The sequence below is a fragment of the Paracoccus sp. KR1-242 genome, assembly GCF_049446195.1.
GTDB classification, from domain to species: domain Bacteria; phylum Pseudomonadota; class Alphaproteobacteria; order Rhodobacterales; family Rhodobacteraceae; genus Paracoccus; species Paracoccus broussonetiae.
Map to the genome: position 1 here is coordinate 1 of NZ_JBMSED010000011.1, position 109931 is coordinate 109931.

At 64.0% G+C, this 109931-nt stretch carries 109 protein-coding genes, 2 tRNA genes and 1 riboswitch (1 of these 112 running past the window's edge); of the genes, 52 read left to right on the forward strand and 59 right to left on the reverse strand.

Features of this window, described 5'->3' with window-relative positions; genetic code table 11:
• Positions 1-311 precede the first annotated feature (311 nt).
• From ACO2Q4_RS16320 to clpB, 4 genes are all read right to left on the reverse strand, one after another.
• Positions 312-938: a sulfite oxidase heme-binding subunit YedZ gene (locus tag ACO2Q4_RS16320; RefSeq protein WP_423320624.1), complete on the reverse strand. Its 627-nt coding sequence runs from the start codon at positions 936-938 to the stop codon at positions 312-314.
• Entirely contained in the window at positions 938-1840 is a 903-nt protein-coding gene (gene msrP, locus ACO2Q4_RS16325; RefSeq protein ID WP_423320626.1) for a protein-methionine-sulfoxide reductase catalytic subunit MsrP, read from the reverse strand. The genes ACO2Q4_RS16320 and msrP overlap by 1 nt, the downstream gene beginning before the upstream one ends.
• A 90-nt stretch (positions 1841-1930) precedes the next feature.
• Complete coding sequence (locus ACO2Q4_RS16330) at positions 1931-3565, reverse strand: alpha-D-glucose phosphate-specific phosphoglucomutase (protein ID WP_423320628.1); 1635 nt, start codon at positions 3563-3565, stop codon at positions 1931-1933.
• A gap of 144 nt (positions 3566-3709) precedes the next feature.
• On the reverse strand, positions 3710-6337 hold the full coding sequence (clpB, locus tag ACO2Q4_RS16335; RefSeq protein WP_423320630.1) for an ATP-dependent chaperone ClpB: 2628 nt from the start codon (positions 6335-6337) through the stop codon (positions 3710-3712).
• Positions 6338-6490: 153 nt separating this feature from the next.
• Here clpB and pyrF point away from each other — a divergent pair, with 153 nt between their 5' ends.
• A complete protein-coding gene (gene pyrF / locus ACO2Q4_RS16340; RefSeq protein WP_311759764.1) occupies positions 6491-7183 on the forward strand; it encodes an orotidine-5'-phosphate decarboxylase in 693 nt (230 codons plus the stop codon).
• On the opposite strand, the gene ACO2Q4_RS16345 is transcribed toward pyrF, so the two are convergent.
• The 4 genes from ACO2Q4_RS16345 to ACO2Q4_RS16360 are packed head-to-tail and all read right to left on the reverse strand — an operon-like array spanning position 7180 to position 9615.
• A complete protein-coding gene (locus tag ACO2Q4_RS16345) occupies positions 7180-7584 on the reverse strand; it encodes an NUDIX hydrolase (RefSeq protein ID WP_395134433.1) in 405 nt (134 codons plus the stop codon). The two genes, pyrF and ACO2Q4_RS16345, sit on opposite strands and share 4 nt — an antisense overlap.
• Complete coding sequence (locus tag ACO2Q4_RS16350) at positions 7581-7847, reverse strand: NfeD family protein (RefSeq protein ID WP_311759766.1); 267 nt, start codon at positions 7845-7847, stop codon at positions 7581-7583. Before ACO2Q4_RS16350 ends, ACO2Q4_RS16345 begins: the two co-directional genes overlap by 4 nt.
• Positions 7847-8737 carry an SPFH domain-containing protein gene (locus ACO2Q4_RS16355; protein WP_311759767.1) on the reverse strand — a complete coding sequence of 297 codons (891 nt, stop codon included), beginning with the start codon at positions 8735-8737 and terminating at the stop codon, positions 7847-7849. Before ACO2Q4_RS16355 ends, ACO2Q4_RS16350 begins: the two co-directional genes overlap by 1 nt.
• A 14-nt stretch (positions 8738-8751) precedes the next feature.
• Entirely contained in the window at positions 8752-9615 is an 864-nt protein-coding gene (locus tag ACO2Q4_RS16360) for an N-formylglutamate amidohydrolase (RefSeq protein ID WP_311759768.1), read from the reverse strand.
• Positions 9616-9818: 203 nt separating this feature from the next.
• On the opposite strand from ACO2Q4_RS16360, the gene ACO2Q4_RS16365 reads away from it, so the two are divergent.
• Together ACO2Q4_RS16365 and ykgO are read left to right on the forward strand one after the other, a co-directional pair.
• Positions 9819-9893 (forward strand) — tRNA-Val (locus tag ACO2Q4_RS16365).
• A 78-nt stretch (positions 9894-9971) separates the two neighbouring features.
• Positions 9972-10097, forward strand: a complete 126-nt coding sequence (ykgO, locus tag ACO2Q4_RS16370; protein ID WP_011746405.1) for a type B 50S ribosomal protein L36 — start codon at positions 9972-9974, stop codon at positions 10095-10097.
• A gap of 130 nt (positions 10098-10227) precedes the next feature.
• Here ykgO and ACO2Q4_RS16375 read toward each other — a convergent pair whose 3' ends face one another.
• From ACO2Q4_RS16375 to ACO2Q4_RS16420, 10 genes are all read right to left on the reverse strand, one after another.
• Positions 10228-10665, reverse strand: coding sequence for a DMT family transporter (locus tag ACO2Q4_RS16375; protein ID WP_311759769.1), 438 nt, complete (start codon positions 10663-10665; stop codon positions 10228-10230).
• Positions 10662-12437: a peptidoglycan-binding protein gene (locus ACO2Q4_RS16380; RefSeq protein ID WP_423320633.1), complete on the reverse strand. Its 1776-nt coding sequence runs from the start codon at positions 12435-12437 to the stop codon at positions 10662-10664. The genes ACO2Q4_RS16375 and ACO2Q4_RS16380 overlap by 4 nt, the downstream gene beginning before the upstream one ends.
• A gap of 32 nt (positions 12438-12469) precedes the next feature.
• On the reverse strand, positions 12470-13687 hold the full coding sequence (locus tag ACO2Q4_RS16385; protein WP_311759771.1) for a phenylacetate--CoA ligase family protein: 1218 nt from the start codon (positions 13685-13687) through the stop codon (positions 12470-12472).
• 21 nt (positions 13688-13708) lie between these two features.
• Positions 13709-14533: an ABC transporter ATP-binding protein gene (locus ACO2Q4_RS16390; protein ID WP_423320635.1), complete on the reverse strand. Its 825-nt coding sequence runs from the start codon at positions 14531-14533 to the stop codon at positions 13709-13711.
• 53 nt (positions 14534-14586) lie between these two features.
• Positions 14587-15867 carry an ABC transporter substrate-binding protein gene (locus tag ACO2Q4_RS16395; protein WP_311759773.1) on the reverse strand — a complete coding sequence of 427 codons (1281 nt, stop codon included), beginning with the start codon at positions 15865-15867 and terminating at the stop codon, positions 14587-14589.
• 43 nt (positions 15868-15910) lie between these two features.
• Entirely contained in the window at positions 15911-16987 is a 1077-nt protein-coding gene (locus ACO2Q4_RS16400) for a branched-chain amino acid ABC transporter permease (RefSeq protein WP_311759978.1), read from the reverse strand.
• A gap of 106 nt (positions 16988-17093) precedes the next feature.
• Positions 17094-18074 (reverse strand): branched-chain amino acid ABC transporter permease, encoded by a 981-nt coding sequence (locus ACO2Q4_RS16405; protein ID WP_423320638.1) that lies wholly within the window; start codon positions 18072-18074, stop codon positions 17094-17096.
• Positions 18075-18083: 9 nt separating this feature from the next.
• Positions 18084-18914 (reverse strand): ABC transporter ATP-binding protein, encoded by an 831-nt coding sequence (locus ACO2Q4_RS16410; RefSeq protein WP_395134415.1) that lies wholly within the window; start codon positions 18912-18914, stop codon positions 18084-18086.
• The gene (locus ACO2Q4_RS16415) at positions 18905-19159 is read right to left on the reverse strand and encodes a hypothetical protein (RefSeq protein WP_311759775.1); all 255 of its coding nucleotides are present in this window, start codon (positions 19157-19159) and stop codon (positions 18905-18907) included. Before ACO2Q4_RS16415 ends, ACO2Q4_RS16410 begins: the two co-directional genes overlap by 10 nt.
• Positions 19156-21141 carry an AMP-binding protein gene (locus tag ACO2Q4_RS16420; RefSeq protein ID WP_423320640.1) on the reverse strand — a complete coding sequence of 662 codons (1986 nt, stop codon included), beginning with the start codon at positions 21139-21141 and terminating at the stop codon, positions 19156-19158. Before ACO2Q4_RS16420 ends, ACO2Q4_RS16415 begins: the two co-directional genes overlap by 4 nt.
• A 120-nt stretch (positions 21142-21261) precedes the next feature.
• Here ACO2Q4_RS16420 and ACO2Q4_RS16425 point away from each other — a divergent pair, with 120 nt between their 5' ends.
• The 3 genes from ACO2Q4_RS16425 (at position 21262) to aroQ (ending at position 24344) form a co-directional block, all read left to right on the forward strand.
• A complete protein-coding gene (locus ACO2Q4_RS16425) occupies positions 21262-23130 on the forward strand; it encodes a PAS-domain containing protein (protein WP_423320642.1) in 1869 nt (622 codons plus the stop codon).
• Positions 23123-23824: a response regulator transcription factor gene (locus ACO2Q4_RS16430; protein ID WP_311759778.1), complete on the forward strand. Its 702-nt coding sequence runs from the start codon at positions 23123-23125 to the stop codon at positions 23822-23824. Before ACO2Q4_RS16425 ends, ACO2Q4_RS16430 begins: the two co-directional genes overlap by 8 nt.
• A 79-nt stretch (positions 23825-23903) precedes the next feature.
• Entirely contained in the window at positions 23904-24344 is a 441-nt protein-coding gene (gene aroQ, locus ACO2Q4_RS16435; RefSeq protein WP_311759779.1) for a type II 3-dehydroquinate dehydratase, read from the forward strand.
• A 289-nt stretch (positions 24345-24633) separates the two neighbouring features.
• Here aroQ and ACO2Q4_RS16440 read toward each other — a convergent pair whose 3' ends face one another.
• A complete protein-coding gene (locus ACO2Q4_RS16440) occupies positions 24634-25245 on the reverse strand; it encodes an HAD family hydrolase (RefSeq protein ID WP_423320645.1) in 612 nt (203 codons plus the stop codon).
• A 577-nt stretch (positions 25246-25822) separates the two neighbouring features.
• On the opposite strand from ACO2Q4_RS16440, the gene ACO2Q4_RS16445 reads away from it, so the two are divergent.
• Positions 25823-27796, forward strand: a complete 1974-nt coding sequence (locus ACO2Q4_RS16445; protein ID WP_423320647.1) for an alkyl/aryl-sulfatase — start codon at positions 25823-25825, stop codon at positions 27794-27796.
• Positions 27797-27872: 76 nt separating this feature from the next.
• Here ACO2Q4_RS16445 and ACO2Q4_RS16450 read toward each other — a convergent pair whose 3' ends face one another.
• Positions 27873-29387 carry an aldehyde dehydrogenase (NADP(+)) gene (locus tag ACO2Q4_RS16450; RefSeq protein ID WP_395134402.1) on the reverse strand — a complete coding sequence of 505 codons (1515 nt, stop codon included), beginning with the start codon at positions 29385-29387 and terminating at the stop codon, positions 27873-27875.
• A 138-nt stretch (positions 29388-29525) separates the two neighbouring features.
• Here ACO2Q4_RS16450 and ACO2Q4_RS16455 point away from each other — a divergent pair, with 138 nt between their 5' ends.
• The 12 genes from ACO2Q4_RS16455 (at position 29526) to ACO2Q4_RS16510 (ending at position 39231) form a co-directional block, all read left to right on the forward strand.
• Entirely contained in the window at positions 29526-30692 is a 1167-nt protein-coding gene (locus tag ACO2Q4_RS16455) for a nucleotide sugar dehydrogenase (RefSeq protein ID WP_423320649.1), read from the forward strand.
• On the forward strand, positions 30689-31687 hold the full coding sequence (locus ACO2Q4_RS16460) for an NAD-dependent epimerase/dehydratase family protein (RefSeq protein WP_423320860.1): 999 nt from the start codon (positions 30689-30691) through the stop codon (positions 31685-31687). The genes ACO2Q4_RS16455 and ACO2Q4_RS16460 overlap by 4 nt, the downstream gene beginning before the upstream one ends.
• Positions 31688-31729: 42 nt before the next feature.
• A riboswitch (TPP riboswitch) is annotated at positions 31730-31834 on the forward strand.
• Positions 31835-31904: 70 nt separating this feature from the next.
• On the forward strand, positions 31905-32720 hold the full coding sequence (gene thiD, locus ACO2Q4_RS16465; RefSeq protein WP_423320651.1) for a bifunctional hydroxymethylpyrimidine kinase/phosphomethylpyrimidine kinase: 816 nt from the start codon (positions 31905-31907) through the stop codon (positions 32718-32720).
• Positions 32717-33694 (forward strand): FAD-dependent oxidoreductase, encoded by a 978-nt coding sequence (locus ACO2Q4_RS16470; RefSeq protein WP_423320653.1) that lies wholly within the window; start codon positions 32717-32719, stop codon positions 33692-33694. The genes thiD and ACO2Q4_RS16470 overlap by 4 nt, the downstream gene beginning before the upstream one ends.
• Positions 33678-33875, forward strand: coding sequence for a sulfur carrier protein ThiS (gene thiS, locus ACO2Q4_RS16475; RefSeq protein WP_311759787.1), 198 nt, complete (start codon positions 33678-33680; stop codon positions 33873-33875). Before ACO2Q4_RS16470 ends, thiS begins: the two co-directional genes overlap by 17 nt.
• A gap of 1 nt (position 33876) precedes the next feature.
• The gene (locus tag ACO2Q4_RS16480; RefSeq protein ID WP_311759788.1) at positions 33877-34641 is read left to right on the forward strand and encodes a thiazole synthase; all 765 of its coding nucleotides are present in this window, start codon (positions 33877-33879) and stop codon (positions 34639-34641) included.
• On the forward strand, positions 34638-35234 hold the full coding sequence (locus tag ACO2Q4_RS16485; RefSeq protein WP_395134396.1) for a thiamine phosphate synthase: 597 nt from the start codon (positions 34638-34640) through the stop codon (positions 35232-35234). The genes ACO2Q4_RS16480 and ACO2Q4_RS16485 overlap by 4 nt, the downstream gene beginning before the upstream one ends.
• Positions 35213-36193, forward strand: a complete 981-nt coding sequence (locus ACO2Q4_RS16490) for a ThiF family adenylyltransferase (RefSeq protein WP_423320656.1) — start codon at positions 35213-35215, stop codon at positions 36191-36193. The genes ACO2Q4_RS16485 and ACO2Q4_RS16490 overlap by 22 nt, the downstream gene beginning before the upstream one ends.
• The gene (locus tag ACO2Q4_RS16495; protein ID WP_311759791.1) at positions 36190-37140 is read left to right on the forward strand and encodes an ABC transporter substrate-binding protein; all 951 of its coding nucleotides are present in this window, start codon (positions 36190-36192) and stop codon (positions 37138-37140) included. The genes ACO2Q4_RS16490 and ACO2Q4_RS16495 overlap by 4 nt, the downstream gene beginning before the upstream one ends.
• Complete coding sequence (gene tenA, locus ACO2Q4_RS16500; RefSeq protein WP_423320658.1) at positions 37137-37805, forward strand: thiaminase II; 669 nt, start codon at positions 37137-37139, stop codon at positions 37803-37805. Before ACO2Q4_RS16495 ends, tenA begins: the two co-directional genes overlap by 4 nt.
• Positions 37802-38503 carry an ABC transporter ATP-binding protein gene (locus ACO2Q4_RS16505; RefSeq protein WP_423320660.1) on the forward strand — a complete coding sequence of 234 codons (702 nt, stop codon included), beginning with the start codon at positions 37802-37804 and terminating at the stop codon, positions 38501-38503. Before tenA ends, ACO2Q4_RS16505 begins: the two co-directional genes overlap by 4 nt.
• Positions 38500-39231, forward strand: coding sequence for an ABC transporter permease (locus ACO2Q4_RS16510; protein WP_311759794.1), 732 nt, complete (start codon positions 38500-38502; stop codon positions 39229-39231). Before ACO2Q4_RS16505 ends, ACO2Q4_RS16510 begins: the two co-directional genes overlap by 4 nt.
• A gap of 39 nt (positions 39232-39270) precedes the next feature.
• Here the strand turns inward: ACO2Q4_RS16510 and ACO2Q4_RS16515 are convergent, their stop codons facing one another.
• The 8 genes from ACO2Q4_RS16515 to ACO2Q4_RS16550 form a co-directional block, all read right to left on the reverse strand.
• On the reverse strand, positions 39271-40533 hold the full coding sequence (locus ACO2Q4_RS16515; protein WP_311759795.1) for an Nramp family divalent metal transporter: 1263 nt from the start codon (positions 40531-40533) through the stop codon (positions 39271-39273).
• A gap of 137 nt (positions 40534-40670) precedes the next feature.
• The gene (gene mobA / locus ACO2Q4_RS16520; RefSeq protein ID WP_311759796.1) at positions 40671-41273 is read right to left on the reverse strand and encodes a molybdenum cofactor guanylyltransferase MobA; all 603 of its coding nucleotides are present in this window, start codon (positions 41271-41273) and stop codon (positions 40671-40673) included.
• Positions 41270-41863: a hypothetical protein gene (locus ACO2Q4_RS16525; protein ID WP_311759797.1), complete on the reverse strand. Its 594-nt coding sequence runs from the start codon at positions 41861-41863 to the stop codon at positions 41270-41272. Before ACO2Q4_RS16525 ends, mobA begins: the two co-directional genes overlap by 4 nt.
• Entirely contained in the window at positions 41860-42678 is an 819-nt protein-coding gene (locus ACO2Q4_RS16530) for an ABC transporter permease (RefSeq protein ID WP_311759798.1), read from the reverse strand. The genes ACO2Q4_RS16525 and ACO2Q4_RS16530 overlap by 4 nt, the downstream gene beginning before the upstream one ends.
• Positions 42675-43397, reverse strand: a complete 723-nt coding sequence (locus ACO2Q4_RS16535; RefSeq protein WP_423320663.1) for an ABC transporter ATP-binding protein — start codon at positions 43395-43397, stop codon at positions 42675-42677. Before ACO2Q4_RS16535 ends, ACO2Q4_RS16530 begins: the two co-directional genes overlap by 4 nt.
• A 39-nt stretch (positions 43398-43436) precedes the next feature.
• Positions 43437-44009 carry a hypothetical protein gene (locus ACO2Q4_RS16540; RefSeq protein WP_423320665.1) on the reverse strand — a complete coding sequence of 191 codons (573 nt, stop codon included), beginning with the start codon at positions 44007-44009 and terminating at the stop codon, positions 43437-43439.
• A 29-nt stretch (positions 44010-44038) separates the two neighbouring features.
• Positions 44039-45013, reverse strand: coding sequence for a YVTN family beta-propeller repeat protein (locus ACO2Q4_RS16545; protein ID WP_311759801.1), 975 nt, complete (start codon positions 45011-45013; stop codon positions 44039-44041).
• A gap of 8 nt (positions 45014-45021) precedes the next feature.
• Complete coding sequence (locus tag ACO2Q4_RS16550) at positions 45022-46227, reverse strand: ABC transporter substrate-binding protein (RefSeq protein WP_423320667.1); 1206 nt, start codon at positions 46225-46227, stop codon at positions 45022-45024.
• Positions 46228-46419: 192 nt separating this feature from the next.
• On the opposite strand from ACO2Q4_RS16550, the gene ACO2Q4_RS16555 reads away from it, so the two are divergent.
• Both ACO2Q4_RS16555 and ACO2Q4_RS16560 read left to right on the forward strand, forming a co-directional pair.
• Positions 46420-46971 carry an SRPBCC family protein gene (locus ACO2Q4_RS16555; protein ID WP_311759803.1) on the forward strand — a complete coding sequence of 184 codons (552 nt, stop codon included), beginning with the start codon at positions 46420-46422 and terminating at the stop codon, positions 46969-46971.
• Complete coding sequence (locus ACO2Q4_RS16560) at positions 46968-47897, forward strand: YncE family protein (RefSeq protein WP_423320669.1); 930 nt, start codon at positions 46968-46970, stop codon at positions 47895-47897. The genes ACO2Q4_RS16555 and ACO2Q4_RS16560 overlap by 4 nt, the downstream gene beginning before the upstream one ends.
• Here the strand turns inward: ACO2Q4_RS16560 and ACO2Q4_RS16565 are convergent.
• The 5 genes from ACO2Q4_RS16565 to fghA all read right to left on the reverse strand — a co-directional run bounded on the left by ACO2Q4_RS16565 (position 47878) and on the right by fghA (position 52821).
• Positions 47878-48411 (reverse strand): PQQ-dependent catabolism-associated CXXCW motif protein, encoded by a 534-nt coding sequence (locus tag ACO2Q4_RS16565; protein ID WP_311759805.1) that lies wholly within the window; start codon positions 48409-48411, stop codon positions 47878-47880. The two genes, ACO2Q4_RS16560 and ACO2Q4_RS16565, sit on opposite strands and share 20 nt — an antisense overlap.
• A complete protein-coding gene (locus ACO2Q4_RS16570; RefSeq protein WP_423320671.1) occupies positions 48408-49226 on the reverse strand; it encodes a substrate-binding domain-containing protein in 819 nt (272 codons plus the stop codon). Before ACO2Q4_RS16570 ends, ACO2Q4_RS16565 begins: the two co-directional genes overlap by 4 nt.
• Entirely contained in the window at positions 49226-49885 is a 660-nt protein-coding gene (locus ACO2Q4_RS16575) for a c-type cytochrome, methanol metabolism-related (RefSeq protein ID WP_311759807.1), read from the reverse strand. Before ACO2Q4_RS16575 ends, ACO2Q4_RS16570 begins: the two co-directional genes overlap by 1 nt.
• 107 nt (positions 49886-49992) lie before the next feature.
• Entirely contained in the window at positions 49993-51795 is a 1803-nt protein-coding gene (locus ACO2Q4_RS16580; protein WP_311759808.1) for a methanol/ethanol family PQQ-dependent dehydrogenase, read from the reverse strand.
• A 192-nt stretch (positions 51796-51987) separates the two neighbouring features.
• Positions 51988-52821, reverse strand: a complete 834-nt coding sequence (gene fghA / locus ACO2Q4_RS16585; RefSeq protein ID WP_311759809.1) for an S-formylglutathione hydrolase — start codon at positions 52819-52821, stop codon at positions 51988-51990.
• A 214-nt stretch (positions 52822-53035) separates the two neighbouring features.
• Here fghA and ACO2Q4_RS16590 point away from each other — a divergent pair, with 214 nt between their 5' ends.
• A complete protein-coding gene (locus ACO2Q4_RS16590; protein ID WP_423320674.1) occupies positions 53036-54190 on the forward strand; it encodes a BamA/TamA family outer membrane protein in 1155 nt (384 codons plus the stop codon).
• A gap of 7 nt (positions 54191-54197) precedes the next feature.
• Here ACO2Q4_RS16590 and ACO2Q4_RS16595 read toward each other — a convergent pair whose 3' ends face one another.
• The 9 genes from ACO2Q4_RS16595 to rph all read right to left on the reverse strand — a co-directional run bounded on the left by ACO2Q4_RS16595 (position 54198) and on the right by rph (position 60588).
• Positions 54198-54704, reverse strand: coding sequence for a GNAT family N-acetyltransferase (locus ACO2Q4_RS16595; protein ID WP_423320676.1), 507 nt, complete (start codon positions 54702-54704; stop codon positions 54198-54200).
• On the reverse strand, positions 54701-55339 hold the full coding sequence (locus ACO2Q4_RS16600) for an ATP-dependent Clp protease proteolytic subunit (RefSeq protein ID WP_311759812.1): 639 nt from the start codon (positions 55337-55339) through the stop codon (positions 54701-54703). Before ACO2Q4_RS16600 ends, ACO2Q4_RS16595 begins: the two co-directional genes overlap by 4 nt.
• Before the next feature lie 78 nt (positions 55340-55417).
• Positions 55418-56548 (reverse strand): S-(hydroxymethyl)glutathione dehydrogenase/class III alcohol dehydrogenase, encoded by a 1131-nt coding sequence (locus tag ACO2Q4_RS16605; protein WP_311759813.1) that lies wholly within the window; start codon positions 56546-56548, stop codon positions 55418-55420.
• Positions 56549-56678: 130 nt separating this feature from the next.
• Complete coding sequence (gene gfa / locus ACO2Q4_RS16610) at positions 56679-57263, reverse strand: S-(hydroxymethyl)glutathione synthase (protein WP_311759814.1); 585 nt, start codon at positions 57261-57263, stop codon at positions 56679-56681.
• Between the two features lie 102 nt (positions 57264-57365).
• Entirely contained in the window at positions 57366-57722 is a 357-nt protein-coding gene (locus ACO2Q4_RS16615; RefSeq protein ID WP_311759815.1) for a YbaN family protein, read from the reverse strand.
• Entirely contained in the window at positions 57719-58909 is a 1191-nt protein-coding gene (hemW, locus tag ACO2Q4_RS16620; protein WP_423320680.1) for a radical SAM family heme chaperone HemW, read from the reverse strand. The genes ACO2Q4_RS16615 and hemW overlap by 4 nt, the downstream gene beginning before the upstream one ends.
• Positions 58906-59280 (reverse strand): RidA family protein, encoded by a 375-nt coding sequence (locus tag ACO2Q4_RS16625; RefSeq protein WP_423320682.1) that lies wholly within the window; start codon positions 59278-59280, stop codon positions 58906-58908. The genes hemW and ACO2Q4_RS16625 overlap by 4 nt, the downstream gene beginning before the upstream one ends.
• Complete coding sequence (gene rdgB / locus ACO2Q4_RS16630; RefSeq protein ID WP_423320684.1) at positions 59273-59878, reverse strand: RdgB/HAM1 family non-canonical purine NTP pyrophosphatase; 606 nt, start codon at positions 59876-59878, stop codon at positions 59273-59275. Before rdgB ends, ACO2Q4_RS16625 begins: the two co-directional genes overlap by 8 nt.
• Complete coding sequence (gene rph / locus ACO2Q4_RS16635) at positions 59875-60588, reverse strand: ribonuclease PH (protein WP_311759819.1); 714 nt, start codon at positions 60586-60588, stop codon at positions 59875-59877. The genes rdgB and rph overlap by 4 nt, the downstream gene beginning before the upstream one ends.
• Before the next feature lie 86 nt (positions 60589-60674).
• Here rph and hrcA point away from each other — a divergent pair, with 86 nt between their 5' ends.
• Both hrcA and ACO2Q4_RS16645 read left to right on the forward strand, forming a co-directional pair.
• Positions 60675-61730 carry a heat-inducible transcriptional repressor HrcA gene (hrcA, locus tag ACO2Q4_RS16640; RefSeq protein ID WP_395134374.1) on the forward strand — a complete coding sequence of 352 codons (1056 nt, stop codon included), beginning with the start codon at positions 60675-60677 and terminating at the stop codon, positions 61728-61730.
• A 5-nt stretch (positions 61731-61735) separates the two neighbouring features.
• The gene (locus ACO2Q4_RS16645; RefSeq protein ID WP_395134373.1) at positions 61736-62287 is read left to right on the forward strand and encodes a nucleotide exchange factor GrpE; all 552 of its coding nucleotides are present in this window, start codon (positions 61736-61738) and stop codon (positions 62285-62287) included.
• Positions 62288-62386: 99 nt separating this feature from the next.
• Here ACO2Q4_RS16645 and ACO2Q4_RS16650 read toward each other — a convergent pair whose 3' ends face one another.
• From ACO2Q4_RS16650 to ACO2Q4_RS16680, 7 genes are all read right to left on the reverse strand, one after another.
• Positions 62387-63259, reverse strand: coding sequence for a ParB/RepB/Spo0J family partition protein (locus ACO2Q4_RS16650; RefSeq protein ID WP_395134372.1), 873 nt, complete (start codon positions 63257-63259; stop codon positions 62387-62389).
• Positions 63260-63269: 10 nt separating this feature from the next.
• Positions 63270-64046 carry a ParA family protein gene (locus ACO2Q4_RS16655; RefSeq protein WP_311759823.1) on the reverse strand — a complete coding sequence of 259 codons (777 nt, stop codon included), beginning with the start codon at positions 64044-64046 and terminating at the stop codon, positions 63270-63272.
• Entirely contained in the window at positions 64039-64620 is a 582-nt protein-coding gene (rsmG, locus tag ACO2Q4_RS16660; RefSeq protein WP_423320688.1) for a 16S rRNA (guanine(527)-N(7))-methyltransferase RsmG, read from the reverse strand. The genes ACO2Q4_RS16655 and rsmG overlap by 8 nt, the downstream gene beginning before the upstream one ends.
• Positions 64620-66524 (reverse strand): tRNA uridine-5-carboxymethylaminomethyl(34) synthesis enzyme MnmG, encoded by a 1905-nt coding sequence (mnmG, locus tag ACO2Q4_RS16665; RefSeq protein WP_423320690.1) that lies wholly within the window; start codon positions 66522-66524, stop codon positions 64620-64622. Before mnmG ends, rsmG begins: the two co-directional genes overlap by 1 nt.
• Positions 66490-67749, reverse strand: a complete 1260-nt coding sequence (mnmE, locus tag ACO2Q4_RS16670; protein WP_423320692.1) for a tRNA uridine-5-carboxymethylaminomethyl(34) synthesis GTPase MnmE — start codon at positions 67747-67749, stop codon at positions 66490-66492. The genes mnmG and mnmE overlap by 35 nt, the downstream gene beginning before the upstream one ends.
• 16 nt (positions 67750-67765) lie before the next feature.
• Entirely contained in the window at positions 67766-69037 is a 1272-nt protein-coding gene (gene rho, locus ACO2Q4_RS16675; RefSeq protein WP_311759827.1) for a transcription termination factor Rho, read from the reverse strand.
• 120 nt (positions 69038-69157) lie between these two features.
• Complete coding sequence (locus ACO2Q4_RS16680) at positions 69158-69607, reverse strand: CopD family protein (protein WP_423320694.1); 450 nt, start codon at positions 69605-69607, stop codon at positions 69158-69160.
• Between the two features lie 548 nt (positions 69608-70155).
• Here ACO2Q4_RS16680 and ACO2Q4_RS16685 point away from each other — a divergent pair.
• The 11 genes from ACO2Q4_RS16685 (at position 70156) to ACO2Q4_RS16735 (ending at position 83790) form a co-directional block, all read left to right on the forward strand.
• A complete protein-coding gene (locus ACO2Q4_RS16685) occupies positions 70156-71397 on the forward strand; it encodes an aromatic ring-hydroxylating oxygenase subunit alpha (RefSeq protein ID WP_423320696.1) in 1242 nt (413 codons plus the stop codon).
• Complete coding sequence (locus ACO2Q4_RS16690; RefSeq protein ID WP_395134365.1) at positions 71397-72473, forward strand: 2Fe-2S iron-sulfur cluster-binding protein; 1077 nt, start codon at positions 71397-71399, stop codon at positions 72471-72473. The genes ACO2Q4_RS16685 and ACO2Q4_RS16690 overlap by 1 nt, the downstream gene beginning before the upstream one ends.
• 142 nt (positions 72474-72615) lie before the next feature.
• Complete coding sequence (gene fdnG, locus ACO2Q4_RS16695; protein WP_423320698.1) at positions 72616-75699, forward strand: formate dehydrogenase-N subunit alpha; 3084 nt, start codon at positions 72616-72618, stop codon at positions 75697-75699.
• Positions 75696-76685 carry a formate dehydrogenase subunit beta gene (fdxH, locus tag ACO2Q4_RS16700; protein ID WP_311759832.1) on the forward strand — a complete coding sequence of 330 codons (990 nt, stop codon included), beginning with the start codon at positions 75696-75698 and terminating at the stop codon, positions 76683-76685. The genes fdnG and fdxH overlap by 4 nt, the downstream gene beginning before the upstream one ends.
• Positions 76685-77371 (forward strand): formate dehydrogenase subunit gamma, encoded by a 687-nt coding sequence (locus ACO2Q4_RS16705; RefSeq protein ID WP_311759833.1) that lies wholly within the window; start codon positions 76685-76687, stop codon positions 77369-77371. Before fdxH ends, ACO2Q4_RS16705 begins: the two co-directional genes overlap by 1 nt.
• Positions 77372-77398: 27 nt before the next feature.
• The gene (gene fdhE, locus ACO2Q4_RS16710) at positions 77399-78307 is read left to right on the forward strand and encodes a formate dehydrogenase accessory protein FdhE (RefSeq protein ID WP_311759834.1); all 909 of its coding nucleotides are present in this window, start codon (positions 77399-77401) and stop codon (positions 78305-78307) included.
• The gene (selA, locus tag ACO2Q4_RS16715) at positions 78307-79644 is read left to right on the forward strand and encodes an L-seryl-tRNA(Sec) selenium transferase (RefSeq protein WP_311759835.1); all 1338 of its coding nucleotides are present in this window, start codon (positions 78307-78309) and stop codon (positions 79642-79644) included. Before fdhE ends, selA begins: the two co-directional genes overlap by 1 nt.
• Positions 79641-81566, forward strand: a complete 1926-nt coding sequence (gene selB / locus ACO2Q4_RS16720; RefSeq protein WP_423320701.1) for a selenocysteine-specific translation elongation factor — start codon at positions 79641-79643, stop codon at positions 81564-81566. Before selA ends, selB begins: the two co-directional genes overlap by 4 nt.
• 7 nt (positions 81567-81573) lie before the next feature.
• Positions 81574-81669, forward strand: a tRNA-Sec gene (locus ACO2Q4_RS16725).
• A gap of 20 nt (positions 81670-81689) precedes the next feature.
• Positions 81690-82745: an aldo/keto reductase gene (locus tag ACO2Q4_RS16730; protein WP_423320703.1), complete on the forward strand. Its 1056-nt coding sequence runs from the start codon at positions 81690-81692 to the stop codon at positions 82743-82745.
• Between the two features lie 79 nt (positions 82746-82824).
• The gene (locus ACO2Q4_RS16735; protein WP_311759838.1) at positions 82825-83790 is read left to right on the forward strand and encodes an NAD(P)H-dependent flavin oxidoreductase; all 966 of its coding nucleotides are present in this window, start codon (positions 82825-82827) and stop codon (positions 83788-83790) included.
• 22 nt (positions 83791-83812) lie between these two features.
• Here the strand turns inward: ACO2Q4_RS16735 and ACO2Q4_RS16740 are convergent, their stop codons facing one another.
• Positions 83813-84616, reverse strand: a complete 804-nt coding sequence (locus ACO2Q4_RS16740; protein WP_311759839.1) for a response regulator — start codon at positions 84614-84616, stop codon at positions 83813-83815.
• Positions 84617-84708: 92 nt separating this feature from the next.
• On the opposite strand from ACO2Q4_RS16740, the gene ACO2Q4_RS16745 reads away from it, so the two are divergent.
• Genes ACO2Q4_RS16745 through ACO2Q4_RS16755 form a run of 3 tightly spaced genes read left to right on the forward strand, consistent with a single transcriptional unit; the run spans position 84709 to position 87245 of the window.
• Positions 84709-84855, forward strand: coding sequence for a NepR family anti-sigma factor (locus tag ACO2Q4_RS16745; RefSeq protein ID WP_311759840.1), 147 nt, complete (start codon positions 84709-84711; stop codon positions 84853-84855).
• 6 nt (positions 84856-84861) lie between these two features.
• A complete protein-coding gene (locus ACO2Q4_RS16750; protein WP_311759841.1) occupies positions 84862-85449 on the forward strand; it encodes an RNA polymerase sigma factor in 588 nt (195 codons plus the stop codon).
• A gap of 11 nt (positions 85450-85460) precedes the next feature.
• Positions 85461-87245, forward strand: coding sequence for a sensor histidine kinase (locus ACO2Q4_RS16755; protein ID WP_311759842.1), 1785 nt, complete (start codon positions 85461-85463; stop codon positions 87243-87245).
• Here ACO2Q4_RS16755 and ACO2Q4_RS16760 read toward each other — a convergent pair.
• The 5 genes from ACO2Q4_RS16760 to ACO2Q4_RS16780 form a co-directional block, all read right to left on the reverse strand.
• Positions 87242-88120, reverse strand: a complete 879-nt coding sequence (locus tag ACO2Q4_RS16760; protein WP_311759843.1) for a YihY/virulence factor BrkB family protein — start codon at positions 88118-88120, stop codon at positions 87242-87244. The genes ACO2Q4_RS16755 and ACO2Q4_RS16760 overlap by 4 nt on opposite strands.
• A gap of 55 nt (positions 88121-88175) precedes the next feature.
• Positions 88176-88907 (reverse strand): DNA polymerase III subunit epsilon, encoded by a 732-nt coding sequence (gene dnaQ / locus ACO2Q4_RS16765; RefSeq protein WP_423320706.1) that lies wholly within the window; start codon positions 88905-88907, stop codon positions 88176-88178.
• Positions 88900-89496 (reverse strand): dephospho-CoA kinase, encoded by a 597-nt coding sequence (gene coaE / locus ACO2Q4_RS16770; RefSeq protein ID WP_423320708.1) that lies wholly within the window; start codon positions 89494-89496, stop codon positions 88900-88902. Before coaE ends, dnaQ begins: the two co-directional genes overlap by 8 nt.
• Positions 89493-90344: a shikimate dehydrogenase gene (locus ACO2Q4_RS16775; protein ID WP_311759846.1), complete on the reverse strand. Its 852-nt coding sequence runs from the start codon at positions 90342-90344 to the stop codon at positions 89493-89495. The genes coaE and ACO2Q4_RS16775 overlap by 4 nt, the downstream gene beginning before the upstream one ends.
• Positions 90345-90510: 166 nt before the next feature.
• The gene (locus ACO2Q4_RS16780; protein WP_311759847.1) at positions 90511-90957 is read right to left on the reverse strand and encodes an RrF2 family transcriptional regulator; all 447 of its coding nucleotides are present in this window, start codon (positions 90955-90957) and stop codon (positions 90511-90513) included.
• Positions 90958-91108: 151 nt separating this feature from the next.
• Here ACO2Q4_RS16780 and ACO2Q4_RS16785 point away from each other — a divergent pair, with 151 nt between their 5' ends.
• The 8 genes from ACO2Q4_RS16785 to ACO2Q4_RS16820 all read left to right on the forward strand — a co-directional run bounded on the left by ACO2Q4_RS16785 (position 91109) and on the right by ACO2Q4_RS16820 (position 97279).
• Complete coding sequence (locus tag ACO2Q4_RS16785) at positions 91109-92326, forward strand: NAD-dependent epimerase/dehydratase family protein (RefSeq protein ID WP_311759848.1); 1218 nt, start codon at positions 91109-91111, stop codon at positions 92324-92326.
• Positions 92323-93162 carry a glycosyltransferase gene (locus ACO2Q4_RS16790; protein ID WP_423320711.1) on the forward strand — a complete coding sequence of 280 codons (840 nt, stop codon included), beginning with the start codon at positions 92323-92325 and terminating at the stop codon, positions 93160-93162. Before ACO2Q4_RS16785 ends, ACO2Q4_RS16790 begins: the two co-directional genes overlap by 4 nt.
• Positions 93159-93989 (forward strand): NAD-dependent epimerase/dehydratase family protein, encoded by an 831-nt coding sequence (locus ACO2Q4_RS16795; RefSeq protein ID WP_423320713.1) that lies wholly within the window; start codon positions 93159-93161, stop codon positions 93987-93989. Before ACO2Q4_RS16790 ends, ACO2Q4_RS16795 begins: the two co-directional genes overlap by 4 nt.
• Positions 93986-94444 (forward strand): GAF domain-containing protein, encoded by a 459-nt coding sequence (locus ACO2Q4_RS16800; protein ID WP_311759851.1) that lies wholly within the window; start codon positions 93986-93988, stop codon positions 94442-94444. The genes ACO2Q4_RS16795 and ACO2Q4_RS16800 overlap by 4 nt, the downstream gene beginning before the upstream one ends.
• Positions 94422-94817 (forward strand): GFA family protein, encoded by a 396-nt coding sequence (locus ACO2Q4_RS16805; protein ID WP_311759852.1) that lies wholly within the window; start codon positions 94422-94424, stop codon positions 94815-94817. Before ACO2Q4_RS16800 ends, ACO2Q4_RS16805 begins: the two co-directional genes overlap by 23 nt.
• A gap of 177 nt (positions 94818-94994) precedes the next feature.
• Positions 94995-95621 (forward strand): LysE family translocator, encoded by a 627-nt coding sequence (locus ACO2Q4_RS16810; RefSeq protein ID WP_311759853.1) that lies wholly within the window; start codon positions 94995-94997, stop codon positions 95619-95621.
• Positions 95618-96265: an RluA family pseudouridine synthase gene (locus ACO2Q4_RS16815; protein WP_423320716.1), complete on the forward strand. Its 648-nt coding sequence runs from the start codon at positions 95618-95620 to the stop codon at positions 96263-96265. Before ACO2Q4_RS16810 ends, ACO2Q4_RS16815 begins: the two co-directional genes overlap by 4 nt.
• A 78-nt stretch (positions 96266-96343) precedes the next feature.
• Entirely contained in the window at positions 96344-97279 is a 936-nt protein-coding gene (locus ACO2Q4_RS16820) for an MBL fold metallo-hydrolase (RefSeq protein WP_423320718.1), read from the forward strand.
• Here the strand turns inward: ACO2Q4_RS16820 and truB are convergent.
• From truB to rbfA, 3 genes are read right to left on the reverse strand one after another with little or no spacing between them, the layout of a single operon-like run.
• The gene (gene truB / locus ACO2Q4_RS16825) at positions 97276-98172 is read right to left on the reverse strand and encodes a tRNA pseudouridine(55) synthase TruB (protein ID WP_423320720.1); all 897 of its coding nucleotides are present in this window, start codon (positions 98170-98172) and stop codon (positions 97276-97278) included. The two genes, ACO2Q4_RS16820 and truB, sit on opposite strands and share 4 nt — an antisense overlap.
• Before the next feature lies 1 nt (position 98173).
• A complete protein-coding gene (locus ACO2Q4_RS16830; protein ID WP_423320722.1) occupies positions 98174-98929 on the reverse strand; it encodes a phosphodiester glycosidase family protein in 756 nt (251 codons plus the stop codon).
• Positions 98919-99338, reverse strand: coding sequence for a 30S ribosome-binding factor RbfA (gene rbfA, locus ACO2Q4_RS16835; RefSeq protein WP_311759858.1), 420 nt, complete (start codon positions 99336-99338; stop codon positions 98919-98921). Before rbfA ends, ACO2Q4_RS16830 begins: the two co-directional genes overlap by 11 nt.
• A 69-nt stretch (positions 99339-99407) precedes the next feature.
• On the opposite strand from rbfA, the gene dapB reads away from it, so the two are divergent.
• Genes dapB through trxA form a run of 6 tightly spaced genes read left to right on the forward strand, consistent with a single transcriptional unit; the run spans position 99408 to position 109023 of the window.
• The gene (gene dapB, locus ACO2Q4_RS16840; protein WP_423320724.1) at positions 99408-100214 is read left to right on the forward strand and encodes a 4-hydroxy-tetrahydrodipicolinate reductase; all 807 of its coding nucleotides are present in this window, start codon (positions 99408-99410) and stop codon (positions 100212-100214) included.
• A gap of 33 nt (positions 100215-100247) precedes the next feature.
• On the forward strand, positions 100248-101663 hold the full coding sequence (gene tsaE, locus ACO2Q4_RS16845; protein WP_423320726.1) for a tRNA (adenosine(37)-N6)-threonylcarbamoyltransferase complex ATPase subunit type 1 TsaE: 1416 nt from the start codon (positions 100248-100250) through the stop codon (positions 101661-101663).
• Positions 101660-102331, forward strand: coding sequence for a nucleotidyltransferase family protein (locus ACO2Q4_RS16850; RefSeq protein WP_423320728.1), 672 nt, complete (start codon positions 101660-101662; stop codon positions 102329-102331). Before tsaE ends, ACO2Q4_RS16850 begins: the two co-directional genes overlap by 4 nt.
• Positions 102324-105263 (forward strand): double-strand break repair protein AddB, encoded by a 2940-nt coding sequence (gene addB, locus ACO2Q4_RS16855; protein WP_423320730.1) that lies wholly within the window; start codon positions 102324-102326, stop codon positions 105261-105263. Before ACO2Q4_RS16850 ends, addB begins: the two co-directional genes overlap by 8 nt.
• Positions 105256-108648 (forward strand): double-strand break repair helicase AddA, encoded by a 3393-nt coding sequence (addA, locus tag ACO2Q4_RS16860; RefSeq protein WP_423320732.1) that lies wholly within the window; start codon positions 105256-105258, stop codon positions 108646-108648. Before addB ends, addA begins: the two co-directional genes overlap by 8 nt.
• 54 nt (positions 108649-108702) lie before the next feature.
• A complete protein-coding gene (trxA, locus tag ACO2Q4_RS16865) occupies positions 108703-109023 on the forward strand; it encodes a thioredoxin (RefSeq protein ID WP_311759864.1) in 321 nt (106 codons plus the stop codon).
• A gap of 33 nt (positions 109024-109056) precedes the next feature.
• Here the strand turns inward: trxA and ACO2Q4_RS16870 are convergent, their stop codons facing one another.
• Positions 109057-109931: the 3' portion of a hypothetical protein gene (locus ACO2Q4_RS16870; protein WP_423320734.1), read on the reverse strand. 31 nt of this gene lie beyond the right edge of the window; the window shows 875 of its 906 coding nt (coding positions 32-906); its start codon lies off the right edge, out of view; it ends in the stop codon at positions 109057-109059.

Consider the following 109931-nt stretch of genomic DNA (forward strand, 5'->3'; position numbering starts at 1 on the left):
TATCTCTTCAGATATCTCGCAATGTCAAAAAGCAGGGGATAAAAAACAACCCGAACCGCGCCATTTCCTTCGTGGCGCCGTCAAGCCATCTCATTCCCGAATTGTCCCAGATCAAGCAACACTTCCGCACCGCTCAATCCCGTCCCGAGCCAGCGTCGCCGTCTCGGTGAGCGGGTATTTACGGACCAACCCAAATACCCGCAAGGGCAAAAGTGACGGAAATAGATATTAAATTGCAACTTGTTGATTATAAACGGTAATGTATCCTCCATCGGATCGGTGATGCGGCGGAGGAAGGTTGCGCTATCTGATCACGCACCCGCGCGCGGCGCCGCGTTCCGGCCCGCCCTGGGCAAAAACCTCAGCAAACGCAGGGCCAGAAGCACCAGAATCAAACCCAGCATCGTCAACGGCTTCGATTCCCACAGCTTCAGCGCCCAAAGCCAGTGCACGGAGACAAGAACCGCGGCGGGATAGATCAGGCGATGCAGCCGTCTCCACCCCGCGCCCATGCGGCGGATCGACCAGCGGTTCGACGTCACCGCCAGCGCCGTCAGCATAAGGAACGCCAGCATCCCGAAGATCAGGTAGGGACGCTTGACCACGTCCTTCAGCATCTGCGCCCAGAGAAAGGCCATGTCGAAGGCGATCCAGGCCGACAGATGCAGGACAGCGTAGCTGAAGCAGATCAGGCCAAGCGCCTGTCGAAACGGAACCAGATTTATCCGCGTCAGCCGCAACAGGGGCGTGACCGCCAGCGTCCCGATCAGAAAGTAAAGCGCGGTCCGCCCCAGGCGATGTTCGATGTCGCGGACCGGCTCGACCCCCAGATTGCCATGAAATGTGTCCCAGACCAAGAGGACCAGGGGGATCGCCCCCAGAAGCCAGACGGCCCAGACAGGCAGGCGGCGAAACCAGCGATTCAGAACCTGCGCCATCAGTAAGCTTTGGCCAGGTTCATTCCGGCATAGAGGCTGGCGACATCGTCCCCATAGCCGTTGAACATCAGGGTTTCCTGCCGACCGCCAAACAGGCCGCTGCCGATCCGCCTTTCAGTTGCCTGGCTCCAGCGGGGATGGTCGACCTGCGGGTTTACATTGGCATAGAATCCGTACTCGCTGGGTTGCAGCATCTGCCAAGTGGTCCGGGGCTGCTTGTCGGTCAGCGAGATGGCGACGATCGACTTGATCGACTTGAAGCCGTATTTCCACGGCACGACCAGCCGGATCGGCGCCCCGTTCTGGTTGGGCAGGACCCGCCCGTAAAGCCCCGTCGCCAGGATCGTCAGGGGATTCATCGCCTCGTCCAGGCGCAGTCCTTCGCGATAGGGCCAGTCGATGCCGCCGCCGTAGGCCTGCCCCGGCATCTGCTTGGGGTCCAGCAGGGTCTGGAAGGCGACGTATTTCGCGCCGGATTGCGGACCCGCCTTCTTCAGGATTGCGGCCAGCGGTACGCCCAGCCATGGAATCACCATCGACCATGCCTCGACACAGCGCAGACGATAGATGCGTTCCTCCAGCGCGGAATCGGGGACCAGATCCTCGACCCCGTAGCTGCCGGGATGGTCCACCATCCCCTCGATCCGGACGGACCAGGGCGAGGTCTTCAGCGACCCGGCATTGCTGGCGGGATCGGTCTTGCCGGTGCCGAATTCATAGAAGTTGTTGTAGTTGGTGATCTCTTCGAAGGTGTTCTGCTTCTCGACCGTGGAATAGCGCGAGGTCTTGCCTGCCAGCGCCAGAGCGGGGGTGCCAAGCAGGGCCATCGCGCCCGCCGCAATGAACTTGCGGCGGTCAAGATAGCTCTGCTCGGGCGTTACATCGGACCATTTCAGCTTCATCCCGGCCTCCCAGACATTGTGTTCATGACACCAGTCACGGACATGATCGCAGGGCAGTGCAGCGGATGGAATGACTTTCCCGTGATCCTGTCAGGTGGTGACGTCCGGCCGCTCGCGGCCGGTGAATTCACGGATCAACGCGATCTCCTCGGCAGCGGCGATCACCGGGGCCAGTGCCTCCTCGACCGGCAGATCGTGGCGCGCGGGATCGGGTTCGTATCTTTCAAGATAGACGCGCAGAGTCGCGCCTTCGGTCCCCGTCCCGGACAGGCGCAGCACCACGCGCGAGCCGTCGGCAAAACCGATGCGGATGCCCTGGTTCTTCGACACCGAGCCATCGACCGGGTCGTGATAGGCAAAGTCGTCCGCGCTTGCGACCTCCATTCCCTGGACCTGCTGGCCCGGGAGGTCCCCGGAAATGTCGCGCAGGCGCTGGATCAGCGCGTTCGCACGTTCGACGGGCACTGCCTCGTAATCATGACGCGAGTAATAGTTGCGGCCGAACTGCGACCAATGCGCGGCCATGATCTGCTCGACCGGCTCTATCCGGCGGGCCAGGATGTTCAGCCACAGCAGGACGGCCCAAAGCCCGTCCTTTTCGCGGACATGGTCCGATCCGGTGCCGGCGCTTTCCTCGCCGCAGATCGTGACGCGGCCAGCGTCCAGCAGATTGCCGAAGAACTTCCAGCCGGTCGGCGTCTCATGGCACTCGATGCCCAGCTTTTCAGCCACGCGGTCGGCGGCGCGGCTGGTCGGCATTGACCGCGCAATCCCCGAAAGCCCCCCGGCATAGGCCGGCGCCAGATGCGCGTTCGCCGCCAGAACTGCCAGACTGTCCGAGGGCGTCACATAGATTCCGCGACCCAGCACCATGTTCCGGTCTCCATCGCCGTCCGATGCTGCACCGAAATCTGGCGCATCCTTCGCAAACATCGCCTCGACCAGATCATCGGCCCAGACCGGGTTCGGGTCCGGATGGCCGCCACCGAAATCGGGCGAGGGGGTGCCATTGACGACGGTGCCCTCGGGCGCGCCCAAAATCCGCTCCAGGATCTCATGGGCATAGGGGCCGGTCACGGCGTGCATCGCGTCAAAGCGCATGCGGAAGCCGCCGATGAACAGGTTGCGGATCGCGTCGAAGTCGAACAGCTGGCCCATCAACTCGGCATAGTCGGCGACGGGGTCGACGATCTCGACCACCATCGCGCCCATCGCGGTTTCGCCAAGCGAGGTCAGGTCCAGGTCCCCGGTCTCAAGGATACGGTATTCGGACAGGTCCAGAGTGCGGGCAAAGATCAGGTCGGTGACGGATTCGGGCGCGGGACCGCCATTCGCGCCGTTGAACTTCATGCCGAAATCTTCGTCGATGCCGCCGGGATTATGGCTGGCGGACAGGATCACGCCCCCATCCGCCTTGCGCTTGCGGATCAGGTTCGAGGCAGCAGGCGTCGACAGCAAACCGCCCTGCCCCAGGATCACCCGCGCCGCGCCATTCGCCGCCGCCATGCGCAGGATCACCTGCACCGCGCGGTCGTTGAAGTAGCGCCCGTCTCCGCCAAGGACCAGAACCTTGCCCTGAACGCCCCCGATCGCGTCAAAGACCGACTGGGTGAAATTCTCAAGGTAGTGGGGGCCCATGAAGACCTTGGTTTTCTTGCGCAGGCCCGAAGTGCCGGGCTTCTGTCCCTCGATGGGCTTGGTGGGGACGGTCAGGATGCGGGTCATGTCTCGCCTCTGGTTCTGCAAGTATTGGGCGCGATCATGCATGTTTTCGCAGGGCTTACCATGCGTTGCATCGGTTGCGGGTAAAGACCCGCCGAAAGGAAAAGGGCGGCCGCCACGCGACCGCCCTTTCCACAGGCATCCGAATTAGTGCAGCGGCACTCTGGGACCGCTGTCCCCGGCCTCGCCCAGATGGACCCCGGTGACGCGGTTTCCGACGATCAGCCCATCCGGTCCCGCGCTGACGTGGACCGTCTGGCCATCCAGCACCTCGCCCGACAGGATCATCTCGGCCAACGGGTTCTGCAGGCTGCGCTGGATCACCCGTTTCAGGGGGCGCGCACCGAAGACTGGGTCATAGCCTTCGTCGGCCAGCCATTTGGTCGCATCCTCATCCAGCTCCAGCATGATGTTGCGCTGTGCCAGCCGATGTTCGAGCTGGAACAGCTGGATCTTGACGATCCCGTCCATGTTGTCCCGCGTCAGGCGGTGGAAGATGATGATCTCGTCCAGCCGGTTCAGGAACTCGGGACGGAAATGGGCGCGCACCGCGTCCATGACCTGCGTCCGCGCCTGGCTCGAATCCGCCCCATCGGGCAAACTCGACAGCGCCTGTGCCCCAAGGTTCGAGGTCAGGATGATCAGCGTCTGCTTGAAATCCACCGTCCGGCCCTGACCGTCGGTCAACTGACCGTCGTCCAGCACCTGCAACAGCACGTTGAAGACGTCCGGGTGGGCCTTTTCGACCTCGTCGAACAGGATCACCTGATAGGGGCGACGCCGCACGGCCTCGGTCAACACGCCCCCCTCGTCATAGCCGACATAACCGGGAGGCGCGCCGATCAGGCGGGCGACCGAATGTTTCTCCATGAACTCGGACATGTCGATGCGAACCATCGCAGAGTCGTCGTCGAACATGTATTCGGCGATGGCCTTGGTCAGCTCGGTCTTGCCGACGCCGGTCGGGCCAAGGAACAGGAAGCTGCCCAGCGGCCGTTTCGGATCGTTCAGCCCGGCCCGCGCACGGCGCACCGCGTTCGAGACGGCAGTGACCGCTTCGGATTGGCCGATGACGCGCTTGCCCAACACCTCTTCCATCTTCAGCAGCTTCTCACGCTCGCCCTCCAGCATCTTGCTGGTGGGAATGCCGGTCCAGCGCTCCACCACCTCGGCGATCTGCTCGGGGCGAACCGCTTCCTCGACCATCGGGCCCTCGTCGGTGCCTTCGGATTCGGCCAGCTTCTTTTCCAGCCCCGGAATGATGCCATAGGAAAGCTCCCCGGCCTTGGCGAGGTTGCCTTCCCGCTTGGCCTGATCCAGCTCGGCGCGGGCCTTGTCGAGTTGCTCCTTGAGGTTGCGCGAGCCTTCCAGCTTGTCGCGTTCGGCCTGCCAGCGAGCCGTCATCGTCGCCGACTTCTCCTGCAGCTCGGAAAGCTGTTTCTCAAGCTTTTCCAGCCGGTCCTTGCTGGCGGCGTCATCTTCCTTCTTCAGGGCCTCGGCCTCGATCTGCATCTGCAGAATCTGCCGATCCAGGGCATCCAGCTCCTCGGGTTTGGAATCCACCTCCATGCGCAGACGGCTTGCCGCCTCGTCCATCAGGTCGATGGCCTTGTCGGGCAGGAAGCGGTCGGTGATGTAGCGGTTCGAAAGCTGCGCAGCAGCCACCAGCGCGGCGTCGCTGATGCGGACGCCGTGATGCAGCTCATACTTCTCCTTGATACCGCGCAGGATCGAGATCGTATCCTCGACCGTCGGCTCTTCGATCATGACCGGCTGGAACCGGCGGGCCAAAGCCGCGTCCTTTTCGATATACTTGCGATATTCGTCCAGCGTGGTCGCACCGACGCAATGCAGCTCGCCCCGGGCCAGCGCGGGCTTGATCAGGTTCGCGGCATCCATCGCGCCATCGGTCTTGCCAGCGCCGACAAGAACGTGAAGCTCATCGATGAACAGCACGATTTCCCCGGCTGCGTCCTCGATCTCTTTCAGGACGGCCTTCAGCCGCTCCTCGAATTCGCCGCGATATTTCGCACCGGCGATCAGCGCACCCATGTCCAGCGCCCAAAGCTGCTTGTTGCGCAGGGATTCCGGCACGTCGCCGTTCACGATGCGCAGCGCCAGCCCTTCGGCGATGGCGGTCTTGCCGACGCCGGGTTCACCGATCAAGACCGGGTTGTTCTTGGTCCGGCGCGACAGCACCTGCATGGCACGGCGGATTTCCTCGTCCCGGCCGATGATCGGGTCGATCTTGCCCTGCTCGGCCGCCTCGGTCAGGTTGCGGGCATATTTGGACAATGCCTCATAGCTGTCCTCGGCGCTGGCAGTGTCGGCGGTGCGGCCCTTGCGGATGTCGTTGATCGCGGCGTTCAGCGTCTGCGCGGTCACCTTGCCAGCACTCAGCGCGTCGCGAGCGTTGGTGTTCACCACCGCCAATGCGGTCAGGACGCGTTCGGCAGGAACGAAACTGTCCCCGGCCTTCTTCGCCAGCTTCTCGGCCTCGTCCAGCACGCGCACCATCGAGGGATCGACAAAGACCTGACCCTGGCCGCCACTGACCTTGGGCTGCTTCGCCACCGCCTCGTCAACGGCAACGCGCACGGCCTGCGCATCGCCACCGGCCCGCGCGATCAGATTGCTGGCAAAGCCCTGGTCATCATCCATCAGCGCCTTCAGCAGATGTTCGGGCATGACGCGCTGGTTGTTCTCGCGGATCGCGATCGTCTGCGCCGCCTGCAGGAAGCCACGCGACCGTTCCGTGAATTTTTCCATATCCATATGAAATTCCTTTCCTCAGCCCCCGCCTGGAACCGCCCGCATTCGGCACGGTCCCTCGGGTCCTGCCTGTCAGATGGGCAGGGAAAAACGGGGTTTCAAGACGCGCGGTTCCCCCATATAAGCGCGCCGTTTATCAGAAAATCGGGGTTGAGGATGGATGATCGCCTGATCGTGGCACTGGATGTGCCGAATGCGCTGGCCGGGCTGGAGCTTGCTGAGAAGATCGGGGACGCAGCCAGCTTCTACAAGATCGGCCTTGGAATGCTGACCGGGGGCGGGCTGGCGCTGGCCAACGAACTGAAGCAGGAACATGGCAAGCGCATCTTCCTGGACATGAAGTTCTTCGACATCGGCGCCACGGTCGAGGCGGCGGTCCGCGGCATCGCGCAATACGATCTGGACTTCCTGACCGTGCATGGCGACCCCCATGTCGTGCGCGCGGCAAAGGCGGGCGCGGCAGGATCCAACCTGAAGATCCTGGCCGTCACCATCCTGACCTCGCTGGACCGGGGCGATCTTGACGCCGGGCTGATCCTGCCGGGCGACGTGACCGAGATCGTCGCGACCCGCGCCGCCCGCGCCTTCGAGGCCGGGGCGGACGGCGTCATCGCCTCGCCCCGCGAAGCCGGGCTGATCCGGGCCCTGCCGGAGGCGGCCGGGCGGCTGATCGTCACGCCAGGCGTGCGCCCCTCGGGCAGCGACGCGGGCGACCAGAAGCGGATCGAGACCCCGGCCACCGCCATCGCCAATGGCGCCGATCACATCGTCGTCGGCCGCCCGATCTGGCAGGCCCAGGATCCTCGCGCCGCAGCCCAGGCCATCGTCGCGGAATTTCCGGCGCGCTAAAGCGCCAGCATCCGCGCGACGCGGTCGCGAAAATGCGGCACGGCGCGCGGATGTGCCACAAACTCGGCGACGGGCATCATGCGCCACTCCTGCCCTTCGTCGCCGAAGCGGATGGCCGCGATTTCGGCAGCGGTCAGGTGACCGCGAAACAGCCAGGATTGATGTCCGGGCTGCGTGATCGAGGGAAAGGCCGTCCCCGTGATCCGGTCCGGGTCAAGGCGCAGGCCGAACTCCTCCTCCAACTCGCGCAGCGCGCAGTCCGCGGGCGCCTCGCCGGGTTCAGCCCCGCCGCCCGGCAGATCCCAATGCGCCGGGAACGGGATCCAGTCGTAATCGTCGCGCAGGCAGGTCAGCAGATCCTGTCCCAGCGTCAGCACCAGCTTGGCGCCGCAGAAGCTCATTTGTCGTCGTTGATGTCGCGGGTCCAGATCGTGACCTCGCCCCGGCTGCTGCCGAAGATCCGGCGCAGGACCAGCCAGGCCGCCCCGCTCAGCGCCGCAGTCACCACCAGCGCCAGGGGCAGTCCACCTGTCCAGATCCCGACCAGCAGCGCCAGCCCCATCAGGCCGACCGCCAGCGCGATCCCCAGGAAGAACCAGCCGGGCAGCACGATCTCCAGCGCCCCCAGGATCAGCGCGGCAATCACCCACAGCCAGCCGTTCATCACGGCTTGGCACCCCGGAACAGCTTGAAGGCATCGCCCATGGCCTCGACTGCCGAAGCGGGCAGGATGATCGTCTGCTTGCCCTGCCCCTTGCCGACCTCGGCCAGGACTTCGACCTGACGCATGGCGACCTGATATTGCGCGGCTTCAAGACCGCCATCGCGGATCGCGCCGGCGATGGCATTGGTGGCAAATGCCTCGGCCTCGGCCAGCACGCGCTTGGCCTTGGCCTGTTGCTCGGCGGCGTACAGATCGCCATCGGCGGCAAGCTCGACCGCGCGACGCTTTCCCTCGGCCTCGGTGACCTGGGCGCGGCGCGCGCGTTCGGCGTTCAGCTGCTGGAGCATGGCCGCGCGGGTCGCGTCATCCAGGTTCACGTCCAGAATCTCGGCCCGCGTCACCTCGATCCCCCAGTCGTCGACGACATTGGCCAGAGATCCACGGATACGCTCGATCAGGCTTGCCCGGTTCGACTGGACCTGGTCCAGCTCCATCGTCCCGATCTCGGAGCGCACAATACCAGCGACCGTGGTGGCGATGGCCGCGTCGATGTCACGGATGCGATAGACCGTCTTTTCCGGCTCGATGATGCGATAGAAGACCGAGGTCTCGACCTGCACCAGCACGTTGTCGGCGGTGATCGCGTCCTGCCGGTTGGTCGGCAGCTGCCGCTCAAGCACCGAGATCTTGTGCGCCACCCGGTCCAGGAAGGGCACGATGAAGTTGATCCCCGGTCCCAGAACCGCGCGCAGGCGGCCGAACCGTTCGACCACGAACTTCTCGGATTGGGGCACGATGCGGACCGCCGAGCTGACCGCCAGGAAGATCACGAAGGCCAGCACGATCAGCGCGATGTTGCGGCTGACCAGGTCCAACAACTGTTCTTCCATCATCTTCCCCCTGATTATTCGGCCGCGATCGCGGATTCGCCGGAATCCGGGCGCAGCCGGGCCAGCCGCGCGACGATACGCGCGAAACGCTGGGCGAAGACATCGAAATCGGCCCGCGGCTCGATCTTCTGCTCGTCCATGTAAAGCGAACGGTCCATCTCAAGCTGAAGGACGTGGACGTTGCGCGTGGGCTTGCCATAGGCCGCGACGATATAGGCGCCCGCAAAGGGCGAATTGCGCCGCAGCCGGAACCCTTCCGAGGCGACAGCCTCGGCGGCGGCGGCGGCGATGCGCGGCGCAGCCGAGACACCATTGCGGTCGCCCAGCACGAAATCGGGTCGCGGCCGCGGCAGATGGGCCAGGGCGTCGCGGGGCATCGAATGCATGTCGATCAGGATCGCACCGCCGAAGCGGGCAATCGCCTCGTCGATCAGGGCCGAAAGCGCCTCGTGATAGGGATGCCACAGTCGCGCGATTCGCTGATCCGCCTCGGCCAGGGGAATCGGTCGGTCATGGATCGCCCGCCCTTGCGAGACGACGCGGGGAATCACCCCCAGTCCCGCCATGATTCGAGGACTCATCACGCGGGGGACCGCGCCCGCCACGACAAGTGGGTCCATCTCGTCCGGGCCACGGTTCAGATCGACGACGCAGCGCGGCACCCGCGCCGTCAGCACGACCGCGCCATGATCAACGGCAGGGGCGATCAGCCGGTCGACAAAAGCATCCTCGGAAGACCGCAAATTCTGCGAATCCAGCCGGGATTCAGCCAAAAACCAGTCTGGATAGCAGCGTCCGGAATGCGGCGAGGCGAAAATGACCCCACCCTGCCAGTCGCGGGGCCGCATCAGGTCGAAGGTGGCGTCGTCCAAACTCATATCCGGTATCCTGGTCCTGGGCGCTGCTGGCTGGGCATCCTGTGCCGGGCATGGAACACGACGGTTATAGCCCAAGTTCCGCGCCGGCCAAGTCCAGTTGCAAAACCGTAAGAAGAGGGGTTGAAACCCCCCGCGGGCCTCTATATAGAGCCGCAGACCAAGGCGATTTGGAAGCGAATGCTGACAGACTCGCAAGGTAAGGAGGGCGGTTAGCTCAGCGGTAGAGCACTACGTTGACATCGTAGTGGCCACTGGTTCGATCCCAGTACCGCCCACCATTATTCCCAGCCCCCGGGCATTCCGGGGGCGTTTCAGTTTCATGGCGCCTTGCGATGCGCCGCGATAGGAGAAGACCGATGAAGGTTCGCAATTCGCTCCGCTCGCTCAAGAGCCGCCACCGCGATTGCCAAGTTGTGCGCCGTAAAGGCCGCATCTATGTCATCAACAAGACCAACCCGCGCTTCAAGGCCCGCCAGGGCTAAGTTTCGCGGCACTTGTTGCCCGATTTGAACGCCCGCTGCGTGTTTGCGCTGCGGGCGTTTTGCCATGCATCGCTGCCCGCACCGCCGGGAAGCGCCGATCGACGGCGATTCCCCGATGCGTTCCGGCGAATCAGAATCGCGACATGATCAGCCCGCCGCCGACCATCAGCGCGGCCAACACGCGCGGGATCGAGATTTCGCGCACAGGCAGGCCGAACGCCCCTGCCCGGTCCAGCAGGATCGCGGCAAGGATCTGGCCCAGGGCCAGCGCGCAAAGCGCCGTCAGCGCCCCCAGTCGCGGCAGCGACCAGACCATCGCCCAGACATAGAACGCGCCGAGAATGCCACCGACCCACATCCAGGGTTCGGCCCCCGAGGCTCGCAGGAAGCCGCGCCCCTGCCCCAGGATCAGCGACAGGCTGGTCAGCAGCACGAAGCCCACGCCAAACGAAATCGCCGCAGCGACCAGCGGGCTGGCAGCCTGGCGTCCCAGCGCAGTGTTGATCGGCGCCTGCACGGCGATGCAGACCCCTGCCACCGTGATCAGCAATGCGGCCAAATAGCTCATCGTCCCTCTCCTTGACGGATGTCGTTACCCTGTGGTGCCGCTGTCTCAAGCAGGCGCGACACGGTCTGCCGTGACAGGTATCCGGTGACGCGAAGATTCTGGGCCGCCTGATAGCGGCGCAAGGCATCCCGCGTCTCGTCGGTGAAGCGTCCGTCGATCTCGCCCGGATCAAGCCCATCCTCGCTCAGGCGGCTCTCAATGCGTTGGCGGGTGACGGCGTTCAGTTGCAGTTCCTCCTCCTCGCGCCGCGACGCTTCGGTCAGCGCCTGAAGGTTGTCGTGCCGCTGGCGGGCCTCGTCTGCATGGCTGCCATCGGGGAACCGCTCCAGATACGAACGATAGGCGGCAGCGCTGTCCTGACGCCGCGCCCACCGCCAGGTTGCATCCGCGCCGGCAAGCTGGGCGGCGGCCATCTGCGTGCCGGCCATCGCTGCCAGCACGCGCTGCGCCTCGACCGCGTGGCGGCCTTCGGGATAGCGGCGCAGATAGGCCAGCAGCTGCCGCGTCTCGCCAAGTGCGCCGGTCCGCTGCCAGTATTCATCGTCGCGCCTGCCGCTTTTCCCGTCCAGGAAATGGATCTGGCGGCGCAGCAGGTCATATTGGGCCGAGGTCAGGTATCCAGTCGGTTCAAGCCGGTTCACCTCTTGCCAGGTTGCCAGCGCCTCGCGCGTGCGCTTGCCGAAGATACCGTCCAGCTCTCCGGGTTCATAACCAAGGCGCGACAGGTTTTTCTGGATGCCCAGACGGGCGGCTCGGTCCAGACCCAGCATCGTCTCGATCCCCGAAGGGGCGCGGCTGATAGGCTTGGTCGCCAAACCGGCCAGCTCGGCCAACCGGCGCAAGGCATCGCCAGAGCGCTGCCCACCCGGAAACTGCGACAGGTAATCGCGATACCCGGCGGTGCGATCCAATGCCGCAGCGGCTGACCAGGCATCACGGTCTGACATTGCCTTGCTGCGGCCATCCTGCAGGACACGGCGCCGCGTTTCGGCCGCACCCGCGAACATGCCCGAAGGATAGGTTTCCAGATAGGCAAGATAGGATTCCGCGCTGTCCCCCTCGGCCGCATCGGCCCAGGCCTGACGGTCGGCCTCGACCGGCTCGGTCTCGTCACCGGGTGCGGGCTTGCCACTGCGCCGCGCCGGCACCAGATCCACCTCACCCCCGGGCAAAAGCCGCAGGTTGCGCGCCGACGACAGCGCGCGGGACACGGTGCCCCCCGCCGCAAGTTCGCGCAGCGCCCGCGCCGTCGCCTCGGGCGGGCCGACGATGACCGAAACACCAGACATCTCGGCCAATTCGCCAATGCCGCTTTCCAGCCCCTCGCGATGGGGCATCTCCTGCTGGTCGGTCCCCAGCAGCAGGACTGCCCCAGGCTTCGCCTCGGCGATCAGCTGCATGACCAACGACAGCGGCACGCCCTGATGCCCGACTTCCTGTGCATCCGGCTTGCCGGCGTCGGTCCCCAGAAGCCAGGTTTCGCCATCGCGGTTCAGGAATCGCCCATTCAGCGCGACGATTCGGGCGCCCGGCGCGTCATCCCGGCGCGCAAGCAAGTCCAGCGTGCGGCGCAATTCGTCCGCGGGCTGGTCGATTCCCTGCGCGGTGACGAATCCCGCGACCCGCATCACCTCGGCCAGCGCGGGCGTGTCGGAACCCGCAAGATCCGGTGCAGTCCGATAGTCCGCATTCCCGATGACCACCGCGCGATTCTCGGCCAGGGCCGGAGCCGCGCCCGCAAGGGCGGCCAGCAGAAACAGGGAATATCGCATCAACGAACCTCGTGGCCTTGTGCGGCCCGAGGTCAATCATAGCTGCGCCGATCCTCGATGACCTTGCCGTCATTCGGAAGTGATCCGGGCGCAACCAGTTCGATCCGGCCGCGAAGTTTCAGGGTGTCCAACACCGTTGCTTCGTATCTTGCCGCATCTTTGCTGTCGGTTTCCAGTTGCACCGTCATCAAATCCATGTCGCCCGCCCGATCCGCGACGACCCGCGCCCGCGCAATCTCGGGATGACGCGAGACCAGAACCGCCACCTGCTCGGGTCGCACGAACATGCCCTTGATCTTGGTGGTCTGATCAGCGCGGCCCATCCAGCCCCGAATACGCATGTTTGTGCGGCCGCAGGGACTTTGTCCCGCAAGCACCGCCGACAGGTCGCCGGTCGCAAAGCGAACCAGCGGATAATCGGCGTTGAAGCTGGTCACGACAACCTCGCCGACCTCGCCTTCGGGGACGGGAATACCGGTGCCGGGGCGAACGATTTCGACGATCACGCCTTCGTCGACGATCATTCCGTCCATCGCGGGGGACTCGTACGCGATCAGTCCCAGATCGGCGGTCGCATAGCATTGCGTCGTCGCGATTCCCCGATCGGCGTAGGACTGGCGCAAGCCCGGAAACAGCGCCCCGCCCGAAACCGTGGCGCGGGTCAGTGCCAGCGCCTCGCCCATCTCGTCTGCCTTGTCGAGGATGATCTTCAGGTAATCCGGCGTCCCGGCATAGACACTCGTGCCGATATCGACGGCGGCGCGCACCTGCAATTCGGTCTGGCCCGTGCCGGCGGGCAGGACGGCGGCGTCGACCGCGCGCGCGGCACTTTCGAACATCATGCCGGCGGGCGTCAGGTGATAGCCGAAGCAATTATGGACGATGTCCCCCGGCCCCACGCCCGCCGCGAACAGAAACCGGCCCAGCCGCCACCAGTCATTGCCGCGCCGTCCAGGTTCATAGATCGGGCCGGGGCTTTGGAACACATTCTCGAACTCATGCGGTCTGCGCGTGGTGAAGCCGCCGAAGGGGGGCTGCTTCTTCTGTGCCTCGGACAGTTCGGACTTGCGAATGACCGGCAGGCCGGCCAGCGCCTCGCGCGTCGTCACCGTTTCTGGCTCGACCCCCTGCAGGATTCGCGCCATTGCCGGAGAGGTGCGGGCGCGCAGCAGCGCGGCGGGCAGTTCCTGCGCCAGCCATGCGGCACGCTGATCGGCGCTGCGCGTCTCAAGCTCGTCATAGAATGTCATGGGATCGCCTTTCCGGGACCGTCACGCCAGCCAGCGCTTGCGACGGCGATAGGACCGCACGTCGCGGAAGCTTTTGCGGCCTTGCTCGGACATGCCGAGATAGAATTCCTTCACATCGGGATTTTCGCGCAACGCCTCGGCGGGACCATCCATCACGACCCGGCCGCTTTCCAGGATATAGCCGTGATGGGCATAGCGCAGCGCGACATTGGTATTCTGTTCGGCCAGCAGGAAGGTCACGCCCTCGCCCTCGTTCACGGCCTTCACGATCTCAAAGATCTGCTCGACCAGTTGGGGGGCCAATCCCATCGACGGCTCGTCCAGCAGGATCGTCTCGGGGCGAGACATCAGGGCGCGGCCCATCGCGCACATCTGCTGTTCGCCCCCCGAAGTATAACCCGCCTGGGATTTCCGCCGCTCCTTCAGGCGCGGGAAATAGGAATAGACCATCTCCAGGTCGTGGGCGACCGCGGCGCGACCATCGGTCCGGGTGTAGGCGCCAGTCAGAAGGTTTTCCTCGACCGTCAGGTGTTCGAAACAGTGCCGCCCCTCCATCACCTGGATCACGCCCTTCTTCACCAGGCTGGCGGGGTCCATGTCCTGCACCCTTTCGCCGCGATAGCTGATCGAACCCTTGGTGACCTCGCCCCGTTCGGAATGCAGAAGGTTCGAGATCGCCTTCAGCGTCGTCGTCTTGCCCGCACCGTTCCCGCCCAGAAGCGCAGTAATTCCGCCCTTGGGCACTGACAGGCTGACCCCTTTCAGAACCAGAATGACGTGGTTGTAGATCACCTCGATATTGTTGACCTCAAGCAGCGCATCGGGCTTGGGCGTGGCATCAAGCATGGTTTCCCCCTGTCGGATTGGCCCCGGCGGACGTCCCGCCGGGGCACGCGGGATCAGCAGCGCGGCGTGATGCCCGCTTCCTTGGCATAGGCCTCGCTGTCCTCCTGGATCAGCGGGGTCAGGACATCCTGGTCGGGCTGGGTAAACTCGGTGATCAGGGTCCATTTCTTGGCATTGGCATCCCACTGCTGAAGCCGGGCCATGCCGCTGCCGCCGTGGTTGTCGCAGCTCATCTTGATTTCGGGGCCAAAGTCGGGAAGGCCGATCTCCTTCAGCCGCTCGGGCGTGATGTCGAGCGCCTCGAACCCGTCGCGCAGCTGTGCCGCGGTGATCGTGGGCGTCCCGGCAAGTTCCTGCCCCTTCTTGATCGCCTCGGCGATCACCACCGCCGCGTACATGCCCCGCGAATACAGGGCCGAGCCGACGAACTGACCGCCCTGCGAGGCCTTGCCCGGATCGATGACGAACTTCTTCATGTCGTCATAGACTGGATAGTCGGTGCCCACCCCGTTGAAGGTAAGCGACTTGTAGCCATTGGCGGCAGCGCCGACGGGCAGCACGTCAACCTCGGACCCCGACCACCAGACGCCGATGAAATTCTCCATCGGAAAGCGGATATTCGCGGCTTCCTGAATGGCGGTCTGGTTCATCACGCCCCAGCCCCACATGATGACATAGTCCGGCTTGTCGCGGCGAATCTGCAACCATTGGCTTTTCTGCTCTTGCCCCGGCGGATCGATCGGCAGCTCGTTCAGCGTGAAGCCGTGCTTCTGGGCCAGATCCTGCAATGTACGGATCGGCTCCTTGCCATAGGCCGAATTGTGATAGACCAGCGCGATCTTCTTGCCCTTCAGATCGCCGCCATTCTGGTCCAGCAGGTATTTCACCGCGACCGATGCGCCGTCCCAATAATTCGCGGGCGCGTTGAAGACCCATTCGAAGACCTTGCCGTTCTTGGCCGAGGTCCGCCCATAGCCCGGCGTATAAAGCACGATCTTGTCGGCCGAGACCTTGGGGATCAGCTGATAGGTGATTCCGGTCGACAGCGGGTTATAGACCAGCGCGCCATTGCCCTTGGTCGCCTCATAGCACTCGACGCCCTTTTCGGTGTTATAGGCGGTCTCGCATTCCGGCGTCTGGATCTTCTCGCCCCCGATGCCGCCGTCGCGTTCATTGAGCAGCGTGAAATAGTCGTTGAACCCATCCGCATATTGCGTGCCGTTCGCGCCATAGGGGCCGGTGCGATAGCTGAGGTTCGGCACGACCAGATCGGCCATTGCCGGGGCCGCCGCCATGGTGGCGGCAAGCGCGATGGTTGCTAGCTTCAGTCTCATCTTGGTCTCCTCCCCAAGGGTGTTCGTCTGCCGGGATTCCGGTTCAGTGCGGGAACGGCCAAAGCCGCAGCTTCTCCTTCGTCAACCGCCAGAGCCGGGCAAGGCCATGCGGCTCGACGATCAGGAAGAAGATGATCAGCGCGCCGATGATCATCAGTTCGATATGAGCGGCCAGATCTGTGGGCCAGCCCAGCCGCGCGACCAGCAGGTTCTTGAGCAGCACCGGCAGCAACACCAGAAAGGCTGCACCCGCGAAGCTGCCGAAGATGCTGCCAAGCCCGCCGATGATGATCATGAAAAGGACAAGGAAGCTCTTGTTGATGCCAAAGGCTTCACTGGCTTCGGCCGCGCCCAGATAGACCGAGAAAAGCAGCGCGCCCGCGATGCCGACGAAGAAACTGGACACCGCAAAGGCCGAAAGCTTGGCGGTCAGCGGATTGACCCCGATGATCTCGGCCGCGATGTCCATGTCGCGGATCGCCATCCACTTGCGCCCGACCGTGCCCCGCGTCAGGTTTCGCGCGACCCAGGCGAGCACGACGGCAAAGACAAGGCAGGTCAGGTATTTCGCGGAAGCGGTCGTCGCGGGTCCGGTCACCGCCCAGCCCAGGATCGTACGCTCGGGCGCGTTGATCTGTCCCGAGGCGGAGTAGTTGTAAAACCACGGCACCTTGTTGAAGAGCCACACCAGGAAGAACTGCGCGGCCAAGGTCGCGACGGCCAGATAGAAGCCCTTGATCCGCAGGCTGGGCAGGCCGAACAGCATCCCGACCACGGCGGTGATCGCGCCTGCCAGAAGGATATGGATGAATATCGGCACGCCCGGAAATGCGGTCATCAGCTTGTAGACCGCATAGGCGCCCACGGCCATGAACCCTCCGGTGCCAAGGCTGACCTGGCCGGCATAGCCCGTCAGAATGTTCAACCCGATCGCCGCGATGGCATAGATCAGGAATGGCACCAGAACCGCATTGGCCCAGTAGCTGTCGATGACGAAGGGCACGACCAGAAAGGCCACGGCCAGCAGCCCGTAATAACCCCAGCGATCCAGCCGGATCGGAAAGGTCTGGCCGTCGTCGCGGTAGCTTGTCTTGAAGTCACCTGCCTCGCGATAGAACATCTGCCCCTCCCGATCGGACCGTCCCGACATTCGGGTATTTGGAAAACGATGAAACTCTCACCGTTTCGAAAATACCCAATCCCCTGCTTTCCACCTGCGGCACGCTTCAGACCCTCTCGATGATCCGCTCGCCGAACAGGCCCTGCGGCCGGAAGACGAGGAAGATGAGCGCGAGGACATAGGCGAACCAGTTCTCGGTCGCGCCGCCGACCATCGGGCCGATGAAATATTCAAACAGCTTCTCGCCCGTGCCGATGATCAGCCCGCCGACAATCGCGCCGGGGATCGAGGTGAAGCCGCCCAGCATCAGCACCGGCAACGCCTTGAGCGCGATCAGCGACAGGCTGAACTGCACCCCGGACTTGGTGCCCCACATGATGCCGGCGACCAGCGCCACGAACCCTGCAATCGACCAGACCATGATCCAGATGAACCGCAGGCTGATCCCCACCGACAGCGCGGCCTGATGGTCGTCGGCCACGGCGCGCATCGCCCGACCCTGCTTGGTATATTGCGAAAAGCCGACCAGCGCCGCGACCAATGCCGCCGCGATGACCGTCGCCCAGATGTCGAGGCGGTCGATGAAGAAGCCATAGCCGAACCAGGCATTCGTCGCGGCCTCGACCCTGTCCGAGATGCCTTGCGGCAGGCCGACGTCCAGAACCTTGACGTCGGCACCCCACATCACGTCGCCCAGTCCCTCCAGGAACCAGGCAAGGCCGATCGTCGCCATGAAAAGGATGATCGGTTCCTGCCCGACAAGGTGTTTCAGGACCAGCTTCTCGACGGCTATGGCCAGACCCACCATGACCAATGCGGTCAGGGCGATGCCGATGACGGCTGGGACCGTCCAGCCGAAGCTGCTGACATGGATGCCGAAGGCCGCGTTGATCAGATGCGCAAAGGGAACCCGCCCCTCCATGATGCCGACCAGCGTCATCGCGGCGAACAAGGCCATCACGCCTTGGGCATAGTTGAAGACGCCCGAGGCCTTGTAGATCAGCACGAAGCCCAGAGCGACGAGCGAATACATCACCCCCGCCATCAGGCCGTTCAGCAGCACCTCGCTTGCATAAAGGATTTCCATCGCCGGCTCCTATTCCTGCACGACGCCCAGATAAGCGCTGATGACATCGGGATTGGCGCGAACCTCGTCCGGGGTGCCGTCTCCGATCTTGCGACCGTAATCCATCACCACCACGCGGTCCGACAGGTCCATGACTACGCCCATGTCATGTTCGATGAGCGCGATGGTCGTGCCGAATTCGTCATTCACATCCAGGATAAAGCGGCACATGTCCTCTTTCTCCTCGACATTCATGCCCGCCATGGGTTCATCCAACAGCAGGATACGCGGCTGCGCCGCCAGTGCGCGCGCCAGTTCGACCCGCTTTTTCAGCCCGTAAGGCAGGCGTCCCACCGGGGTCTTGCGGATGTTCTGGATCTCGAGAAAGTCGATGATGCGCTCGACCTCTTCGCGGTTCTCGACCTCTTCGCGCTCGGCCCGCCCCCACCACAGCGCCTGCGACCACAGCGGCGCCGTCATCATGTTCAGCCGCCCGGTCATGATGTTGTCGAGAACCGACATGCCGTCGAACAGCGCAATGTTCTGGAAGGTGCGGGCGATGCCCAGCCGCGCGACCTGATAGGGCTTCATCGGCCCGCGCTTGTGGCCGTCAAACCAGATCTCGCCCTGCTGCGGCACATAGAAGCCCGAGATCACGTTCAGCATCGACGACTTGCCCGCGCCGTTCGGGCCGATGATCGCGCGGATCTCTCCCTCGCGGATGTCGAAGCTGATATCCTTGATCGCCACCACCCCGCCGAAGCGCAGGGTGATGTTCTTCAGGTCCATGATGACAGGACCGCTTTGGCGCCCGACGGGCGGCGTCACGTCCTGGGCTGCGGCGGCAGGGTTCAAGTCCATATCCTTTCCAGCAGCGACAGCAGGATGTTGTAGGCAATCAGCGCCCCGCCCCACAGATGCGCCTCGCGCACCGGCAAGGATGGCCAGAGACGCGAGATCATCAGTACGCCGAAAATGGCGCCGATGGCGCCGGCCAGGACATTGTAGACAGCCAGTGGCAGGATCGAAGCGATCAGCCAGGCCAGCAGGATCCCTGCAATGGCGAAGATGGCGGCGAAGAAATAGGCGGGCTTGTCCGAGGTCATGCTGCGATTCCCTTTGCTTTCACATCGTGAAGGGCCGGGGGGACGGTCCGGGCCTCCTCGATCCGCAGCGTCGCCCTGATCCTGCCCTTGCGGCCATCCTCATAGGTGACTTCGGTTTCGGTAAAGACATTTCGCGACCCGTCATAAAGCGCTGCGATCAGGTCGGCATATTTGTCCGAGATGACCCCGCGCCGGACCTTGCGGGTCCGCGTCATTTCGCCGTCGTCGGGGTCCAGTTCCTTGTGCAGGACCAGGAAACGCGCGATCTGGCAGCCCGACAGCATCGGATCCTGCGCGACCGAGGCGTTCACCGCCTCGACATGCTCGCGGATCGCGGCATAGACCTGCGGATGCCCGGCCAGCTCCTGATAACTGGCATAGGCGATGTTGTTGCGCTCGGCCCAGTTCCCCACTGCCGCAAGGTCGATGTTGATGAAGGCCGTGCAGGCATCGCGGCCCGCGCCGAACACCACCGCCTCAAGGATGCTGGGATAGAACTTCAGCTTGTTCTCGACATATTTCGGGGCAAACATGCGGCCATCCGCCATGCGCCCGACATCCTTGGCCCGGTCGATGATGCGCAGATGGCCCGTGCCTTCCTCGAAGAAGCCGGCATCGCCCGTCGCCACCCACCCCTCGCCATCCTTGGTCGAAGCGGTGCTGTCGGGATTGTTGAAATATTCGACGAAGGTGCCGGGGCTGCGATAGAAGACCTCGCCAGACTCCGCGATCTTCAGTTCGACGCCCGGACTGGGAACGCCGACCGTATCGGCCCTGACTTCGCCGTCCGGCTGCTGGGTGATGAAGACCGAGGCCTCGGTCTGGCCGTAAAGCTGCTTAAGGTTGATCCCGAGGCTGCGGTAGAAGTCGAAGATCTCGGGGCCGATCGCCTCGCCCGCAGTATAGCCGACGCGGATGCGCGAATAGCCCAGGGTGTTCTTCAGCGGCCCATAGACCAGCACGTCCCCCAACGCATAGCGCAGGCGGTCAATGATGCCGACGGGGCGGCCCTCAAGAATGCCCGGACCCACGCGGCGGGCCAGCGCCATGTGGTGATCGAACAGCCAGCGCTTGACGCGGCCCGCGTCCTCCATGCGGATCATCACGCTGGTCAACTGCCCCTCGAACACGCGGGGCGGAGCGAAGAAATAGGTCGGCCCGATCTCGCGCAGGTCGGTCATCATCGTCCGCGCGCTTTCAGGGCAATTCACCGTGAAGCCCGCCCAATAGGCCTGCCCGACCGAAAAGATGAAATCGCCGACCCAGGCCATCGGCAGATAGGCCAGGATCTCCTCGCGCTCGGTCAGGTGGTCGAACCCGGCGCTGTTCTTCGAGGTCTCGATGATGTTGCGGTTCGACAGGACGACGCCCTTTGGCTTGCCGGTCGTGCCAGAGGTATAAAGCATGACGCAGGTCTGGTCATAGCCAAGGCCGGCAATGCGGGCATCAAGTTCCACCCCCAGCTGGCTTTCGGCAGCGCGCCCCTGTGCCTGAAGATCGGCCAGTGCATTCATCCGGGAATGGTCGTATTTCCGCATGCCGCGCTGGTCGGTATAGATCAGACGCTCGACCGCGGGGGCGCGCTCGCCCACCTCCAGCACCTTGTCCACCTGTTCCTGGTCGCCACAGACAACGAAGCGCGCGCCGCAGTTACCCAGGACATAGGCCATCTCGTCGGCGACGGCGTCCTGATACAGCGGCACCGGGACCGCGCCGCACATCTGGGCCGCGACCATAGACCAGTAGTGCATTGGCCGGTTGCGCCCGATGATCGCGACATGGTCGCCGGGACGCAGGCCCAGCTTTAGCAATCCCAGCGCCAGGTCGCGGGTCTGCCCCGCCGCCTCGGCCCAGGTCCAGCTTTGCCATATTCCGAATTCCTTCTCGCGATAGGCCGGACGCGCGCCAAAGATGGAGGCATTGCGTGCCAGCAACGCGGGAATGGATTGCAACCCGGCTTCGGCCACTTGCGTGGTCTGCATGCTTCCTCCCTTGTCGTTCGGGCTCCCCTCCCGTCCGACACTTGCAGCTTACAATGCCAATCCTTGCGCCAGTTTTTCGCGAATCCTACGAATTGTTACACGCGCCCGGCAATGCTACCCATGCTTATGCTTCCCGAGGAACGGCACGCAGAACTGACCCGCTCTGGGCTGAACCTGATTCAGCAGGCGATCTCGATTTTCGATGCGGAACTGCGGCTCGCGGTGTCGAACCGGCCCTATCAGGCGATGTTCGGACTGCCCGACCGCCTGACATTGCCCGGCGCCAGTTTCGAGGACACGATCCGCTTTCTGGTCGAGCGCGGCGAATACGGCCCACAGGATGACCCTGAGGCCGCGATCCGCGAACGGGTCGATCAGGCCCGGACCTTCCAGCCCCATTACATGGAGCGCAAGCGAGCCGACGGGCGCTGGATCTCGGTCGAAGGCGCACCTTTGTCGCAGGGTGGCTGGATCGCCGTCTATACCGACATCACCCAGATCAAGCGGCAGGAAGAACTGCTGCGTGCGCGCTCGGCCGAACTGTCGGAACGCGTCTTCGAGAATGCCGAACGGCTTTCCGCCGCAAACCGCGCACTTGCCGCGACCAATGCCGCGCTGGAGGAGGCCAAGCGCATCCTGACCGAATCCGAGGCACGGACGCGGCAGGTGACGGCGATGGTCCCGGCCCATATCGCCCATATGGACCGCACCTATCGCTATACCTTCTCGAACAACCAGATCTCGGCGGTGTTCCCCGGCTCCGATGTCGCGGTGCTGGGCCGCACCGGCGAGGAGGTTCTGGGAAGCGAGACCTTTGACCGTATCCGGCCCCATATGGACCGCGCCGTCGCGGGCCAGCCGCAGGTGTTCGAAATCACGCATCCGCCCTCGGGGCGGCGCATCCGCATCGCCCTGACGCCGGACCAGACCGGGCGCGGGGCCTATGTCCTGTCGACCGATGTCAGCGCCGAGGTGCAGTCGCGCGAGGCGCTGGCCCATGCCGCCAAGCGCGCGGTTGCGGCGCAGGTCACCTCGGGCATGGCCCATGATTTCGGGAACCTACTGACGATCATCCTGGGCCTTCAGACCCGGCTGGGGCGGTCCGGGCTTTCGGCCGCGCAGGTTGAGGACGTTCAGGCCACGCTGGCCGCGGCGCGCCGGGGGGTGACGCTTCTGGACGGCATCGCCACCCTGACCGGGCAGCGCGAACACCGCCCCCGCCCCGTGGAGTTGCGCGGCCTGCTGGATGACCTGGCCGCGATGACCCGCCCGACACTGGGCGGCGACGTCACCCTGGAGATTGCACCCGGCCTGCCGGATACGCGCCTGATGCTGGATCCGGGCGCGCTGCAGGACGCGCTGCTGAACCTGATCCTGAACGCGCGGGACGCAATGCGGGGCCAGGGCGAGATCGTCATCGCCGGTCGCGCGGCGGGTCGCTGGCTGGAGCTGACAGTGACCGATTCCGGCCCCGGATTCACGGACGAGGCGCTGCGCCGCGCGACCGAACCCTTCTTTTCGACCAAGGGCGGTCAGGGATCCGGGCTGGGCCTGTCGATGGTCTATGACCAGATCAAGTTGGCGGGCGGAACGCTTCGGCTGGCCAATGCCGGGGGCGCGCAGGTCACGATACGCCTGCCCTGGCGGTCGGCCCGCCCGCACCTTGTCCTGTTGGTCGAGGACGATCCCGACATCCGCGCCGCCACGCGCGAGATGCTGACGCTGCTGGGCCATGCGGTGATCGAGGCCGAAGGACTTGCCGAGGCACGCGGCCTGACCGACCTTCCCGGCGTGACCGTGATCCTGTCCGACCTGCAGCTGGGCGACGGATCGGGCACCCTGCTTGTGGAAGCCGGGCTGCCCCTGGTCCTGATGACCGCACTGCCCGCGTCGGATCCGCTGCGCGCCGCGCTGCCGGGCCCGGTGCTGACCAAGCCTTTCGATGATGCGGCGCTGGCCGCGGCCCTGATGATGGTGACGGATGACTGAAGCCCCCCTGATCGCGATCCTTGACGACGAGCCCGAGATCCGGCGCCTTTTATCCGCCGCGCTGGATGAGGCGGGGTTCCGCAGCCTTTCCTTCGCCCGCGCGACCGAGTTCGAGGCCGCCTTGCGCAGGATCGAACCCGATGCCTGCCTGATCGACTTGGGCCTTCCCGATCGCGACGGATTGGCTTTGGTCCACCGGCTGGCGCGCGACTCCGGGGCGGCGATCATCATCATCTCTGGCCGAGCGCAGGTGCAGGACCGCGTGGCCGGGCTGGAACTGGGTGCGGACGATTACATTATCAAGCCCTTCGAGCCGGCCGAGGTCGTCGCCCGGATCCGCGCCCGCCTGCGCAAGCCCCAGCGCGATGCCGGGGCGGCGCGCCAGCAGCAGCGCTTCTCGGGCTGGGCGGCGGATTTCGACCGCTATACCCTGACCTCTCCCGCAGGAGAGGAGACCCCGATCAGCCATGCCGAGGCCGAGCTTCTGCGCATGTTCCTGGACAATCCGCGCCGCCTGATCTCGCGCACGCAGATGCTTGAGACGCTGGGCGGGACCGCGGGGGAAAGCTTCGACCGGGCGATGGATGTGCGCATCTCGCGGTTGCGCACCAAGCTGGGCGAGGATCCGAAGAACCCGCGACTGATCAAGACGATCTACGGCGCGGGCTATATCTTCCTGGCCGAACCGGGCTGATCGCGCTTGCGGCGCGGCCCGCGTGGATTATCCTTCGCGCCGAAACGGCGGGTCGGTCACCCGCGGATGCGAGGAAACCATGCCCACCGTCTATATCCTGAACGGCCCGAACCTGAACCTTCTGGGCCAGCGCCAACCCGAGATCTATGGCAGCACGACGCTGGCCGACGTGGAACGCGCCTGCACCGAACTGGGGCACGAACTGGGGATCGAGATCCGCTTCTTCCAGTCGAACCATGAAGGCGTCATCGTCGACACGATCCACGAGGCCCGGCACGAAGCGAACGCGATCGTCATCAATCCGGGCGCGCTGACCCATACCTCGGTCGCAATCCTGGATGCGCTGAACACCTTCGACGCCCCGGTGATCGAGGTCCATATCTCGAACATCCACAAGCGCGAAAGCTTCCGCCACCATTCCTATGTCAGCCTGCGGGCCGAGGGGGTGATCGCCGGACTGGGAACGAACGGCTACCTGATGGCGCTGCGCCACATCGCGCCGCTGATCGGCGCGCGCTGATCCCGCTGCGCAAAAGAATTGCGCGCCTGCCACAGGAGGAGACAGGCGCGCGGATCTTGCGAAGCGAAGGATTACTGAAACATCATACTCGAAAACGGATCATACAAACGTTCACGCCGCTCTGCCGCCGGCGATGCTGAAAATGGCTTCGACCTTCCGCCCGACCCGGTTGCCGGGATGCGCTGGCATCCGCTTCGGGCGTCTGGCAAGGACAACATGCACCGCATCATGTGATGGTCCCGTGATCGGGGCGTGAAAAATCGCCCCTTTCGGGGTGAAAAATGGCCAGTCAGGCAAAAAATCCGCGTTCCGCCAGCTCTCGCTCCAGGTTTTCGGCATCCGTGAAGTGAATCGCGTCCATGCCAAGAACGCGCGCACCTTCGACATTCGCGCGGCTGTCGTCGATGAACACGCAATCCGCAGGCGACAATCCGTTGCGCTGCATCAGCAGGCGAAAGATCTCGGGCTGGGGCTTCAACTGCGCCACTTGCCCCGAGACGACGATGTCGCGAAACACGCTGGCAAGGCGAGGATGGACCTCCAGCGCCGCGGGCCAGGTTTCGGCCGCCCAGTTGGTGATCGCGAACAGCGGCACCTCGCGCGCATTCAGCGCATCGACAATGGCCCAACTGCCGGGAACGGGCTTCTCGATCGTCAGGTGAAACGCGGCAAGATACCCCTCCAGCGGATCGGCCAATGGGCCATGGTGCGCGCGTGCCACGGCGACTCCTTCTGCAAAGCTGCGCCCGCCATCCTGAAGCCGGTTCCAGCCCGCGAAATCGATCTGCCGCATCCAGTCTTCGGCCGCGTCGCGGGTGGTGAAGACGTCGGCAAAGGCAAGTGCCGCATCCCATTCGATCAGCACCGCCCCAAGGTCGAAGATCACGTTCCTGCCTGTCACCACACCCAACTCCTGAATTTTCAAGTCCCGCCCGACGGCCCTTGATTCTGTTCATGGACGGCACGGGGGTCAAGCGCATTGCGATGCGGTTTTTTGAGGCGTTCGGTCCCGTTTTCTGCAGGAGGAAGGAGGATATTATCTTCGGGGAAGAGAATATGACCTTATCAATCCTTCGAGATCAAAATGAGAAATACCGAAGAGCCCCAACCAGAAATTCGATTAATCTGACAATTCGACAAGACAAAAGCGGCCGCGGAATCCGAAAAAATGCCCCCGAAAATGCCATTGAGGTAATTGTCGGGGCCTAATTCCGCGCCTTTTTGTCGCAGTATGGCAGATACCTGCAGAATCTCTGCAAGCCCGCGTGGTTGCCCCGACATAATGCCGCAGTTTGTCAGCGAAAGCGACAAAATTGGCAAGAAAATCAAATATCCGGGGCTCGCGCAGGTCAATCGAATAACCGTCCAAAGGCAAAGCGAAGGCGCTTGACGATATACAACCCTCATGCATCCTTCCCGCGGGGAACATGCCTCGGAGAAAGGTATGACTCACCCTCCAAACTGGAAAGGTTAGTTCGATGCAGAAGTTTCGCCTAATGCAGGCGGCAGCAATTGCTGTTGCCTTTGCGGTGCCGGCAATGGCTCAGGACAGCGACCCCCGCAAGGACGCGACCGAGGCGACGAACCAGGCCAATGCGGCGCTGCTCGATTATTTGCCCTTCGACGACAAGACCGATTTCGACGATGCCAACCGCGGAAAGCTCGCCGACCTCCCCCCGGAAATGCTGAAGACCGCGGATGGCGCGCTGATCTGGGACCCGGGCAAATACGGTTTCATCAAGGAAGGCTCCGAAAGCCCGAAAACCGTCAACCCCAGCCTTTGGCGTCAGTCGCAGCTGATCAATATCAGCGGCCTGTTCGAGGTTGTGAAGGACGGGATCTATCAGGTCCGCAACCTTGACCTGTCGAACATGACGATCATCGAGGGTGATGAGGGCATCACCATCGTCGACCCGCTGGTTTCGGCCGAAACCGCCAAGGTCGCGCTGGACCTTTATTACCAGCATCGCGGCAAGAAACCGGTCAAGGCGGTCATCTATACGCACAGCCACGTCGACCATTATGGCGGCGTCCGCGGCGTCGTGAACGAGGATGATGTCAAATCCGGCGCGGTCAAGATCTATGCGCCCGAGGGCTTCCTTGAAGCAGCCGTTGCCGAGAACGTCTTTGCCGGCAACGCGATGAGCCGCCGCGCCAGCTATATGTATGGCAACCTTCTGCCCCCCGATGAAAAAGGTCAGGTCGGCGCTGGCCTGGGCACCACGACTTCGGCCGGGACCGTCACACTGATCCCGCCGACCAACATCATCACCAAGACCGGCCAGAAGGAAACCATCGACGGCCGCACCTATGAATTCCTGATGGCGCCGGGTTCGGAAGCGCCTTCGGAAATGCTGTGGTATGTCGAAGAATACAAGGCCATCGAAGCTTCCGAGGACGCGACCCACACGCTGCACAACACCTATTCGCTGCGAGGCGCCAAGATCCGCGAACCGCTGCCGTGGTCGAAATACCTGAACGAAGCGCTGGTCATGTGGGGCGACAAGGCCGAGGTCGTCTTTGCGCAGCACCACTGGCCGACCTGGGGCAACGACAAGGTCGTCGAACTGCTTGAGAAGCAGCGCGACCTGTATCGCTACATCAACGACAGCACGCTCAACATGGTCAACAAGGGCATGACCATGCGCGAGATCGCCGAGAACTTCAAACTGCCGCCGGCGCTTGACAAGTTCTGGGCCAGCCGCGGCTATTACGGCTCGATCTATCACGACGTCGCCGCGACCTATGTGCTGTATCTGGGCTGGTTCGACGGAAACCCCTCGACCCTGCACGAATTGCAGCCGGTCGATGGCGCCAAGAAGTTCGTGGAATACATGGGCGGCGCCGATGCCGTGATGGAAAAGGCGAAGAAGGACTTCGACGCCGGCAACTATCGCTGGGTCGCCGAGGTCATGAACAAGGTCGTCTTTGCCGATCCCGACAACCAGCCGGCCAAGGACCTGACCGCGGACGCTCTGGAACAGCTGGGCTACCAGGCCGAATCCGGCCCGTGGCGCAACTTCTACCTGTCGGGCGCGCAGGAACTGCGCAAGGGCGTGGCTGAACTGCCGACCCCGAACACCGCCAGTCCCGACACGATCGAGGCCATGTCGCTTGAGATGATCTTCGACTATGCCGGTGTCCGTCTTGATGCCGCGAAAGCGGGTGATGCCGCGATGAAGCTGAACTTCGACTTCGGCGAAGACGGCAAATATCTTGTGCAGCTGGAAAACGGCGTCCTGAACCACACCAAGGATATTCAGGCCGACGATGCCGCCGCGACAGTGACCCTGCCGCGTTCGGCCCTGAACAAGATCATGCTGGGCGAGGAAACCCTGGATCAGGCGACCTCCTCGGGCGAGGTCAAGGTCACGGGCGATCAGGCCAAGCTGACCGAGCTGGTCTCGTATCTCGACAAGTTCGAGTTCTGGTTCAACATCGTCACGCCGTAAGGCACCTGACCACGACATGCAAAGGGCCGGGATTTGCATCCCGGCCCTTCGTCTTTCCTCCGGCCCGTGCCCGCGCTCAGCGCAGGTCTTCGGGCAGCAGCTCCTCGGGGAAGCCCTGATAGCTGACCGGGCGCAGGAAGCGACGGATCGACAGGGTGCCGACCGAGGTCGCGCCGAAATTGGTCGAAGCCGGGTAAGGCCCGCCATGAACCATTGCGTCCACCACTTCCACGCCGGTCGGGAAGCCGTTGACCAGCACGCGGCCAGCCTTGCGCTCCAGCACCGGGCGCAGCTTCTGCGCGTCGGCCAGATCGCCCGCATCCATGTGGATCGTGGTCGTCAGCTGACCCTCGAAGCCCTTGGCCAGCTTCACCATTTCGTCCACCGACGAAACGCGCACGATCAGGCCAAGCGGACCGAAGACTTCTTCACCCAGCGCGTGGTCCTGGAGATAAGCCTCGGCGGTGGTCTCATAAAGGTTCGGGTTCGCCTCGCGACCGGAGGATTCCGTCGTGTGGACCGGCGTGACCGAGTTGCGCGACTCGAAGCGTTCCTTGCCGTCGCGATAGGCTTTCGCAATGCCTTCGGTCAGCATCACCTGCGGCCCGACCTTTTCCAGTCCGGCCTTTGCGGCAGAGGTGAAGCGGTCTGCTTCCGGCCCGTCGATCACGACGGAAATGCCCGGGTTGGTGCAGAACTGGCCTGCGCCCATCGTCAGCGACCCGGCCCAGCCGGCGCCGATTTCTTCGGCCCGCGCGGCCATCGCCTGCGGCATCAGGAACATCGGGTTCACGGAACCGAGTTCCCCGAAGAAGGGGATCGGCTCGGGGCGCTGCGCGCAAAGGTCGAACAGCGCACGTCCACCACCCAGCGATCCGGTGAAACCGACGGCCTTGATGCGCGGGTGCTGGACCAGCGCCGTGCCGACATCGCGGCGGCCGCCCTGGATCAGGCTGAAGACGCCCGGATGCACGCCGCATTTGACGATCGCGGCGGCGACCGCCTCGGCAATGATCTCTCCGGTGCCGGGATGGGCCGAGTGCCCCTTGACCACGACCGGGCAGCCAGCGGCCAGCGCCGCAGCGGTGTCGCCGCCCGCGGTCGAGAAGGCCAGCGGGAAGTTCGAGGCACCAAATACCGCAACCGGTCCGATCGGACGCTCGACCAAGCGGATCTCCGGGCGCGCCGCGGGCTTGCGATCGGGCAGCGCGGCATCGACGCGGCGGTCAAGATATTCGCCCTTGCGGATATGGTCCGCGAACAGGCGCAGCTGGCCGGTGGTACGGCCACGCTCGCCTTGCAGGCGGCCTTCGGGGAGGCCGGTTTCCTGGGTGCCGATCAGGGTGATCGCCTCGGCGCGGGCCTCGATCTCGTCAGCAATGGTGTCCAGGAAGCGCGCGCGCTCCTCACGCGTGGAATAGCCATAGGACCAGAATGCGTCCTCGGCGGCCTCGCAGGCGCGGTTCACCAGATCGACGGTGCCGACGCTGAACGGATGGGCCGGGCCATGCGCCGGTTCCGACATGAATTGCTGGTCCGAGCCGACCCATTCGCCGGCGATCAAATGTTTACCATGGGGGGTGAAGGTCATGGGGAGGGTCCTCTCTCCTTGGGGTCGCCCCTATTTGGCATCTTGGTATACCAGTCGCAAGGCAGAGAAGGCACCTGCCGGGCTTCTGCGGCGGTAATGGCTGTGCTAGGCAAGTGAAAACAGGGACGGAATTCGCAGATGAAGATTACCGTAGCAGGTCTGGGTTACGTCGGCATGTCGATTGCCGTCCTGCTGGCCCAGCACAACAAGGTTGTCGCACTTGATGTGAACCCGGTCCGCGTCGATCTGGTGAATGCCCGGCGCTCGCCCATCGAAGACCCGGACATCACGCAATGGCTGTCCGAAAAATCGCTGGACCTGACCGCGACCACCGATGCCACCGCGGCGCTGCAGGACGCGCATTTCGTCGTCATCGCGACGCCCACGAATTATGACAGCCGCAGCAACCATTTCGACACGTCCAGCGTCCAGAAGGTGATCGACCTTGCCCGCCGCCACGCACCCGAGGCGACGATCGTGGTAAAGTCTACCGTCCCCGTAGGCTTCGTCGACGAGATGCGGGCCGCGACCGGCTATGACGGGATCGTCTTCTCGCCCGAATTCCTGCGTGAGGGGCGTGCGCTTTACGACAACCTTCACCCCTCGCGCATCGTCGTCGGTGACCACAGCCCGGCCGCGCGGGAATTTGCCGACCTGCTGGTCCGGGGCGCGCTGCGCAAGGACATGCCCGTCCTGTTCACCGGCGCGATCGAGGCCGAGGCGATCAAGCTGTTCTCGAACACCTATCTTGCGCTGCGGGTCGCCTATTTCAACGAGTTGGACAGCTATGCCGTGTCGCGCGGGCTGAACACGCGCGAGATCATAGAGGGGGTCGGCCTCGATCCCCGGATCGGGGCCCATTACAACAATCCCAGCTTCGGCTATGGCGGCTATTGCCTGCCCAAGGACACCAAGCAGCTTCTGGCCAATTACGATCAGGTGCCGCAGCAGTTGATCGCGGCGGTGGTGGAATCGAACCGCACGCGCAAGGATTTCATCGCCGACCAGATCATCGCCCGCCAGCCCAAGCTGGTCGGCGTCTATCGTCTGGTGATGAAGGCCGGCTCGGACAATTTCCGCGACAGCTCGATTCAGGGCATCATGAAGCGGATCAAGGCCAAGGGCATCCCCTGCATCGTCTATGAACCTGTGCTGGCCGAGGATCACTTCTTCCACAGCCCCGTGGTGCGCGACCTTGACGCCTTCAAAAAGCAGGTCGACCTGATCGTCACCAACCGCATGACCCCCGAACTGGCCGATGTCGAGGACAAGGTCTTTACCCGCGACCTTTACGGAGTCGACTGATGCGCGTGCTGATCACCGGCGCCGCCGGGTTCATCGGCTTTCACCTGGCCCGGCACCTGCTGGATGAGGATGCCGAAGTCATCGGCCTGGACGCCCACGATCCCTATTACGATGTGGCGCTGAAGGAATCTCGGGAAGCGCTTCTGCGCGCCGATCCACGCTTCACCGCCATCCGCGCGCGAGTCGAGGAACCGGGGCTGCTGACCTCGCTTCTGGGCGAGCACAAGCCGGATCTGGTCGTTCACCTGGCCGCGCAGGCCGGAGTGCGGCATTCGATCGAAAATCCCCGCGCCTATCTGCAGTCGAACATCATCGGCACGTTCGAACTGCTCGAGGCGGCGCGCGCCCACCCGCCGCGACACCTTCTGCTCGCCTCGACCAGTTCCGTCTTCGGCGCAAATACCCGGATGCCCTATCGCGAGACGGACAAGGCCGATTGCCAGATGTCCTTCTATGCCGCCAGCAAGAAATCGACCGAGGCGATGGCCCACAGCTATGCGCATCTGTTCGGCCTGCCGGTGACGATGTTCCGCTTCTTCACGGTCTATGGACCTTGGGGGCGCCCCGACATGGCGCCCTGGCTTTTCACCAACGCGATCCTGCGGGGCGAACCTATCAAGGTCTTCAACCACGGGAACATGCGCCGCGACTTCACCTATGTCACCGATCTTGCCCGGGCGATCCGCCTGCTGATGGACGCGGTGCCGGGCACGGAACCCGTCGGCCCCGAGGACAGCCTATCGCCCGTCGCCCCCTTTCGGGTCGTCAATATCGGCAATGGCGCGCCGGTCGAACTGGTCGATTTCATTGCGGCGATCGAAAAGGCGACCGGCAAGCAGGCGATCCGCCAATTGCTGCCGATGCAACCCGGTGATGTGCCCGCCACCTGGGCGGATACCACGCTGCTGCGCAGCCTGACCGGCTATGCACCCCAGACTCAGGTGCCGGACGGGATGGCCGCCTATGTCGAGTGGTTCCGTTCCTATTATCGATGACCCTTGCGGGGCGCGGGCTTCGGCCCTAGGTTGACGTCACAATTTCTACACTTGGGGAGTCCCGCAACGGGGCTGAGAGGTGCCGGGCACCGACCCATCGAACCTGATCCGGGTCATGCCGGCGTAGGGAAGGGTAGAGCGCCGCGACGGGACAGCCCCGACCACGGACGCGCATATCCACCCACCAGCATGGACCGGCCGAAACGAAAGGCGGGACATGTCGCATCCCATCGCCCTGACCATCGCCGGATCCGACAGCGGGGGCGGCGCTGGTATTCAGGCGGATCTGAAAAGCTTCTCGGCGCTGGGGGTTTTCGGCGCCTCTGTGATCACAGCGATCACCGCGCAGAACACCCGCACGGTGGCAGCGGTCGAAGCCGTCAGCCCGGCGATGGTCGTCGCCCAGATTGATGCCGTTTTCGGCGATCTGGACATCCGCGCGGTCAAGATCGGCATGCTGGGCGGGCCGGATGTGATCACAGCCGTCGCCGAACGGCTGCGGGCGCTGCTTGAAACCAATCCGATCCCGGTCGTGCTGGACCCGGTCATGGTGGCGAAATCGGGCGACGCGCTGCTGCCCGAGGATTCGGTCGCGGCGCTCAGGGATCAGCTGATCCCTCTGGCCGCGGTCCTGACCCCGAACCTGCCCGAGGCTGCGCGGTTGCTGGGCCTTGCCCCCGCCGTCACGCCCAGCCAGATGGCCGAGCAGGGCCATGCCCTGTCCCGGCTTGGCGCCACCCACGTCCTGATGAAGGGCGGCCATGCCGAGGGCGAGACCTGCACCGACCTGCTGATCGGACCCGACCCCCTGACCCTATCCGCCCCGCGTCTTGCGACACGGAACACGCATGGCACGGGATGTTCGCTTTCCTCGGGCATCGCCGCGGGCCTTGCGCAGGGCATGACCGTGCCCGAGGCCGTCACCCGCGCGCATCGCTGGCTGCAGGGTGCGATCGCGGCGGCGGATGACCTGTCCGTCGGACTGGGTCACGGTCCGGTGCACCATTTCCACGCGCTGTGGGGCCGGTCATGACCCAGATCACCGTCCTTGGCGCCGGGGTGATGGGCCTTGCCATCGCGACCGAGCTTGCCGCCCGCGGCCATACCCCGCGCATCATCGACCCTGCTGGCGGCCCCGGCAACCATGCCTGCAGCTGGCGCGCGGGCGGGATGCTGGCCCCCTACTGCGAGGCGGAAAGCGCCGAGCCGGTGGTGGTCCGCCTTGGCCTTGATGCCGCCGACTGGTGGCAGGCGCAGGGGGTAGAGGTCACGCGTCGCGGCACGCTGGTCCTTGCACCCTCTCGCGACCGGGCCGAGCTGGACCGTTTTGCCCGCATGACCACCGAGCATCGCCCCGTCACCGGTGCCGAGATCGCCGAACTGGAGCCAGAGCTTGCCGGGCGCTTCCCCCGCGGCCTGTTCTTCGGGACCGAGGCGCATCTGAATCCGCGCGACGCCCTTCGCGTCCTGCGCGACCGTCTGGCGGCCAGGGGCATGGTCATCCAGACCGAGGGCACCCCCACCGATCGCGTCGTCGATGCGCGCGGACTGACCGCCCGCGACGCGCTGACAGACCTGCGCGGCGTCCGGGGAGAGATGCTGGTCCTGCGCTGCCCCGAGGTGACGCTGACCCGGACCGTGCGGCTGCTTCATCCCCGCATCCCGCTTTACATCGTCCCCCGCGGCGACGGCATCTACATGATCGGGGCGACGATGCTGGAAACCGGCGGCAAGCACCGCGTCACCGCCCGCTCGGCCGTCGAGATGCTGAGCGCCGCCTATGCCCTGCATCCCGGCTTTGCCGAGGCCGAGATCATGGAGCTGGGCGCGGATGCCCGCCCCGCCTTTCCCGACAACCTGCCCCGCCTGCGGCGGCGCGGGAACACGCTTTTCGCAAACGGCCTTTACCGCCACGGCTATCTTCTGGCCCCCGCCGTGGCCCGCATGGCCGCCGAGTACCTGACCACGGGCCGGAAACCGGAGTTCATGGATGAAGATCACCCTTAACGGAGAGGCGCGCGACCTGATCGGTCCGACCGTCGCCGAGGCGCTGGCCGAAATCGGGCTGGGCGAGGCCAAGGTGGCCACCGCGCTGAACGGGGATTTCCTGCCCGCCGGTCTGCGCGCGGGCACCACGCTGAAACCGGGCGACGCGCTGGAAGTCGTCGCGCCGATGCAAGGAGGCTGAGATGCCGGTCTTTTACGGAACCCCGGTCGACAGCCCGTTGATGCTGGGCACCGCGCTTTACCCCTCGCCCGCAATCATGGAGCAGGCGTTCCGGGCGTCGGGCGCGGGTATCGCCACCGTATCCCTGCGCCGCGAAGGCGGGGCGGGACAGGCGTTTCACGACATCATCCGGGGCCTTGGGATTCCCGTCCTGCCCAATACCGCCGGATGCCATTCCGTGCGCGAGGCCGTGACCACCGCGCAGATGGCGCGCGAGCTGTTCGGCACTCCCTGGATCAAGCTTGAAGTCATCCGCGACGACGACACCCTGTGCCCCGACGTGATCGCACTGGTCGAAGCCGCGAAGATCCTGGCCGATGACGGCTTCCAGGTCTTTCCCTATTGCACCGAGGATCTGTCCGTCTGTGGCCGCCTGCTGGATGCGGGATGCGAGGTGCTGATGCCCTGGGGTGCGCCCATCGGTTCGGGCCGGGGGCTGAACAACCCCTATGGCCTGCGGTCCCTGCGCGCCCATTTCCCGCAGGTGACGCTGGTCGTCGATGCCGGGATCGGCCTGCCCAGCCATGCCGCGCAGGCGATGGAACTGGGCTATGACGCGGTCCTGCTGAACACCGCCGTCGCCAAGGCTGGCGATCCGGTGGCGATGGCGCGCGCGATGGCGCTGGCGATCGAGGCGGGGCAGCTTGCCCATGCCGCGAACCCGATCGAGGCGCGCGACATGGCCGCGCCTTCGACCCCTGTCTTTGGAATGGCGGTGCTGGGATGAGGCTTCCCCGATTTTACCCGATCTTCGACAATGCCGACTGGCTCAGGCGGGCGCTGCCGCTGGGCGTCCGGTTGGTCCAGATCCGCATCAAGGATCAGTCGCCGCGCAAGCTGCTGGGCGAGCTGGCGCTTTGCCACGAATTGTGCCGCAGTCATGGCGCGACGCTGGTCATCAACGACCATTGGCAGGCCGCTATCGAGCTTGGCTGCGATTTCGTCCATCTTGGGCAAGAGGATCTGGACACCGCCGATATCGCCGCGATCCGCAAGGCCGGGCTGCGGCTGGGCGTCTCGACCCATGACCATGCCGAACTGGACCGGGCGCTGGCGCTGAAGCCGGATTACATCGCCCTTGGCCCGGTCTGGCCGACCATCCTGAAGAAGATGAAATGGGAGCAGCAGGGGCTGGAGCGCGTCAGCGAGTGGCGCAAGCTGGTGGGCACGACCCCGCTTGTCGCCATTGGCGGCGTGACCCCCGACCGCGCGAAGCAGGCCTATGCGGCGGGGGCCGATATCGCCTCGGCCGTGACCGACATCACACTGAACGCTGATCCCGAAGGCCGGATTCGCGAATGGCTGGCGGTGGCGAAATGAACCGCTATGCCCGCCAGATGATCTTGCCCGAGGTCGGGGCCGAAGGTCAGTCGCGCATCGGCGCGGCGCATGTCCTGATGGTCGGCGCTGGCGGGCTGGGCGTTCCCGCGCTGCAATATCTGGCTGGGGCGGGCATCGGTCGGATCACGCTGATCGACCCCGACACTGTCGAGGAAACGAACCTGCACCGCCAGCCGATCTTTCGCATGAAGGATCTGGGCCAGCCCAAGGTGCAGGCGGCCGCGCAAGCGGTGGCGCGGCTTAACCCCGCAGTGCAGATGGTGGCGCTGGTCGACCGGCTGACCCCTGCGAATGCCCCCGACCTGGTCGCCGGGGCGGATGTGGTGCTGGACTGTGCCGACAGCTATGCCGCCAGCTATACGCTGTCCGACACCTGCCTTGCCGCAAGGCGGCCGCTGATCTCGGCCTCGGCTCTGGGGCTTTCAGGCTATGTCGGCGGCTTCTGCGCGGGCGCACCCAGCCTGCGGGCGCTGTTCCCCGACCCGCCCGATACCGGCCAGACCTGCGCCACGGCGGGCGTGCTGGGCCCGGTCGTCGGAATGCTGGGTTGCCTGCAGGCGCAGATGGCGCTGGCGGTTATCCTGGGGTTGGAACCCTCTCCGCTGGGGCAATTCACCCGGTTCGAGGGCGGACGACTGACCCAGTTCCGTTTCGATGCGGCACCCGAATGCGACGGTCCCCGCTTCATCGCGGCCGAAGACATCCGCGACGATGACATGGTGGTCGACCTGCGCCCCGAGGACGAGGCCCCCCGCAAGGCCACCCCTGATGCCCTGCGTCACCCCGGCTATGGTGCGACAGGCCCCCTGCCCCGACCCGGTCAGCGCGTGGTGCTGGCCTGCCGCTCGGGGCTGCGGTCGTGGCGCGCCGCCGATGCCCTGTCCCGCCGCTGGAACGGCGAGATCACCCTGCTTGCCCTTGGAGGAATACCGGAATGAAGCATTTCGCCCTGCCCCATGCCCTGGCCGCCGCTTTGGCCCTGCTGGCCCAGCCCGCTTTCGCGCAGGACAAGCTGACCCTGATGCTGGACTGGTTCGTGAACCCCGACCACGCCCCCGTCATCATCGCGCAGGAAAAGGGCTTCTTTGCCGATGAAGGGCTGGACGTCGAGGTGGTCGCCCCTGCCGATCCGGCCGATCCGCCCAAACTAGTCGCCGCCGGAAAGGCGGACCTTGCGATCAGCTATCAGCCGCAACTGCATCTGCAGGTCCATGCGGGCCTGCCGCTGAAGCGGGTGGGCACGCTGGTCGCGACCCCGCTGAACTGCCTGATGGTCAAGGCGGACGGCCCCGTCCAGACGATCGCCGACCTGAAGGGCAAGAAGATCGGCTATTCGGTCTCGGGCGTCGAAGAGGCGCTGGTTGGCCAGATCCTCAAGACCGCGGGCCTTGGCATGTCCGATGTCGAGATGGTCAACGTGAACTGGTCGCTGTCCCCCGCCCTGATCGCTGGCCAGGTCGATGCGACGATCGGCGGCTATCGCAATTTCGAGCTGACCCAGATGCGCCAGGAAGGGGCCGAGGGCCGCTGCTTCTTCATCGAGGAACAGGGGGTGCCGACCTATGACGAGCTGATCTTCGTCGCCAATCCCCAGACAATGGACACGAACAAGACCCGCCGCTTCCTGCACGCGGTCGAACGTGGTGCCCAATACATGGTGAACCACCCGGACGAGGCATGGCAGCTGTTCTCGGGCACTGCGCCCGATCTCAAGGACGAATTGAACGCAGCGGCGTGGAAGGACACCCTGCCCCGCTTTTCGCAAAGCCCCGCCGCACTGGACCAGGGCCGCTATTCCCGCTTCGAGGCCTTTCTTCATGAGGCCGGGCTGACCGACAGCGTGCTGCCGGTGTCGGAACTGGCCGAGGATCTGGGTGCAGAATGACCTATGGCCGCACATTCGCTGCATGGCGGGACGCCGCGCCCGACTGGGACGACTATACCCGCCACGCCTTTGTCGAGGGCATGCGTGACGGCACATTGCCGCGGGCGGATTTCCTTGCCTATCTGGTGCAGGATTATCTGTTCCTGATCCACTTCTCGCGCGCATGGGCGTTGGCGGTGGTCAAGGCCGGCGACCTGGACGAGATGCGCGCCTGTTCGGCGACGGTCCACGCGCTGCTGGATCACGAGATGAGTCTGCACGTCCAGACCTGCGCAAGCGCGGGGATCGACGTGGACGCCTTGACCCGCACGCCCGAGGCGATAACCAACATCGCCTATACCCGCTATGTCACGGATGCCGGACTTTCGGGCGATTTCCTTGATCTGCTGGCTGCCTTGATGCCCTGCGTGCTGGGCTATGGCGAAATCGGGACACGCCTTGCCGGCGACTGCGCACCCGACACGCCCTATCGCGACTGGATCGAGACCTATGCCGGGGCCGAGTATCAGGACGCCTGTACCAAGGCCGGACAGCTTCTGGACAGCGCGTTGGTCAAGCGGCTGGGAGATCACCCCGAGACCTCACCCCGCTGGACCGCCCTGCAGGAGCGGTTTGCCACCGCGACCCGGCTTGAGGTCGCCTTCTGGAGTCTGGGCCGGGCATGACGGTCGCGCGCGTCCACGGACAGGCCTGGGTGGGCGATGCGCCGCTGTTTGCGCCGGTCGACCTGACCTTGGCCGAGGGTGGCTGGACCTGCCTGCTGGGCCCCTCGGGCGTCGGCAAGTCCACGATCCTGCGCCTGATCGCCGGACTGGACACCGGCGCGCGCTTCGAAGGCGAGGTGATGACGGACCGTCCCGTTGCCCTGATGGCGCAGGATGCCGGGCTGATCGGCTGGCTGGACGTGACCGGCAACGTGACGCTGGGTGCGCGCCTGCGCGGCGAGACCCCCGACCAGAACCGCGCTAGCGCATTGATCGAGGCGGTCGGTCTGGCCGACCGCGCCCATCACCTGCCCGCCAACCTGTCGGGCGGCCAGCGCCAGCGCGTGGCGCTGGCCCGCACCCTGTTCGAGGACCGGCCGCTGGTCCTGCTGGATGAACCCTTTTCGGCGCTGGACGCGCGGACGCGGGCTCAGATGCAGGACCTGTCTGCGCGCCTGCTGGCGGGACGGACCGTGCTGCTGGTGACGCATGATCCGGCCGAAGCCGCACGGCTGGGCGACCGCATCCTGCTGCTGCGCGAGGAAGGGCTGAGCGAATGGCCCGTCCCCCTGCCCCGGCCATCGGGCGGCGCGCGCCCCTATGATGCGCCCGAGGTGCTGGCGCTGCAGGCCGATCTGATGCGGGGGATGATGGCATGAAGACCATCGCCGCCCTGATCGTCGTCACCCTTGCGCTGTGGCAGGGGGTGATCTGGCTGGCGGGCATGCCGCCCTTCCTGCTGCCCTCGCCCACTGCGGTGGCAGAGGCGCTTTGGCTGAACCGGGCCGAGATCCTGCGCCATGCCGGTTTCACCCTGTCCGAGGTGGTGCTGGGCTTTCTGCTGGGCGCGCTGCTGGGCGCGCTGCTGGCCATCGCAATGGGATTTTCCGACAGGCTGACGGCTGTCCTGCGCCCGATCCTGACCTTCAGCCAGACCATTCCTGTCTTTGCGCTGGCCCCGATCCTGACACTGTGGCTGGGCTTCGGCATGGCGCCGAAAATCGCGATGACGGTTCTGATCGTGTTTTTCCCGGTCGCCTCGGCCTTTCTGGACGGGCTGACCCGGACGCCACAATCGGCGCTGGATCTGGCGCGGGTGATGGGCGCGTCTCCTACCCGGATCATGCGTCACCTGCGCATTCCTGCGGCGCTGCCGCAACTGGCGACGGGCCTGCGGCTGGCGGCGGTCTATGCGCCGATCGGGGCGGTCATCGGCGAGTGGGTCGGGGGGGCGCGCGGACTTGGCGCGCTGATGATCCATGCGAACGGCCGGATGAAGACCGACCTGGTCTTTGCCGCGTTGCTGGTCCTTGCCGTGTTGACGGTCGTCTTTGCGCGTCTGGTCGGGCTGGCACTGGCCCGGGCATGGCGGCGCTTCGGCGTGTGAACTCCGGGCCCGGCAGCACGCCGGACCCGGAAGGCCGTCCTAGAACAGGCCGGCGATGCGGGTGTAAAGCTCGTTCAGCGCCAGCGCGATAAAGGCCAGCGCGCAAAGCAGCAGCATCAGGTTGGTCAGCGGCCGGTTGCGCCACTCCGCCGGAACGCGGTCCGTGTTCAGGATCCACAGCAGCGTGATCGCCATATAGGGCATGAACAGCGACCCGAGCACGCCGTAAGCCAGGATCAGATAGACCGGCTGGCCCAGGAACATCATGACCATCGGCGGCACGGTCAGCCAGAAGATGTAGAACTTGTAGTAGCGCCCGCCCGCAAGCCGGTCGGGATGGTCATGCGGCTTGCCCTGCACATGGCCAAGGAAGTCGGCGAACATCAGGCTGACGCCGTTCCAGACCCCGACCAGAGAGCTCATGGACGCGGCCCAGAAGCCGATCAGGAACAGCTTGCTCATCCAGGTGCCGTAGCGCTCGCCCAGGACGCTGGCCAGGTCGACCATGCCCTGGTCCCCCTTGCCGATGGCGATACCCGCGGAATGCAGCAGCTCGGCCCCGACGATCAGGGTCGAAATGACGAAAAGCCCGGTCACCAGATAGGCGATGCCGTTGTCCATCCGCATGACCCGCATGAAGCGGGGCGTGTCCCAGCCCTTTTCACGCAGCCAATAGCCATAGGCCGCCAGCGTGATGGTCCCGCCAACACCGCCCGCGACGCTGAGGACGTTGATCAGCGCGCCTTCGGGGATCATCGGGACCAGGCCCTTCAGCACCTCGCCAAGGTTGGGCAGGGTCAGGGCCGCGGCAAGCAGCATGGTGACGAACATCAGCACCACCATCGCCGTCAGGATCTTTTCGAACAGGTCGTAGCGGCCCGACCAGACCAGCAGCATGCCGGCAAGCCCGGACAGGATTCCCCAGGCCGCGACGCTGAGGAACGGGAAAAGCGAGTAAAGCGCAAGCCCTGTTCCCGCCATCGCCGCCGCGCCATAGACGAAGCCCCAGATGACGATATAGGGGCCGAAATACCAATGCGTCCAGCGGCCCAGGCTGCTCCACCCCTCGAAGATGGTCTTGCCGGTGGCAAGGCTGTAACGACCCGCGCCCTCGACCAGGATGACCTTCATGATGCAGCCCGCGACGACCGCCCAAAGCAGCGCATAGCCGTATTTGCTTCCGGCGACCGTGGTGGCGATCAGGTCGGCCGCACCGACGCCTGTCGCGGCCACGACCAGTCCCGGCCCGACCAAATTCCATTTCGGCTCTGCGACCGACGGATCGACGCTTCGGTTGGTCATCCCGCTTCCTCTCAGTTGTTGAAGATCGATGCTCCTGTTGATGCCAAGGCAGTTCCGCTCAAGGATACCAGAAGCCCCACAGACTGGTTACAGCCTGCGCGGGTAAAAATGAACCCGAAGGTCCACTTGTGGGCGGATCACAGCAGGCGCGCGGCGTCGCTGAGGTCTTCGGGCGTGTTCAGGTTCATGAAGGGATCGCGCGGGTTGCTGTCGAAAACAGCACGCCCCGGATCATAGGCGGCCGCGAACTGGCCGATGCGATGCAACCCGGATTCCAACGCCGCGCGAAGATCGCCACGCAGCGCCACCGGCCAAAGCGAACAGGTCGGATGGTCGCGCAGCACCCCGTTTCGGCCCGCACTCGCCGCGACGGCAAGGCCCGACCTGCCCCTGGCCTCGATCAGGCGGTGGACCAGATCATGGGGCAGGAACGGAGTATCGACGCTGACGCTGACCACTTCGGCCAGGCCCTGTGCCGCTGCCCAATCCATGCCCGCAAGCACGCCGGCCATCGGTCCGGCATAGCCCGAAAATCCGTCCGCGATCACGGGAAGCTCGTAATCCTCGAACTGTTCGGGATCGCCGTTCGCGTTGATCGCCAGCGCCCCGCATTGTGGCTGAAGCCGCGAGATGACGCGCGCCAGCAGCGTCTCTCCGCCCAGCAGGCGCAGGGCCTTGTTCCCGCCGCCCATGCGGGTCGACAACCCCCCGGCCAGAATGACGGCGGCGGGCGCGGTCATTTGATGCCGGTCTGGATCGCGCGGGCCAGCGTGAACAGCCTTTGCTCAAGGATCACCGGCGTCTCGCAGACATAGGTCAGCGCCTGCTGGCGATCCTGAAAGATGCGCATGTCCCAGTCGAGCTTTGCTTCCTCGGCATCGATGGCGTCGAAATCGGGCTTCTCGGCCTTTTCCATCTCGGCCATCTTGACGCGGTGGTCATCGATGCGCTTGGCCAGCTCGACCTGCTTGTTGCCATAACGCGCTATCCCGGCGATCAGGGCGGTCCGGTGCGGATCGATGCGGTCGAACAGCGCCACCATCAGCGCACCAAGCTGGTCGTTATTCGCAGTGGCCGAAAACTCTGCGATCTCGGCCGAGGCCTGGTCGACGGTCACCCGGCGTTCCTCCAGCCGGTCGGCAATCCGCGCGATCTCGGGTGATCCGGCCAATTCGCGAACCGCATCCGTCGGCTCCGGCCCGGACCACATCTGGCCCAGCGACAAATGCGGCTGCTTGCGCTGGACACAAGGCCAGTCGGGATCGGTGCTCGACTCGGCATGGGCGGCGCCCGCCGCGGCCAGTGCCAGTGCCAGAACCAAATATTTCATGCTCCCCCCTTTCGCCGGGCCCAAAGTCCCTTGGCCGGATCATACATGAACACAGCCCCTGCAAAGAACAGGATCAGGCAACCCAGCACGACCGAAAAGGACAGCAGATCGAACTGTTCGTAAAGGGCAAAGCGGATCAACTCCACCGCATGGGTGAAGGGGTTGATCGCGCAGATGTCGTGAAGCAGGGTCGAGCTTTCGCGCATCCGCCACAGCGGGTAAAGCGCGGTCGAGGCGAAGAACATCGGGAAGATGACGAAATTCATCACCCCTGCGAAGTTTTCCAGCTGGCGGATGGCCGAGGACAGGAACAGCCCCATCGCGCCCAGCATCAGCCCCGACAGGATCAGAGCGGGCAGCACCGTCACATAACCCATCAAGGGCGGCTCGACATCCCAGAACCAGGCGATGGCCAGGAAGGTGTAGACCTGGATGATCGACACGATCACCCCTGCGACCAGCTTCGATCCCAGCAGGAACCAGCGCGGAAACGGGCTGACCAGCAGCGTCCGCATCGCTCCCGTCTCACGGTCGTAAACCATCGTGAGCGAGCTTTGCATGCCATTGAACAGCTGGATCATCGCGATAAGCCCGGGGGTGACGTAAACCTCGTACAGGACATAGGTCTGATAGGGCGGCGTGATCGACAGGCCAAGGACCGCGCGGAACCCGGCGGCAAAGATGAACAGCCAGACCAGCGGCCGGACCAATGCCGCCAGGAACCGCCCGCGCTGGTTGACGAAGCGCAGCGTCTCGCGCCGGGTGATGCCAAGAAAGGCGGTCAGCCACATGCGGGGTGTCAGGATGTGGCTCATGCCTGTTCTCCGGTCAGGCGCAGGAAGGCTTCAGTCAGATCTTCGCCCCCTGTGACCTCGGCGGTCTTGCCCGCGGCCAGAACCTGCCCCTTGTGCAGGATGACAAGCCCGTCCTCGGGGCGGATCTCGTCCATGATATGCGTGGCCCACAGCGCCGAGACGCCCTGCCGCGTCAGCGCGCGGGTCAGTTCGACAACCTCAGCGCGGGATTTCACATCCAGCCCGACGGTCGCCTCGTCCAGAAGCAGGATCTGGGGGCGGTGGATCAGGGCGCGGGCGATCTCGGCCCGGCGGCTCTGGCCGCCAGACAGGGCCGAGACGCGGGCATCCATCTTGTCGCCTAGCCCGACCTGCGCCAGCACATCGACGGCGCGGGACATCGCCTCGCGACGTGGAATCCCATGCAGCGCCGCGTGATAGGTCAGGTTCTGGCTGACAGTCAGGTCGGCATCCAGCGCACGGGACTGAAAGACAATCCCCAGGCGCGCCAGCGCGGCACCGGGTTCGCGACGCAGGTCATGACCCGCGACCTCGATCCGGCCGGACGTGCTGTTGTACAGACGGGTGATCAGTGAAAACAGCGTGGTCTTGCCCGCGCCATTGACGCCAAGAAGGGCGGTGAACCCGCCCTTTGGCACGGCCAGCGAGACGTCCTTCAGCGCCTGAAAACGACCGAAACTGTGGCTGACATTCTGAACGGAAAGCGCGTCTAGCGGCATGGTCGACGGGAGCGGGCCATGCCCGCTCCCCCTTTGCAGTTATTGGATATTGAACACGGCCTGCTGGGTTTCCCCATGCGAGCCGGGGATGGAAAGCGTATAGCGGCCCGGAACGATGGCCACGAAGCTGAGCGAGGCGGTCCCCGCATCGTCGAATTCCAGCGAATGGACGCCCATGGGCCGGATCTCGATGTCGTTGATGACGATCTCGTTCACCCAGATCGCGCGGAAGAAGTCGCCACCCGACAAGGCAAGCTCCTGGCTGCCGTCTGCGGTGATGTCGATGCGATAATAGCCGCCGGATTTCAGTTTGTATTCACCGCTTGCGACGGGCTTTCCGGAAGCCAGCGTCAGCGGCGCCAGCTGGGTGCGGTTGTCCCGCGCCAGCATCCCCGAGAAGCCAAAGTCGAACTTCGCCCCCGCCTCGTGGACGCCGTCTTCGGTGGCCTTGGCCTCTTCCTCCTCGTCGTCGTCATCATCCTTGGCATTCTCGGACGTGGCGTGCTCGGCATGGGCGGCGGCATCCGCCGGCTTCGGCGCCGGGGCTTCCTGGGCCGAGACGGGCGCGGCCAGCCCGGCCATGACCATCAGGATCGTCAGCAAACGCGTCATGTTCTTCCCTCCTTGGTTTTTCGTTCTTGTCAGTTCGGCGCGACGACGACGCCCCAGGGTTGCTGGCCGACCGCGACGGATTTCACGACCTTGTTGGCGTCGACGTCGATCACCGAGACGTCGTTCGAGTTGCCGTTGGTCGTGAACAGGAATTTCTCGTCCGGGGTGAAGGCCATCTGCCAGACCCGCTGGCCGACCAGAAGGTAATCCTCGACCTCGTCGGTCTCGCCATTGATGACGGCGACGCGGTTCGCGGGTCCAAGCGCCACGAACACCTTCTTGCCATCATTGGTCACGCGGATGCCGACGGGCTGGATCGCCTCGGGCAGGACGCCGGGAATCTCGAAGGTGATCTTCTTTTCGACCGACTGGGCGGCGGGATCGATGACCGTGACCGTGCCGCCGATTTCGGCACTGACGTAAAGCTTGGTCCCGGCACTGTTGAACTGGGCAAAACGGGGGCGCGAATCGACCAGCACGTTGCCGAATATCTCGAACGTCTCGCTGTTGATGAAATGCGCCATGTTGGTGGTTTCCGAGGTGTTGATGACCACCTTGCCATCGGGGCTGACGCCCATGCCCTCGGGTTCGACCCCGACGGGGATCTCGGCCAGAACCTTGTGCGTCTTGGTATCGACGACCGTGACCAGGTTGTCGTCCTCGTTCGCGATGTAAAGCGGGTTCCCCGACGGGTGCAGGACGAACAGTTCGGGGTCGGGGCCGGAGGGCAGCGTGTGGGTTTCCTCCATGGTCTCGGGGTTGAAGACACGCACAAGGTCGTCATCCGAGACGCAGACGTAAAGTTCCTTCCCGTCCGGGCTGATCGTGATGCCGCGGGGGCGCGCGCCGACCGGGTAGTGGCCGATCACCTCCAGGGTGTCGCTGTCAAGAACGGTGACGTCATTGCCCTTTTCATTGCTGACGAAGACACGGTTCGCCAGTGCGGGTGAACCCAGCCCCAGACAGATCGCCGAGGTCAGGATGGCAGTCGCAAGATGGTTCATCTTTGGCCTCAGAACTTGCATTCGGTTTCGGGACGGTCGATGCCCAGCGTATCCAGGGCCGAGCTTTGGTGCAGGTATTGATCCTGGGGGCTGACCGAAGAGGTGACATCCCCGGTGGTCAGCAGGATCGGCTGGCGCAACTGGTGATCCCAGTCGCGCATGGTCAGCTTCTGCCCCTTGAAGCCCGCAACCTCGAACTTGTCGGACAGCATGAACTCCTTCAGCTTGACGGGGTCGGTGCTTTGGGTGCGGGTCGCAGCCTCGCCGATCATCCGCAGGGCAAGCCAGGTCTGGTAGTCCTCGTCCCACATGCGGCGCGTGGCGAGCTTTTCGAAGCGGTTCTGGAACTGGGTCGCGCCCCATGCCTCAAGCGCGGGATGCCAAGACCGCGGAACAAGCCCGGCCGAGCCGGCGACTGGCCGCGGATCCCAGGTCTGATAGGGCAGCCAGGGAGCGAAGACCCCTGCCTCGTCCGCAGCGATCACGATCTGATGATCCGCTGCGCGCTGGGTGAAGACGGGCATCTGCTGCTGGACCTGGACATAGCCGCTGTCGGTCCGGCGTCCGCCGCCGGTATCCTCATAGGTCCGCTCCTCGACGATCTTTGCGCCGAATTTCTTCGCAGCGCGGCGATAGGCGTCGGCCAGCGCGATATCTTCGGGGTGGCTGCCCGAGATCAGGAACCAGTCGCTCCACTTTTTCCACATCAGGAACTGCGCAAGCCCGTCCGCCAGCATCGCATGGCTGGGCGCGGTGTGGATGACATTGGCGCGGCAGTCCTTGCCCCGCAAGCGGTCGCCCCGTGCCCGCGCGTTCAGCAGGGTCGCGCGGTCGCCCACCTGATCCGACAGCTTCAGCGTCTGATCCTCGTCCGCCAGGGTCACGATGAAGGTGACACCCTGGGACAACAGCTTGTCCATCTCGGCCGCCGCGGTTTCAGGAGTCGCCACAATCTCGGCCGCTTCGAAATCCTGGCCCATGAAGCGACCAGTGGTGTCGTTATCCTCGATCGCAAGGCGCGCGCCGGCAAAACCCAGGTCGGCGGGCGGCGTATCCAGCCGCGAAATCGGCGGAAGTTCGGGAACGTCGACGCGCAGCACCGCCGCGTGGACGATCTGCATCGGCTTTTGTCCGCCGGCCGGCGCGGCCTGTTGCGCGATCGCCGGTGCGGCGATGCCCAACCCCGCCAAAAGTATGATGATTCTGCCCGTCATGCCCATCCTCCCCCGCATATCATGGCGGGCAAATGCGCCCCCGCCAACCCGACAAAGACCCCGTCCCGATCCGGGGAAATTCACCCGATACGTTTGTCGTATGGACGCGGCTTGGGTGCCGAAGGCATGGTCGCACAGTCGGGCGCGGCGGGTCGAAGAGGCCCGGGCACCCATTGCGAGGAGACTGAACGGATGAACCGATTTTTGGCCATCACTCTGGGCGCCACGATGGCGCTGGCAAGCGCGGCCCAGGCGCATGGTCCTGTGCGGCTGAAGCTGGAACTGGACCAAAAGCTGAACGCCTCGCCTGACGAGGTCTGGGCCGCAATCGGCAAGTTCGAAGACATGAGCTGGCATCCCGGCATTGCCAAGACCGAACTGAAAGGCGACGGCTCGGTCGACCAGCCCGAGAAATCCGAACGCGTCCTGCATCTGAAAGCCGATGCGGGCGATCCGACGATCACCGAAATCCTGTCGAAATGGCAGCCGGACAAGCGCTGCTATGCCTACCGGATCGAGAATGTCGATGTCGCGGTGCTGCCGGTGACAAACTATGCCTCGACGCTTTGCGTCAAGGATGAGGGCGGCAAAGCCACGGTCACCTGGCGCGCCGGATTCTATCGCGGTTTCCCGAACAACAACCCCCCACCGGACCAGAACGACGACGCCGCGCTTAAGGCGGTGGGCGGTATCTATCAGGCCGGGCTGGACGCGCTGGCCGAAAGGTTCGGCAAGGCGGAATGATCCGCCACGCAATCCGGCTGGCGTTGGCGGGGATGGTTTGCACCTTCCCCGCCGTCGCCGCCGATCTGGCCTTCGTGACCTCGCAGAATGCCGAGGTTGTCAGCCTGGTCGACCTGCAGAACGGGCAGGTCATGGCCGAGACGCCGGTGCCCGGCGCCCCCGCGCCCGTGACCTTCGATCCGGAACATGGCCGCGCCTATGTCATCTCGGCGGGGACGGGGCTTTTGACGGTGCTGGACGACAAGGCTGCAGTGGTCCGCACCCTGCCCTTGCCGGAGGGTGCCTTCGGCATCGCGCTGGCCTCCGATGGCGGGCTTTTCGTGACCGAATGGTATCAGTCGCGCCTGCTGCGCCTGGACAAGGATCTGAACGTCCTGTGGACCGCCTCGACCGGAAAGGCCCCCGCCGGGGTTGCGACCGATGGCAAGCTGGTGGCGACTGCGGATCGGGACGACGATCAGGTTTCGATCCTGGATGCCGGAACGGGAAAGCGTCTGGCGACCGTGCCGGTCGGCAAGCACCCCTACGCGGTCCTGTTCCATGACGGCAAGCTGTGGACCGCCGATGTGCAAAGCGACACCATCAGTGTCGTCGATCCGGTTGCGGGCCAGAAGATTGGTCAGGTTCCGACCGGCAGCCACCCCTATGGTGTCGCGTTTGCCGGCGGGCGCGGATTTGTCACCGACCAGTATGCCGGCACCGTCACGGTTTTTGATCCGCAAACCCTGACCGTCTTGGACACTCTGGAAACAGGCGATTATCCCGAAGGGATCGCGCCGCTGCCCGACGGCTCGGGCGTCGTCGTCGCGCATTGGGATTCGAACACCCTGGTCTGGATCGATGCCGCGACAGTGAAGATCACGCGCGAGATCGAGCTTCCCGACGGCCCCCGCGCCTTCGGAGCGTTCACGGGGCGTCAGCCGTAACCAATTCGCGCCCGGCAGCCTGCCAACCGTCGCTGCCCTCGGGATACCAGGCGACCCCGGTGTAACCCAGTTGCACCGCGCGCTTGCCGGCATTCCAGCTCATCCAGCAATCGGAGCGACAGAACAGCACCACGGGCGCCGCCTTGTCGCCATGGGTGGCCCGCGAAAGACCCTGCGCCAGCCGCTCAGCCTCTTCAGGGGAAATCCGTTCATACCCGGTGTCGTAAAGCCACAGCGCGCCGGGAATGGTCATATGCGGCGGCGCGTTCCAGATCGTCCCTTCGGGCAGGCCGTCGGGACGCTTCTTGCGCGGCATGGCGTCGATGAAGGGCACGCCCTGATCGTGCAGGGCGATTGCCTGCGCCGTATCCACGACCCGGGCACCGGAAAGTGTCGCCGGCACGGCCGAGCGATAGGGCTCGCCATGATAGTCCTGCGGCTCGGGCACGGGGGCATCCTGTGCCAGCGCGGGCCCGGCCAGCAACATCAGTGCAGCCAGGGCCCCCAACTTCATGGCTTCAGCCCCTTGCCATAGTCGTCCAGGATCGGCACCCCTGCCTCGCGCAGGATGGTGTCGATCTGGTCCTGGTTGCGCCGGATCAGGCTGTTCAATTCGCGCTTCCACGCGTCCTCGCCCGGTCGGACGCCCATCGTGATGCGATAGAACATCTTCGGACCGGTCGTTTCCTTCAGCAGCGGCGTGAATTGCAGATCAGGATCGTTCTTGATCAGCGGTCCCGCCATCGGCCCCCAAAGGACGGCAGCGGCAAGCTCGCCCGACTTAACTTGGGCCAGCATGTCGCCAACTGGATTTTCGACACGGCGATCCACGAACAGGTCCCAGCCGCGCATGTCCTTGGCCAAGCCCGCCCGCGCCAGGTTGCTCGCAGGGGGCGTCCCCGCCACCACGCCGATGGGCTGGCCCTTCAACGCAGGATCCTCAAGCATGTCGACCGAGGCCAGCTTGCTGTCCTTGCGCGTCACGATGCCATAGGCAGAGGTGTAGTAATGATTGGTGTTCAACACCATCTCATCGCCCTGGGCATAGCCCATGACCACGTCGCAAAGTCCGGCGCGCAGGGTTTTGCGGATGAAGCCCGAACCCTGCGGGAACCAGGTATAGGTCACCGGCAGGCCAAGCTGTTCCCCGACGAAGCTGGCCAGCTTGTTTTCGAAACCCGAACCATCCTCGGACGACATCGGAACGGCCGCGGGGTCGGCGCAGACGCGGAATTCGCCATGCGAACGCAGGTCGGCGACCTGCGCCGTCGCAGCCGAAGCCACGAGGCAGCAGGTCGCCAGAACGGCTGGAAGAAGACGGTGTCCCATCATCCTTCCATGCACGAGTTTTCCTGGGTCACGAAATCGTCCGGCTTGGCCTCTTTCTTGGCCGGGCGGCCACGCGGCAGATCGCCCGTCCCGCGGGCCAGCAGATAGGCATAGATGTCGTCGATATAGCACCAGACGTTCTTGTTGGTGCCGAACGCGGGCATGACCAGGTTCGCGGCCGTGTTCACGTCCTGCTTGCCCGAAGCGACGATTTCCTGGAACTGGTAATAGTCGATCTTGAGGACCGAGTTCTTCAGCGCCGGCGCATAGGTCGAGCCTTCTCCATCCGGGCCGTGGCACACATGGCATTCCGCCGAATAGCGGCGATAGCCCGAGAAGGTGGCATAATCGATCGTCCCATCCTCGGACATCTTGAACGTGGGAATGCCCTCGGCATTGTACCAGCGTCCGTTCTCCTGATGGTCCGGGGTCATGTCCTGGCCGTTCGGAAGGACCAGCTTGCCCCCCTCGGCCTTCACCTCGGCGGTTTCGGCGGGTGCTTCCGCCGCGGGGGCGTTCCCCGAAGTCGCGGCGGCAGCGCCTGCCCCGGCCTGTGCCGGAGGCGTCGTATTGTCCTGCCCAACGGCCGTCTGGGCCATGGCTACGGTCGCACATGCGACGCAGATCGCCATCAGTCTGGCGGTCGTTCTGTTGTTCATGAATCTTCCTCCCTACTCCGTCCTTTGAAAGGACAGGGCCGCTCCAAGTTACCCTTGGAACGGCCCATTTCGAGTCACAGTTTGGTATTCGGCACCAAAGTATGAGGTCAGCCGGGCAGCTCGAACACGGTCAGCTGGCCGCCCAGTTCGGTGTATTGCGACAGAGCCGCATAACCGCCCACGGCACCCAGACCTTCGTTCGGGTTGGTAAGGCCAGCCGCAAGGCCGATGCCCGCCCAGCCGCCGACACCGGACAGCACGGCCACGTACTGCTTGCCGCCATGTTCATAGGTCATGACGTTGCCGATGATGCCCGACGGGGTCTTGAACTTGTAGAGTTCCTTGCCCGTTTCGGAGTCCACAGCCTTCAGATAGCCTTCCAGCGTACCATAGAAGACGATGTCACCCGCAGTCGCCAGGGCACCAGACCAGACCGAGAACTGCTCAGGCAGCGACCACTTGATCTCACCCTTGGTGTTGTCCCAGGCGATGAAGTTACCCATGCCGCCATGGCTGTTCGGCGCGGGATACATCGACAGGGTCGCACCGACATAGGGTTGGCCCGCGGTATAGGCGACGCGGAACGGCTCGTAGTCCATGCAGACGTGGTTGGTCGGGACGTAGAACAGGTTGGTCTTGGGCGAGAAGGCCGCCGGCTGCTGGTCTTTCGAACCAAGGGCCGCCGGACAGATGCCGGTCGAGTTGGTATCCTCGCCATTCTGTTCGGTCGAGTACTCCGCGACCACGGCCGGGCGGCCATAGGTCTCGGACTTGGGATCCATGTCGACGCCGGTGGTCCAGTTCACCGCCGGATCATACTTCTGCGCCACCAGAAGCTCGCCCGATTCACGGTCCAGCGTATAGCCAAGGCCGTTCCGGTCGAAGTGGGTCAGAAGCTTGCGGTCCTTGCCGTCGATCTGCTGGTTCGTCAGGATCATCTCGTTGACCCCGTCGAAGTCCCATTCGTCATGCGGCGTCATCTGGTAGAACCACTTGGCCATGCCGGTATCGGCGTCGCGGGCCATGATGGTCATCGACCACTTGTTGTCGCCAGGGCGCTGCGAGGGGTTCCAGGTCGAAGGGTTGCCGGTCCCGTAATAGATCAGGTTCAGGTCCGGGTCATAGGAATACCAACCCCAGGTGGTACCGCCGCCGATCTTCCACTGATCGCCTTCCCAGCTGCTCAGCGAGCTGTCCTTGCCGATCGGCTTGCCCAGCACGGTGGTCTTTTCGGGGTCGACCAGCATTTCTGCGTCCGGACCGGTGGAATAGGCTTTCCACGCTTCGGTGCCGTCCTTGAGGTTATAGGCGGTCACACGACCGCGCACCCCGTATTCGCCGCCCGAGACACCGACGATGACCTTGTCCTTGACCGGAAGAACGGTCGCGGTGTTGGTTTCGCCAACTGCCGGATCGCCGGTCTTGACCGACCACTTGACCTCACCGGTCTTGCTGTCCAGCGCCACCAGCGTGGTGTCCGCCTGATGCAGCAGGATCATGCCATCTGCATAGGCAAGACCGCGGCTGACGGTGTCGCAGCACATGACCGCGATCACGTTCGGATCCTGTTGCGGCTCATAACGCCACAGGATCTTGCCGTTGTCGTTCAGGTCCAGCGCAAAGACATTGTTCGGGAACGGGGTGTGGACGAACATGACGTCCCCGATCACCAGCGGCGAACCTTCGTGACCGCGCAGCACGCCGGTCGAGAAAGTCCATGCCACGCGCATGTCCTTGACGTTGTCCTTGTTGATCTTGTCCAGAGTGGAATAGCGGGTGTTGGCATAGTCACCCGTCTGGATTGCCCATTGTTCGGGCTTTGCGATTTCTGCAAGAACGCTGTCATTGGCCATTGCCGAGGTGCCGGACAGCAGCAACGCCATGACGGCGCCCTTCATCAAATTCTTCATGAATTTCCCTCCGCTTGTAGGCCAGCGCGACTCCTCATTCGCGGGGTGGCCCTCCTCGGGGAGTGTTTCTGTCCGCGCGCCCCTGCGTCAACGAAGCCGACCGCTTCGCCAAACTAAAGTCTTAGGGAATCAAGGTAATCCGGGAGGGAATTCCACCTGCGAAAAAGACAGTGGAATTCCCCTGTGGCGGTATCAGCCCAACCGTTCCGCATGCCAGCGGATGTGGTCTGCGACGAAGGTCTGAACGAAGAAATAGCTGTGATCATAGCCTTTCTGCATCCGGAATTCGCCGGGCTGGCGGCGCTCGATCATGGCCTGGGCCAAAGACGCGGGCTTCAGCAGGTCCAGGAACTGGTCCGACGCCCCTTGGTCGATCAGGACCTCGCCCGGATAACCGCGCTCGCGCATCAGGACGCTTGCGTCGTGGCTCTCCCAGGCGGCGTGGTCATCACCCAGATAGGCCGTGAACTGCTTGCGGCCCCAGTCGGAATCCGACGGATTCGCGATGGGCGCGAAAGCCGAGACGGACCTGTAGCGTTCGGGCATGGTCATCGCGATGGTCAGCGCGCCGTGGCCGCCCATGGAATGGCCGGTGATTCCCTGCGCCTCGCGGTCCAGCGGAAAGTTCGAGAAGACCAGTTCGGGCAGTTCATGCGTCACATAGTGCCACATGCGGAAATGCGGTGCCCAAGGCTTCTGGGTCGCATCGACATAAAAGCCCGCACCTTGACCAAGGTCATAGGCTTCGTCATCGGCCACGCCCTCGCCACGCGGCGAGGTGTCCGGGAAGATCAACGCAATCCCGTATTCAGCAGCCCATTCTTGCGCCCCGGCCTTGGTCATTGCGTTTTCATGCGTGCAGGTCAGGCCCGAGAGGTACCACAGGACCGGAACCTTGCCGTGCTCGGCAGCCGGCGGAAGGTAGACGGCGAATGTCATCGTCGTGCCCGTGGCCTCGGACTGGTGGCGATAGACGCCCTGGATGCCGCCAAAACTGCGGTTCTCGGAAACGGTTTCGAACTTCATCGGTCTTTCCCTTCAAGCGAAACGGTTGCTCTGACGTGCTGGAAAGCAATTCCGCGACCGGCCGGCAATCGGCAATCGGCGTTTCTGCAACAAATGGCCGGGCGGCTGCGTGGGCGTGACCCCAAGGACACGGCGCGCAGAAAACCGCAATTACCCCGTGCTGTCCACCGTCTGCATGCTACCTTGAGGCGCGCCAACAGCGGGAAGGTCTACCATGTCCACTCTGCCCCGGTCGTCCGCATTCCTTGGTTTCGCTTCAGCTTTCGTGATTTCGCTTTCAGCGGACGCGGCGGACGCGTTCGACTTTTCGATCTTCGTCGACCCTGACGACCACATGTTCGATGCCTCGGCCCTGTTGGCGCGGGGCGGCTTCATCCCGATCCCGGTCATTATCACCGAGCCCGCCGTTCAGGGTGGCTTCGGCGTCGTCGGCCAGTTCATCAACAGCGCGCTGGGTCCGGGCGGACAGGGCGCGCGCACGATGGTCGGGCTTGCCCTGACGGGGAACGATTCCAAGGCGGGCGGCATCATGAGGACGGGTCAGTTCCGCGAAGGCAAGGCGCGCTATCAGCTTGCCTTCGGTGGGGCGGATATCACGCTGCCGATCTTTCCCTTCGGGCTGGACCGCTCGGTCGATTACAACAACTCGGTCTTTGGGGGGATTGCGGCGGCACGGTTCAAGCTTGGTGAAACGAACTTCTGGCTGGGCCCGCGCCTGACCTATCGCCATACTGAAATCTCGCTGGGCGGGTCCGAGGAAGAAACCGAGTTGGGCGGCCGCGTGCGAAGCGCGATCAACGACGTGATCGACCCGCAGCAATATATCTCGCTGGGCGCATCGCTGCATTACGACACGCGCAACAACCCTGTCTCTCCTACAAGCGGGATCAACGCGGTCCTGAAGTTCGACCGCTATGACGACGCCATTGGCAGCGATGCGGATTTCAACAACCTGTCCGCCGTGGTCACAAGCTTTACCGAGTTCGGGGATGCCTGGTCCTTTGGCATCCTGGCGGAATATGACGCGGTCAGCAGCGGTGCGCCCTTCTTCATGGCGCCCAGCGTGGCGCTGCGCGGGGTCCAGCACGGGCGCTATTCCGGGGACAGCGCGCTGACCTCGGAAATCGAGCTGAGGCGACAGTTCACCCCCCGCTGGGCCGGGGTGGTCTTCGGCGGCTATGGCGAAACCCATGTCGAGGATTCGCGCCTGTTTCACGCCGAGGACGGGATATGGACCTATGGCGCGGGCTTCCGTTATCGCATCGCGCGCAAGATGGGCATCGATGCGGGGTTGGATGTCGCCAAAGGCCCCGAGGACACGATTTTCTATATCCAGTTCGGCCACGCATGGATGCGGCAGATGGACTGACTGCGGATCAATCCGCTGCCAGATTCTGGAACATCACCAGCGCGTCGACATAGCCCAGCCGGGGATGCAGGAATGCCCCCGGCAGCCGGCCGACGACCTCGAACCCCGCGCGCTGCCAGGAATGGACAGCATCGGAATTGGTCGCGACCACGAAGTTGAACTGCATCGCCCGAAAGCCCTGGTCGCGCGCCCAGTCCTTGGCATGCGTCACCAACGCCCGCGCAATACCCCTGCCCCGTGCGTCAAGATGGGTGGCGAAGCTGGCATTGGCGACGTGGCTTGCCGGGCCGGGGCGATTGCGACCGACATGGCTGGTACCAAGCACCTTCCCCTGAAACTCGGCCACGAAGACGGAAAAAGGCGCGGCGAACCAATCCGCCAGCGCCTCATCTCGCGAGATGTCGGTGGGGATGCAATAGGTCTCGCCCGCCCGATAGACCGGTTCGAGAATCGACCAGATCGCATCCCGGTCCTGAAGCGTGGCGGGACGGATCAGGATCCCGCCCGCCGTCATTTCAGTTCGTCCACCGACCGGATCACCTTGCCCAGCAGTCCATAGTCCAGCGCTTCCTGGGTGTTCAGCCAGAAGTCGCGCTGGGTGTCCTTTTCGATCCGCTCGACCGGCTGGCCTGTCGCATCGGCAAAGATGTGGTTCAGCCGGTCGCGCATCAGGCGGACCTGCTCGGCCTGGATCATCATGTCGGACGAGGTGCCGCCGATCCCGCCCGAGGGCTGATGGATCAGAAAGCGCGTGTTCGGCAGGCAGAAGCGGTTTTCCTTTTTCGCCGCGACAAAGATCAGCGCACCGGCCGAGGCGACCCAACCCGACCCGATGGTGCGGACGGTGGGGCGGATGAACTTGATCACGTCATGGATCATGTCGCCCGATTCCACATGCCCGCCGGGCGAGGAGATCAGCATGTTGATCGGCTGGTCGCTGTCTTCGGCCAGAGCCAGCAGATGGGCGACGGTGCGCTGCGCCAGCTTGTCGTTGATCGCACCGGCGACGATCACCGTGCGCGACTTGAAGTAGAGCTTGCCGATCTTGTCCCCCTCGGGCAGGCCAAGACCTTCGTCCTTTTCGCCTTTCTGCGGGCGATCGTCCTCATCGTCGTCGTCATCGTCATCATCGAGCCATTGGTGACGCATCGGCCTGCTCCTTATTTCCTCATGGCGACGGCGGGACCAGCGGCCCCGCCGTCCTTTTAACTAAGCAGCCGTTTACGATCAGTAAAGGACGACCGAGCGGATGGATTCGCCCGAATGCATCAGGTCGAAGCCCTTATTGATGTCATCCAGCGGCATCGTGTGGGTGATCATCGGGTCGATCTCGATCTTGCCGTCCATGTACCAGTCGACAATTTTCGGCACGTCGGTGCGGCCACGGGCCCCGCCAAAGGCCGTGCCCTTCCAGACGCGGCCCGTCACCAGCTGGAACGGACGGGTGCTGATTTCGGCGCCCGCTGCCGCCACGCCGATGATGACCGACTGACCCCAGCCGCGATGGGTACATTCCAGCGCATCGCGCATGACCTTGGTGTTGCCGGTCGCGTCGAAGCTGTAATCGGCGCCGCCGATCTGGTCGAACGGGGTCTTCGTCATGTTGACGATTTCCTGCACGACCGAGCCTTCGATCTCTTTCGGGTTGATGAAATGGGTCATGCCGAAATGCTCGGCCATGGGCTTCTTGTCATTGTTCAGGTCGACGCCGATGATCATGTCGGCACCTGCAAGGCGCAGGCCCTGGATGACGTTCAGACCAATGCCGCCCAGACCGAAGACAACGGCTTTCGCGCCGATCTCGACCTTGGCAGTGTTGATGACGGCCCCGATCCCGGTGGTCACGCCGCAGCCGATGTAGCAGATCTTGTCGAAGGGTGCGTCCTCACGCACCTTGGCGACCGCGATCTCGGGCAGCACGGTATAGTTCGAGAAGGTCGAGCAGCCCATGTAGTGATGTATCGGCGTGCCATCCAGCATCGAGAAGCGCGAGGTTCCGTCGGGCATCAGGCCCTGGCCCTGGGTGGCGCGGATGGCGGTGCACAGGTTGGTCTTGCCCGACAGGCACGAGGCGCATTGGCGGCACTCGGGCGTGTAAAGCGGAATCACATGGTCGCCCACCTTGACCGAGGTGACGCCGGGGCCGACCTCGACCACGACGCCGGCGCCTTCATGGCCCAGGATCGCGGGAAAAAGCCCTTCGGGGTCGGCGCCCGAACGGGTGAATTCGTCGGTGTGGCAAATGCCGGTGGCCTTGATTTCAATCATCACCTCGCCGGCCTTCGGCCCTTCGAGATTGACCTCCATGACTTCCAGCGGCTTGCCGGCCTCGAGCGCGACGGCTGCACGTGTTCTCATCGATAATCTCCTTGCGTCCTGGCCGATTGGCCTGCTGAATGTCTTGTCATAACCGAACCCTAACGCGCGGGTGGCCATGGCTTTGGGGGCCGGTATGACCGACCCCCTGTCGCGGCCAAAACGGCAATCGTCAAGCCGCGAGTGCGCCGGATTTCTTGGCGATATGCGTCGCGATCGCGTCCATCAGGGGCGGCGAAAGCGCGTCATAGGGCTCAAGCCCCAGTTCGCGCAGGCGCGCGCGGATGCCAGCCATGCGGCTGGGATCGACACCGGATTCGATGATCGAGCTGACGAAGGCTGCAAATTCCGGCGCCGCCCAGCCGTCCTGGTCGGAAAGCTCGGTATGGACGAAGTCGAGACCGTAGAACGGGTGTTCCTTGTTCTCGATCCGGCCGTACATGTGCACGCCGCAATCCTTGCAACGATAGCGTTGGATCGGAGCGTCCTTGTTCACGATCTCAAGCTTCTCGGCACCGCTCAGCACCTCGACCGAGTCGCGGCCGACGACAGCGACTTGCGAGAAGATGGCGCCTTCGGGTTTCCAGCATTTGGTGCAGCCACAGACGTGGTTATGCGCAGTCTGTGCCTTGACCGCGACGCGCACCGGATTGGATGCGCATTTGCAGTGAAGTTCACCGCCCGCGAAACCGGCCTTGGCCGGCTTGATGCCGTTATCAACGGCGGGGTGGATCTTCACCCCGGAAGTGTCGCTCATGGTCCTCCCTCCGAATAGACCCTGGGCCTTGAACGGCACCAGTGAGCGCAGTTTGCTCCGCAGCCGAAAACACACAAGTGGGCAAAAGGTTGTATCGCCGGATCAGGATTCTGGCCGCGTCACCAGCCACAGTGCGACCGCGCTGCAGACCAGCGCCTGGGCGACGACAATGCGCGGATCAAGTCCGAAATAAAGCGACCATCCCACCCCGCAGGCCATCGCCACGGTGGCCCAGATCTTGGCCATGCGCCCAACCACGCCCCGTTTTCGCCACGCCCGGATCGGCGGGCCAAAAGTCGGGTGCCGCATGATCCGGGCGCCCAGCCGGGGCGAGGATTTGGCAAAGGCCCAGACCGCGACCAGAAGGAAAGGCACGGTCGGCATCACGGGCAGAATCGCGCCAATGACGCCCACCGTCAGCGAAAGCCAGCCAAGGGCAAGCCACAGCAGGCGCATCATTCGGCCAGTTCGCGCAGGATGCCGTTCAGGACGGGCCTGCCCGCCGCTGTCGCGGCAAGCCGGTCGCCTCGCTGCTCGACCAGTCCAAGGCCGATCAGGTCGGCAAGCCTGCCCTGGGGCAGCTTTGCCCCATGGGCCAGATAGCGCGGCACTTCCAGCCCTTCGGTCAGACGAAGTGACATCAGCAGATATTCAACGGCGCGATCCGACAGGGACAGGCATTCGCGCAGGCTGTCGCCGGTGCCCCGCGCCTCAACCGCCTCCAGCCAGGCACCGGGGGCGCGATGCGCCTCGGTCGCCCAGCGTCCATTGGCCAGCGTCAGGCGGCCATGCGCGCCGGGCCCTACGGCTGCCCAGTCCCCCTGCCGCCAATAGATCAGGTTGTGAAGGCTTTCGGCGCCCGGCCTGGCGTGATTCGAAATCTCATAGGTCGGCATTCCAGCGGCGGCGCAGATCTCTTGCGTGTCCTGATACATGTCGGCGGAGAGATCGTCGTCCGGCAACCCCTTCAAGCCTCCTTTGGCATGGCGGGCGCCAAAAGCGGTCCCCGGCTCGATCGTCAGCTGATAGGCCGAGAGGTGGTCGACAGCCATTCCAAGCGCCTCGGTCAACTCACGCCTCCAATGGGCCCGGTCCTGATCCTGGCGGGCATAGATCAGATCAAAGCTGACGCGCGCGAAGCAATCCCGTGCAATGTCGAAGGCGGCCCGCGCCTCGGCCACGCTATGCATCCGGCCCAATCGCCTCAAGTCGTCATCGTTCAGCGCCTGCACCCCCATCGAGACGCGGTTCACCCCTGCATCGGCATAGGCGCGGAAGCGTCCCATCTCGACGCTGGTAGGATTCGCCTCCAGCGTAATCTCGATGTCGTTGGCAAAGGGCCATTCGGCACGGGCAGCCTCGATCACGCCCGCGACCGTCTCGGGGGCCATCAGGCTGGGCGTACCGCCGCCAAAGAAGATGCTGTTCAGCACCCGGCCCGGCAATTCTCGCCCCAACCGCGCCAACTCCTTGCGATAGGCAGCAAGCCAACGCCCCTGATCGACAGTCGCCGATACATGGCTGTTGAAATCGCAATATGGGCACTTCGAGGCGCAGAATGGCCAATGGACATAAAGCGCGAACCCCCCCGCCCTCCAGTCCTGGGCAAGGGGATCCAATTGTGCGGTGATTGTGGCGGTTGTCATCCCTTGAACGCGGTTACCTCGATCTCGACCTTCATTTCGGGTCTGATGAGCCCCGCGACAACCATCGTGGCCGCAGGTAACGCAACCTTCATCGCCTCGCCCAGGACCGGGGTGATTTCCTCCACCAATGCTGGATCGATAATCGTGTATTGCACACGCACGATGTCGGCTGGATCGAATCCCGCCTTGCGAAGCGTGTCGAAGATCGTGGCAAAGGCATTCCGTGCCTGTTCGGCGGCACTGTCGGGCATCGCCATCGCCGCATAGTTATAGCCCGTGGTGCCCGAAACGAAGCACCACGGCCCCTTGACCACGGCCCGGCTATAGCCGAGCGCCGTTTCGAAGGGGGAACCGGTGGAGATCCTAGACACAGGCCGCCTCCAGCTTGCGGAAGGCATCGGCACGGTGGCTGATGAGGTTCTTCTCATCCGCGCTCATCTCGGCGAAAGTCCGGTCCTGACCGTCGGGAATAAAGATCGGGTCATAGCCGTGGCCTTGCTGCCCGCGCGGCGGCCAAGTCAGGCGGCCAGGTGCAATACCTTCGAAGATTTCCTCGTGACCATCCGGCCAGAGCAGGATCAGCGTCGCGCGGAACTGGGCCGTGCGGGGCTCGGGAACGCCGCGCTGGTCAAGTTCGGACCATGTGCGGGTCATCGCCTGCATGAAATCGCGCCCGTTGGGCGTCTCGGCCCAATCGGCGGTATAGACCCCCGGCGCACCGTCCAGCCCGTCAACCGTGATGCCACTATCATCGGCCAGGACAGGCAGCCCCGTCGCCTGCACCGCTGCGCGCGCCTTGATACGGGCATTCCCGATAAAGGTCGTCTCGGTCTCGTCCGGTTCGGCCAGTCCCAACTCTCCGGCCGAGGTCACGTCGATCCCGTGCGGGGCAAGCATGGCGCGGATCTCCTCCAGCTTGCCCTTGTTATGGGTCGCCACAAGAAGCTTCCCCTCGGTCAGCTTCCTCATACGATGGCCTCTTTCTGCGCGAGAACCAGTTCGGCGATTCCGGCCTCGGCGAGGTCCAGCAACTGGTTCATCTCGGGGCGCGAGAAGGTCGCGCCCTCGGCGGACATCTGGACTTCGATCAGGCGTCCGGCACCGGTCATGATGAAGTTGCCGTCGGTCCCGGCCTCGCTATCCTCGGCATAGTCCAGATCGACGATCGGTTGGCCGGCATAGATGCCGCAGGACACCGCCGCGACATGGTCCATGATCGGGTCAGAGGATATGACGCCCGCCGTCAGGAGCTTGTTCACGGCCAGCCGCAATGCCACCCAGCCCCCCGTGATCGAGGCGCAGCGGGTTCCACCATCCGCCTGGATCACATCGCAGTCGATGACGATCTGGCGTTCACCCAAGGCGCGCCGGTCGACACCCGCGCGCAGCGACCGCCCGATCAGGCGCTGGATCTCTTGTGTGCGGCCCGATTGCTTGCCGCTGGCCGCCTCGCGCCGGTTGCGGGAGTTGGTTGCGCGCGGCAGCATTCCGTATTCCGCCGTGACCCAGCCCTGCCCCGAGCCCTTCAGAAAGGGCGGTGCCTTGTCCTCGATCGTGGCCGAGCACAGGACCCTCGTATGCCCGCACGAGATCAGGCAGGACCCTTCGGCGTGGCGCATGACGCCCGTCTCGATTGAAATCGGACGCATATCGCTTAATTTTCGGCCAGAAGGTCGCATCGGTCATTCCTTTCGGGGGTTTTGCTGTTCAAATACAGGTCGGCCCCCCCGGACCGCAACCCCGCGAACGACCAAGCACATGTGCCATGCCTGAAACCGCCTTGCTTTCCGACCTGAACGACCGCTCGCGCGAGGTGTTTCGCCGCGTCGTCGAATCCTATCTGGCCACCGGCGAGCCCGTCGGCTCTCGGACACTGACTCGCGACATGAGCGAGCGTGTCAGCGCAGCCACGATCCGCAACGTGATGCAGGATCTTGAGCATCTGGGGCTTTTGGACCATCCACATGTCTCGGCCGGGAGAATGCCGACGCAGTTGGGCCTTCGGCTTTTCGTTGATGGACTGATGGAGGCTGGACCCGTCTCGACCACCGACCGCGAGATGATCGAAGAGACGCTCGGCAATGAAAGCGGCGATACCGGGGCCATGCTGGACCGCGTCAGCACCGCCCTGTCGACCCTGACACACGGCGCGTCGCTGGTGTTGATGCCGAAGCAGGAAGCCCCTGTCCGCCATATCGAATTCGTAAGCCTTGCGCCCGATCGTGCGCTGGTGGTGCTGGTCTTTGCAGACGGGCGGGTAGAGAACCGGGTGTTCTCTCCGCCAAAGGGGCATACCGCGAGTTCCATGCGCGAGGCCGCGAACTTCCTGAACGCGGTCGCCGAGGGGCGCACACTGGCCGATCTGCGTCACGGAATATCGCAGGAGATCAAGGCCAGCCGCCAGCAACTGGATCAGGTCGCTGCCGAGCTGATCTCGTCTGGTCTTGCGATGTGGAATGACGACGGCCCCGATCCGCGCCTGATCGTGCGCGGGCGTGGCAATCTGCTGGCCCATGAGCTTGCCGACCTGGACCTGATCAGGACGCTTTTCGACGACCTGGAGCGCAAGCGCGACATCGCCGAATTCCTTGAGCTGGCCGAGCACGGCGAGGGTGTCAGGATTTTCATCGGTTCCGAGAACAAGCTTTTTTCACTTTCCGGTTCATCTCTGGTCGTTTCACCCTATATGAATGCCGACCGAAAGATCGTTGGCGCGGTCGGCGTGATCGGCCCCACCCGGCTGAACTACGGACGCATCGTGCCGATTGTGGATTACACTGCGCAGCTCGTCGGCCGGATCATCTCCGGCCGGAAAGGATGAAGGACATGACGAACGAGTACCCGAATGGAAGCCCCCTTGACGATGAGGACTTTGCCGAACCTCTGCCGGAGGACACGGAAGGCGCCTCGCCCGAGATCGAGGCGCTGATCGCCGAACGCGACGGCCTGCGGGACAAGTTCATGCGCGCCCTTGCGGATGCCGAAAACGCCCGCAAGCGCGCAGACAAGGAACGCCGCGAGGCCGAACAGTATGGCGGCACGCGCCTGGCCCGTGACTTGCTGCCGGTCCATGACGCCCTGTCGCGGGCGCTGGAAACCGTCAACGATGACCAGCGCGCCGCATCTGCCGCGCTTATCGAGGGTGTCGAACTGACCTTGCGTGAGCTTGGCAATGTCTTTGCCAAGCACGGTATCGTCGTCATCAAACCGGAAATCGGTGACAAGTTCGACCCACAGCATCACGAGGCGATGTTCGAGGCCCCGGTCCCGGGCACGATCGCCGGAAACATCATCCAGGTCATGGGCAACGGCTTCATGCTGCATGATCGTCTGCTGCGACCTGCCAAGGTTGGCGTCAGCTCAACCCCCGCAAACTGATTTCAGTAACAGACTAGATCAAGTGAAAACCCCGGGATGTTATCCCGGGGTTTCTACATATGGAAATATTTTGTACGCAATATACCAGATATTGATTTATCAATTACCGAGAGCTTGGCAAAGCTTGTCCAACTGATCCAGATCCTTGTAGCTGACAACGAGTTGCCCGCCCTCTTGTCCGGAGTGATTGATCTGGACCTTCATCTTCAGGTGGGCCGAAAGATCGCTCTCCAGCGCACGTGTATCAGCGTCCTTCTCGGGTCGACGACTGACGGGTTTCTGCTTCGCTGCCTCAACCTGACGGCGAACCAATTCCTCTGTTTCACGCACAGAAAGGTTCTTCTCGATAACCTTTCGCGCCAACTCCACTGCATTTGGCACGGTGATCAATGCGCGCGCGTGTCCTGCGGTAAGCTTGCCTTCCTTCAACCAAGTTTGCACTTGCTCCGGCAGGTTGAGAAGTCTCAGCAGGTTGGCGATGTGACTGCGACTCTTGTTCAGAGCCTCCGCCACCTTTTCCTGCGTATGACCAAAACGATCCATCAACTGGCGATAGGACGCGGCCTCCTCGATCGCGTTCAGATCCGACCGCTGAATGTTCTCGACAATAGCAATTTCAAGAACTTCTGTGTCGGTCAGTTCACGAACGATCACGGGAACGTCATGAAGTTGCGCCAGTTGCGCAGCCCGCCAACGGCGCTCACCCGCAACGATCTGATAGAGGCCACGGTCACTGGGATGTGGCCGCACGATCAAAGGCTGCAGCATTCCGCGCTGACGCAGCGAGTCCGCCAGTTCTTGTAGTGCCTCTTGTGCAAAGCTGCGCCGCGGCTGGTCTGGGTTGGGGGTGATCTGTTCGACGGGTAGAAGTTGTCGCGGCATTGGTCTTTCGGAAGGGATCAAGTCTACATCGGCCATCAGCGCCGACAGTCCGCGCCCCAGCCCTCTTTTCTCAAGCTTGTTCTCTGACACGGGCTCCTCCTCAGGCTGTCGCATATTGTCTGGACAAGAATTCCTTGGCCAACTCGCGATAGGCTAGACTACCCTTAGAGTTGGAATCGTAATGCAGGACCGGCATCGCATGCGACGGCGCCTCGGACAGGCGAACATTGCGCGGGATTACCGTATTGTAGACCAACCCGGACAGCGTATTCCGCGCGTCAGCCTCGACCTGTTGCGAAAGATTGTTTCGATTATCGGACATCGTCAGCAACACGCCTTCGATCCGTAGGTCTGGGTTCGCAGTTTGCCGTACCTCTCTGACGGTCATCAGCAACTGGGACAGCCCCTCAAGCGCATAGAACTCGGCCTGCAATGGAACGAGAACACTTCCTGCCCCAACCATTGCGTTCACAGTAAGCAGACCAAGAGCCGGCGGGCAATCGATAAGCAAATACTCAAATTCTGATGTGCTGGGAAGCTTGCGACGAAGAAGTTGGGTTCGGCCCTGGCGATTGGACATTTCAAGGTCGACCGAGGCGAGGTCCCGACTTGAAGGAACAAGACTGAGATTGTCCACTTTGGTCGGGATGACGCACTCAGCCAAACTAGTCTCGGCCATCAACAGGTCATAGGTTGTCCGATCGCGCTCCTCGGGTGGAATACCAAGCCCCGTTGACGCATTACCTTGCGAATCCAAATCTATAACTGCAACCCGATGTCCCGCCTCGGCTAATGCCGCCGCAAGATTCACCGCAGTGGTCGTCTTTCCAACCCCACCCTTCTGGTTGGCAATGGCAATGACGCGTGTTTCAGGCATAGCGGATATCCGTTAGTTCCAAAATTGCAGCACCGGGATGAGTATGGCTTTCATGAGCATTAAGTTGAAAGCTCCATATCTTGCGGGCCTCTTCTACCTCGGACTGCCAATTGCCCCCCTTCATAAGCCATGCCCGCCCCCTGGGATCAAGATGTCTATGAACATATGACATCAGGAGAGGAAGTGGAGCAAGCGCCCGCGCACTGATATTGCTAGAAAAGAGCGGATGGGCGCTCTCGATGCGCTCGGAAATGATCTGCACGTTGGTAAGGCCTAATTCTCGCGCTACCGTGCGAAGAAAGCTTCCCTTACGCTTATCACTTTCCAGAAGGGTCACTGGTAGATCTGGGCGGCGAATTGCCAAAACTATCCCCGGAAGGCCCCCTCCGCTGCCCATGTCAAGCCATGGGCCCCTAGCCTTGGCTGATATGTTCACCAACTGCAAGCAATCGGCAATATGGCGATTTTCCACCTGGTCCAGTGTCGATGGTGCGACAAGATTGATTACGGGGTTCCACTTGCGAATGAGGGCCGCATACTTCTCGAGCGGATCTGTTTCACGTGAAACAGTCATTAAACTGCACGACGCCGGTCTGAACGCAATACTGCCAAGACAAGCGTCAGCGCGGCTGGAGTCATTCCCTCAATTGCCGATGCTGCAGCAAGATTGATTGGCCGTGCCCGCTTCAGCTTATCCTTCAGCTCATTGGACAACCCGGAAAGTGCATCATAGTCAAAATCCGTGGGAATGCCCACAGCCTCTTCTTTACGCAACAGCTGGGCATCGCGTTCTTGGCGATCGGTGTACTGCTGATAGAGCGCATCAGTCCCTAGTTGATCCAATATGGATCCGTCGACTTGCGCGAGTTCAGTGTCCAAGGAAAGCACCACTTCACGCCCAATTTCCTGCTGCCCGAGCAGCGAAAAAAGGCTGCGCCTGCTCCCATCCTGCCGCACATCCAAGCCAAGTCGCCGAAGTTCATGGGAGGTAAACTGGCGGTCTTCCGCGACCCTACGCGCGGCTCTATAACGCCCCATTTTGAAATCAAAACTTTCCCGCCGGTCCGAGCCCACGCAACCAATCTCAATTCCAACCGGTGTAAGCCTTTGATCTGCATTATCGGCCCGAAGAGACAGCCGAAATTCCGCGCGCGACGTAAACATGCGGTAGGGCTCACTGACACCTCGGGTTACAAGATCGTCAATCATCACACCGATATAGCTTTGTGATCTGCTGAAATGTACGGGTTCTCGCCCTTGAGAGCAAAGCGCGGCTCCGAGGCCTGCAACAAGGCCTTGTGCAGCTGCCTCTTCATATCCTGTGGTGCCGTTAATCTGACCTGCCAGGAAAAGACCAGGCATGGCCTTGACTTCTAAAGAAGAGCTCAGCGCCCGGGGATCGACATAGTCATACTCTACAGCATAACCAGGCTGGACGATTGCGGCCTCTTCCAGGCCTCGGATCGATCTTACATATTCATACTGCACCTCCTCGGGCAACGAGGTTGAGATGCCATTAGGATATATCAAATCGGAATCGAGACCCTCGGGTTCAAGGAATATCTGATGCGAATTTTTCTCCGCAAATCGCACCACTTTATCTTCGATTGAAGGACAATATCTCGGTCCGACACCGTCGATGCGTCCGCCGTACATGGCTGATAGACCCAAGTTATCGCGGATAGCCTTGTGTGTACGCTCATTAGTATATGTGATCGCGCAGCTGACCTGCCTCGCGGTGGGCCGCTCGCTCAAATACGAGAACATTACGGGGCAGTCGTCACCCGGCTGCTGTTCAAGCGAATCCCAGTCGATACTTGATCTCAGAATCCTCGGAGGTGTCCCGGTTTTCAGTCTACCGAGGGGCAGGCCCAAGGGGCGAAGAGAAGCGGCAAGGGAAACTGACGCATCAGAACCCCAACGCCCTGCAGTCCGCGTCTCCTCACCAATATGAATCAGTCCGTTAAGAAATGTTCCCGTTGTGAGAATGATCTGGGAACACACCAGTTCACGGCCATCCGCCAGCCTAATCCCCTCAACCCGATCCATCGCATGTACGATCTGGGATACCTCTCCCAAGACAATCTCGAGATTTGGTTGCAGTAGCGCCAATTGTCTTGCAGTGCGCCGATATATGTTTCGATCCGCTTGGGCCCTCGGCCCTTGAACCGCCGGGCCCTTCCGTCGGTTCAGCAACCGAAACTGAATCCCTGCCTCATCAGCGATTCGGCCCATCACGCCATCCAGTGCGTCCACTTCACGCACTAGATGCCCCTTCCCCAACCCTCCGATGGCAGGGTTGCAAGACATTGTGCCTAGATCGTCCTCGCGCAATGTCACTAGCGCCGTCGCGACACCCATACGCGCAGCCGCCATTGCGGCCTCAAGACCAGCATGTCCGCCGCCAACAACAATCACATCGAACTGTTTCACGTGAAACACCCTATTTTCCGATGCAGAACGAGGAAAAGATCTCATCCAGATAATCCTCCGCCCCGACTCGCCCAACCATTGAAGCCAACCCAAGAGCTGCGGCTCTCAACGCTTCGGCCAAGAATTCCGGCTCACTTCTAGCGCTGATGTCTAGTGCGTCGCGCGCGCGCTCCAGTGCTTCCGCTTGGCGCCGATGGCCTACCAGACCGGAATCGGCTGCTTTAATTCTTAGGCTATCGTAAACCAGATCAAGAAGCTCTGCGACTCCTTCGCCTGTCTTGGAGGAAATTGAAATTCCGTTGCCAGAACCCAGGTCGGCCTTGGACCTGACAACAAAATCTCCATCCACAAGCAGGGTCGACACATCCGGACTTTCGGATAGGTGTATCCTAAGATCCGCTTGCTCCGCGCGCTCCGTCGCACGCTTGACACCCATCGCTTCTACCGGATCCGCGCTCTCCCGCAATCCAGCCGTATCCAGAAACGTCACTGGCAGGCCCCGCAGGTCCGTACGCAGTTCAAGAATGTCACGTGTCGTACCGGCAATATCCGACACAAGCGCGAACTCTCGTTGAGCTATCCGATTGAGAAGGCTGGATTTCCCGGCATTTGGTGGGCCGATTATCGCTACTTCATATCCTTGCCGAAGACGCTCGGTGGCTGGGTAGGCCTTTAACATCATCGAGATATCATGGCGCACAGAATCGATAAGCGAATAGACCTCGGCCGGGACCTCTTCAGGTACTTCTTCGTCCGCAAAATCAATACTTGCCTCAACCAGTGCCCCTGCACGGATCAGCTTTGAGCGGAGTTCGTCCGCCTTTTGCCCGAGTTCGCCATCTGCGGTACGCATGGCCAATTTTCTTTGGGCTTCCGTCTCGGCAGACAAAAGGTCGGACAAGCCTTCTGCTTCTGCCAAGTCCATGCGCCCGTTCAGAAAGGCGCGCTTGCTGAACTCACCGGCATCAGCACGACGCAAACCGCGTGCCAATAAAGCTTCAGCCAAGCGGGTTGAAATGACCGGAGCACCGTGAAGATGGAATTCCGCGACTTCTTCCCCGGTAAAGCTGTGCCCCTCTGGGAACCACAGCACCAGCGCACGGTCGATAAGATCATCCCCATCGCGGACGGCGCGCAAATAGGCGCGCCGTGCTTCTGGAACGGCCCCGACCAAGGTTTGCAGGACAGCATGCGAATCCGGGCCGCTCAAGCGAACGACCGAAACGCCTCCTCGACCGGGCGGTGTGGCCTCGGCAAAGATCGTGTCCAAAACATCCTCCGGCCGGTCAGGCGTTCATCGATTCGAAGAATTCGCTGTTGCTCTTGGTCTGCTTCAGTTTCGAAAGCAGGAACTCGATGGCGTCGGTGGTGCCCATGGGGTTCAGGATCCGGCGCAGAAGATAGGTTTTTTGCAGATCGCGCGCTTCGACGAGCAGTTCCTCTTTCCGCGTCCCGGATTTCAGGATGTCCATGGCCGGGAAGACGCGCTTGTCGGCAACCTTGCGATCCAGGACGATCTCGCTGTTGCCGGTCCCCTTGAATTCTTCAAAGATGACCTCGTCCATGCGCGAGCCAGTGTCGATCAGCGCGGTCGCGATGATGGTCAGCGAACCACCGTCCTCGATGTTCCGTGCCGCACCGAAGAAGCGCTTCGGCCGCTGCAACGCGTTCGCATCGACACCACCCGTCAGGACTTTGCCCGAGCTGGGGACGACGGTGTTAAACGCCCTACCAAGTCTTGTGATCGAATCGAGAAGAATAACAACATCTCGTTTATGCTCGACCAACCGTTTGGCTTTCTCGATCACCATCTCCGAAACTGCAACGTGTCGGCTTGCGGGTTCGTCGAAAGTCGAGGAGATCACCTCGCCCTTCACCGAACGCTGCATGTCCGTGACCTCTTCGGGGCGTTCGTCGATCAGCAGGACGATCAGATAGCACTCGGGGTGATTCTTCTCGATCGAATGCGCGATGTTCTGCAAAAGGACGGTCTTGCCGGTCCGCGGCGGCGCAACGATCAGAGAACGCTGGCCCTTGCCGATCGGGGCGACCAGGTCGATGATGCGGGCCGAACGATCCTTTATCGTCGGATCCTCGATTTCCATCTTGAGCCGCTCATTCGGGTAAAGCGGGGTCAGGTTGTCAAAGGCGACCTTGTGGCGCGCCTTCTCGGGATCTTCAAAGTTGATTCGCTCGACTCGGGTCAGCGCGAAATACCGCTCATTCTCCCCCGGTGCGCGGATGACGCCTTCGACAGTGTCGCCAGTGCGCAGCGAATGCTGGCGGATCATTTCCGGGCTGACGTAGATGTCGTCCGGACCCGGCAAATAGTTCGCTTCGGTCGAACGAAGGAAGCCGAATCCATCTTGGACGACTTCAAGAACGCCGTCGCCACCGATATCCCATCCCTCTTCGGCATGTTCCTTCAGGATCGAGAACATCATCTCGCCCTTGCGCATGGTCGAGGCGTTCTCGATCTCCCACTCTTCGGCCATGGCCAGAAGGTCGGCAGGGGTTTTCGCCTTGAGATCGGCCAGGTTCAGACGTTCTTCGCTCATATCATGTCCATGGACGCGGCGGATCAGCGGATCGCGGCACGATGGTAATTGTGAATGGAAAGCGGCCGCCGGACGACGGTTGAACGCTCAGATAGGGAGAATCCTCCCTTGAGTCAATTCTCAGAACTTCAGAATGACCGACAGAACGATTACGACCATCAAGATCGTCGGCAATTCGTTCATCATCCGATAGCGCCTGCCGGTCAGTCCCTGCCCCGCCTGAAGCAGCCGACGCTGGCCTGCAAGCCACATGTGAAACCAGGTCATTGCGATCACACCGACGGCCTTGGTCCAGGGCCAGGCCATTGACCAGTCGACGATTCCCGGGGTTGCGACCAGAAGCAGCCCGGCAATCCAGGTCAGGATCATGGCAGGCCGCATTATCAGGCGCAGAAGCTTGTCTTCCATGATTGCGAGTGATGTTGCCGGCTCTGCCTCGCCGTTGCGGCCCCGCTCGGCGTGATAGACGAACAGCCTTGGAAGATAGAACAGGCCCGCCATCCACGACAGCACTGCCATGATGTGAAGGGACTTCACCCATGGGTAGGACAGGGCAAGCAGATCGGTCATGGGATCACCTCCGGACGAGTGCTCCTCTCTCTTAAATAGTCGTAAAGATAAAGAAGGATGATGTAGTTATTGGGCCTGTGGATGACTGGAAATCAGTGTTTCACGCCCGAAATCCCCAAAATCTATGATTGGGGAAAACTGAAACGTAAACGTTTGATTAACAATTTTATCATTTAAAAACAGATAATTAGGTAAAGACAGCCTGTGGATAAATTTGTGAAAAGTTGATTCACTCACAGGCTGTGGAGAAGGCGCGGGAAGTTCTCGACATGTGGAGAACCTGGCCTGGTTCCCGATGCGTTCGGGGCTGGCATCCACAGGCTCTATTTGTCCGAATTGATTCCCACAGATTCGCCCATCTGAGTCGCACCCGATTCCTCCACAGGGTTATTCCCACAGGTTTCAGGCCGTCTGACGGCAAGTGGCGGTCACGTGTCACGCAACGTCAGAATTCGTCGTCGGGATGTCGCATTTGGTGGATTGCGGCGACGTGATCCGGTGCAAATCTCGCGTGAAGGACGCCCTCTCCAGCCACCGGAAACCCAGCCATGCTGAACAATGCCGAAATTCTGTCCCAGCTTGCCAGCCGTCCGGGAAATTACTCCCTGACCCGCGACCTTTACTGCGATCAGGGGGCCTTCCAGGCGGACCTTGAGCAGATCTGGTACAAGGAATGGCTTTTCGCCATTCCGTCCTGCGAAATCCCTAAGACCGGCAACTACGCGACACTTCAGGTCGGCGCTTATCCGGTCCTGATCGTGCGAGGCGGCGACGGCAAGGTCCGCGCCTTCCACAACGTCTGCCGTCATCGTGGACAGCGGCTGTGCTCTAAAGCCACGGGCTCGACCGCGAAGCTTGTCTGCCCCTATCACCAGTGGACTTACGAACTGGACGGCAAGCTGCTTTACGCCCGTGACATGGGCGATGACTTCGATGCCTCGAAATTCGGATTGAAGACCGTTCATTGCGTCGATCTGAACGGCATGGTCTTCATCTGCCTGGCACAGGTGCCCCCGGCGATCGGCGAGCTTGCGAAAAGCTTGGTTCCCTATCTTGCGCCGTCAGGCCTGCTGGCCGATGCCAAGGTCGCCCATTCCTCGACCATCGTGGAAAAGGGCAACTGGAAGCTGGTGATCGAGAACAACCGCGAATGCTATCACTGCAGCGGCTCTCACCCGTCTCTGTGCCGGACCTATTCCGACAACCCGCTGATGACGGTGATGGAAGGGCCGAATGCCGCCTCGCCGGAAATTCTCGCCCATTGGGACCGCTGCGACAAGGCTGGGATGCCCGCGCGCTTTGTCAGCCAGGCGGACATGCAATGGAGGCTGGCGCGGGTGCCGCTGCTTGACCACGCGGAAAGCTTTACCATGTCGACGAAATCGGCGGTGACGCGACTGATGGGTGGCATGCCCTGGGCCGACGCGGGCAGCCTGATGTTCTATCATTTCCCGTCCAGCTGGAACCACTTCCTGGCGGACCATGCGATCGTCTTCCGCCTGCTGCCGATCAGCCCCACTGAAACAGAGGTTACGACGAAGTGGCTGGTTCACAAGGACGCGGTCGAGGGCAAGGACTATGATCTTGAAAAGCTGACCGAGGTCTGGCTTTCCACCAATGATGAAGATCGCCGCGTGGTCGAAGAAAACCAGAACGGCATCCGGTCCCCCGCATATGAACCTGGGCCCTATTCCAAGACGCAGGAAGAAGGGGTGATCCACTTCGTCGATTGGTATGTCTCGTTGATGAAGAACCGCTTGAACCCGGCCCCGGCGATGGCGGCGGAATAATGGCGGTTCTGGTCAAGGCCTTCGGCGACCGCCCGTGGAAGGACGACGAGCCGCTGGAATGCGCAATGGTGGTGCCCGAGACGCAGGACACCGCCACCTTCACCTTCCGCGCACCGTCGGGGTCCTATTTCGACTATCAGCCGGGACAGTTCGTCACGCTGGACCTGCCGGTTCCCGGCGGGAACGTCCAGCGCACCTATACGATCAGCTCCAGCCCGTCGCGGCCCTTGTCGATCTCGATCACGGTCAAGGCTCAGCCGGGCAGCCAGGGTGGGCGCTGGATGCTGGACCACCTGCGGCCGGGGATGAAGCTGAAAGCCTTTGGCCCGGCCGGGATTTTCAGCTTTATCCGGCACGAGGCCCCGAAGTACCTGTTCATCTCGGCCGGATCGGGCGTCACGCCGCTGATGTCGATGACGACCTGGGCCTGGGACTCGGGCGAGATGCCGGACATCGTCTTTGTCCACGCGGCCCGCAGCCCCAGCGAGATCATCTTTCGCCAGCGGCTTGAGCAGATGGCGGACCGGGTGCCCGGTCTGCAACTGCGCTTCACCATCGAGGATGCGGATCCTTTCCGCACCTGGCACGGCTATCGGGGTCGTCTCAATCAGATCATGTTGGGCCTGATGGCCCCCGATTACCTTGAACGCGAGGTCTTCTGCTGCGGGCCCGAACCCTTCATGCAGGCGGTGCGCGACATGCTGGTCGCGCTTGGCTATGACATGGAGCATTATCATCAGGAAAGCTTTGGTGCTCCCGTCAGGAACGAGGCCGAGGCACCGGTTCTGGACGACGTCATCCCGGACGAGACGAACCAGGCGCAGATCACCTTTGCCAGTTCGGGAATCATCGCGAAATGCGCCGAAACCGACACTGTCCTCGGTGTCGCCAAGTCGCAGGGTCTGAACATTCCGTCGGGCTGCACCTTCGGTCTTTGCGGTACCTGCAAGATCCGCAAGATCTCGGGCGACGTGCACATGGTCCATAACGGAGGCATCACGGACGAAGATATCGAGGAAGGCTATATCCTGGCCTGTTGCTCTCATCCCATCGGGGCCGTGGCAGTCGAAGTCTGATCTCGCTCTTCTCTATTATTTTCATCTGGTTAGTGCGAAGGCCCCCGGTTTTGCCGGGGGTTTTTGCTTTGCTTGACAACTCGCTTCTCCAAGAGTCATGCTGATCCTACCTATCCATTTGACAGGCAAAATAGGAGGCACGATGAACATCGACCTCTCACGCCGTGGCTTTCTGAAGCTGGCGGGTGCGGGTGTCGCGGCAACCTCACTCGGGGCAATGGGATTTGGGGACGCGGAAGCTGCCGAACAGGCGCACGTACGCGCATTCAAGCTGGCCTCGACCACGGAAACCCGGAACACCTGCACTTATTGCTCGGTCGCCTGCGGCATCCTGATCTATTCCAAGGGCGACGTGGCGGCGGGTGAAACCGCCCAGGTCGTCCATATCGAGGGCGACGCGGATCACCCGACCAATCGCGGAACGCTTTGCCCCAAGGGCGCGGCACTGAAGGATACGGTCCTGTCGGCAACCCGGCTGACCGTTCCCCGCATCCGCCGCCCCGGCAGCGACCGGTTCGAGGAAATTGACTGGGAAGAGGCGCTGGACAAGATCGCCCGCGCGCTCAAGGACGACCGCGAGGCGAATTTCGTCCAGAACAACGATGCCGGCGTGCCGGTCAATCGCTGGGTTTCGACCGGCTTCCTGGCCGCCTCGGCCACCACGAATGAAACGGCCTGGCTGACCTACAAAGTGGTCCGGTCGCTGGGAATTGTCGGTTTCGATAACCAGGCGCGCGTTTGACACGGCCCCACGGTGTCCAGTTTGGGCCCGACCTTTGGCCGCGGAGCGATGACCAATCCATGGACCGACATCAAGAACACTGACCTCGTAATTGTCATGGGCGGCAATGCCGCCGAAGCCCATCCCTGCGGCTTCAAATGGGTGACAGAGGCCAAGGCCCATCGCGGCGCAAAGCTGATCGTCGTGGACCCCCGGTTCACGCGCACGGCCTCGGTCGCGGATTACTATGCCCCGATCCGGCCGGGATCGGACATCGCCTTCCTGATGGGCATGATCAACTGGATGATCCAGAACGACAAGGTCCAGTGGGAATACGTCAAGAACTTCACCAACGCGGCCTTCATCGTGAAGGACGAATTCGGGTGGAGCGACGGGCTTTTCACGGGCTATGATCCCGAGAAGCGCGATTATGACAAGTCGAGCTGGGATTACGTCATCGGCGATGACGGTTTCGCGCAGGTCGACATGACCCTGCAGAACCCGCGCTGCGTCTGGAACCTGCTGAAAGAGCATGTCTCACGCTATACGCCGGAACTGGTCGAACAGGTCTGTGGCACGCCCAAGGACCGCTTCCTGAAGATCGCCGAGATGATCGGGGAATGTTCGGCCCCCGACAAGGCCATGACGTCGATGTATGCGCTTGGCTGGACACAGCACTCCAAGGGGTCGCAGAACATTCGTGGCATGGCGATGCTGCAGCTGATCCTGGGCAATATCGGCGTCCGGGGCGGCGGGATGAACGCCTTGCGCGGGCATTCCAACATCCAGGGTCTGACCGATATCGGCCTGATGTCGAATCTGATCCCCGGCTACCTGAATATCCCGACCGAGAAGGAGGCCGACTGGACGACCTACATGTCCAGCCGCGCCTTCAAGCCGCTACGACCGGGCCAGACCAGTTACTGGCAGAACTATCCCAAGTTCATGGTCAGCTTCATGAAATCCATGTGGGGCGACGCGGCGACGGTCCAGAACGACTGGGCCTATCACTACCTGCCCAAGCTGGATGTCCCGACCTATGACATCCTGCGCATGTTCGAGCTGATGGACGAAGGAAAGATCACCAACTATTTCTGCCAGGGCTTCAACCCGCTGCTGTCCTTCCCCAACCGGGCGAAATTGACCTCGGCGCTGGCCAAGCTGAAGCTTCTGGTGGTCATGGATCCGCTGGAGACCGAGACCGCCCATTTCTGGGAAAACCACGGCGAATACAACGACGTGGATCCGGCCTCGATCCAGACCGAGGTGATCGAGCTTCCAACCACCAGTTTTGCCGAGGACGATGGTTCGCTGGTGAATTCGGGCCGGTGGCTGCAATGGCACTGGGCGGCATCGACCCCTCCGGGCCAGGCCAAGCGCGATACCTGGATCATGTCCCAGCTGTTCCTGCGGCTGAAGAAGCTCTACCAGGAAGAAGGCGGAACTTTCCCCGACCCGATCCTGAACCTGACCTGGGACTATGCCGATGAGAACGAGCCCACGGCCGAGGAACTGGCGAAGGAACTGAACGGCAGGGCGCTGGGGGATGTCCATGACCTGGTGGACACCGGCAAGCTATTGACCGCGAAGGGCAAGCAACTGCTGAACTTCAGTCAGTTGCGCGACGACGGTTCCACCATGTCTGCCTGCTGGATCTATGCCGGCTGCTGGACCGAGGATGGGAACAACATGGCGCGCCGGGACAATACCGATCCCGACGATACCGGCCTGTTCCTGAACTGGAGCTTCTCGTGGCCGCTGAACCGCCGGATCCTTTACAACCGGGCTTCGGCGGACATGCAGGGCAAGCCTTGGGATCCCACGCGCAAGCTGATGGAATGGAATGGCGAGAAGTGGGTGGGCTACGACATCCCCGACATCTCGCCCACCGCCAAGCCGGATGCGGTCGGTCCCTTCATCATGAACCCCGAAGGGGCATCGCGGCTGTTTACCCGCGGCCTGATGCGCGACGGGCCCTTCCCGACGCATATGGAACCCTTCGAGTCACCCATTGCGAACGTCTTCAACCCAGAAATGCGCGGCAACCCGGTGGCGCGGGTCTTCGTCAAGGACGCAGAGCAATTCGCCACCAGTGACGAGTTTCCCTTTGTGGCGACCTCTTATCGCCTGACCGAGCATTTCCACTATTGGACCAAGCACAACCGCATCAACGCGGCCCTGCAGCCCGAATTTTTCGTCGAGATCAGCGAGGAGCTGGCCGCCGAAAAGGGCATCACCAAGGGCGGCACCGTGCGGGTGTGGTCGAAGCGCGGCGAAATCACCGCCAAGGCGGTGGTGACCAAGCGCATCCGGCCGCTGCAATGCGGTGACAAGCTGGTCCATGTGGTCGGCATCCCGCTGCACTGGGGCTTCATTGGCGCCGCGCGCAAGGGGTTCGGGCCAAACAGCCTGACCCCGTTCGTGGGCGATGCGAACGTGGAAACGCCTGAATTCAAGGCGTTTCTGTGCAATATCGAACCGGCGAAGGGCGAGGTGGTGTCATGACCATGGATCCGAACCTCGACAGTCCGCGGACGGCGGTCTCGAACCCGCCGATCCAGCCGATGACCGCGAACCTGGGCGTGGGCGATGTCGTCCGCGCCTCGGCCATGCCCGACCTGCCCAAGCCCGAGCGAGAGCTGACGCCGGTCGCAAAGCTGATCGACGTATCGAAATGCATCGGCTGCAAGGCCTGCCAGTCGGCTTGCGCCGAATGGAACGACACCTCGCCCGAGATCGGCCACAATGTCGGGGTCTATGACAATCCGCATGACCTGACGCCGGACATGTTCACGCTGATGCGTTTCAGCGAGTTCGACAATCCCGAAACCGGCAATCTGGAATGGCTGATCCGCAAGGATGGCTGCATGCATTGCAGCGATCCCGGCTGCCTGAAGGCCTGCCCGGCACCGGGCGCCATCGTGCAATATTCGAACGGCATCGTGGATTTCATCCACGAGAACTGTATCGGCTGCGGCTATTGCATCACCGGTTGTCCCTTCAACATCCCGCGCGTCAGCAAGGTCGACCACAAAAGCTACAAGTGCACCCTGTGTTCCGATCGCGTGGCCGTGGGACAGGGGCCGGCCTGTGCCAAGGCCTGCCCGACCCAGGCCATCGTCTTCGGCACCAAGGAGGATATGATCGAGCACGCGAACACGCGCGTTGCCGATCTGAAATCGCGCGGCTTCGAGAATGCGGGGATCTATGATCCGGAAGGCGTCGGCGGCACCCATGTCTTCTATGTCCTGCACCACGCGGACCAGCCTTCGCTTTACGCGAACCTGCCCGAAGATCCCCGGATCTCGCCTGTGGTGCGCGGTTGGAAGGGTGTGACCAAGACCGTCGGGCTTGCCGTGATCGGCGCGGCGGCGGTCGGCTCGATCCTGCATGGCCTGTTCGCGCGTGCGAACAGCGTCTCGCAGCAGGAAGAGCAGGAGGCCGAGCACCTTGTCGAAAGCAGCCTGCCCCCCGGAAAGGAGAGTCTCTGATGGAGAAGCGGCTCTACTCCCAAAGCGGTGACCATATCGAAACCGTCGCGCCGGTTACGGTCAGCCGCTATCGCGGCTTCACTCGCGCCAATCACTGGGTGACCGCGATTTCCCTGATCGTGCTTCTGCTGTCGGGCCTCTCCCTGTTCCACCCCGCGCTTTACTTCCTGACCGGGCTGTTCGGGGGCGGCCAGGCCACGCGCTGGCTGCATCCTTTCGTGGGGATCCTGCTGTTCTTCAGCTTCTTCGTGCTGTTCGCCCAGCTTTGGAAACTGAACCTGCCCCGCCCCGAGGATCGCACCTGGGTGGCGAATATCGGCGAAGTGGTGAAAGGGCACGAGGAACGGCTGCCCGAACTCGGCAAGTACAATGCCGGGCAAAAGGGCGTCTTCTGGGCGATGTCGGGTCTGATCATCGTGCTGATCGTTTCCGGCGTGATGATCTGGGAAGAGTACTTCCCCGACCTTGTCTCGCTGCCCGTTCGACGCTGGGCGATGCTGGTTCATTCGCTGGCGGCGGTACTGATCATCCTGACCTTCATTGTCCATGTCTATGCCGCCTTCTGGACGCGGGGCACGCTGCGGGCGATGACGCGGGGCACTGTGACCGGCGGGTGGGCCTGGCGGCACCATCGCAAATGGTTGCGGGAACTGGCTGGACGTGAAGGTCGCGGTCCGGCAGAGTGACCCGGACGCAGGCCCAGTCAGGACACCATGACTTCAAGCTTGAAACCCGATCCTTCCATGATCGGCGGCGTCGCCAAGGTTCCCCTGGCGCGCCTTCCTGATCCGGAAACCCTGTTCGCAACCAGGGCGGGGCGTTTCGATTTCCTTGCCCAGCACAGTCCGAACCTCGCGCCTTACCTGAGATTCCTGGGCGACGTTTCGCGTGCGCAGGCGGCGCTGGCCCAAGAACTGCCGCGTCCCGATCCGCTGCCTCCGGCGAGGATCGAACTTGCGCGATCAAGCCGGATGCCGCCGCTGGACCGGCAGGGGATGCGTGCCGAGCTTGCCCCCGTGCTGACCGCGCTTTGCCGGAAACTGGCCGACAGTCCGATGCCCGAACCAGCGCGATTGGCCCTGCAGGCACTTCAGGATGCGCCGCCTGCGGATCTGGATTGGGTCATGGGCAATGTCCTGGCCGATGACATTCCTCCGGACGCGATCGCACCCCATATTTTCGCCGCCGCGGCCCTGCAGGTCCATGCCGCGATGCTGGCCTCGACGCTTCACGTGGAACAACTGGTAGCGATCCGAACCGGCACATGCCCTGCATGTGGCGGTCGACCGGTGGTCAGCATGGTAACGGAAAATATCGGGGCTGAAGGCGCGCGATACTGTTCCTGTGCAACCTGCCAGACCCTGTGGAACGAGGTTCGGGTGAAATGCACCTGCTGCGGTTCAACCAAGGGGATTACCTATCGCTCGGTCGAGACCGAGGAAGCGACCGTCAAGGCCGAGATCTGCCGCGAATGTTCGCATTGGGTGAAGATCCTTTACCAAAACAAGAACCCCACCCTGGAACCGGTCGCGGATGACGTCGCAAGTCTTGGGCTGGACCTGATGATGCGAGAGACGGAATGGACGCGCGGGGGCTTCAATCCGTTCATGATGGGATATTGATGTCGGATCTGCGTGCGCTGCCTTCCGTGGATCGCCTGCTTGCCGATTGCGATGCGCTGATCAGAGCCCATGGCCGGTCCGTCGTGACAGAAGCGATCCGTGCCGAGCTTGCGACGATCAGGACATCGCGGCCCGATCCCCTGCCTGACAGCCAGCGGATCCTTGGGACGGTTACGGCCAGTTTGCAGGATGCGGCGCTGTCGCGCCTGCGGCCGGTCTTGAATCTGACCGGGACCGTCCTGCACACCAATCTTGGCCGCGCCATTCTGGCCGATACCGCGGTCGAGGCCGCGACGGCCGCCATGCGCGCGCCTGCCGCGCTGGAGTTCGAACTTGACAGCGGGGGCCGAGGTGAACGCGACAGCCACCTGCGCGGACTTCTGTGCGAACTGACCGGGGCCGAGGATGCGACGGTCGTCAACAACAACGCCGCTGCCGTCCTGATCGCGCTGAACACGCTGGCCCGTGGGCGCGAGGCCATCGTCTCGCGTGGCGAGTTGATCGAGATCGGGGGCGCCTTCCGCATGCCTGCGATCATGGAACAGGCGGGCTGCCGCTTGCGCGAGGTCGGGACCACCAACCGGACCCACGCCCGTGATTACCGCGAAGCGATCGGTCCGGATACCGGGCTGCTGATGAAGGTCCACACCTCGAATTACCGGATCGAGGGGTTCACCAGCCAGGTTCCTGCCCCCGAACTGGCCGGAATCGCCCGGCAGGCCGCGCTGCCGATGCTGAACGACCTTGGCTCGGGCACGCTGGTCGATCTGTCCCGCTGGGGGATCTCGCCCGAGCCGACGGTGGCGGCCGCGATTGCCGAGGGTGCGGATGTCGTCACATTTTCGGGCGACAAGCTTTTGGGCGGTCCTCAGGCGGGGTTCATCCTGGGCAGGCGAGAGATCATTGCCGCGATCAACAGGAACCCGCTGAAGCGCGCCCTGCGCATGGACAAGATCCGCATCGCCGCGACCGAGGCGACACTGCGCCTTTACCGCGATCCCGACCGCCTGGCCGAGCGCTTGCCAACCTTGCGTCTTTTGTCCCGGTCGGAAGCCGAGATCCGGGCACAGGCGGAACGGCTGGCCCCGCTGGTTGCGGCCCGGCTTGGTTGTCGCGTGCAGGTGATCGCTTGCGCCAGCCAGATTGGCTCTGGCGCGCTGCCCACCGAGACGCTTGCCAGCGCGGGCCTGGCGCTGACGCCCTCGCCCGATGGCCTGGCCGAGCGGCTGCGCCGCCTTGCGGTTCCGATCATCGGTCGCATCCATGATGGTGCGCTGATCCTGGACCTGCGCTGCCTGCCCGAGGACAAGGCACTGCTTGACGCGCTGCCTGTATGATCGTCGGAACCGCCGGTCATATCGACCATGGCAAGACCGCGCTGGTCCGTGCGCTGACGGGTGTAGACGCCGACCGGCTGGCCGAGGAAAAGGCACGGGGGATCACCATCGACCTTGGCTTTGCCTATGCCGACCTGGGCGCGGGGACCGTCACCGGCTTTGTCGACGTTCCGGGGCATGAGAAATTCGTCCACACCATGCTGGCCGGGGCTGGCGGGATCGATCTGGCGCTGCTGGTCGTGGCGGCTGATGACGGCATCATGCCCCAGACCAGGGAGCATCTGGCAATCCTGGATCTGCTGGGCATCCGCCGCGGCGTCGTCGCGTTGACGAAATCTGATCTGACAGATGCGGCGCGGATCCAGATGCTTGCCTTGGAGATCGATGCGCTGCTGACGCCGACCGGGCTGGCGGGGGCCCCGATCATCCCCGTGTCGTCCATGTCGGGGGCGGGAATCGACGCATTGCGGCAGCGCTTGGCCGAGGCCGAGACTGCGACCACCGCCCGCGCCACCGATGCCCGATTTCGGCTGTCAATCGACCGCAGCTTCACCCTGGCGGGCGCAGGAACAGTGGTCACGGGAACCGTGCTTTCCGGTCAGGTCAGTGTCGGGGACCAGATCACCATCAGCCCCCTGGGTCTTGCCGCGCGCGTTCGGGGCATCCACGCGCAGAACCGCAAGGCAGGGCAAGGACTTGCCGGGCAGCGCTGCGCACTGAACCTTGCGGGCGACGGGGTCGCGCGCGACGCAATCTCGCGCGGGGATGTGGCGCTTGATCCCACACTTCACGCGCCGACCGACCGGATCGACGTCCTGATGCGTGTCCTGCCGTCCGAGCCGAAGCCGTTGACGACATGGTTCCCTGCCCGGCTGCATGTTGGCTCGGCCGAGCTTGGCGCCCGCATCGTGCCCCTTTCCGGAGACCTGATGCCGGGTGCCGAAGGGTTGGCGCAGATCGTGCTGGACCGGCCTTTGGCCGCGACCGTGGGCGACCGCTTCATCCTGCGCGACGTTTCGGCGCGCCGGACCATCGGCGGCGGGCAGATCGTGGATCTTCGCGCACCCGCCCGTCGCCGGGCCCGTCCCGAGCGGCTTGCCGTCCTGCATGCCATGGCCCTTCCCGACGCTGCGGCTGCGTTGGCTGCGCTTGGGCAGATTGGGCTTGTCGATATCCAGAGCTTCGCGCGGGACCGTGCCCTGTCGCCAGAACAGATCCAGACGGCGCTTTCGGCGTCGGGCCTTCAGGTGATCGCCGGGACGATGCAGGCGCTGGCTTCGGAACGCCTTGGCGCCTTGCGCGCGCAGGCGCAAAAGGTTCTGGCCGATTTCCACAACGACAATGCCGATCTGCAGGGACTGGGTCGCGAAAGGCTGCGTCTTGTGTTGGAGCCGCGCCTGCCGAAGACGGATTTCGCGGCCTTTCTGCGGGCCGAGGCCGAGGCGGGCCGGATCGCCCTTGATGGCGCCTTCCTGCGCCTGCCGGGCCACCTGCCCCGGCTTTCACCGCAGGACGAAGCCATCCTTGACACGATCCTGCCACGCCTTGAAGGGGCCGAGCGTTTCCGTCCGCCGCGTGTCCGCGACTTCGCCAGCGAGCTTGACGAGGATGAGGCAGAGCTGCGCCGCCTTCTTCGCATGGCCGCGCGTCAGGGCCGGGTCGACCAGATCGCTCATGACCATTTCTTTGCCCGCGCAACCACGGTCGAGATGGTGGGGATCATCCGTGACATTGCCAAATCCAGCGATGACGGCTGGTTCACTGCGCCCACCTTTCGCGATCAGGTGCAAAACGGGCGCAAAGTGGCGATCCAGATCCTCGACTTCTTCGACAGGCTCGGCCTAACCTTGCGGCGGGGCGATTTGCGGCGCATCAATCCGCACCGGATCGACCTGTTCACGCCGGACAGGTCGGACGGATGAGCCATTTGGAAGAGAATCGTCCCCGGTGGGGCGGCCGGACTTCAAATCCGGTTGGGGCAGCGAGCCTGTCCCGGGTGGGTTCGACTCCCATTCTCTTCCGCCAATTCTGACGAAAGGCATTCGATGCAACGTGTGACGCTTGGCACCAGCGAGGTTACGGTCAGTGCCGTGTCGCTGGGGACCATGACCTTTGGCAACCAGACCGGCATGGCCGACGCCCATGGACAGATGGACATGGCGGTCGGGGCCGGGATCACTTTCCTTGATACCGCCGAGATGTATCCTGTAAATCCGGTCCTGCGTGAAACCGTGGGCCGGACCGAGGAATTCATCGGGGCCTGGCTGGCCGAACGCGGCGGGCGCGACAAGGTCGAGATCGCGACCAAGGTGGCCGGTCCCAGCGACAAGGTGCGCCACGACGGCTATGACGGGCGCATCATCCACCAGACCATCGATGCCTCGCTGAAGCGGCTGCACACCGATTACATCGACCTGTACCAGCTGCATTGGCCGGTCCGGGGCAGCTATGCCTTCCGCCAGAACTGGCACTATGACCCGCGCAAGCAGGACCGCCAGAAGACGCTGGACCATATGGCCGACGTGCTGGAGGCGCTGGCCGACGCAGTGAAGGCGGGCAAGGTCCGTGCCTTTGGCCTGTCGAACGAATCCGCCTGGGGCACCACGCGCTGGATCGACACCGCATCCCGCGTCGGCGGACCGCGTGTCGCGGCGATCCAGAACGAATACTCGCTGATGTGCCGCCTTTACGACACCGACATGGCCGAGGTGGCGGTGAACGAAGGTGTCACGCTGCTGGCCTATTCGCCGCTGGCCGCCGGTCTTCTGACCGGCAAGTATCGCGAAGGGGACGAACCGGATGGCAGCCGCGCCTTTGTCGACAAGGCGCATGGCGGGACCGGCGATCTGGGCGGGCGCAGGACGCGGCGGGCGGTCGAGATCGTCGGCGCCTATCACGCCCTGGCCCGCGAACTGGGGCTGGACCCGATCCACATGGCGATCGCCTTTACCCGGCAGCGGCCCTTCGCCTGCGTCCCGATCATCGGGGCAACCAGCCGGTCCCAGCTTGATCATCTGCTGAAGGGGATCGATCTGGTTCTGACGGATGAGGCCTTGAAGCGCATCGACCGTCTGCATCACGAGAATCCGATGCCCTACTGAAGCGGACGCCACGGAACCGTTGGCAGCGCCGGGCGGCTTGTGCAACCTGCCGCCCGATGCTGACCACCGAGGAGACGTCATGCTGCCCCCCATTCTTGCCGGCCTTCGGATCCCGGTCGTTGCCTCGCCGATGTTCATCGTGTCAGGGCCGGAACTGGTCATTGCGCAATGCAAGGCCGGGATCGTCGGCAGCTTTCCGGCGCTGAACGCCCGCGAGAAAGATGGCGACCCGATCCTTCTTGACGCCTGGCTGACCCGCATCAGCGAAGAACTGGATCGCCATAACCAGGCCAATCCAGATCATCCCGCCGCGCCCTTTGCCGTGAACCAGATCGTTCACCGCAGCAATGCGCGGCTCGAGCGGGACATCGAAATCTGTCATCGCCACCGGGTGCCGATCTGGATCACCAGCCTTGGCGCCCGGCCCGAGGTGAACGCCGCTGCCCATGATTGCGGCGGTATCGCGCTTCACGACGTCATCACCAACACCTTTGCCCGCAAGGCCATCGACAAGGGCGCCGACGGGCTGATCGCGGTCGCCGCGGGCGCAGGCGGCCATGCCGGCCAGCAATCGCCCTTTGCCCTGATCCAGGAAATCCGCGCCTGGTTCGACGGGCCACTGCTGCTTTCCGGGTCGATCGCGACCGGACGCGCGGTCCTTGCGGCGCAAGTCATGGGCGCGGATCTGGCCTATATCGGCAGCCCCTTCATCGCCACGGCCGAGGCGAATGCACAGCCCGACTACAAGCGGATGATCGTGGAAAGCGGGGCCGAGGACATCGTGAACTCCAGCCTGTTCACGGGCGTCCACGGCAACTATCTGGCCCCGTCGATCCGCAATGCCGGGCTTGACCCGGAAGCACTGGACACGGCCGATGTCACGACCATGGATTTTGGGGGCGCGGCCAAGGCCAAGGCCTGGAGCCAGATCTGGGGGTCGGGCCAGGGGATCGGGGCAATCCGCACGGTAGAACCCGCGGCCATGCTGATCGATACCCTCGCCCGGGATTATGCCGAGGCGAAGCGCGCGGTTTGCGCGGACTGACTGGGAATAAGGCCGGGCGCCGTCAGGCCGCGCTCAGCCCCTCGGTCGAGGCGAAGAACATCGCCTGGCTGACCGCCGAACGCACCTGTTCTTCCGAATAGGGCTTCGAGATCAGGAAGGCTGGTTCCGGGCGGTCGCCGGTCAGCAGCCGTTCCGGGAAAGCGGTGATGAAGATCACCGGCAGGTCGCCCAGATCCGAGATCAGCTCGTTCACCGCCTCGACCCCCGAGGAGCCATCGGCAAGCTGGATATCGGCCAGGATCAGGTCCGGGCGACGTTCATGCGCCAGCTCGACCGCGGCCTTGTGGGTGCGAGCGATCCCGGTGACTTCATGGCCCATCGCCAGAACGATGCCCTTGAGGTCCATGGCGATGATGGTTTCATCCTCGATCACCATGACCTTGCCCGACAGCGTGTTGCTCATTTCGGACAGGGCGATCTGGACGAGCTCCTCGGCCTCGGGCTGCTCGACCTGCATGACCTTTGCGATCTGGTCATAGCGCAACTCTTCGATCGTGCGCAGCAAAAGTGCCTCGCGCGAGTTCGGGGTCAGCTTGCGCAGATGCGACTGGGCGCGCGCCTCTTGCGGGGTCTGGCCTTCCAGTTCGACCGGCTGGCCCGAGCTTTGCCAGATGGCGTGAAAGGTGCGGAACAGGGAAAGCCGCGTATCATCGCCAGCCATCAGGCCGCGATCCGAAAGAATGGCTTCCAGCGTTGCGGCGGCATAGTTGTCGCCTGCGGTCTGGCTGCCGGTCAGCGCGCGCGCATAGCGCCGCAGGTAGGGCAGTTCGCGACTGATCGATTGGGCCAGATCTGCTGCTGTCATGTCGTCCTCAGAAATGCGTATTTTCGTGGAACCTGATTGGATACGTAACGGTTAGGCACAGTGCGCACAAGAATTTCGGGAATAACTTAAATATGAATATCAGGCGAGAGGAACGCAAAAAGGTCGCAATCGAGAAGCAGATCGATGAAAACCTGAAGCGTGTGTATGAACAAGACTCGACCCAGAAAATTCCCGACAGGTTCCTGGAATTGCTCGACAAGTTGCGCGAGCAGGAGTGATTGCGCATGACCGGAAAGACCAAGGCCACGCGCGCTTCGGATCATGGCGATCCGCGAGATGAACTGGTGAACCACCTGCCGGCGCTGCGCGCCTTTGCGCTGTCGCTGACCCGTGAAGGGGCATCGGCCGACGATCTGGTGCAGGATACCATCGTCAAGGCGTGGACCCATATCGAGAAGTTCCAGCCCGGGACCAACCTGCGCGCCTGGCTGTTCACCATCCTGCGCAACACCTTCTATTCGGCCCGTCGCAAGACCCGGCGCGAAGTCAGCGATTCCGACGGCATTCATGCCGCAAGGCAGGCCGCGCGCCCCGAACATGACGGCCGCCTTGCGATGAACGACTTCCGCAACGCCTTCAAGAAACTTCCCGATGAGCAGCGCGAGGCGCTGATCCTTGTCGGTGCATCGGGATTTTCGTATGAAGAGGCAGCCGCCATGACCGGCGTTGCCGTGGGCACGGTCAAATCCCGGGCCAATCGCGGGCGCCGCCGGCTTGCCGAGCTGTTGAAGCTTGAGGAAGGCGAAGAGCTGGAAATGACCGATCGCGCGACCCTGGCCGTCATGGCGCAAAACATCCCCATGATCCGTTAAGGATCCCTCTCGTGCTGCGCCGGTTTCTGGAGAGGCCCGAATTCATGAAAGGGCTGGGGTTCCGTCTGGGCGGGCTGCTGTCGCTGGCGATCCTGCCGATTGGCCTGATCTCGGTCATCCAGACCCTGCATCTGTCGCGCGAGTACGAACGGTCATCCGAAATCGGCCTGCTTGGGCGGACGGCAACCGCGGCGGCGGGCGAACGCGCGCTGCTGCAAAGCGCGCTTGGCACCGCCGACGCACTTGGGCCTGCGGTGTTGGAGACGATGAATGATCCCCGCGCCTGCGCGGACATTATGCGCGGCTTCGTTCAGCGATCGGTCAACTTCGCCTATGCCGGGTTTACGCGGCTGGACGGGGCTACGCTGTGTTCCTCGGCGCCGGGCCTCGATGACGTGACCGACGATCCGGCCTATCGACTGTTCGTGGAAAGCCCCGGCACGCTTGTCACCACCAGCAATGTCGGGATGGAGGGCGATTCGTCATCGATCGTGGTGATCCAGCCGCTTTATCGGGGTGCCGAGCTGCTGGGCTATATCGCCGTCGCCATGTCTCACGACATGCTGCGGTCGACGCATGTGGCGGGGCTGGGGCCGGAAAGCGTGCGGGTTCTGACCTTCAACAATCTGGGCCAGGTTCTGACCGGCGGTCAGGGCGTCGATGGCCGGATCGAGGATCTGCTGCCGCGCGGCAAGACCCTGCCTTCGCTTTTGTCGCGCAGCGAGACGACCTTCAGCGATTATTCCGCGACGGGCGAGCGGCGGGTGTTCAGTGTCGTGCCCGTGGTTCCGGGGCTGGTCTATGCGATGGGGTCGTGGACCCGGTCCGAACTGGGTATCGCAGGGATCGATCAGACGCGCCGCGCCGCGCTGATCTTGCCCCTGATCCTGTGGGCGGCATCGCTGGCGGTGGCCTATTTCGCGGTCTATCGGTTGGTGCTGCGCCACATTCGCGAATTGCGCGGTCAGATGCGCCGCTTTGCCATTGGCGACCGCTCTGCCCCGCCGCCAGTCCTGCAGGATGCCCCGGCCGAGATCGCGGACATGAGCCAGACATTCCACAACATGGCCCGCATCCTGATCCGCGACGAGGACGCGATGGAGGCGTCGGTCAACGAAAAGACCGTGCTGCTGAAAGAAGTCCATCACCGGGTCAAGAACAACCTGCAGCTTATCGCCTCGATCATCAACATGCAGATCCGCATGATCGATCATGAGGATGCGCGGCGGGTGCTGCGCTCGGTTCAGGATCGCGTCGCCTCGCTCGCCACGATCTATCGCAACCTTTATCAGGCCGAGCATCTGGATTCGGTCGAAGCCGACCGGCTTATCAGCGACATCATCAACCAGATGGCCAATGCCTCGATCTCGCCGGGATCCGGGCTTCAGGTCAGGACCGACCTGGACAAGCTGGTGCTGATGCCGGATCAGGCCGTGCCCCTGTCACTGCTGGCGACCGAGGCATTCACCAACGCGCTGAAATATGCCGGTGCCGTAGATGGCGAGGCGCCCTGGGTCCGCGTCGGGCTGCACAGCATCGGCCAGGGCGAGGCGTTGCTGGAGATCGTGAATTCGGTCGGCAGTTCGGCCGCGATGGCCGAAGGGACTGGACTGGGCAGCCAGCTGATCGAGGCTTTTGCGACCCAACTGGAGGGCAGCGCCGAACTGGATCAGGGGCCGGGGCATTTTGGTCTGCGTTTGCGCTTCCGCGTCGATCCGGTGCAGCGTCGGCCGCTGGGAATGGATGCGCAGGGCGTGATCCTGACCTCGGCGGCACGGCCCGGTTCGCGTCACTAGCCCTTGTCTGCGGCAGCCTTGCGGGCCTCGCGCCGGATCTTGCGGGCCTGCGCGATACGGCGATGCCGCGCCAGCTCAAGGTTGATAAGCGCACCCAGCATGACCGAGAAGCCCCCCAGATAGAACCACATCAGCAGCGCGATCACTGCCCCGATCGAACCATAGATACGGTTATAGCTGTTGAAGTTGTTCAGGTAGACCGAGAACCCGTAAGAGGCCATCGCCCAAGCGAGCGCGGCGAAAATCGAACCCCAGGTGAAGATCGGGGTGCGCGGTGTCTTCACGTTCGGGCCATAGCGATACATGATCCCGATCACCACCAGCACGATGGCGAAGATCGCGACCCAGGGAACCGACCCGATCATCCAGTCGCGCAACGGCACGTCCGGCAGCAGGTTGAAGGCCAACGGCACCACGACGATGACCGCAAGTCCCAGGCCGACGACACCGACGATGCCCAGCGTCAGGACATAGGCCAGAAGGAAGCCGAAAATGGTGGAATGCGACCGCACGCCATAGGCCGCGTTCAGCCCGCGCACCAGCGCATCCACACCCGCGCGGGCCGAGATGGTGGCAACCAGGAACGAAATCCCAGTCGCCCAGCCAAACTGCGTCCGTCCCGCCGCGATCAGAGAGTTGATCTGGCCATAGATGATGTCCGCCGCGCCCGAAGGGATGAACTCGTCGGCGGTATGGACATAGGTCTCGATCAGCTGGGGATCATACCATACGCCCCAAAGTGCAAAGAGGACCGCCAGGCCCGGAAAGACCGCGAACATGGCATAGAAGGCCACGCCCGCCGCAATCAGGCTCATGTGGATCTTGTCCATCCGCTCGAAAAGCGCGTTGATGAACTGCCATGCGTCGCTCAGCAACAGACCGTCCTCATCCGGTTATGTCCTTTCCCGGCGCGGGAAAGGCGGGTTGGGCCTAGGCCGCGGCACCGGCCGGTTGGTAACGCAGCCACAGCGCCTTTTCCCCCATCTTGCCGACAAAGGCGGCATGGGCCTCGGCCTCGGCCTCGGTCAGGCGCGGGGCAAGGGGCCGTGGCCTTGGACTGCGCGGTGCCGCAAGCGCCCCGGTTCCCGCCCCTGCGGTTCCTTGGGCCTGGCCGGCGCCCGCCGGACCCTCCAACACCAGTCCCGGCTGACGGCCACCCCGCAGCGCAAGATAGACCTCGGCCAGAAGCTCGCTGTCCAGAAGCGCGCCGTGCAGTGTGCGGTTCGAGTTGTCGACACGGAACCGCCGGCATAGCGCATCCAGCGAGTTCTGGGCGCCGGGAAACATGCGTCGGGCCAGTTCAAGCGTGTCGATCGCGCGGCCATAGGGCATCACCGCATGACCCGCGCGGCGCAGTTCGGCATTCAGGAATTTCATGTCGAACTGGGCGTTGTGGATGACCAGCCGGGAATCCTCGCCGATGAACTCGACGAAATCGCGGGCCACCGTCGCGAAGACCGGCTTGTCGCGCAGGAAATCGTCGCCAAGGCCGTGTACCTCGAACGCTTCCTGCGGCATGGATCGTTCGGGGTTGATATAGACGTGGAAGGTCCGCCCGGTGGGCAGGTGGTTCATCAGCTCGAGCGCGCCGATCTCGACGATGCGGTCGCCGGTTTCGGGGTCGAAGCCCGTGGTTTCGGTATCCAGAACGATCTCACGCATGAGGCCTTCCTGCCATGATCCGGTCGCAGATGTCCATGATCGCCGCCTGCGCCCCCTGACGCGTGACAGAGGGGATGATGAAATCCGCACGCTTGCGCTTTTCCGCGTCGGGCATCTGGCGGGACAGGATCATGCGGAAGCTGTCCTCGGTCATGCCGGGGCGGGCCAGCACGCGCTCACGCTGAAGCTTGGCCGGGGCCGAGACGACGGCGACGGCATCCATCGCACCCTCGCTGCCCTTTTCGTAAAGCAGGGGGATGTCCAGAACCACGATGGGCGCGGCATGGTGGCGCTGCAGGAAGTCGCGGCGGTCCTCGGCGACAAGCGGATGCACGATCTCCTCCAGCCGGGCGAAGCCGCCGGGATCGGCGGCCAGCGCCTTGCGCAGCGCCGTGCGGTCGATGGCGCCCGCCTGCGCGACACCGGGAAAAGCGGCCGCGACCGGGGCGACGGCCGCGCCACCTGCGGCGTACAGGCGGTGGACGCTGTCATCGGCATCCCAGACCGGGTGACCCAGCTGGCGGAACATTTCGGCGGCAGTCGATTTGCCCATGCCGATCCCGCCGGTCAGGCCCAGCACGAAGCTCATTCCAGAACGGCCCGGCGCAGGTCGTCGTCAACCTCGGGACGGTGGCCGAACCAGCGCTCGAAGCCCGGCGCGGCCTGATGCAGCAGCATCCCCAACCCGTCCACGATCTGGCATCCCCGCGCCTGGGCCTCTTGCAGGAAGGGCGTCATCAGGGGGGTATAGACCAGATCCGTGACCAGCGTTTCGGGGCTGAGCGCATCCATCGGGATGCGCAGCGGCGGCTTGCCGTCCATGCCCATCGAGGTCGCGTTGACCACGGTCACAGCATCCTCAAGCATGTTGCCGGCCTGTGCCCAGTCATAGACGACGACCTTGGCGCCGAATTCGGCCCGGATCTGTTCGGCCCGGATGCGGGTTCGGTTCGCGATGCGCAGCTCGGTCACACCGCTTTCCAGAAGCGAGGCGACCACGGCCCGCGCCGCGCCCCCTGCCCCGATCAGGGCAGCCGGGCCGACATCCGGGATCCAGTCCGGCGCATGCTGCCGGATATTGGCGATGAAGCCATAGCCGTCGGTATTGTCGGCATGAATCTTGCCGTCGGGTCGGAAGATCAGGGTGTTGGCGGCCCCGATCAGCGCGGCGCGGTCGGTGACGACATCGGCCAGCGCGAGCACGCTTTCCTTGTGCGGAATGGTGACATTCGCGCCGACGAAGCCCATGCGGGGCATGGCGCGCAGCACCTCGGCCAGGTGCTCGGGCAGGACCGGCACCGGGATGTAATGGCCTTGGATCCCGTATTTCCGCAGCCAGTATCCGTGCAGACGGGGCGAGCGCGAATGCGCGATCGGCCAGCCGAGGACGCCGGCAATCGGGACGTTGCGGGGGCTTTGGGTCTGGGAATCCGGCATGATCGATCAGGCGCTTTCGGGCTTCATGTGACATGGCCCGCCGGACGGCGGGCGATCCTCGGACGAGAAGTGCCGCCAGCGCCTTTCCGGGTCAAGCTGCATCCGGAAACAGCTCCGGTCAGCATGGCAGAAAGGCAACCTTTCCGGCGGCTTGGCTCCTCCGCCGTCAGGCCACGCCCATTTCGGGCAGGCCACCTTCCTCGACCAGATCGGCAAGGGTCAGAGACTCGATCAGCAGCAGATAGGACCAGAAGACCTGGCCGAACATCTTGCGCAGGCGGCAGCTTGCCTCGTCCGGGCAATCCTCGCAGCGCTGGTACGAACGGCGCGACAGGCAAGGCAGCGGCGCGATCGGACCATCGACCTGGCGCAACAGCTCTCCGATCGAGATTTCCTTGGGCTGCTTGATCAGGATATAGCCACCCGCGCGTCCGCGCCGCGAGCCGACATAGCCCGCATTGCGCAGTTCCAGCATGATGTGTTCCAGAAAGCGCTTGGGCGCGCCGGAGCGCTGCGCGATCTCTTCGATCGTCAGCGCGCTTCCGCCTGCGGCCACTTCATCGGCAAGCGCCATCAGTGCCTTGATGGCATATTTGGTTTTCTGCGAGATCATAGAAAATCAATAGTGATCGCCACGCGCGGTTGCAATCGTTTCGCCGGTTTATCGGGCGTGCAGATTGCATGGAACGCAGGACTATCGTCAAAGCGTTATAATTCTGACACATTGCGCGCGCATTCCTGCGGCGCAGCAGAAGGAGATGATGATGCGCATTGCAGTTCTCGGCGGTGACGGATTCGTCGGTTGGCCGACCGCCTTGCACTTGTCCGAGCTGGGGCACGAGATCCATATCCTCGACAATCTCTCGCGGCGCTGGATCGATACCGAACTGGGCGTGCAATCCCTGACCCCGATGGACTCGATCCAGGAACGCTGTCGCATCTGGCATCAGGAAACCGGACGCAAGATCCATTTCCACCTTCTGAACCTGGCGACGGAATATGAGCGGCTGAAGCAGTGGCTGGCCGAATATCGCCCCGGCGCGGTGATCCATTTCGCCGAACAGCGCGCCGCGCCCTATTCGATGAAGACCGACCGCCACAAGGTCTACACCGTCAACAACAACACCAACGCGACGCATAACCTGCTGGCCGCGCTGGTCGAGACCGGCATCGACGCGCATCTGGTCCATCTGGGTACGATGGGGGTCTATGGCTATTCCACGGTCGGCGCGCCGATCCCGGAAGGCTATCTCGACGTCCAGATTGACACCCCCGCTGGCAAGCGGGACCAGCAGATCCTGTATCCGACGCGGCCCGGTTCGGTCTATCACATGACCAAGAGCCTCGATCAGATCCTGTTCCAATTCTATGCCCAGAACGACGGTCTGCGCATCACCGACCTGCATCAGGGCATCGTCTGGGGCACCCATACCGACCAGACCCGACGGCACGAGCAGCTGATCAACCGCTTCGACTATGATGGAGATTACGGCACGGTGCTGAACCGCTTCCTGATCCAGGCGGCGATCGGCTATCCACTGACCGTGCATGGCACTGGGGGCCAGACGCGCGCCTTCATCCACATTCAGGACTCGGTGCGCTGCGTCGAGCTGGCGCTGAAGGATGCACCGCAGGCCGGCGAGCGTGTGCGCATCTTCAACCAGATGACCGAGACACACCGCGTCCGCCATCTCGCCGAGATGGTGGCGAAGCTGACCGGGGCCGAGGTGGCCTATCTGCCCAACCCCCGCAAGGAGGCCGAGGAGAATGACCTGATCGTCAGGAACGACCAGTTCCTTGCGCTGGGGCTGAAGCCCATCACCCTGGCCGAGGGGCTGCTCTCCGAAGTGGTCGAGGTGGCGCGGAAATATGCCCACCGCATCGACCGCACCCGCGTCCCGGCCGTCTCGGCCTGGACCAAGGACATCGCCAAGCGCGTCGAGCATGACCCCGAAGGCAAAAGGCTGCGTTCCGTCTCGTGACATCCGGCATTCACCCCAAAAGCAAGGCGCGGTCCGACCGCGCCTTCGTCACGCTGGCAACCAATCCCGATTATGCGACCGGGGCGGCGGCCCTGTTCCGCTCGCTTCGCCGGACCGGGACCTCCGCCGACCTCGTGCTGCTATACACCGATCTGCCCGACAGCCTGGTGAATGAGCTTTGCGCATCGGGCCTGCGTGCCGTTCATGTGGATCTGCTTCCGACCTCGGACGATTTCAACGCGCTTCATGCGCGCGACCGGCTGCACGGTGCGGCCCCCTTTACCAAGGGCGAGAAACCGCCCTTTCACACGCCGCTGGACAATTTTGCCAAGCTGCGGCTGTGGCAGCTGGACTATCAGCGCGTGGTCTACATCGATGCCGATGCGATCGTGTTGCAGAATATCGACCGGCTGTTCGACTATCCCGAGTTTTCGGCCGCGCCCAATGTCTATGAAAGCCTTGGCGATTTTCATCGGCTGAACTCGGGCGTGTTCACCGCGCGCCCCTCGGCCGCAACCTTTGATGCCATGCTGGCGCGGCTGGACCAGCCGGGCCAATTCTGGCGGCGCACCGACCAGACATTTCTGGAAAGCTTTTTCCCGAACTGGCACGGCCTGCCGGTCTTTGACAACATGCTGCAATATGTCTGGCTGAACCTGCCTCAGTTGTGGCGCTGGCAGGATATCCGCGTGCTGCACTACCAGTATGAAAAGCCATGGCAGCAGCATGCCAAGGCGGACAGTCTGCGGGTGCTGATCGATTTGTGGAAAGCCCATGCGGGCGACGGCCCGGTTCCGGACCCGCGCGACCTGCCTCCGCCCCCCGGTGCGGCATGAGGATCGCGCTGACCGGCGCCTCGGGCCTTGTCGGGCGCTGGATCCACCGCGCCGCGATTGAGGCCGGACATCAGGTCGATACTCTGCCCGGCTGGCGCCTTGGCCAGACCCCGGACATGACGGGCTGCGATGCCCTCATCCACGCGGCGTTCCAGCATGTCCCCGGCAAATATCGCGGTGGCGAGGGGGACGACCCCGATGCCTTCACCCGCGCGAACCTGGATGGCTCGGTCGCGTTGTTTCACGTGGCACGCGCGCAGGGGGTGGGCCGGGTGCTGTTCCTGTCCTCGCGCGCGGTCCATGATGGCCACCCTGCCGGCATCGACCTTGCCGACGACCTGCCCGCCGCGCCCGTCAATCTTTACGGCGAGGTCAAGGCAGCGGGTGAAGCGGCGCTGTCCGCGATGGCCGCCCCGGATTTCCTGACTGCCAGCCTGCGCCCGACCGGGGTCTTCGGCCCCGGACAACCGCAGAAATGGACCGGGCTGATCCGCGATTTTCTGGCCGACCGTCCCGTACCCAGCCGCGTCGCGACCGAGGTCCACGGTGCCGACCTGGGACGCGCCGCCTTGCTTGTGCTGGGCGATCCCGCGATGGGCGGCAGCTATAACGTCAGCGACCTGATCCTTGACCATCACGACCTTCTGTCGGGCATCGCGGTCCTGACCGGCAGCCACGTCCCGCCGCCTCGCCGCGCGGATGCCGGGGCATTGCGGGTGCCGCTGTGTGATCGGCTGGTAGCACTTGGCTGGCGGCCGGACGGGCTTGCGCGCCTTCACGCCGATCTGCCACAGATCCTGCGCGACGCCATTGGGGAAGAATCATGAAACAGGTCGATTACGCCGAACTCGCGCAAACCATCCGCAGCCTCGCGCATGGCGAAACCGACGAGGTCGCTCTGATGGCGACCCTAGCCTGCGAGATCCACCATGCCGACGCCCGGTTCGACTGGACCGGCTTCTATCGCGTCACCGAACCCGAGGTGCTGAAGATCGGCCCCTATCAGGGTGGTCATGGCTGCCTGGTAATTCCCTTTTCGCGCGGGGTCTGCGGGGCGGCGGCGCGCAGCGGCGAAACCCAGCTTGTGCCCGATGTCGATGCCTTTCCGGGCCACATCGCCTGCGCCAGCTCGACCCGGTCCGAACTGGTGATCCCGGTCTTTGGCGCGGACGAGCGTCTTCTGGGCGTCCTTGACATCGACAGCAACCAGCCCGACGCTTTCACCCAGGAAGATGCAGACCGCCTGCGGGAGATCCTGGATGAAAGCTTCCACCGACACTGAATTCACCGGCCACTGCCTGTGCGGCCAGATCCGCTTTCATGGCGTCTATGACGAAGACCATGGGCTGAAGGCCTGCCATTGCAGCCAATGCCGGCGCTGGTCTGGCCATGTCTGGGCCGCGATCCTGCCCAAATCCCTGGTGATCGAGGGCGAGCCGGCATGGTACCGTGCCTCGGACATCGCGCGGCGGGGGTTCTGCGCCAGCTGCGGATCGTCGCTGTTCTGGCAGCGCGACGGCTCGGACATCATCGACGTCGCCGCGGGCGCAATCGACAGCCCGACCGGGCTGGAACTGCTGGGCCATATCTTTGTCGCGGACAAGGGCGACTACTACCAGATCGCCGACGGCCTGCCGCAGGACCCTGCCGAATGAAGACCAAGGGCCGCTGCCTGTGCGGGGCGGTGGCCTTTGCGGCTCGACCCTGTTCTGGCGCCGCAATGGCTCGGCAAAGGTTGACGTTTCCACCGGCGCGTTCGATACGCCGACAGGGCTAAGGCTGGGCGCGCCCTCTTATCCCGATGACCGCGGCGACTATTACAGGTTCTGACGATGATCTGGGACACGATTGCCAATTTTCCGGCGCAGCAGCTGATCGCCTTCATGGCGGGCGCCCTGGTGCTGAACTTTGCCCCTGGGCAGGACGTTTTCTTTGCCAGCGCCTGTGGCATCCAGAACGGACCGCGCGCGGGCGCGCTGGCGGGGCTGGGGGTCGGGCTGGGCGTGACCTTCCATGTCGTGATGGCCACGATCGGCCTGGGCGCACTGGTCGCCGCCCATCCCGAGGCGCTGGTCGCGATCAAGTTTGCCGGCGCGGGCTACCTGCTGTGGCTCGCCTGGAAAAGTTGGAATGCCGGAGAGATCGACCCCCGCGCCCGCGCCGCATCCAGCACATGGAACATCATCCGCCGCGGGGCGCTGTCGAACCTGCTGAATCCCAAGCCGGTGCTGTTCCTTCTGGCTTTCCTGCCTCAGTTCACCCGTCCGGAATTCGGCCCGATCTGGCAGCAGATCCTGGGGCTGGGGCTGATGTTCATGGCCTCGGGGACGCTGGTGACGATCGGTTACGGTCTTGTCGGCGGCTTTGCCGGGGCGGTCATCGGCAAGCGTCTGGGGATCGTTAACCGCATCGCCGCCGTGATGTTCGCGGGCCTTGCCCTGCGGCTGGTCTGGAAATGAGCTTCGTTTACGAACCGACGGACGAGCAGCCGCAGGTGATCCATGCCGATCACGAGGTGCTGGTCGTGTCCAAGCCCTCTGGACTTCTTTCAGTGCCGGGTCGGGGCGAGGATCGGACCGATTGCCTGATCGAGCGCCTGCGCGGCGCCTTTCCCACCATCCTGCTGGTTCACCGCCTGGACATGGACACATCGGGCGTCATGGTCTTTGGGCTGACGCCCCATGCGCAGCGGTATCTGTCGAAGCAGTTCGAGGATCGCAAGACCAAGAAAACTTATGTCGCCCGGCTGTCGGGACGGCTGGAGCCCAAGGTCGGCACCGTCGACCTGCCGCTGATCGTCGACTGGCCGAACCGGCCCCGGCAGAAGGTCGACCATGCCGAAGGCCGCCCCGCCCAGACCGATTGGCGAGTCATCCGCGCCACGGACATGGAAACGCGCGTGCGGTTGTCGCCCGTGACCGGGCGCAGCCACCAGCTGCGTGTCCACATGGCCGAGCTGGGCCACCCCATCCTTGGCGATTCACTTTACGCCACCGGCGCGGCCGCCGATTTCCCGCGCCTGATGCTTCACGCCGAGAACCTGCGCTTCAAGCATCCCGAAACCGGAGTGACGCAAAGCTTCACCGCCCCGGTCCCGTTCTAGGCTTCACGACAGTTTCACTCGGGATGCAGAGAAATTTCGCTTAGTATCGGCGTGGTTTAGCCAATATGGGAGCGGAAGATGAGCAATACCGGAATCAGCCGTCGCAGCGCCATCCTGTTGGGCGGGTCCGTCCCCGCGATGATGGTCCTGCCTGCCCTGGCCCAGGGCCAGGCGCCAGCGACGGAACAGGAGGCGCCGATGGCCCAGACCCACACCGTCCAGCTTGGCGGATTCCAGATCACCACGATGCTTGGCGGCGCCGCCATGCGCGAGAAGCCGATCGAGACCTTCGGCGTGGGTGCCGACGCGGCCGAGTTCGAGAAGCTGAGCGAGGCGAACTTCATCCCCTCAGACCGTTCGGGGCAGTCCTTTACCCTGACGCTGGTCAAGACCCCCGATGCGCTTGTCCTGTTCGACACGGGCATGGTTCCCGACGTCAACAAGGCGGCGTTGGCCGCCGCGGGCTATGCCGCCGATGATGTGACCCATGTCGTGCTGACGCATATGCACGGCGACCATGTCAGCGGGCTGATGCAGGAGGGCAAGCCGGTTTTCGCCAAGGCCCAGCTGATCGCGCCGAAGGACGAGAATGATTATTGGGCCGCCAATCCCAGCGAGGCCTATACCACCCATGTCGTGCCGCTGATCGACAAGGCGACCCTGATCGGCGACGGCGACCAGGTCTTGCCGGGCATCACCGCCGCGGCCGCCTATGGCCACACGCCGGGGCACACCATCTATCTGCTGGAAAGCGATGGGCAAAAACTGCTGATTACCGGCGACAGCTTCAACCACTATGTCTATTCGGTGCAGCGCCCGGAATGGCATGTCCGCTTCGACGTGGACAAGGACATGGGCGCGACCACGCGCAAGGCCGTGCTGGCGCGGCTGGCAGCCGACCGCATCCCGTTCATCGGTTATCACATGCCCTTTCCCGCGCTGGCTTTTATCGCGCCGGGCGAGGCCGAGGGGACATTCCGCTATGTCCCCGCGACCTACCAGTTTGCGGGCTAGCCCAGGTTGAAGACGCGGCTGGGCTGAACCTCGCCGCCCATGTAACGGCCGATGCACAATGCGCGGCCGTTACGGCTGACCCAGACCTCGGTGCCGAAATCGGCGTGACCCAGAACCTGGCCGGGATTGCCGTTCAGGATCCGGACCTCGCCCATTTCGGTCGCCTGCATCTCGGGCAGGTCGGTCAGCGCCGATTGGATCGGCAGCAGCGCGGCCTCGATCTCGGTCTGGTTGGCGCGGTCGATCCGGTCCCAGGCGATGCCATCAGCCGCCTCGAACGGGCCGGACCAGATCCGGCGCAGATGATCGACATGGCCAAGACAGCCAAGGGCGCGGCCCAGATCGCGGGCAATGGCGCGGACATAGCCGCCCTTGCCGCAGACCATGCGAAGTTGGGCCTGATCGCGCGTCGTGCCCAGAAGCTCCAGCGATTCAACCCAAAGCGGGCGGGCGGCCAGTTCGACCTCTTCACCCTCGCGCGCAAGGTCATAGGCGCGCGCGCCATCGACGCGAACGGCCGAGACATTGGGCGGAACCTGCATGATCTCGCCGGTGAAGGCGCCAAGCGCGGCTCGGATCGCGGCCTCGTCGGGGCGCGCGTCACTGGTCTGGCGCACCTCGCCCGAGGCGTCGTCGGTCGAAGTCTCGGCCCCCCAGTTGACCGTGAAGTCATAGGCCTTCAGCGCGTCCGTCAGGATCGGCACGGTCTTGGTGGCCTCGCCCAGTGCGATCGCCAGGACCCCGGTGGCGTCGGGGTCCAGCGTGCCCGCATGGCCCGCCTTCTTGGCGTCAAGCGCCCAGCGGACCTTGCCGACCACGTCGGTCGAGCCCACGCCAGCGGGCTTGTCCACGATCAGCCAACCGTGGATCTCGCGTCCCTTTTTCCGCGCCATGTCAGTTCTTTCCCGTATATCCGATGATCGGCCCCAGTCGGCGGCCGAAATCCGATCGGCGCAATTCGGGCGAGTAAAGCCGCGAGATCGAGCCGTCGAAGTAAAGCGCATCGCGCGCGCCAAGGCCGTCCTTGAACAGGCGGCCGAACTCGTGGAACGTCACCTCGTCATCCGAGATCGCGAACCATGCCGTCTGCCCGTCGGGCGAGACACCGACGCCGTTCCTGATGTGGCGGCTGTCGCTGTCGACCAGAAAGCGCGGATGCAGGGCGCCGTCGATGACCAGCATCGGCCCCGACTGCGTTGCGATCCGGCATTGGGGCTGCGCCTGCTTGAAGGCGCGGCTTTCGACCACCTGATAGGGACGCGTGCCGCCGGCGCAGAAGACACCGTTCGGCAGCATCCCGAAATTGCCGCCGCCGCCCGCCGTGACCAGATCATGTTCCTTGGTGCCGTCGCTGACGTAAAGTCCGACCGGCGAATAGTCGGGGTGGTACATCCCGGCATTCATCGCGAAGGCCAGCACCTCGCCTTCTCCCAGCGTCTTCTTGACGCTGAAGAAGTCGCCCAGCACATTGCCTTCGGCATCGTTCAGCCACAGCTTCAGCCCCGGCTCTTGCGTGGCATCCAGCGTGCAGATGACATAGCCTTGGCCGTCGAAGTCGCGCTTTTCACAGATCCCTGCCATCGCGGGCAGGGTCATTGCCACAAGCGCGCCAAGGGCAAGGCCCAGCCGGCGCTTCAGATCAATCTTCATCGCCGCCTTCGTCGTCATGCTCGACGTCGCGGCGCACACGGTCCTCGTTCAGAAGACGGCGGGTGTCGTCCATGCGGTCGAAAGTCTCGTCCAGCACGAAGCGCAGCTGCGGCGCGTATTTCAGCGTCATCGCCTTGGCGACCAGATGGCGCAGCTCGCCCGCGTTGCGGCGCAGTGCGGCCAAGGCCTCCTCTGCGCCCTTGCCGCCCAAGGGCAGGACATAAGCGGTCGCGACCTTCAGGTCGGGTGATGTGCGGACCTCGCCCACCGTGATCGAGTAACGGTTTAGGTCGGGATCATGGACGTCGCCGCGCAGCAGGACGTCGGACAGGGTGTGTCGGATCAGTTCGCCCACGCGCAACTGGCGCTGCGAAGGACCGGACCCGGAGTGAAATCGGTTCTGTGCCATGCGCGCAGATGTAGGGGGTCGCGGCCCGCGCCGCAACGGGATAGACCATGCCAAAACGGGGGTATGGACATGGAAAAACCGGGAATCGTCATTACCGGCGTGTCGGGCCGCATGGGCCAGATGCTGGCGCGCGCCGTTCTGGCATCTGATCAGGCGCGACTTGTCGGCGCAACCGTGCGCGAAGGCAGCCCCTGGGCCGGCCGCGATCTGGGCGAGGCGATGGGCGGCGCGGCCCTTGGCATCACCGTCACCGACGACCCGGTAGGGGCCATTGCCGGGGCGCAGGCGGTGATCGATTTCACCACCCCTGACGCCACCGTGGCCTTTGCCGAACTGACCGCGCAGGCGCGTGCGGTGCATGTGATCGGCACCACCGGCTTCAAGCCGGGGCACCTGGCAAAGATCACCGCGGCGGCGCGGCATGCCCCGATCATCCGCGCCGGAAACATGAGCCTCGGCGTCAACCTGCTGGTCGGCCTGACCCGCAAGGTCGCCGCCGCACTGGGCGAGGACTGGGATGTCGAGGTGGTCGAGGCGCATCACAACCGCAAGGTCGACGCGCCCTCGGGCACCGCTCTGATGTTGGGCGAGGCCGCCGCCGAGGGTCGCGGCCACACCCTGGACGAATTGCGCACCCCCGCGCGCGAGGGAATCACCGGCGCGCGCCAATCCGGCACGATCGGCTTTTCCGCCATCCGCGGCGGCGATGTCGTGGGCGAACATGACGTGATCTTTGCCACCGCGGGCGAACGGGTCGTGCTGCGTCATCTTGCCTCGGATCGCATGATCTTTGCCCGTGGCGCGCTTCGCGCGGCGCTTTGGGGTCAGGACAAGGGACCGGGCGAATATGACATGGCCGATGTGCTGGGGCTTTGACGCCCCCGCCCGCCCCGGCTTAGGTTCGGCCCCATGACCCTGATCGCGACGCTTGACCATGCCGATGCCGACCTGACCGCCTGCCTTGCGCGCGTCATGGCGGCGATCCTGAAACCCGGAGACGTGGTGGCCCTAGAGGGTCCGGTCGGCGCGGGCAAGACCCATTTCGCCCGCGCCTTCATCCGCGCCCGCCAGGGCGAGATGGCCGAAGACGTGCCAAGCCCCACCTTTACGCTGGTCCAGACCTATGAGGACCCGATGGGGACCGAGATCTGGCATGCCGACCTTTATCGCCTGACCCATCCCGACGAGCTGGCCGAGCTGGGCCTTGACGAGGCGATGCGCGACGCGGTCGTTCTGATCGAATGGCCCGATCATGGCGGACCCCTGCCCGATCCCCTGATTCTGGGGCTGGAACCGCTTGTGGGTTTTCCCGACCTGCGCCGGGTGACGATGGCGGGCTCCGCCGCGCGCTGGGGCGGCATGGCCCGACTTCCCGCCATTGCGCGGCTGGTCCACCGCGCAGGCTGGTCCGGGGCGCGCGTCGTCCCGCTTGCGGGCGATGCCTCGGCGCGGCGCTATTTCCGCCTGATCGACGAAGACCGCAGCGCCGTCCTGATGGATGCCGGACCGGGCAGCCTTGGCCCCTATGTCGCGATGACGCAATGGCTGCGCGCGCGGGGCCTGCACGCCCCCGAGATCCTGGCAGCCGACCAGGCCGAGGGGCTTTTGCTGATCGAGGATCTGGGCGACGACCTGGTCGCCCGCGTGATTCAGGCCAAGCCGGATCTGGCGCCGCGCATCTATGACCGGATGACCGATCTTCTGGTCGAACTGCATGGCCATCAGCCGCCCGAATTCGTGCTGCCTCTGGACGGGCCGGAGCTTGCCCGCCAGGTGGCGCTGTTCGCGGACTATTATCCCCCGGCGGCGGGCGGTGGCAGCGGGGCCGACGTCGCGTCAGTGATCGAACGCCTGCATGCCGAATTGGCGGGAGACGTTCCTGCGGTTCTTGGCCTGCGCGATTTTCATGCCGAGAACCTTGTCTGGCTGGATGACGCGCCGCTTGGCCTTCTCGACTTTCAGGACGCGGTTGCGGTTCATCCGGCCTATGATCTTGTCAGCGGGCTTCAGGACGCGCGCCGCGATGTCGATCCCGCAATCGAGCAGGCGCAGATCGCCCGCTATGTCGCCGCAACCGGAGTTGACGAGGGCCGGTTCCGCGCCGCCTATGCGCTGCTGGGCGCACAACGGAACCTGCGGATCATGGGGATCTTCACCCGGCTCGCGCAGCGGGACGGAAAGCGCCGCTATCTGGCGTTCATGCCGCGCGTCTGGGATGCGATCCAGCGCGATATCGCCCATCCCGCGCTTGCGCCGCTGGCCGCTGCGCTGAAGGGCATTCCCGCGCCGACGCCCGCGGTCATCGAAAGGATTACCCGCGGATGACGCTGCCGCTGATGATCTTCGCCGCCGGCAAGGGCACGCGGATGGCCCCGCTGACCGACGTGACGCCGAAGCCCCTGATCCAAGTCGCGGGCCGGACATTGCTGGACCGGGCCTTGGACCTGGGGCGCGAAGCCGGGGTCGGGCGCGTCGTCGTGAACACCCACCATCTGGGCCAGCAGATCCGGGATCATGTCGCGGGCCGGGACATCGCGGTCTCGGACGAGGCCGGGATGCTGCTGGAGACAGGGGGAGGCCTGCGCAAGGCCCTGCCGCTGCTGGGGACGGGGCCGGTCGTCACCATGAACCCCGACGTGATCTGGACCGGCCCGAACCCCATCGGCGCGCTTCTGCGGGCATGGGACGCACGGATGGATGCGCTGCTGATGCTGGTGCCGCTGGAACGGACCGTCGGTCGACAGGGCGATGGCGACTTCAGCCTTGACCCGGCTGGGCGGCTGATCCGCGGTGGCGGGCTGGTCTATGGCGGCATCCAGATCCTGCGACCGGACCGCCTGTCCGAGATCGGTGACGAGGTGTTTTCGCTGAACCGCCTGTGGGATCTGATGATCGCCGATGGGCGGGCCTTTGGCTTGGTCCATGACGGCCAATGGTGCGACGTGGGTCGCCCCGATTGTATCCCCCTGGCCGAGGCGCTTCTGGATGGCTGAGTGGCAGGGTGGCCTGTTCAGCCTGCCTTGCGGCGCCGATTTTCCCGGTGCCTTCGCCGAGGGGCTGATCGCAAGGATGCGCGGTCGCGCGCCGCAGGAAATGGCGCGCGTCACCGTCTTTGCCAATTCGGGGCAGTCGTTGATGGCGCTGCGCGACGCGCTGATTTGGCGCGGGCCGGTGATCCTGCCGCGGCTTCGGTTGATCGCGGATCTGGGCGGCGGCTCGGCCACGCCCACGCTGGCTCGGCGGCTTGAACTGGGGCGATTGATCGATGCCGCGCTTCGCGCGCGGCCCGATCTGGCGCAGGGGCAGTCGGTCCCGGAACTCGCCGCATCGCTGGCCGGACTGATGGCCGAGATGCAGCTTGAGGGGCTGGACGCGCAGGCGCTGGACCGGATTGATGCGGGCGATCACGCCCAGCATTGGGGCCGCGCACTTGCCTTTCTGAAGATTGCTGCCGGGTATTACCTGACCGATCCGCCACAGGACCGCGAATCCCGCCAGCGCGCCGCGGCCGAACTGCTGGCCGAGGAATGGGCGCGGGGCGAGAATCTGCCTGACGGGCCGGTGGTCATCGCAGGTTCGACCGGCTCGCATGGCGCGACGCGGGATTTCATGCGCGCCGTCGCCCGCCTGCCGATGGGGGCGGTGGTTTTGCCGGGATTCGACCCGGACCTGCCACGCGCGGTCTGGGACGGAATGGACGCGCTGGCCGAGGATCATCCGCAGGCCCGCTATGCCCCCTTTGTCTCGGAATTCGGAATGCCCGCCGACTGGATGTCCGGCACGGCCCCCGATCCCGCACGGAACCGCCTGATCTCTCTGGCGCTAAGGCCCGCGCCGGTGACCGACCAGTGGATCGAAGAGGGGCCAGCGCTTGGCCCCCTGCTGCCCGCGACGCAGAACCTGACCCTGATCGAGGCCGAGCAGCCGGGACAGGAATCCGAGGCGATCGCGCTGATCATCCGCGAATCCGTCGGGCGGGCGCAGCCCGTCACCCTGATTGCCGCCGACCGGATGCTGACCCGCCGCGTCCAGTCGGCGCTGGACCGTTGGGGCATCATTCCCGACGATTCCGCGGGCCAGCCCCTGCCGCTGACCGCACCCGGCCTGTTCCTGCGCCATGTCGCCGACCTGTTCGGGGCCGAGCTGATGATCGACGGGTTGCTGGTGCTGCTGAAGCATCCGGTCATGGCGACCGGGCTGGGCGCGGATTACCGGCGCGAGCATCTGCGCCTGACTCGCGACCTGGAGTTGTATCTGCGGGCAAAAGGTCCGGCCTTTCCCGATGGCGCGGCCCTGCGCGACTGGGCCGAGCGTGGCGATGACCGCAGCAAGCCCTGGGCCTTGTGGCTGGCGGGACTGCTGGACCGCATCGTGCCGCTGGCCCTTGACCGCGCGCCGCGCCCGATGGCGCAGCGGCTGGCGGATCTGCGCCACCTTGCCGAGGATCTGGCCGCAGGGCCAGGGGGCAGTGCCGACGCCTCGGAACTGTGGGACAAGGCCGCGGGGGGGCTGGCGCGGGGTGTGCTGGATCATCTGTCCGCACATGCTGAGATGGGCCACGATCTGCGCCCCTCGGAATTCCGCGACCTGCTTTACGCCGAGCTTCAGGGGCAGGCCGTGCGGCAGGATGTCGCCTCGCATCCCCTTGTCCGGTTCCGCGGCCCGCGCGAGGCCCGGACCGAGGCGGTGGGCGAAGTGGCGGGGCTTGTCATCCTTGCCGGGCTGAATGAAGGCGGCTGGCCGCAGGCGTTGCCGCCCGATCCGTGGCTGTCCCGTCCGATGCGGCTGTCGGCGGGACTGACCCTGCCCGAGCGTCGCGTCGGGCTGGCGGCGCATGACTTCCAGCAGGCGGTGGGGGCGGCACAGGTCGTCCTGTGTCGCGCGCGGCGCGATGCCGAGGCCGAGACCATCCCCTCGCGCTGGCTGAACCGGCTGGTCAACCTGCTGGGTGGACTGCCCGACCAGCTTGGCCCCGAGGCGCTGGCCGAGATGCGCGGGCGCGGGCAGGCATGGCTTGACCTGGCCGAGCTGCATGCCCGGCCCCGGATGCGTCTGGAACCGGCGCGACGCCCCTCGCCCATTCCGCCCGCCCCGGCCCTGCGGCAGATGTCCGTGACGGAGGTTCGCACACTGATCCGCGACCCCTATGCGATCTATGCCCGCAGGGTGTTGGGTCTGCGTGCGCTGGATCCCCTGCGCCCCGAGGCCGATGCCGCCGAACGCGGCACCGTGCTGCACGAGATCATGGACCGTTTCCTGCGCGGTTTGCCGGAACTGCCCGAAAGCTCTGACCTGATGAAGTCGCGCCTGCTGGACATCACCGATGAGGTGCTGGCGCTGAACGTGCCCTGGCCCTCGGCCCGGCTGTTCTGGCGCGCGCGCATCGCGGGCATCGCCGATCGGCTGATGGCCGACGAAGCCGCGCGCCTGCAACGCGGTCGCCCGACCGTGGTCGAGGAATATACCGAACTTGGCATTCCCGGCGTCGATTTCCGCCTGATCGCCAAGCCCGACCGGCTGGATCGACTGACCGACGGGCGAGTGCATGTCTATGACTACAAGTCCGGCAAGCCCCCGACCGACGCGCAGGTCCGCCACTTCGACAAGCAGCTTCCACTTGAGGCCGCGATGGTGGAACAGGGCGCGTTCCGGGGCCTTGGCCCCTCAGAGGTCGAAGGCATCAGCTATATCCAGCTTGGCGGCGAGGGTAAGACCGAGACGCGGGACTTCTCCTTGGGATTCGCCGCCGAAACCTGGGCGGGCTTCGTGGAACTGATCGGCCGTTATCTTGGCGGCGAACGCGGCTTTACCGCACGGTTGGCGATGGAGCGGACCGACCACGCCAGCGATTATGACCACCTGTCGCGGCATGGCGAATGGGACACCACCCAGGCGTCCAGCCCGGAAAGGTTCAGCGATGACTAGGCCTGCATTCGACGAGGCGACACTGGCGCAGGTCCGGGCGGCGGATCCGCTGCGCTCGACCTGGCTGACGGCAAATGCGGGTTCGGGCAAGACCCGCGTGCTGACCGACCGCGTGGCGCGGCTGCTTCTGGCCGGAACCGCCCCGGAAAAGATCCTGTGCCTGACCTATACCAAGGCGGCCGCAACCGAGATGCAGAACCGCCTGCTGGCGCGTCTGGGCAAGTGGGCGATGCTGCCCGAAGCGCGCTTGCGTGCGGAACTGGCGCAACTGGGCGAGGACGAGGCCCCCGACCTGCGCGCCGCGCGCCGGCTGTTCGCACGCGCGATCGAAACGCCCGGCGGGCTGAAGGTTCAGACCATCCACAGCTTCTGCGGCGGCGTCCTGCGCCGCTTTCCGATCGAGGCAGGCGTCCCCCACGGCTTTACCGAGCTTGACGACCGCAGCGCCGCCCTGATCCGGTCCGAGATCATCGAGGACATGGCGCGCGAGAATGCGCCCGAGCTGACGGACCTGCTGGCGCTGCATTCGGGCGAGAACCTGGATGGTTTCCTGTCCGGCCTGCGCGGCTTTGAAAACCCCGCCGATCCCGGTGCGATCTGGCGCGCCTGCGGGCTTGAGCCGGGCGAGGACATGACCCTGCTGCTGTCGCGGACCTTCACCGACGGCGCGCTGGTCATCGCCGCGATGATCCCCCATCTGCTGAAAAGCGGCAGCAACGACCAGAAGGCGGCCGCGCGCCTTGCGACCGGCAACTGGACGCGACCGGGCCTTGCCGAGCTTCTGATCCTTGAAGCCGTGCTTCTGACTGGATCGGGCGCCAAAAACCCCTTCACTGCAAAATACGACAGCTTTCCGACCAAGGCGCTGCGCAGTGGCGCCTGCGCCGAACTGATCGACGATCTGGCGATCCTGATGGAGCGGGTCGAATCCGCTCGCCCGCGCCGCATCGCGCTGAGCCATGCGGCGCGCACGCTGGCCCTGCACCGGTTCGGCTGCGCCTTTCTTGGCCGCTATCGCGCGGAAAAGGCAGTTCGGGGATATCTGGATTTCGACGACCTGATTGATCGCACCGCGCGGCTTCTGTCGGAAAACAGCATGGCGCAATGGGTGCTGTTCCGGCTGGATGGCGGCATCGACCACATTCTGGTCGACGAGGCGCAGGATACCAGCCCGGCGCAATGGCAGGTGATCCAGCGGCTGACGGACGAATTCACCTCGGGGCAGGGCGCGCGAGAGGCGGGGTCGCGCAGCCTGTTCGTGGTGGGCGATCCCAAGCAGTCGATCTATTCCTTCCAGGGGGCCGACATCGCGGTTTTCGAAACCCGTCGCGCGGGTTTTGCCGAGGCATTTGCGGCGGTGATGAACCCGATGCAGGTGCTGGAATTGCGCCACAGCTTCCGCTCATCCACCGCGATCCTGTCGCTGGTCGACCGGGTCTTTGCCGGGGATGCCGCGCGCGGGCTGGGCGATCCGCCCGAACATCGCGCCTTTCGCACGGACATGCCCGGTCGGGTCGACCTGTGGCCCGCGATCCCGAAGCCAGACAAGCCCGAGGCCGGTGACTGGACGGATCCCGTCGACCAGCCCGCCGAGAATTCAGAAACGACCGAACTGGCCCGCGCCGTCGCGCGCGCGATTGCCGGGATCCTGGGTCAGCCGATCCATGACGCCAAGCGCAACTGCATCCGCCGGGTCCGCGCGGGGGACGTGCTGATCCTTGTCCAGCGCCGCTCGGACCTGTTTGCCGAAATCATCGCGGCGCTGAAGATCGCCGGCCTGCCCGTGGCGGGCGCGGACCGTCTGAAACTGGCCGGAGAGATGGCGGTGCGCGACATCCGCGCCGTGCTGTCGGTCCTTGCCACACCCGAAGACGACCTTTCACTGGCCGCTGCGCTGCGCTCTCCTTTGTTCGGGCTGGGCGAGGAAGAGCTTTACCGTCTGGCGGCGAAGCGGAAGAAGGGCGAGTATTTGTGGCGTCGGCTGCGCGACTCCGGTCATCGCGAGGCCGTGGACCTGCTGGCGGATCTGATGCGCTGGACCGGGTTCATGCGCCCCTATGACCTGATCCAGCGCCTGCTGATCCGCCACGGCGGGCGCGAGCGCCTTGTGGCCCGGCTGGGGCCCGAGGCCGAGGATGGCATCGACGAATTGTTGTCCCAGGCGCTGAGCTATGAAAGCAGCGAGACGCCTTCGCTGACCGGTTTCCTGGTCTGGCTCAGCGGCGACGATGTCGAGGTCAAGCGCCAGCCCGGCTCTGCGGGCGAAGATGGCGAGGGGCTGATCCGCGTCATGACCGTCCACGGCTCGAAGGGGCTGGAAAGCCCCATCGTCATCATGCCCGACACGGCCAAGCGCCGCCCCCCGCGCGAAGGGCAGGTGCTGACCATGCCGGACGGGATGCCCCTGTGGCGCGGCAAGAAGGGCGAACGCCCGGATGCAGTCGAGGATCTGGCCGCCGACCTGACCGACCGCCAGCTGCAGGAGCGCAAGCGCCTGCTTTACGTTGGCCTGACCCGCGCGGAAAGCTGGCTGATCGTCGCCGCCGCAGGCGAGACCGGCGTCGACGAAGACAGCTGGCATTCTCTGGTCGCCGCCGGGATCGACCGCGCCGACCTGACCGAGACCCGCCTGCCCGCCGATTGGGGCGGCGAGATCCGGCGCCTGAGCTTTGGCAACTGGCCCGAAACCGCGCCCGAAACGGTGCATGTCGAAAGGTCCATGCCGGTCGAGCCCGGTTGGCTGCGCGCCGATCCGCCAGCCGCGCCGGAAAAGCGCAGGCCGGTTGCCGCGACCTCGTTGGGTGGGGCCAAGGTGATGGTCGCGCAAGGCCAGGGAGATGCCGCGGCCGCGATGCTGTTCGGCACGCGCTTGCACCTGCTTCTGGAGCATCTGCCCGGCCACGACCCCGCGGCATGGCCGGGAATCGCGCGCGACGTGCTGGCCGACGCCGAAGGTGGCCTGCCTGAACCGCTGGCACTGGCGGGGTTGCTGGGCGAAGCGCGCGAGGTGCTGACCGCCCCTGCCCTGTCCGCAGTCTTCGACCTGCCCGATGGGGCCGAGGTATTCCAGGAACTCGCGCTGTCCGCGCCTTTGCCGGGCATCGGGATGCTGTGGGGCAAGATCGACCGGTTGGTCGTCACGCCGGACGCGATCCTTGCCATCGACTACAAGTCGAATCGCGACGTGCCGGACCGACCCGAGGCCACGCCCCTGGGCATCCTGCGGCAGATGGCGGCCTATCGCACGGCGTTGCGTCAGCTTTGGCCGGACCGCCCCGTCGCGGCAGCCGTGCTTTGGACGGCGAGCCGCAGCCTGATGCCCCTGCCCGATGTACTGCTTGATGGCATCATTGCGGGCCTTGACCGTGACCCTGTGGGTGCCTAGCTCTTGTGGGACACGTCCTGCCGGGCCCAACCCGGCGTATCGCAGGAGATTTCAATGGCCACTCAAGCCGTTTCCGACGCCGAATTTGACAGCGAAGTCCGCCAGTCCGCGACCCCGGTCGTGGTCGATTTCTGGGCCGAATGGTGTGGCCCTTGCCGCCAGATCGGGCCGGCGCTGGAAGAGCTTGCCGCGGAATATGGCGGCAAGGTCAAGATCGTGAAGGTCAACGTGGACGAGAATCCGGAAAGCCCGGCGGCCCTTGGCGTGCGCGGCATTCCGGCGCTGTTCCTGTTCAAGGACGGCCAGGTCGTCTCGAACAAGATCGGCGCGGCGCCGAAAGCGGCGCTGAAAGCCTGGATCGACGACGCGATCTGATCAGTTTTTAAAGTCGAACAATGGGGGCGGTGGTCAGATGGACCAGCCGCCCCTTTTCATTGCGGCAAGGATGCGCGATCCCGCGTCGGGCAGGGTTGCGTTGATCGCCTTTTCCTGCAGGAACCAATAGATATATCGATCGAATTCCGGCGCATGGCTATCCGCAGCCGCGAGTGCCGCATTTGGCCCCAGATCGGCGACATTCAGCGCGATGTGGTGGAAGTCGATCTGGCCGAACAGCACTGCGGGCTTGCCCAGCAGGAAGCCGTCAAAGGCGACGGCGCTGTTTTCCGTCGCGACAAAGGCGCAATCGCGCAAAAGTGTCATCGTCGTCCCGGTTGCGATACGCAGGTTCGGATGGCGGGCCGCCACCTGCTGCAAGGCCGCATCATCGGCGGCATCATGTGGAATTTTCGGATGAAGCGTCGCCACCACCGGACGGCCTGTCGCGGCGACCTCATCCAGCATCTCGACGGGGCTCATGGTCTGGAAGCTGCGGCAACGGCGCAGCTCGGCCTGCAAGGGCACCAGGATGCTTTCCCCGCGCCTTGGTGGTGCGCCGGGCAGAACCCGGTCCCGCAGCCTTTGCACGAACTGGCCGGCCCGCCCGGCATCCACCTGGGTCGAGGCGAATTCGCTGCGCGCCACGTCGAATCGCCAGCGCTGCTGCGCCCGCTCGATCTGCCAGAAGGGATAGTGATAGGCGCGGCGAAAGGTCAGCGCGCGGTCATGCGTCGGGGCCTCGGCATGAAACAGCGCATAGCCGTCAAGGTCGGGCGCGCGCCGACGCGCCTCGGCCCCCGTCTCGCACCACTCGACCTGCCAGCCAGCCCCTTCCACCGTGGCCTTCAGCACGTTCAGGAAGTTGAAGCTGCCCTCGCGGGCGGACCTCAGCATCGGGGCTTCCA

Excerpts from the sequence above, each read along its gene's own strand:
- ACO2Q4_RS16480 (WP_311759788.1), top strand. The coding sequence starts at position 33,877 with ATGCCGGTCTTTTACGGAACCCCGGTCGACAGCCCGTTGATGCTGGGC.
- ACO2Q4_RS16645 (WP_395134373.1), top strand. The coding sequence starts at position 61,736 with ATGACGAACGAGTACCCGAATGGAAGCCCCCTTGACGATGAGGACTTT.
- ACO2Q4_RS16705 (WP_311759833.1), top strand. The coding sequence starts at position 76,685 with ATGGAGAAGCGGCTCTACTCCCAAAGCGGTGACCATATCGAAACCGTC.
- ACO2Q4_RS16745 (WP_311759840.1), top strand. The coding sequence starts at position 84,709 with ATGAATATCAGGCGAGAGGAACGCAAAAAGGTCGCAATCGAGAAGCAG.
- ACO2Q4_RS16850 (WP_423320728.1), top strand. The coding sequence starts at position 101,660 with ATGACGCTGCCGCTGATGATCTTCGCCGCCGGCAAGGGCACGCGGATG.
- thiS (WP_311759787.1), top strand. The coding sequence starts at position 33,678 with ATGAAGATCACCCTTAACGGAGAGGCGCGCGACCTGATCGGTCCGACC.
- fghA (WP_311759809.1), bottom strand. The coding sequence starts at position 52,821 with ATGAAGTTCGAAACCGTTTCCGAGAACCGCAGTTTTGGCGGCATCCAG.
- ACO2Q4_RS16515 (WP_311759795.1), bottom strand. The coding sequence starts at position 40,533 with ATGACCAACCGAAGCGTCGATCCGTCGGTCGCAGAGCCGAAATGGAAT.
- ACO2Q4_RS16450 (WP_395134402.1), bottom strand. The coding sequence starts at position 29,387 with ATGACCTTCACCCCCCATGGTAAACATTTGATCGCCGGCGAATGGGTC.
- ACO2Q4_RS16400 (WP_311759978.1), bottom strand. The coding sequence starts at position 16,987 with ATGTTCTATCGCGAGGCAGGTGACTTCAAGACAAGCTACCGCGACGAC.
- pyrF (WP_311759764.1), top strand. The coding sequence starts at position 6,491 with ATGGATGATCGCCTGATCGTGGCACTGGATGTGCCGAATGCGCTGGCC.
- rho (WP_311759827.1), bottom strand. The coding sequence starts at position 69,037 with ATGAGCGAAGAACGTCTGAACCTGGCCGATCTCAAGGCGAAAACCCCT.
- coaE (WP_423320708.1), bottom strand. The coding sequence starts at position 89,496 with ATGAGCTTCGTGCTGGGCCTGACCGGCGGGATCGGCATGGGCAAATCG.
- ACO2Q4_RS16545 (WP_311759801.1), bottom strand. The coding sequence starts at position 45,013 with ATGAACCATCTTGCGACTGCCATCCTGACCTCGGCGATCTGTCTGGGG.
- gfa (WP_311759814.1), bottom strand. The coding sequence starts at position 57,263 with ATGAGCGACACTTCCGGGGTGAAGATCCACCCCGCCGTTGATAACGGC.
- ACO2Q4_RS16570 (WP_423320671.1), bottom strand. The coding sequence starts at position 49,226 with ATGGGACACCGTCTTCTTCCAGCCGTTCTGGCGACCTGCTGCCTCGTG.
- ACO2Q4_RS16775 (WP_311759846.1), bottom strand. The coding sequence starts at position 90,344 with ATGCCGGATTCCCAGACCCAAAGCCCCCGCAACGTCCCGATTGCCGGC.
- ACO2Q4_RS16820 (WP_423320718.1), top strand. The coding sequence starts at position 96,344 with ATGAGCAATACCGGAATCAGCCGTCGCAGCGCCATCCTGTTGGGCGGG.
- ACO2Q4_RS16510 (WP_311759794.1), top strand. The coding sequence starts at position 38,500 with ATGAAGACCATCGCCGCCCTGATCGTCGTCACCCTTGCGCTGTGGCAG.
- selB (WP_423320701.1), top strand. The coding sequence starts at position 79,641 with ATGATCGTCGGAACCGCCGGTCATATCGACCATGGCAAGACCGCGCTG.
- trxA (WP_311759864.1), top strand. The coding sequence starts at position 108,703 with ATGGCCACTCAAGCCGTTTCCGACGCCGAATTTGACAGCGAAGTCCGC.
- ACO2Q4_RS16420 (WP_423320640.1), bottom strand. The coding sequence starts at position 21,141 with ATGCAGACCACGCAAGTGGCCGAAGCCGGGTTGCAATCCATTCCCGCG.
- dapB (WP_423320724.1), top strand. The coding sequence starts at position 99,408 with ATGGAAAAACCGGGAATCGTCATTACCGGCGTGTCGGGCCGCATGGGC.
- dnaQ (WP_423320706.1), bottom strand. The coding sequence starts at position 88,907 with ATGCGTGAGATCGTTCTGGATACCGAAACCACGGGCTTCGACCCCGAA.
- mobA (WP_311759796.1), bottom strand. The coding sequence starts at position 41,273 with ATGACCGCGCCCGCCGCCGTCATTCTGGCCGGGGGGTTGTCGACCCGC.
- ACO2Q4_RS16350 (WP_311759766.1), bottom strand. The coding sequence starts at position 7,847 with ATGAACGGCTGGCTGTGGGTGATTGCCGCGCTGATCCTGGGGGCGCTG.
- rsmG (WP_423320688.1), bottom strand. The coding sequence starts at position 64,620 with ATGACTGTTTCACGTGAAACAGATCCGCTCGAGAAGTATGCGGCCCTC.
- addA (WP_423320732.1), top strand. The coding sequence starts at position 105,256 with ATGACTAGGCCTGCATTCGACGAGGCGACACTGGCGCAGGTCCGGGCG.
- tenA (WP_423320658.1), top strand. The coding sequence starts at position 37,137 with ATGACCTATGGCCGCACATTCGCTGCATGGCGGGACGCCGCGCCCGAC.
- ACO2Q4_RS16530 (WP_311759798.1), bottom strand. The coding sequence starts at position 42,678 with ATGAGCCACATCCTGACACCCCGCATGTGGCTGACCGCCTTTCTTGGC.
- ACO2Q4_RS16550 (WP_423320667.1), bottom strand. The coding sequence starts at position 46,227 with ATGACGGGCAGAATCATCATACTTTTGGCGGGGTTGGGCATCGCCGCA.
- msrP (WP_423320626.1), bottom strand. The coding sequence starts at position 1,840 with ATGAAGCTGAAATGGTCCGATGTAACGCCCGAGCAGAGCTATCTTGAC.
- ACO2Q4_RS16395 (WP_311759773.1), bottom strand. The coding sequence starts at position 15,867 with ATGAGACTGAAGCTAGCAACCATCGCGCTTGCCGCCACCATGGCGGCG.
- ACO2Q4_RS16580 (WP_311759808.1), bottom strand. The coding sequence starts at position 51,795 with ATGAAGAATTTGATGAAGGGCGCCGTCATGGCGTTGCTGCTGTCCGGC.
- ACO2Q4_RS16655 (WP_311759823.1), bottom strand. The coding sequence starts at position 64,046 with ATGCCTGAAACACGCGTCATTGCCATTGCCAACCAGAAGGGTGGGGTT.
- mnmG (WP_423320690.1), bottom strand. The coding sequence starts at position 66,524 with ATGAGATCTTTTCCTCGTTCTGCATCGGAAAATAGGGTGTTTCACGTG.
- ACO2Q4_RS16380 (WP_423320633.1), bottom strand. The coding sequence starts at position 12,437 with ATGCGATATTCCCTGTTTCTGCTGGCCGCCCTTGCGGGCGCGGCTCCG.
- ACO2Q4_RS16685 (WP_423320696.1), top strand. The coding sequence starts at position 70,156 with ATGCTGAACAATGCCGAAATTCTGTCCCAGCTTGCCAGCCGTCCGGGA.
- hrcA (WP_395134374.1), top strand. The coding sequence starts at position 60,675 with ATGCCTGAAACCGCCTTGCTTTCCGACCTGAACGACCGCTCGCGCGAG.
- ACO2Q4_RS16800 (WP_311759851.1), top strand. The coding sequence starts at position 93,986 with ATGAAACAGGTCGATTACGCCGAACTCGCGCAAACCATCCGCAGCCTC.
- ACO2Q4_RS16445 (WP_423320647.1), top strand. The coding sequence starts at position 25,823 with ATGCAGAAGTTTCGCCTAATGCAGGCGGCAGCAATTGCTGTTGCCTTT.
- ACO2Q4_RS16360 (WP_311759768.1), bottom strand. The coding sequence starts at position 9,615 with ATGAGTTTGGACGACGCCACCTTCGACCTGATGCGGCCCCGCGACTGG.
- ACO2Q4_RS16560 (WP_423320669.1), top strand. The coding sequence starts at position 46,968 with ATGATCCGCCACGCAATCCGGCTGGCGTTGGCGGGGATGGTTTGCACC.
- ACO2Q4_RS16355 (WP_311759767.1), bottom strand. The coding sequence starts at position 8,737 with ATGGAAGAACAGTTGTTGGACCTGGTCAGCCGCAACATCGCGCTGATC.
- clpB (WP_423320630.1), bottom strand. The coding sequence starts at position 6,337 with ATGGATATGGAAAAATTCACGGAACGGTCGCGTGGCTTCCTGCAGGCG.
- ACO2Q4_RS16565 (WP_311759805.1), bottom strand. The coding sequence starts at position 48,411 with ATGAAGTTGGGGGCCCTGGCTGCACTGATGTTGCTGGCCGGGCCCGCG.
- ACO2Q4_RS16490 (WP_423320656.1), top strand. The coding sequence starts at position 35,213 with ATGGCTGGCGGTGGCGAAATGAACCGCTATGCCCGCCAGATGATCTTG.
- ACO2Q4_RS16600 (WP_311759812.1), bottom strand. The coding sequence starts at position 55,339 with ATGCGTCACCAATGGCTCGATGATGACGATGACGACGACGATGAGGAC.
- ACO2Q4_RS16795 (WP_423320713.1), top strand. The coding sequence starts at position 93,159 with ATGAGGATCGCGCTGACCGGCGCCTCGGGCCTTGTCGGGCGCTGGATC.
- rph (WP_311759819.1), bottom strand. The coding sequence starts at position 60,588 with ATGCGACCTTCTGGCCGAAAATTAAGCGATATGCGTCCGATTTCAATC.
- hemW (WP_423320680.1), bottom strand. The coding sequence starts at position 58,909 with ATGACAACCGCCACAATCACCGCACAATTGGATCCCCTTGCCCAGGAC.
- ACO2Q4_RS16680 (WP_423320694.1), bottom strand. The coding sequence starts at position 69,607 with ATGACCGATCTGCTTGCCCTGTCCTACCCATGGGTGAAGTCCCTTCAC.
- tsaE (WP_423320726.1), top strand. The coding sequence starts at position 100,248 with ATGACCCTGATCGCGACGCTTGACCATGCCGATGCCGACCTGACCGCC.
- selA (WP_311759835.1), top strand. The coding sequence starts at position 78,307 with ATGTCGGATCTGCGTGCGCTGCCTTCCGTGGATCGCCTGCTTGCCGAT.
- rbfA (WP_311759858.1), bottom strand. The coding sequence starts at position 99,338 with ATGGCACAGAACCGATTTCACTCCGGGTCCGGTCCTTCGCAGCGCCAG.
- ACO2Q4_RS16740 (WP_311759839.1), bottom strand. The coding sequence starts at position 84,616 with ATGACAGCAGCAGATCTGGCCCAATCGATCAGTCGCGAACTGCCCTAC.
- ACO2Q4_RS16535 (WP_423320663.1), bottom strand. The coding sequence starts at position 43,397 with ATGCCGCTAGACGCGCTTTCCGTTCAGAATGTCAGCCACAGTTTCGGT.
- ACO2Q4_RS16540 (WP_423320665.1), bottom strand. The coding sequence starts at position 44,009 with ATGACGCGTTTGCTGACGATCCTGATGGTCATGGCCGGGCTGGCCGCG.
- ACO2Q4_RS16505 (WP_423320660.1), top strand. The coding sequence starts at position 37,802 with ATGACGGTCGCGCGCGTCCACGGACAGGCCTGGGTGGGCGATGCGCCG.
- rdgB (WP_423320684.1), bottom strand. The coding sequence starts at position 59,878 with ATGAGGAAGCTGACCGAGGGGAAGCTTCTTGTGGCGACCCATAACAAG.
- ACO2Q4_RS16470 (WP_423320653.1), top strand. The coding sequence starts at position 32,717 with ATGACCCAGATCACCGTCCTTGGCGCCGGGGTGATGGGCCTTGCCATC.
- ACO2Q4_RS16815 (WP_423320716.1), top strand. The coding sequence starts at position 95,618 with ATGAGCTTCGTTTACGAACCGACGGACGAGCAGCCGCAGGTGATCCAT.
- ACO2Q4_RS16605 (WP_311759813.1), bottom strand. The coding sequence starts at position 56,548 with ATGAGAACACGTGCAGCCGTCGCGCTCGAGGCCGGCAAGCCGCTGGAA.
- thiD (WP_423320651.1), top strand. The coding sequence starts at position 31,905 with ATGTCGCATCCCATCGCCCTGACCATCGCCGGATCCGACAGCGGGGGC.
- ACO2Q4_RS16485 (WP_395134396.1), top strand. The coding sequence starts at position 34,638 with ATGAGGCTTCCCCGATTTTACCCGATCTTCGACAATGCCGACTGGCTC.
- ACO2Q4_RS16555 (WP_311759803.1), top strand. The coding sequence starts at position 46,420 with ATGAACCGATTTTTGGCCATCACTCTGGGCGCCACGATGGCGCTGGCA.
- ACO2Q4_RS16410 (WP_395134415.1), bottom strand. The coding sequence starts at position 18,914 with ATGGACTTGAACCCTGCCGCCGCAGCCCAGGACGTGACGCCGCCCGTC.
- ACO2Q4_RS16780 (WP_311759847.1), bottom strand. The coding sequence starts at position 90,957 with ATGATCTCGCAGAAAACCAAATATGCCATCAAGGCACTGATGGCGCTT.
- fdhE (WP_311759834.1), top strand. The coding sequence starts at position 77,399 with ATGACTTCAAGCTTGAAACCCGATCCTTCCATGATCGGCGGCGTCGCC.
- ACO2Q4_RS16345 (WP_395134433.1), bottom strand. The coding sequence starts at position 7,584 with ATGAGCTTCTGCGGCGCCAAGCTGGTGCTGACGCTGGGACAGGATCTG.
- ACO2Q4_RS16495 (WP_311759791.1), top strand. The coding sequence starts at position 36,190 with ATGAAGCATTTCGCCCTGCCCCATGCCCTGGCCGCCGCTTTGGCCCTG.
- ACO2Q4_RS16810 (WP_311759853.1), top strand. The coding sequence starts at position 94,995 with ATGATCTGGGACACGATTGCCAATTTTCCGGCGCAGCAGCTGATCGCC.
- ACO2Q4_RS16805 (WP_311759852.1), top strand. The coding sequence starts at position 94,422 with ATGAAAGCTTCCACCGACACTGAATTCACCGGCCACTGCCTGTGCGGC.
- ACO2Q4_RS16730 (WP_423320703.1), top strand. The coding sequence starts at position 81,690 with ATGCAACGTGTGACGCTTGGCACCAGCGAGGTTACGGTCAGTGCCGTG.
- ACO2Q4_RS16425 (WP_423320642.1), top strand. The coding sequence starts at position 21,262 with ATGCTTATGCTTCCCGAGGAACGGCACGCAGAACTGACCCGCTCTGGG.
- ACO2Q4_RS16590 (WP_423320674.1), top strand. The coding sequence starts at position 53,036 with ATGTCCACTCTGCCCCGGTCGTCCGCATTCCTTGGTTTCGCTTCAGCT.
- ACO2Q4_RS16405 (WP_423320638.1), bottom strand. The coding sequence starts at position 18,074 with ATGGAAATCCTTTATGCAAGCGAGGTGCTGCTGAACGGCCTGATGGCG.
- ACO2Q4_RS16575 (WP_311759807.1), bottom strand. The coding sequence starts at position 49,885 with ATGAACAACAGAACGACCGCCAGACTGATGGCGATCTGCGTCGCATGT.
- fdxH (WP_311759832.1), top strand. The coding sequence starts at position 75,696 with ATGACCATGGATCCGAACCTCGACAGTCCGCGGACGGCGGTCTCGAAC.
- ACO2Q4_RS16330 (WP_423320628.1), bottom strand. The coding sequence starts at position 3,565 with ATGACCCGCATCCTGACCGTCCCCACCAAGCCCATCGAGGGACAGAAG.
- ACO2Q4_RS16385 (WP_311759771.1), bottom strand. The coding sequence starts at position 13,687 with ATGACATTCTATGACGAGCTTGAGACGCGCAGCGCCGATCAGCGTGCC.
- truB (WP_423320720.1), bottom strand. The coding sequence starts at position 98,172 with ATGGCGCGGAAAAAGGGACGCGAGATCCACGGTTGGCTGATCGTGGAC.
- ykgO (WP_011746405.1), top strand. The coding sequence starts at position 9,972 with ATGAAGGTTCGCAATTCGCTCCGCTCGCTCAAGAGCCGCCACCGCGAT.
- ACO2Q4_RS16415 (WP_311759775.1), bottom strand. The coding sequence starts at position 19,159 with ATGACCTCGGACAAGCCCGCCTATTTCTTCGCCGCCATCTTCGCCATT.
- ACO2Q4_RS16375 (WP_311759769.1), bottom strand. The coding sequence starts at position 10,665 with ATGAGCTATTTGGCCGCATTGCTGATCACGGTGGCAGGGGTCTGCATC.
- ACO2Q4_RS16430 (WP_311759778.1), top strand. The coding sequence starts at position 23,123 with ATGACTGAAGCCCCCCTGATCGCGATCCTTGACGACGAGCCCGAGATC.
- ACO2Q4_RS16735 (WP_311759838.1), top strand. The coding sequence starts at position 82,825 with ATGCTGCCCCCCATTCTTGCCGGCCTTCGGATCCCGGTCGTTGCCTCG.
- ACO2Q4_RS16390 (WP_423320635.1), bottom strand. The coding sequence starts at position 14,533 with ATGCTTGATGCCACGCCCAAGCCCGATGCGCTGCTTGAGGTCAACAAT.
- ACO2Q4_RS16830 (WP_423320722.1), bottom strand. The coding sequence starts at position 98,929 with ATGAAGATTGATCTGAAGCGCCGGCTGGGCCTTGCCCTTGGCGCGCTT.
- ACO2Q4_RS16455 (WP_423320649.1), top strand. The coding sequence starts at position 29,526 with ATGAAGATTACCGTAGCAGGTCTGGGTTACGTCGGCATGTCGATTGCC.
- ACO2Q4_RS16320 (WP_423320624.1), bottom strand. The coding sequence starts at position 938 with ATGGCGCAGGTTCTGAATCGCTGGTTTCGCCGCCTGCCTGTCTGGGCC.
- ACO2Q4_RS16595 (WP_423320676.1), bottom strand. The coding sequence starts at position 54,704 with ATGACGGCGGGCGGGATCCTGATCCGTCCCGCCACGCTTCAGGACCGG.
- ACO2Q4_RS16615 (WP_311759815.1), bottom strand. The coding sequence starts at position 57,722 with ATGATGCGCCTGCTGTGGCTTGCCCTTGGCTGGCTTTCGCTGACGGTG.
- ACO2Q4_RS16690 (WP_395134365.1), top strand. The coding sequence starts at position 71,397 with ATGGCGGTTCTGGTCAAGGCCTTCGGCGACCGCCCGTGGAAGGACGAC.
- aroQ (WP_311759779.1), top strand. The coding sequence starts at position 23,904 with ATGCCCACCGTCTATATCCTGAACGGCCCGAACCTGAACCTTCTGGGC.
- ACO2Q4_RS16525 (WP_311759797.1), bottom strand. The coding sequence starts at position 41,863 with ATGAAATATTTGGTTCTGGCACTGGCACTGGCCGCGGCGGGCGCCGCC.
- ACO2Q4_RS16785 (WP_311759848.1), top strand. The coding sequence starts at position 91,109 with ATGCGCATTGCAGTTCTCGGCGGTGACGGATTCGTCGGTTGGCCGACC.
- addB (WP_423320730.1), top strand. The coding sequence starts at position 102,324 with ATGGCTGAGTGGCAGGGTGGCCTGTTCAGCCTGCCTTGCGGCGCCGAT.
- ACO2Q4_RS16750 (WP_311759841.1), top strand. The coding sequence starts at position 84,862 with ATGACCGGAAAGACCAAGGCCACGCGCGCTTCGGATCATGGCGATCCG.